94 protein-coding genes, 1 pseudogene and 3 riboswitches (1 of these 98 running past the window's edge) are annotated in these 115343 nt (G+C 66.9%); of the genes and pseudogenes, 44 read left to right on the forward strand and 51 right to left on the reverse strand.

Annotated elements, in window-relative coordinates; all coding sequences use genetic code 11:
- On the reverse strand, positions 1–576 hold a 576-nt coding region (locus AC06FE_RS04570), incomplete at its 3' end, for an ESPR-type extended signal peptide-containing protein (protein ID WP_478072368.1).
- Positions 577–1267: 691 nt separating this feature from the next.
- Entirely contained in the window at positions 1268–5149 is a 3882-nt protein-coding gene (gene purL, locus AC06FE_RS04575; RefSeq protein WP_478072369.1) for a phosphoribosylformylglycinamidine synthase, read from the reverse strand.
- A gap of 382 nt (positions 5150–5531) precedes the next feature.
- Between purL and AC06FE_RS04580 the strand changes: the two are divergent.
- Positions 5532–6326 (forward strand): annotated as a pseudogene (locus AC06FE_RS04580) (Ig-like domain-containing protein); the annotation flags it as partial.
- A 3-nt stretch (positions 6327–6329) separates the two neighbouring features.
- Positions 6330–7589, forward strand: coding sequence for a glycoside hydrolase family 18 protein (locus tag AC06FE_RS04585; RefSeq protein ID WP_478072661.1), 1260 nt, complete (start codon positions 6330–6332; stop codon positions 7587–7589).
- A gap of 75 nt (positions 7590–7664) precedes the next feature.
- Here the strand turns inward: AC06FE_RS04585 and AC06FE_RS04590 are convergent, their stop codons facing one another.
- Positions 7665–8441 carry a DsbC family protein gene (locus AC06FE_RS04590; protein WP_192286729.1) on the reverse strand — a complete coding sequence of 259 codons (777 nt, stop codon included), beginning with the start codon at positions 8439–8441 and terminating at the stop codon, positions 7665–7667.
- 196 nt (positions 8442–8637) lie between these two features.
- Complete coding sequence (gene xerD / locus AC06FE_RS04595; RefSeq protein WP_132865052.1) at positions 8638–9615, reverse strand: site-specific tyrosine recombinase XerD; 978 nt, start codon at positions 9613–9615, stop codon at positions 8638–8640.
- Positions 9616–9686: 71 nt separating this feature from the next.
- Here xerD and AC06FE_RS04600 point away from each other — a divergent pair, with 71 nt between their 5' ends.
- Positions 9687–10157, forward strand: a complete 471-nt coding sequence (locus AC06FE_RS04600; RefSeq protein WP_478072370.1) for an RDD family protein — start codon at positions 9687–9689, stop codon at positions 10155–10157.
- A 145-nt stretch (positions 10158–10302) separates the two neighbouring features.
- Here AC06FE_RS04600 and lptG read toward each other — a convergent pair whose 3' ends face one another.
- Both lptG and lptF read right to left on the reverse strand, forming a co-directional pair.
- Entirely contained in the window at positions 10303–11409 is a 1107-nt protein-coding gene (lptG, locus tag AC06FE_RS04605) for an LPS export ABC transporter permease LptG (RefSeq protein ID WP_192286731.1), read from the reverse strand.
- On the reverse strand, positions 11406–12491 hold the full coding sequence (lptF, locus tag AC06FE_RS04610) for an LPS export ABC transporter permease LptF (RefSeq protein ID WP_478072371.1): 1086 nt from the start codon (positions 12489–12491) through the stop codon (positions 11406–11408). The genes lptG and lptF overlap by 4 nt, the downstream gene beginning before the upstream one ends.
- 104 nt (positions 12492–12595) lie before the next feature.
- Between lptF and AC06FE_RS04615 the strand changes: the two genes are divergently transcribed.
- The 4 genes from AC06FE_RS04615 to AC06FE_RS04630 all read left to right on the forward strand — a co-directional run bounded on the left by AC06FE_RS04615 (position 12596) and on the right by AC06FE_RS04630 (position 17664).
- Positions 12596–14068, forward strand: a complete 1473-nt coding sequence (locus AC06FE_RS04615) for a leucyl aminopeptidase (protein ID WP_478072372.1) — start codon at positions 12596–12598, stop codon at positions 14066–14068.
- A 112-nt stretch (positions 14069–14180) separates the two neighbouring features.
- The gene (locus AC06FE_RS04620; protein WP_313253697.1) at positions 14181–14603 is read left to right on the forward strand and encodes a DNA polymerase III subunit chi; all 423 of its coding nucleotides are present in this window, start codon (positions 14181–14183) and stop codon (positions 14601–14603) included.
- 9 nt (positions 14604–14612) lie between these two features.
- Complete coding sequence (locus AC06FE_RS04625) at positions 14613–14804, forward strand: YqaE/Pmp3 family membrane protein (RefSeq protein WP_132865057.1); 192 nt, start codon at positions 14613–14615, stop codon at positions 14802–14804.
- 34 nt (positions 14805–14838) lie between these two features.
- Positions 14839–17664 (forward strand): valine--tRNA ligase, encoded by a 2826-nt coding sequence (locus tag AC06FE_RS04630; protein WP_478072373.1) that lies wholly within the window; start codon positions 14839–14841, stop codon positions 17662–17664.
- Between the two features lie 73 nt (positions 17665–17737).
- Here the strand turns inward: AC06FE_RS04630 and AC06FE_RS04635 are convergent, their stop codons facing one another.
- The 3 genes from AC06FE_RS04635 to AC06FE_RS04645 form a co-directional block, all read right to left on the reverse strand.
- Positions 17738–18358: an HAD family hydrolase gene (locus tag AC06FE_RS04635; protein WP_192287298.1), complete on the reverse strand. Its 621-nt coding sequence runs from the start codon at positions 18356–18358 to the stop codon at positions 17738–17740.
- A 14-nt stretch (positions 18359–18372) separates the two neighbouring features.
- Positions 18373–19107 carry a hypothetical protein gene (locus tag AC06FE_RS04640; protein ID WP_446540638.1) on the reverse strand — a complete coding sequence of 245 codons (735 nt, stop codon included), beginning with the start codon at positions 19105–19107 and terminating at the stop codon, positions 18373–18375.
- A gap of 113 nt (positions 19108–19220) precedes the next feature.
- Positions 19221–20330 carry an MBL fold metallo-hydrolase gene (locus AC06FE_RS04645; RefSeq protein WP_478072374.1) on the reverse strand — a complete coding sequence of 370 codons (1110 nt, stop codon included), beginning with the start codon at positions 20328–20330 and terminating at the stop codon, positions 19221–19223.
- Between the two features lie 80 nt (positions 20331–20410).
- On the opposite strand from AC06FE_RS04645, the gene AC06FE_RS04650 reads away from it, so the two are divergent.
- Positions 20411–21037: a TetR/AcrR family transcriptional regulator gene (locus tag AC06FE_RS04650; RefSeq protein ID WP_192286737.1), complete on the forward strand. Its 627-nt coding sequence runs from the start codon at positions 20411–20413 to the stop codon at positions 21035–21037.
- A 192-nt stretch (positions 21038–21229) separates the two neighbouring features.
- On the forward strand, positions 21230–22522 hold the full coding sequence (locus tag AC06FE_RS04655; protein ID WP_478072375.1) for an acetamidase/formamidase family protein: 1293 nt from the start codon (positions 21230–21232) through the stop codon (positions 22520–22522).
- Between the two features lie 102 nt (positions 22523–22624).
- Here the strand turns inward: AC06FE_RS04655 and AC06FE_RS04660 are convergent, their stop codons facing one another.
- Entirely contained in the window at positions 22625–24577 is a 1953-nt protein-coding gene (locus AC06FE_RS04660) for a M1 family metallopeptidase (protein WP_478072376.1), read from the reverse strand.
- Positions 24578–24935: 358 nt separating this feature from the next.
- Complete coding sequence (gene ubiE / locus AC06FE_RS04665) at positions 24936–25700, reverse strand: bifunctional demethylmenaquinone methyltransferase/2-methoxy-6-polyprenyl-1,4-benzoquinol methylase UbiE (protein ID WP_132865063.1); 765 nt, start codon at positions 25698–25700, stop codon at positions 24936–24938.
- Positions 25701–25800: 100 nt separating this feature from the next.
- Between ubiE and AC06FE_RS04670 the strand changes: the two genes are divergently transcribed.
- Positions 25801–26253 carry a nucleoside deaminase gene (locus tag AC06FE_RS04670; protein ID WP_132865064.1) on the forward strand — a complete coding sequence of 151 codons (453 nt, stop codon included), beginning with the start codon at positions 25801–25803 and terminating at the stop codon, positions 26251–26253.
- Positions 26254–26369: 116 nt separating this feature from the next.
- Positions 26370–26621 carry a hypothetical protein gene (locus tag AC06FE_RS04675; RefSeq protein ID WP_132865065.1) on the forward strand — a complete coding sequence of 84 codons (252 nt, stop codon included), beginning with the start codon at positions 26370–26372 and terminating at the stop codon, positions 26619–26621.
- A 279-nt stretch (positions 26622–26900) separates the two neighbouring features.
- Here AC06FE_RS04675 and smeE read toward each other — a convergent pair whose 3' ends face one another.
- Positions 26901–30044 (reverse strand): multidrug efflux RND transporter permease subunit SmeE, encoded by a 3144-nt coding sequence (gene smeE, locus AC06FE_RS04680; RefSeq protein ID WP_478072377.1) that lies wholly within the window; start codon positions 30042–30044, stop codon positions 26901–26903.
- A gap of 12 nt (positions 30045–30056) precedes the next feature.
- Positions 30057–31241, reverse strand: coding sequence for an efflux RND transporter periplasmic adaptor subunit (locus tag AC06FE_RS04685; protein ID WP_478072378.1), 1185 nt, complete (start codon positions 31239–31241; stop codon positions 30057–30059).
- Between the two features lie 225 nt (positions 31242–31466).
- Here AC06FE_RS04685 and AC06FE_RS04690 point away from each other — a divergent pair, with 225 nt between their 5' ends.
- Positions 31467–32144, forward strand: a complete 678-nt coding sequence (locus tag AC06FE_RS04690) for a TetR family transcriptional regulator (protein WP_192286741.1) — start codon at positions 31467–31469, stop codon at positions 32142–32144.
- Between the two features lie 140 nt (positions 32145–32284).
- On the opposite strand, the gene hslU is transcribed toward AC06FE_RS04690, so the two are convergent.
- The 9 genes from hslU to AC06FE_RS04735 all read right to left on the reverse strand — a co-directional run bounded on the left by hslU (position 32285) and on the right by AC06FE_RS04735 (position 40244).
- Entirely contained in the window at positions 32285–33658 is a 1374-nt protein-coding gene (gene hslU / locus AC06FE_RS04695; RefSeq protein WP_132865069.1) for an ATP-dependent protease ATPase subunit HslU, read from the reverse strand.
- A gap of 29 nt (positions 33659–33687) precedes the next feature.
- Entirely contained in the window at positions 33688–34239 is a 552-nt protein-coding gene (gene hslV / locus AC06FE_RS04700) for an ATP-dependent protease subunit HslV (RefSeq protein ID WP_132865070.1), read from the reverse strand.
- Positions 34240–34385: 146 nt separating this feature from the next.
- Positions 34386–34592, reverse strand: a complete 207-nt coding sequence (locus AC06FE_RS04705; RefSeq protein ID WP_478072662.1) for a DUF3079 domain-containing protein — start codon at positions 34590–34592, stop codon at positions 34386–34388.
- A 119-nt stretch (positions 34593–34711) separates the two neighbouring features.
- Positions 34712–35197: a DUF1203 domain-containing protein gene (locus AC06FE_RS04710; protein ID WP_478072379.1), complete on the reverse strand. Its 486-nt coding sequence runs from the start codon at positions 35195–35197 to the stop codon at positions 34712–34714.
- A gap of 107 nt (positions 35198–35304) precedes the next feature.
- Positions 35305–36183, reverse strand: a complete 879-nt coding sequence (gene xerC / locus AC06FE_RS04715) for a tyrosine recombinase XerC (protein WP_478072380.1) — start codon at positions 36181–36183, stop codon at positions 35305–35307.
- A 16-nt stretch (positions 36184–36199) separates the two neighbouring features.
- Positions 36200–36877, reverse strand: a complete 678-nt coding sequence (locus AC06FE_RS04720; RefSeq protein ID WP_132865073.1) for a DUF484 family protein — start codon at positions 36875–36877, stop codon at positions 36200–36202.
- Positions 36874–37725: a diaminopimelate epimerase gene (gene dapF / locus AC06FE_RS04725; protein ID WP_132865074.1), complete on the reverse strand. Its 852-nt coding sequence runs from the start codon at positions 37723–37725 to the stop codon at positions 36874–36876. Before dapF ends, AC06FE_RS04720 begins: the two co-directional genes overlap by 4 nt.
- On the reverse strand, positions 37725–37958 hold the full coding sequence (gene lptM, locus AC06FE_RS04730) for an LPS translocon maturation chaperone LptM (protein ID WP_132865075.1): 234 nt from the start codon (positions 37956–37958) through the stop codon (positions 37725–37727). The genes dapF and lptM overlap by 1 nt, the downstream gene beginning before the upstream one ends.
- A 177-nt stretch (positions 37959–38135) precedes the next feature.
- A complete protein-coding gene (locus AC06FE_RS04735) occupies positions 38136–40244 on the reverse strand; it encodes a S9 family peptidase (RefSeq protein ID WP_478072381.1) in 2109 nt (702 codons plus the stop codon).
- Between the two features lie 121 nt (positions 40245–40365).
- Between AC06FE_RS04735 and AC06FE_RS04740 the strand changes: the two genes are divergently transcribed.
- Positions 40366–41568 (forward strand): pyridoxal phosphate-dependent aminotransferase, encoded by a 1203-nt coding sequence (locus AC06FE_RS04740; RefSeq protein ID WP_478072382.1) that lies wholly within the window; start codon positions 40366–40368, stop codon positions 41566–41568.
- Between the two features lie 219 nt (positions 41569–41787).
- On the opposite strand, the gene AC06FE_RS04745 is transcribed toward AC06FE_RS04740, so the two are convergent.
- Both AC06FE_RS04745 and AC06FE_RS04750 read right to left on the reverse strand, forming a co-directional pair.
- The gene (locus tag AC06FE_RS04745; RefSeq protein WP_478072383.1) at positions 41788–43887 is read right to left on the reverse strand and encodes a prolyl oligopeptidase family serine peptidase; all 2100 of its coding nucleotides are present in this window, start codon (positions 43885–43887) and stop codon (positions 41788–41790) included.
- A gap of 68 nt (positions 43888–43955) precedes the next feature.
- On the reverse strand, positions 43956–44273 hold the full coding sequence (locus AC06FE_RS04750; RefSeq protein WP_478072384.1) for a hypothetical protein: 318 nt from the start codon (positions 44271–44273) through the stop codon (positions 43956–43958).
- 137 nt (positions 44274–44410) lie between these two features.
- Here AC06FE_RS04750 and AC06FE_RS04755 point away from each other — a divergent pair, with 137 nt between their 5' ends.
- Positions 44411–45010: a lipocalin family protein gene (locus AC06FE_RS04755; protein ID WP_132865080.1), complete on the forward strand. Its 600-nt coding sequence runs from the start codon at positions 44411–44413 to the stop codon at positions 45008–45010.
- Between the two features lie 144 nt (positions 45011–45154).
- On the opposite strand, the gene AC06FE_RS04760 is transcribed toward AC06FE_RS04755, so the two are convergent.
- Positions 45155–46120 carry a helix-turn-helix transcriptional regulator gene (locus AC06FE_RS04760; protein WP_132865081.1) on the reverse strand — a complete coding sequence of 322 codons (966 nt, stop codon included), beginning with the start codon at positions 46118–46120 and terminating at the stop codon, positions 45155–45157.
- Positions 46121–46281: 161 nt separating this feature from the next.
- Between AC06FE_RS04760 and AC06FE_RS04765 the strand changes: the two genes are divergently transcribed.
- Entirely contained in the window at positions 46282–47073 is a 792-nt protein-coding gene (locus AC06FE_RS04765; RefSeq protein ID WP_132865082.1) for a DUF481 domain-containing protein, read from the forward strand.
- Between the two features lie 519 nt (positions 47074–47592).
- On the opposite strand, the gene hemC is transcribed toward AC06FE_RS04765, so the two are convergent.
- From hemC to AC06FE_RS04795, 6 genes are all read right to left on the reverse strand, one after another.
- Positions 47593–48501, reverse strand: a complete 909-nt coding sequence (hemC, locus tag AC06FE_RS04770) for a hydroxymethylbilane synthase (RefSeq protein WP_313252817.1) — start codon at positions 48499–48501, stop codon at positions 47593–47595.
- Between the two features lie 30 nt (positions 48502–48531).
- Complete coding sequence (locus tag AC06FE_RS04775) at positions 48532–49251, reverse strand: LytR/AlgR family response regulator transcription factor (protein WP_132865084.1); 720 nt, start codon at positions 49249–49251, stop codon at positions 48532–48534.
- Between the two features lie 96 nt (positions 49252–49347).
- Positions 49348–50013 (reverse strand): alpha/beta hydrolase, encoded by a 666-nt coding sequence (locus AC06FE_RS04780; protein ID WP_313253705.1) that lies wholly within the window; start codon positions 50011–50013, stop codon positions 49348–49350.
- Between the two features lie 119 nt (positions 50014–50132).
- A complete protein-coding gene (mdoH, locus tag AC06FE_RS04785; RefSeq protein ID WP_478072385.1) occupies positions 50133–52049 on the reverse strand; it encodes a glucans biosynthesis glucosyltransferase MdoH in 1917 nt (638 codons plus the stop codon).
- A gap of 378 nt (positions 52050–52427) precedes the next feature.
- Positions 52428–52745 carry a DUF3817 domain-containing protein gene (locus AC06FE_RS04790; protein WP_478072663.1) on the reverse strand — a complete coding sequence of 106 codons (318 nt, stop codon included), beginning with the start codon at positions 52743–52745 and terminating at the stop codon, positions 52428–52430.
- A gap of 100 nt (positions 52746–52845) precedes the next feature.
- On the reverse strand, positions 52846–53769 hold the full coding sequence (locus AC06FE_RS04795) for a CorA family divalent cation transporter (protein ID WP_313253708.1): 924 nt from the start codon (positions 53767–53769) through the stop codon (positions 52846–52848).
- 141 nt (positions 53770–53910) lie between these two features.
- Between AC06FE_RS04795 and AC06FE_RS04800 the strand changes: the two genes are divergently transcribed.
- The 5 genes from AC06FE_RS04800 (at position 53911) to AC06FE_RS04820 (ending at position 61498) form a co-directional block, all read left to right on the forward strand.
- Positions 53911–54189 (forward strand): hypothetical protein, encoded by a 279-nt coding sequence (locus AC06FE_RS04800; protein WP_446540654.1) that lies wholly within the window; start codon positions 53911–53913, stop codon positions 54187–54189.
- A 127-nt stretch (positions 54190–54316) separates the two neighbouring features.
- Complete coding sequence (locus AC06FE_RS04805) at positions 54317–55483, forward strand: hypothetical protein (protein WP_478072386.1); 1167 nt, start codon at positions 54317–54319, stop codon at positions 55481–55483.
- A gap of 322 nt (positions 55484–55805) precedes the next feature.
- A complete protein-coding gene (locus AC06FE_RS04810) occupies positions 55806–58820 on the forward strand; it encodes a TonB-dependent receptor (protein ID WP_478072387.1) in 3015 nt (1004 codons plus the stop codon).
- 115 nt (positions 58821–58935) lie between these two features.
- Positions 58936–60570: an alkaline phosphatase D family protein gene (locus AC06FE_RS04815; protein ID WP_478072388.1), complete on the forward strand. Its 1635-nt coding sequence runs from the start codon at positions 58936–58938 to the stop codon at positions 60568–60570.
- A gap of 565 nt (positions 60571–61135) precedes the next feature.
- Positions 61136–61498 carry a BON domain-containing protein gene (locus AC06FE_RS04820; RefSeq protein ID WP_313252827.1) on the forward strand — a complete coding sequence of 121 codons (363 nt, stop codon included), beginning with the start codon at positions 61136–61138 and terminating at the stop codon, positions 61496–61498.
- A 93-nt stretch (positions 61499–61591) separates the two neighbouring features.
- Here AC06FE_RS04820 and AC06FE_RS04825 read toward each other — a convergent pair whose 3' ends face one another.
- From AC06FE_RS04825 to AC06FE_RS04835, 3 genes are all read right to left on the reverse strand, one after another.
- A complete protein-coding gene (locus tag AC06FE_RS04825) occupies positions 61592–62746 on the reverse strand; it encodes a YncE family protein (protein WP_478072389.1) in 1155 nt (384 codons plus the stop codon).
- 158 nt (positions 62747–62904) lie between these two features.
- Positions 62905–64860: an alpha/beta hydrolase family protein gene (locus AC06FE_RS04830; protein WP_478072391.1), complete on the reverse strand. Its 1956-nt coding sequence runs from the start codon at positions 64858–64860 to the stop codon at positions 62905–62907.
- Between the two features lie 96 nt (positions 64861–64956).
- Positions 64957–65670: a hypothetical protein gene (locus AC06FE_RS04835; RefSeq protein WP_478072392.1), complete on the reverse strand. Its 714-nt coding sequence runs from the start codon at positions 65668–65670 to the stop codon at positions 64957–64959.
- Positions 65671–65881: 211 nt separating this feature from the next.
- On the opposite strand from AC06FE_RS04835, the gene AC06FE_RS04840 reads away from it, so the two are divergent.
- Positions 65882–67357 carry a hypothetical protein gene (locus tag AC06FE_RS04840; RefSeq protein ID WP_478072393.1) on the forward strand — a complete coding sequence of 492 codons (1476 nt, stop codon included), beginning with the start codon at positions 65882–65884 and terminating at the stop codon, positions 67355–67357.
- Between the two features lie 178 nt (positions 67358–67535).
- Here the strand turns inward: AC06FE_RS04840 and AC06FE_RS04845 are convergent, their stop codons facing one another.
- The 4 genes from AC06FE_RS04845 to AC06FE_RS04860 form a co-directional block, all read right to left on the reverse strand.
- The gene (locus AC06FE_RS04845; RefSeq protein WP_478072394.1) at positions 67536–69836 is read right to left on the reverse strand and encodes a TonB-dependent receptor; all 2301 of its coding nucleotides are present in this window, start codon (positions 69834–69836) and stop codon (positions 67536–67538) included.
- Between the two features lie 322 nt (positions 69837–70158).
- On the reverse strand, positions 70159–70545 hold the full coding sequence (locus tag AC06FE_RS04850; protein WP_478072395.1) for a hypothetical protein: 387 nt from the start codon (positions 70543–70545) through the stop codon (positions 70159–70161).
- Between the two features lie 49 nt (positions 70546–70594).
- Positions 70595–71689 (reverse strand): DNA glycosylase AlkZ-like family protein, encoded by a 1095-nt coding sequence (locus AC06FE_RS04855; RefSeq protein ID WP_478072396.1) that lies wholly within the window; start codon positions 71687–71689, stop codon positions 70595–70597.
- Positions 71690–71737: 48 nt separating this feature from the next.
- Positions 71738–72691: a hypothetical protein gene (locus tag AC06FE_RS04860; RefSeq protein WP_478072397.1), complete on the reverse strand. Its 954-nt coding sequence runs from the start codon at positions 72689–72691 to the stop codon at positions 71738–71740.
- Between the two features lie 310 nt (positions 72692–73001).
- Here AC06FE_RS04860 and AC06FE_RS04865 point away from each other — a divergent pair, with 310 nt between their 5' ends.
- The 4 genes from AC06FE_RS04865 (at position 73002) to pnuC (ending at position 78329) form a co-directional block, all read left to right on the forward strand.
- The gene (locus tag AC06FE_RS04865; protein ID WP_132865099.1) at positions 73002–73967 is read left to right on the forward strand and encodes a hypothetical protein; all 966 of its coding nucleotides are present in this window, start codon (positions 73002–73004) and stop codon (positions 73965–73967) included.
- Positions 73968–74220: 253 nt separating this feature from the next.
- On the forward strand, positions 74221–75357 hold the full coding sequence (locus AC06FE_RS04870) for a phosphotransferase enzyme family protein (RefSeq protein WP_478072398.1): 1137 nt from the start codon (positions 74221–74223) through the stop codon (positions 75355–75357).
- A 43-nt stretch (positions 75358–75400) separates the two neighbouring features.
- A riboswitch (TPP riboswitch) is annotated at positions 75401–75496 on the forward strand.
- A gap of 68 nt (positions 75497–75564) precedes the next feature.
- Positions 75565–77736, forward strand: coding sequence for a TonB-dependent siderophore receptor (locus AC06FE_RS04875; RefSeq protein WP_478072664.1), 2172 nt, complete (start codon positions 75565–75567; stop codon positions 77734–77736).
- A complete protein-coding gene (pnuC, locus tag AC06FE_RS04880) occupies positions 77733–78329 on the forward strand; it encodes a nicotinamide riboside transporter PnuC (RefSeq protein WP_478072399.1) in 597 nt (198 codons plus the stop codon). The genes AC06FE_RS04875 and pnuC overlap by 4 nt, the downstream gene beginning before the upstream one ends.
- A 96-nt stretch (positions 78330–78425) precedes the next feature.
- On the opposite strand, the gene AC06FE_RS04885 is transcribed toward pnuC, so the two are convergent.
- Positions 78426–79643 carry a GGDEF domain-containing protein gene (locus tag AC06FE_RS04885; protein ID WP_478072400.1) on the reverse strand — a complete coding sequence of 406 codons (1218 nt, stop codon included), beginning with the start codon at positions 79641–79643 and terminating at the stop codon, positions 78426–78428.
- Positions 79644–80749: 1106 nt separating this feature from the next.
- Between AC06FE_RS04885 and AC06FE_RS04890 the strand changes: the two genes are divergently transcribed.
- Positions 80750–81685, forward strand: coding sequence for an HNH endonuclease (locus AC06FE_RS04890; protein ID WP_478072401.1), 936 nt, complete (start codon positions 80750–80752; stop codon positions 81683–81685).
- A 231-nt stretch (positions 81686–81916) separates the two neighbouring features.
- Entirely contained in the window at positions 81917–82078 is a 162-nt protein-coding gene (locus AC06FE_RS04895) for a transposase (RefSeq protein ID WP_478072402.1), read from the forward strand.
- An 801-nt stretch (positions 82079–82879) separates the two neighbouring features.
- Here the strand turns inward: AC06FE_RS04895 and AC06FE_RS04900 are convergent.
- Complete coding sequence (locus AC06FE_RS04900; RefSeq protein WP_478072403.1) at positions 82880–86446, reverse strand: SIR2 family protein; 3567 nt, start codon at positions 86444–86446, stop codon at positions 82880–82882.
- A 152-nt stretch (positions 86447–86598) separates the two neighbouring features.
- Entirely contained in the window at positions 86599–89286 is a 2688-nt protein-coding gene (aceE, locus tag AC06FE_RS04905) for a pyruvate dehydrogenase (acetyl-transferring), homodimeric type (protein ID WP_313252855.1), read from the reverse strand.
- 407 nt (positions 89287–89693) lie between these two features.
- Here aceE and AC06FE_RS04910 point away from each other — a divergent pair, with 407 nt between their 5' ends.
- Together AC06FE_RS04910 and AC06FE_RS04915 are read left to right on the forward strand one after the other, a co-directional pair.
- Entirely contained in the window at positions 89694–90188 is a 495-nt protein-coding gene (locus tag AC06FE_RS04910) for a PadR family transcriptional regulator (RefSeq protein ID WP_132863436.1), read from the forward strand.
- An 84-nt stretch (positions 90189–90272) separates the two neighbouring features.
- Positions 90273–91064: a siderophore-interacting protein gene (locus tag AC06FE_RS04915; protein WP_478072404.1), complete on the forward strand. Its 792-nt coding sequence runs from the start codon at positions 90273–90275 to the stop codon at positions 91062–91064.
- Positions 91065–91183: 119 nt separating this feature from the next.
- Here AC06FE_RS04915 and AC06FE_RS04920 read toward each other — a convergent pair whose 3' ends face one another.
- On the reverse strand, positions 91184–91966 hold the full coding sequence (locus AC06FE_RS04920; protein ID WP_478072405.1) for a hypothetical protein: 783 nt from the start codon (positions 91964–91966) through the stop codon (positions 91184–91186).
- 42 nt (positions 91967–92008) lie between these two features.
- Positions 92009–93070, reverse strand: coding sequence for a linear amide C-N hydrolase (locus AC06FE_RS04925; protein WP_478072406.1), 1062 nt, complete (start codon positions 93068–93070; stop codon positions 92009–92011).
- A 264-nt stretch (positions 93071–93334) separates the two neighbouring features.
- Here AC06FE_RS04925 and AC06FE_RS04930 point away from each other — a divergent pair, with 264 nt between their 5' ends.
- Positions 93335–93646: an I78 family peptidase inhibitor gene (locus AC06FE_RS04930; protein WP_478072408.1), complete on the forward strand. Its 312-nt coding sequence runs from the start codon at positions 93335–93337 to the stop codon at positions 93644–93646.
- 83 nt (positions 93647–93729) lie between these two features.
- The gene (locus AC06FE_RS04935) at positions 93730–94044 is read left to right on the forward strand and encodes a hypothetical protein (protein WP_446540678.1); all 315 of its coding nucleotides are present in this window, start codon (positions 93730–93732) and stop codon (positions 94042–94044) included.
- A 134-nt stretch (positions 94045–94178) separates the two neighbouring features.
- On the opposite strand, the gene AC06FE_RS04940 is transcribed toward AC06FE_RS04935, so the two are convergent.
- Together AC06FE_RS04940 and AC06FE_RS04945 are read right to left on the reverse strand one after the other, a co-directional pair.
- Entirely contained in the window at positions 94179–94889 is a 711-nt protein-coding gene (locus AC06FE_RS04940; protein WP_192286776.1) for a YceI family protein, read from the reverse strand.
- Positions 94890–94979: 90 nt separating this feature from the next.
- A complete protein-coding gene (locus AC06FE_RS04945; protein WP_132863426.1) occupies positions 94980–95570 on the reverse strand; it encodes a malonic semialdehyde reductase in 591 nt (196 codons plus the stop codon).
- A gap of 131 nt (positions 95571–95701) precedes the next feature.
- On the opposite strand from AC06FE_RS04945, the gene AC06FE_RS04950 reads away from it, so the two are divergent.
- The 5 genes from AC06FE_RS04950 (at position 95702) to AC06FE_RS04970 (ending at position 99666) form a co-directional block, all read left to right on the forward strand.
- Positions 95702–96670, forward strand: a complete 969-nt coding sequence (locus tag AC06FE_RS04950; protein ID WP_132863424.1) for a mitochondrial fission ELM1 family protein — start codon at positions 95702–95704, stop codon at positions 96668–96670.
- 118 nt (positions 96671–96788) lie between these two features.
- Complete coding sequence (locus tag AC06FE_RS04955) at positions 96789–97658, forward strand: DUF2145 domain-containing protein (protein ID WP_478072409.1); 870 nt, start codon at positions 96789–96791, stop codon at positions 97656–97658.
- Positions 97655–98188, forward strand: coding sequence for a hypothetical protein (locus tag AC06FE_RS04960; protein WP_478072410.1), 534 nt, complete (start codon positions 97655–97657; stop codon positions 98186–98188). The genes AC06FE_RS04955 and AC06FE_RS04960 overlap by 4 nt, the downstream gene beginning before the upstream one ends.
- 31 nt (positions 98189–98219) lie before the next feature.
- Positions 98220–98735, forward strand: coding sequence for a hypothetical protein (locus tag AC06FE_RS04965; protein WP_132863420.1), 516 nt, complete (start codon positions 98220–98222; stop codon positions 98733–98735).
- Positions 98736–99111: 376 nt separating this feature from the next.
- Positions 99112–99666 carry a queuosine precursor transporter gene (locus AC06FE_RS04970; RefSeq protein ID WP_132863419.1) on the forward strand — a complete coding sequence of 185 codons (555 nt, stop codon included), beginning with the start codon at positions 99112–99114 and terminating at the stop codon, positions 99664–99666.
- A gap of 28 nt (positions 99667–99694) precedes the next feature.
- Here the strand turns inward: AC06FE_RS04970 and glnE are convergent, their stop codons facing one another.
- Positions 99695–102517 carry a bifunctional [glutamate--ammonia ligase]-adenylyl-L-tyrosine phosphorylase/[glutamate--ammonia-ligase] adenylyltransferase gene (gene glnE, locus AC06FE_RS04975; RefSeq protein WP_478072411.1) on the reverse strand — a complete coding sequence of 941 codons (2823 nt, stop codon included), beginning with the start codon at positions 102515–102517 and terminating at the stop codon, positions 99695–99697.
- 283 nt (positions 102518–102800) lie between these two features.
- Here glnE and AC06FE_RS04980 point away from each other — a divergent pair, with 283 nt between their 5' ends.
- Both AC06FE_RS04980 and AC06FE_RS04985 read left to right on the forward strand, forming a co-directional pair.
- Positions 102801–104315, forward strand: coding sequence for an acetyl-CoA hydrolase/transferase family protein (locus tag AC06FE_RS04980; protein ID WP_132863417.1), 1515 nt, complete (start codon positions 102801–102803; stop codon positions 104313–104315).
- 148 nt (positions 104316–104463) lie between these two features.
- A riboswitch (glycine riboswitch) is annotated at positions 104464–104553 on the forward strand.
- Between the two features lie 13 nt (positions 104554–104566).
- Positions 104567–104673, forward strand: a riboswitch (glycine riboswitch).
- An 86-nt stretch (positions 104674–104759) separates the two neighbouring features.
- The gene (locus tag AC06FE_RS04985; protein ID WP_446540683.1) at positions 104760–105377 is read left to right on the forward strand and encodes a trimeric intracellular cation channel family protein; all 618 of its coding nucleotides are present in this window, start codon (positions 104760–104762) and stop codon (positions 105375–105377) included.
- 148 nt (positions 105378–105525) lie between these two features.
- Here AC06FE_RS04985 and AC06FE_RS04990 read toward each other — a convergent pair whose 3' ends face one another.
- From AC06FE_RS04990 to AC06FE_RS05005, 4 genes are all read right to left on the reverse strand, one after another.
- On the reverse strand, positions 105526–105864 hold the full coding sequence (locus AC06FE_RS04990; protein WP_132863414.1) for a YegP family protein: 339 nt from the start codon (positions 105862–105864) through the stop codon (positions 105526–105528).
- 122 nt (positions 105865–105986) lie between these two features.
- Positions 105987–106247: a GIY-YIG nuclease family protein gene (locus AC06FE_RS04995; RefSeq protein ID WP_132863412.1), complete on the reverse strand. Its 261-nt coding sequence runs from the start codon at positions 106245–106247 to the stop codon at positions 105987–105989.
- An 18-nt stretch (positions 106248–106265) separates the two neighbouring features.
- Complete coding sequence (locus AC06FE_RS05000) at positions 106266–106709, reverse strand: hypothetical protein (protein WP_192286783.1); 444 nt, start codon at positions 106707–106709, stop codon at positions 106266–106268.
- A gap of 154 nt (positions 106710–106863) precedes the next feature.
- Positions 106864–107937, reverse strand: coding sequence for a 3-deoxy-7-phosphoheptulonate synthase (locus AC06FE_RS05005; RefSeq protein WP_132863409.1), 1074 nt, complete (start codon positions 107935–107937; stop codon positions 106864–106866).
- Positions 107938–108292: 355 nt separating this feature from the next.
- On the opposite strand from AC06FE_RS05005, the gene trxC reads away from it, so the two are divergent.
- The 6 genes from trxC to AC06FE_RS05035 all read left to right on the forward strand — a co-directional run bounded on the left by trxC (position 108293) and on the right by AC06FE_RS05035 (position 115072).
- Positions 108293–108733: a thioredoxin TrxC gene (gene trxC, locus AC06FE_RS05010; protein WP_313252880.1), complete on the forward strand. Its 441-nt coding sequence runs from the start codon at positions 108293–108295 to the stop codon at positions 108731–108733.
- An 18-nt stretch (positions 108734–108751) separates the two neighbouring features.
- Positions 108752–109129 (forward strand): YkvA family protein, encoded by a 378-nt coding sequence (locus tag AC06FE_RS05015; protein ID WP_313252882.1) that lies wholly within the window; start codon positions 108752–108754, stop codon positions 109127–109129.
- A 295-nt stretch (positions 109130–109424) separates the two neighbouring features.
- Complete coding sequence (locus AC06FE_RS05020; RefSeq protein ID WP_313252884.1) at positions 109425–110330, forward strand: LysR family transcriptional regulator; 906 nt, start codon at positions 109425–109427, stop codon at positions 110328–110330.
- A 307-nt stretch (positions 110331–110637) separates the two neighbouring features.
- On the forward strand, positions 110638–112773 hold the full coding sequence (locus tag AC06FE_RS05025; protein WP_478072412.1) for an acetate--CoA ligase family protein: 2136 nt from the start codon (positions 110638–110640) through the stop codon (positions 112771–112773).
- The gene (locus AC06FE_RS05030) at positions 112770–114275 is read left to right on the forward strand and encodes an acetyl-CoA acetyltransferase (RefSeq protein ID WP_478072413.1); all 1506 of its coding nucleotides are present in this window, start codon (positions 112770–112772) and stop codon (positions 114273–114275) included. Before AC06FE_RS05025 ends, AC06FE_RS05030 begins: the two co-directional genes overlap by 4 nt.
- A complete protein-coding gene (locus AC06FE_RS05035; RefSeq protein ID WP_478072414.1) occupies positions 114272–115072 on the forward strand; it encodes an enoyl-CoA hydratase-related protein in 801 nt (266 codons plus the stop codon). The genes AC06FE_RS05030 and AC06FE_RS05035 overlap by 4 nt, the downstream gene beginning before the upstream one ends.
- 261 nt (positions 115073–115333) lie before the next feature.
- Here the strand turns inward: AC06FE_RS05035 and groL are convergent, their stop codons facing one another.
- A protein-coding gene (gene groL, locus AC06FE_RS05040) for a chaperonin GroEL (protein ID WP_132863399.1) crosses the window boundary here: on the reverse strand, positions 115334–115343 show its 3' portion. It continues 1637 nt past the right edge of the window; 10 of the gene's 1647 nt are visible here — the last part of the coding sequence; its start codon lies off the right edge, out of view; the stop codon is at positions 115334–115336.

Raw genomic sequence — 115343 nt, forward strand, 5'->3', positions numbered from 1 at the left:
TGCCGCCGTGGCACCGTCGCCGCTGGCCACCGCGTCGTCGCTGCCGTCGCCGGCACCGTTGGCCTTGAAGTAGCGCTGCACGTTCTCGCCGGCGGCCGCCACGGCATCCAACTGCGCCTTGTTCACCGCATCGGTGGCCTCGGTGCCGGCGGCCACGTGGGTGACCTGCCGCTCGCTGCCCGACGTGCCCACCGAAACGCTGTTGGCGCGGTCGGCGACCGAGCCGGCACCCAGTGCCACGCTGCCGTCGGCCGAGGCGACCGTGCCGGCGCCAATGGCCACCGCGTTGCTGCCCGTGGCCTGCGCGTCACCGGACGTCGCGCAATCCACCAGGGTCGCGCTGCCCAGCACCATGCACTGCCCGCTGCCGCCCACTTCGACCGATTGCGCCTGTACGGCGGTAACCGTTCCTGCGCCCAGTCCCAGGGCGATGGCCAGGGACAAGGCCTGCAGCCGATGGCTGCCGGCGCGTCGCTCATCGACGACGACGCCCGACGCGTTGGAAGTGGCCAACTCCGATGCCACGACCAGCTGCCCCAATGCCTTGTTCCACACCTTGCGATAAATCCGATTCATCGTCACAGCTCCTCAAGTGGGGTGGTTTATTCCGCTTGCAGAAACGGCCATCGCTGGACTGAACGCGTCCAACGATCCCCCTGAGGTGTTGTGGATCCTGTCTCCCGGACAACCGGGCACGCGAGGCTCACGCCTGCCGTGGCGGCTCTCGCCCGTACGGATGTGTAACCACGGTTCCGTACGTGTCGAGGCGCTACAGGATGGTTCGAGTGTTAATCGACGATTTATCTAGCGTCAAGTTTCCGGCTGCATAACGACTTTTGAGATGCGCCGCACAAATCTCCCTCCCAAAGGAGATGATTTTTGGGAAATTTCTTATGAAACAAACGGATGCGTGTGTTGTCCCCAAGCCATCGCCGCACGCTCTGCAGGCATGACGGGCCCGGCCGACGGGCAGCCCCGGGCCTTGTCCCACGGGCGTTTCCAGCCAATCTTCGGGCGGGGGACCCGATCCCGATGGCGACGCGTGTTCAGGACGACTTTTTTTGCGCTGCAGGAATGACCGCAGCGCCGGACGCGCGCCAAACCGTCCCGGGCAGCCTGCCACCGCCACCGGATACCCGGCCACCTGAACCCCGCATCCGGGACCTGCCCGCCACCGGCCTGTCCACCCCAACAAAAAAGCCCGCGGCAGCGGCCACGGGCTTTCCCGGACGGCCCCGACAGGGTCGGGGCCATTTCCCAGCGTTACTCAGCCACACCATACGCGGGCATTGCGGAACATCCGCAGCCACGGCGAATCCTCGCCCCAACGCGCCGGCGCCCAGCTCAGGTTGACGGTGCGCGGGGTGCGCTCCGGGTGCGGCATCAGGATGGTGACGCGGCCATCGCTGGTGGTCAGGCCGGTGATGCCGTCCGGCGAACCGTTCGGGTTCAGCGGGTACTGCTCGGCCACGCGGCCATCACCATCGACGTAACGCAACGCGATGCTGGCGGCGGCCTGGTCCACCGCACTGTCGAACTCGGCGCGGCCTTCGCCGTGGGCCACGGCCACCGGCAGGCGCGAACCGGCCATGCCACGCAGCAGGATCGACGGCGACTCCTGCACTTCCAGCAGGGCGGTGCGTGCCTCGAACTGCTCGCTGCGGTTGCGCAGGAAGGTCGGCCAGTGCTCGGCACCGGGGATGATGGCCTTGAGCTGGCTGATCATCTGGCAGCCGTTGCACACGCCCAGCGCGAAGGTATCCGGGCGGGCGAAGAAGGCGGCGAAGGCCTCACGCAGCGCCGGTCGCTCCAGGATCGAAGTCGCCCAGCCACGGCCGGCACCGAGCACGTCGCCGTAGCTGAAGCCGCCGCACGCGGCCAGGCCGCGGAAATCGGACAGCTGCACGCGGCCGGCGATCAGGTCGCTCATGTGCACGTCGTAGGCATCAAAACCCACGCGCTCGAAGATGTTGGCCATCTCGATCTGGCCGTTGACGCCCTGCTCGCGCAGGATCGCGATCTTCGGCCGCGCACCGGTGGCGATGAACGGTGCCGCCACGTCCTCGGCCGGGTCGAAGCTCAGCTTCGGCTTCAGGCCCGGGGCGTTGAAGTTGCGGGCCAGCGCGCGTTCCTGGTCGGCCGCTTCCGGGTTGTCACGCAGCTTCTGCATGGCGTGGGTCACCGACCACCAGGCGTCGAACAGGTCTTCCCAGCGCCACTCGGCCAGGCTTTCGCCGCCCAGTTGCACCCGCACCACCGGCGCGGTGGTCGGGCGGGCGATGCGCTGCGCGCACTCTGTCAGCGCATGGCGTTCGACCAGGTCGGCGAACGCGGCGCGGTCTTCCCTGGCGATCTGCACCACGGCGCCGAGTTCTTCATTGAACAGGCTGCGGAACGGGTCATCGCCCCAGGCATCGAGCACAATGTCCAGGCCCTGACGCGAGGCGAAGGACATCTCGCACAGCGCGGCGAACGCACCACCGTCGCTGCGGTCGTGATAGGCCAGCAGCAGGCCGGCTTCACGTGCATCGCGGATCAGTTCGAAGAACCCACGCAGGCGCTCGGGATCGTCCAGGTCCGGCACTTCACCGGCAAACGCCGGCAAGGCGCTGTGGTCGGCCTGAGTCTGGGCCAGGATCGAGCCCCCCAGGCGCTGCTTGCCAGCACCCAGGCCAATCAGCCACAACTCGCTTTCGGTTTCACGGTCGAGCAGCGGGGTCAGCTGCTGGCGCGCATCGACCACCGGCGCGAACGCCGAGATCACCAGAGACACCGGCGACACCGACTTCTCGGCCTTGCCGTCAGCCTGCCACTGCGCCTGCATCGACAGCGAGTCCTTGCCCACCGGGATGCTGATGTCCAGCTGCGGGCACAGCTCCATGCCCACCGCCTTGACCGCGTCGTACAGCAGCGCGTCTTCGCCGTCGTGGCCGCAGGCGGCCATCCAGTTGGCCGACAGCTTGACCGTGTCCAGCGAGGTCACCGGCGCGGCGCACAGGTTGGTGATGGCTTCACCCACCGCCATGCGCGCCGAGGCGGCGGCGTTGAGCAGGGCCAGCGGGGTACGCTCGCCCAGCGACATCGCTTCACCGGCGTAGGTGTCGAAACCGGCCAGGGTAATGGCGACATCGGCCATCGGCAGCTGCCACGGGCCGATCATCTGCTCGCGCGCGGTCAGGCCGCCGACGCTGCGGTCACCGATGGTGACCAGGAAGCTCTTGGAAGCAACGGTCGGATGCGCCAACACGCGCAGGCCGGCGTCATGCAGGTCGATGCCGGCGGTCTTGAGCTGCGGCCAACGCGGTGCAGCCGGATGCGTGGTGTCGCGATGCATCTTCGGCGCCTTGCCGAACAGCACGTCCATCGGCAGATCGATCGGTGCATCGGCCGGGATGTTGCCCGGCGTAGCGCCGTAAGCGACAACCAGGCGTTCCTCGGCGGTGGCGATGCCGACCGCGGCGAACGGGCAACGCTCGCGTGCGCAGATGTCGGTGAACTCGGCCAGGCGCTCGGCCGGGATGCCCAGCACGTAGCGTTCCTGCGATTCGTTGCACCACAGTTCCAGCGGCGACAGCGACGGATCGTCGGTGGGCACCTTGCCCATATCGATCACGCCACCCACGCCGGAGTCGTGCAGCAGTTCCGGGATGGCGTTGGACAGGCCACCGGCACCGACGTCATGGAAGAACTTGATCGGGTTGTCGGTGCCCATGGCCACGCAACGGTCGATCACTTCCTGGCAGCGGCGCTCCATTTCCGGGTTGTCGCGCTGCACGCTGGCGAAATCCAGGTCCTCGGCGCTCTCGCCGGAGGCCACCGACGAGGCGGCACCGCCGCCCAGGCCGATCAGCATCGCCGGGCCGCCGAGCACGATGACGATGTCACCGTCCTGCAGGCGCAGCTTGTCCACCTGCACGCGGTCGATCGCGCCCAGGCCACCGGCCAGCATGATCGGCTTGTCATAGGCGCGGGTGATCTCGCCTTCCGGCAGTTCGAAGCTGCGGAAGTAACCCAGCAGGTTCGGGCGGCCGAACTCGTTGTTGAACGCGGCGCCGCCGAGCGGGCCGTCGAGCATGATGTCCAGCGCCGGCGCCATGCGCGGGTTCAGCGCGCGCGGCGCTTCCCACGGCTGCGGCAGGGTCGGGATACGCAGGTGCGAGACCGAGAAACCGGTCAGGCCCGCCTTGGGCTTGCCGCCGCGGCCGGTCGCGCCTTCGTCGCGGATTTCGCCACCGGCACCGGTCGAGGCACCCGGGAACGGCGCGATCGCGGTCGGATGGTTGTGGGTTTCCACCTTGATCTGGAAGGCGCTGGGCACCACCGCTTCGCTGCGGTACTTGCCGCTGGCCGGGTCCGGGCGGTAACGCGCAGCCGGTTCACCCTCGATCACCGCAGCGTTGTCGCTGTACGCGCTGAGCGTATGCTGCGGGGTCTGCTGGTGGGTGTTCTTGATCATCTTGAACAGCGAGCGGTCCTGCGCCTGTCCGTCGATGGTCCAGCTGGCGTTGAAGATCTTGTGGCGGCAGTGCTCGGAGTTGGCCTGCGCGAACATCATCAGCTCGACGTCGGACGGATCGCGGCCCAGCTCGGTGTAGCGCTGGCGCAGGTACTCGATCTCGTCCTCGGCCAGGGCCAGGCCCAGTCGCTTGTTGGCGCTTTCCAGGTCGGCCAGGGCGATGCGCTCCAGCTGGCCACGCGCCAGGCTGGTGAACAATGCCTGTGCCTGCCCGATGTCGGTCAGCAGCGACTGCGTCATCGGGTCGTGCAGCAGCTTGGCCACGGCGGCCTGCTGGGCCGGGTCGGCCGGCCAGCCGCTCAGGTCAATGCGGGTACCGCGCTCCACGCGCTGGATCGCCAGGCCGGCGCCGCGCACCAGCTCGGTGGCCTTGCTCGACCACGGCGACAGCGTGCCCAGGCGGGGCACCACGTAGCGCGACACCGCGCCGTCGGCGCGTTCGGCCGCCTGCGGCTGGCCCTGCACGATGCGGCCCAGCGTGGTCAGGTCGACCGCGCCGGCATCGGCAGCTTGGGTGAAATAGACATGCCAGGCACCGGTGATACGCAGGTCGGCGGCGATGGACTGCAGGCGGGATTCAAGACGTTCGCGACGGAACGGCGAAAGGGCAGCTGCGCCCTCGAGGACGATCATGTCCGGGAAACCATGGTTAGGAATCGGGCCCGGCATTGTACCGGAGTCCGCCGCCGCTCCCCTGATTTCCGGTTCAGCGCGGGCAGGCGCTGGCCGGGCGCCAGCGGCAATCGCCCGGTGTGGAGGGAAAGCGGGGTTACGGTTCCCCCCTCGCTATGCTCATTCAGCCGGTGGCGCTGCCCCGGCCCGTCCGCCCGCCTTCCCGCTCGCCAACGGAACTCCCCCAACCCGGCCCCGGCCAGGCGCTTGATGCGCCTGCCATGCCGAAGGCATGCCCCGCGCCGGCCGCCCCCAAAGGAGATTGACCATGACGGATCATCCCAACCACCGCCCGCCCCACCGGCGCGGTCGCACCCGCACCGGCCTCCTCCTGGCCACGGTAATGGGCCTGGCCGCGCTGCCAGCGGCCCAGGCCGCCGATTGCACCGGCGTGAAGCCCTGGATCGCCACCACGATCTACTCGCCCGGGCAGACCCTGCAGAAGGACGGGGTCCTCTACCAGGTCCAGCAACGGATCTGGAACGCCGCGCCGGACCATCCCGCCGGCCGGCGCTACTACCGCTCCCTTGGCCGTTGCGAGGGCGGCGCCGGTAATCCGCCACCGCCTTCCCCGCCGCCGGCCAACCAGGCGCCGCAGGTCCGGCTGACCGCCCCTTCGGCCGGCAGCCGCTTTGCCGCCGGCAGCACGGTCACGCTCCGCGCCGATGCCTCCGATCGCGATGGCAGTATCCGCAAGGTCGAGTTCTTCCATGACGGCAGGTCGCTGGGCGTGGACCTCCAGGCCCCGTACACCCTGCATTGGCAAGCGGTTCCAGCCGGCACCCATGTGCTCAGCGCCCTGGCCACCGACGACCGCAATGCGAGCACGCGCTCGGCCACGGTCACCCTCATCGTCACATCCGCTCCCCACGAGGACACGGATACCACCGCACCCACCGTCCCCGCCGCAGTGTCGGCCCAGGCGTTGGACCCGAACCGCGTCCAGCTGCGCTGGAATCCGTCCAGCGACAATCCCGGTGGTGGCGGGCTGGCCGGCTACGACCTGTACCGCGATGACCACCTGGTCGCCTCGCCCACCACCCCCTCCTACCTGGACAGCGGCCTGGCACCTGACACCGCCTACCGCTACGCCGTGCGGGCCCGCGACGTGGCCGGCAATGCTTCGGCCCGCAGCGCACCGGTGGACGTGCGCACCCCGTCTGCCGACACCGACGGCGACGACCCGGGCGCCAGGCGGCTCATCGGCTACTTCACCCAGTGGGGCATCTACGGCCGCAACTACAAGGTCAAGCAGATCGACAGCAGCGGCTCGGCGGCCAGGTTGACCCACCTCAACTACGCCTTCGGCAACGTGCGCAACAACCGCTGCGAGGTCGGCATCACCCAGGCCGCGAACCCGGGCACCGGCAGCGGCGGCGATGCCTATGCCGACTACACCCGTTCCTTCGGCGCGGCCGAAAGCGTCAGCGGCCGTGGCGATACCTGGAACCAGCCGCTGCGCGGCAACTGGAACCAGCTGCGCCAGCTCAAGGCCAGGCATCCGCACCTGAAGGTGCTGATCTCGCTCGGTGGCTGGACCTGGTCACGCGGCTTCTCCAGCGCCGCGCAACCACGGAACCGCGCCGCCTTCGTGGCCTCGTGCATCGATGCCTACATCAAGGGCAACCTGCCGTTCACCGACAACGCGGGCGGGCCGGGCGTGGCCGCGGGCATCTTCGACGGCATCGACCTGGACTGGGAGTACCCGGCCGCCTGCGGCCTGGGCTGCGGCAGCCCGGCCGACCGGCAGAATTTCACCGCACTGCTGGCCGAGTTCCGTCGCCAGCTCGATGCAGTACGCCCCGGCCTGCTGCTGACCGTGGCCGTGGGTGCCGGCATCGACAAGATCCGCGTGACCGACCCGGGGGAGTACCACCGCTACCTGGATTTCATCAACGTGATGACCTACGACTTCCACGGTGCCTGGGCACCACGTACCAACCACCATTCGGCCCTGTTCGATTCGCCGGCCGACCCGTCCAGCGGGGACGAGCGCCTGTACAACAGCAATGACGCGATCGAGGCCTACCTTGCCCGCGGCGTGCCGGCCCACAAGTTGAACCTGGGCGTGGGCTTCTACGGCCGCGGCTGGACCAACGTGGTGCCGACCAACAACGGCCTGTACCAGCCTGGACGCCCGGCGGCTGGCAGATACGAAGCCGGCATCGAGGACTGGAAGGTGCTCAAGGACCTGGGCTGGCCGGTGCATACCGACCGCACCGCCAAGGCGACGTGGCTGTACGACGGCAGCACGTTCTGGAGCGTCGACACGCCGGAGATGCTCATCGAGAAGATGGCCTACGTGAAGGCCCAGGGCCTGGGCGGCGCGTTCTTCTGGGAGTTCAGCGGTGACGATGCCCAGGGCACGATGGTCAACGCGCTGGACCGCGGCCTGAAGTAAGCGGCACGCCCGCAAACAGGAAGCCCCTCCACGGGAGGGGCTTCCTGCATCAGACGCGGACGATCGGTGCCTGGATCAGCGACCGCCACCGGCCGCGTCGATGCGCTCCAGCGCGGCCTTCAACTGCGCCGGCGGCAGGTAGCCGCCGAGCTGGCTGCCATCGGCGGCGAAGATCGCCGGGGTACCGTTGATGCCCAGCTGCTGGCCGAGGTTGTACTGCATGGCGACCGGGTTGGTGCAGGTCTTCGGGGACACCGGCTGGCCGGACTTGGCCGCGGTCAGCGCGGCCTTGCGGTCGCTGGCGCACCAGACCGAGATCATGTCGGTGTAGTCCTTGCTGCCCAGGCCCATGCGCGGGAACGCCAAGTACTCGACCGCGATGCCGTTGCGGTTGAGCTCGGCGATGTCCTGATGCAGCTTGCGGCAGTAACCACACTCGATGTCGGTGAACACGCTGATGGTGTACTTGGCATTCGGCGGGGCGAACACGATGCGGTCCGCGTGCGGCAGGGTCGCCAGCAACCCGCGGCGGTACTGCAGCAGCCCGGCGCTGGTGGCCATGGCCTTCTTCTGGATGTCATACGGCTGCGACTGCATCAGGTAGCGACCGTCATCGGTGACGTACAGCACCTGGCCGGACACGATCACCTCGCGGAAACCCGGGAACGGCGCGGCGCCGATGTAGTCGGGGCTGAAGTTCGGGTCGAGCTGCTTGAGCGCATCGCGCACGGTCTGCTCGACCGGGCCTTCGGCGACCTGCGGCGCAGGGGCGGCGACGGTCGGCGAGGCCTGCTGCGCACAGGCGGTAAGGCTGATCGCGCCCAGCAGCGCGGCAATGGCAATTCGGTACATCGGCAACCCGTGGGAAGAAATATCCGGCCGATTCTCGCATACGCCCCTGCAACGCGCCGTGCGGGCAGCCGGCAACCTGCCACGGGGCATCTGGACAAATATTCACCAGCCGCCGGAAACGCTGGCGGGGCAAGGGGTACCGGCATTTATCCACAGCTTGTGCGGCCACTGCCGCACACCGGTTGTGGAAAACCCCTCAACCGCGCGGGTGATGCCTGCGGTGCAGCTTCTGCAGGTGCTCGCGCGCCACCAGCGTGTAGATCTGGGTGGTGGACAGCGAGCTGTGGCCCAGCAGCATCTGCAGCGCGCGCAGGTCCGCGCCATGGTTGAGCAGGTGGGTGGCGAAGCTGTGGCGCAGGCCGTGCGGGCTGATCTTGCCCGGGTCGATGCCCGCGACCGCTGCACTGGCCTTCACCAAGGCCCAGAACTGCTGCCGACTCAAGGGCTTGCGCTCGTTGCCGACGAACAACGGCACCTGCCCGTCCGGCGTGGCCTGCACCGCCTTGCCGCCGGTCAACTGCGGGCGCGCCTGCGCCAGGTAGCGCTCCAGCCAGTGCTGGGACTCCTCGCCCAATGGCACCAGCCGTTCCTTGCTGCCCTTGCCGGTCACCCGCAGCACGCCCTGGCGCAGGTTGACCGCATTGGCCGGCAGGTTGACCAGTTCGCTCACGCGCAGGCCGGCGGCGTACATCAGCTCCAGCATCGCGCGGTCGCGCAGGCCTTCGGCGGTCTCCACGTCCGGCGTGGCCAGCAGCGCATCGATCTGGCTTTCGGCCAAGGCCTTGGGCAGCGAGCGCGGCAGCTTGGGCGGCTCCAGCAGGGCGGACGGATCGTCATGCCGCTCACCGCGCTTGAGGCCATATCCGAAGAACGCCCGCAACGCCGACAGCAGCCGTGCATTGCTGCGGGCCGTCCAGCCATGCCGGGTACGCCAGGCCAGGTAATCGAACAGGCCCGCGCGATCGATGCCAGCCAGGCCATCGCCGGCGCCGTCACGCCACCGCGCCAGCCCTTCCAGATCACGGCGGTAGCTGTCCAGCGATGCCCGGGCCAGGCCCTGCTCGGCCCAGATCGCATCCAGGAAACGCTGGATCAGGCGGGCATCGGCATCGCGCAGCGGCGGCAGCTGCTGCACCATCTGGCGGCGTTCGGCGGGCGTCAATGCGGCGGACATCGGCGCAAGCATAGGGGCTGGCCGTGCCGCTGCCCATGCATCGTCGCCGTCCCAGCCCGTATGCTCGGCACATGACGATCGCCGCCGACGCTCCTCCCGCCCGCCCTTCCGCCCTGCTGCCACGTCGGCTGGCGGCGCTGTTCTACGACTTCTGGCCGACATTGGCGTTGTGGATGCTGGTCTCGGCGGTGTTCACCGCCGGCTACACCCTGGCCGGTCATGCCGCACGCGAGAACATCCATCCCTTCAGCGGCCTGCAATGGCTGCTGTGGCTGTGCTGCTGGATCGTGGCTGGCATCTACGCCACCACCAGCTGGAAACGCGGCGGGCAGACCCTGGGCATGCGCCCGTGGCACCTGCACCTGCGCGCGATCGATGGCGGCCCGATCGGCACCGGCGCGCTGTGGGTGCGTTACGCGGTCGGCACGTTGTCGCTGCTGTGTGGCGGCCTCGGGTTCTGGTGGGCGCTGGTGGATCGCCAGCGCCTGACCTGGCATGACCGTGCCAGCGGCACGCGCCTGGTGAAGCTGCCGAAGCCGTGATCGCCCGACGCGGATGCGTGCCGGGAGCCGCTGCGCGAACTCCCCGCCTACCGGCAGGCGAGCACGCTCACGCAGGTTGGGACGCCATCCCGGCCTTGGATCAATGGCCGCGTCACGGGTACAGGCTTGCCGGCCAAGGCCGCGCCTAGCCGACCCGTCGTCGTGACAGCCAGCCGGAGATGGCCAGCATCATGATCGGCGGCAGCGCATAGGCGATGCGGTAGTCGATCTTCAACGCGCCGGCCATGCGGCCGAAGAACATCTGCAGCAGCAGGAAGCCCAGCGCGAACAGCATGCCCAGGAACAGGCGCTTGCCCATGCCGCCGCTGCGCAGCGAACCGAACGCGAACGGCACCGCGGCCAGGCACAGCGCCAGCACGTTCAACGGGTAGAACCAGCGGCTCCAGTACGTGTCCTCGTAGTCCCGCGCGTCCAGCCCGTTGCGCTTGCGGTAGTCGATGCTGGTCTTGAGCTCGCCCGCGCTGAGGTTGCGCGGACGCGCCAGGCCCGACGCCAGCGCGGCGGCGTCCAGGTTCGACTTCCAGACTTCGCTCTCGGCGGTTTCGCGGGTCACCGAGCGTTCGCCGAACACGTCGCGGCGGACCTTGCCCAGTACCCAGCCTTCAGGGCTGTGGGTGGCAGTCACCGCATAGGTCAGCGTTGCCAGCCGGCCGTCGGCGTCGAGGGTGTACAACCGGACCTCGTTCAGCACCAGGCGGCTGCGCCCCGCCTCGTCGAGCAGCTCCTCGCCGTTCTTCGCGTTGAGGAAGGTGTCACCCTCGCGTGCCCACAACCCGGAATAACGGGCCATGGTCATGTCGGTGTTGTACTTGGCGCTGGTCTTGAGCGCGTCGGCACGGTTTTGCGACCACGGTGCCAGCGTCTCGCCGTTGACCACCATCAGCACGGTCAGCAGCGACAAGGCGATCGCCACCGACCCGGCGATCCGCCGCCGCGACACGCCCACCGCGCGCAGCGCGGTCAGCTCGGAAGTCGCCGCCAGCTGGCCCAGGCCCATCAGCGCACCGATCACCGCGGCCATCGGGAACAGCGTGTAGGCACGGCGCGGGAGGGTGTAGGCGGTCCAGGCCAGCGAATGGCCGAAGGTATAGTTGCCCACGCCGATGTTCTTGGCCTCGCCGGACAGCGCCAGGATGGCGTCCAGCCCCAGCAGCACCAACCAGACCAGCAGCACGGTCGCCAGCACGTTGCGGCCGACGTAGATGTCATGGATGCGCGGGGTCAGCCTCATGCCGTTGCTCCTGCGCGCGGGCGACCCAGCCGGCCATCACGGAAATACAGCCAGAGCGCCAGCGCCAGCAGCGGCACGGTCAGCCACCACATGCCCAGCCCGGCCGGGATGTCGCCCTTGGCCAGCCACTGCCGGCCGAGGATGCTCAGCTGCACGCCCACCATGTAGGCCAGGAACGCCATCATGATCCGGCCATAGCGCTGCTGACGCGGCGCGCTGCGCGCCAGTGGCAGGGTCAGCAGGGCGAAGGCCAGCGCCAGCAGCGGCGGGGTGATGCGCCAGTGCAGCTGAGCCTTGGCCTCCGGCCGCGGGTCCGCGAGCAGTTGCCCGGTGGTCATCATTTCCGGGTCGTCCTTGTCGCGCGTCTCGTCGCGGTCGGGCAAGGCGATCTCGTTGCTGGCGTAGCGCATCAGGCGGTAATCCAGTGCCCCGTTCTCCGGGCCCTCGACCCGGTAGCCGTCCTCCAGACGCAGGAACCGCTGGCGCTCGCCCTCGAAGAACATCGAGCCCTGCTTGGCCGACACCACGTCGATCCGGCCATCGCGGGTGCGCTGCATGAAGACCTTGCCCATCCGGGTGCCGTCCTCGTTGAGCGAGGACAGGTAGACGATGCCGCCGCCGGACACCTGGGTGAACTTGCCCGGCTCCAGCCCGGCCACCACGACGCTGCGGCTGGCCTCCTCGATCATCTGCTCGGAGGTGCGGTCGGCCCAGGGGCCCAGCCACACCGAGCACAGCGCCACCAGCCCCACGACCGGCGCCACCAGCAGCAGGATCGGCTTGAGCAGGCGCCGCGGGCCGACGCCCACGCCGGTCAGCACCGCCATTTCCGAGTCGCGGTAGAGCCGGGCGATGGCCAGCGCCAGGCCCAGCATCAGCGCCAGCGGCACGATGATCGGCAGGTAGACCACGAACTGCAGGCCCAGCTGGGACAGCAGCAGCCCGGCGGGCATGCGCCCGTCGGCGATGCGGCCGAGGATGTCGACCAGCACGCCGCCGACACTCACCACCAGCAGGACGATCAAAGTGGCCAGAAAGCTCTGGAGGAAGTCGCTCAGCAGGTAGCGGTCAAGCTTCGCCATAGGGTCGGTGGTTTAAACTCTCGGTTTCGTCCGCGGCACGCCGGTCCATGGGACCGTACGTAAACAGCCTGCGATTGTACGGATTTGGCAACGGAATCTGATCAATGTCTCTGGAATTCACCCTGAACCACGCCGCCCCGGCCTCCGCCGGCTTCGATTGCATCATCGTCGGCGCCTTCGCCGACAAGTCGCTGAGCCCGGCCGCCCAGGCCCTGGACGCCGCCAGCGGCGGCCGTCTCACGACCCTGGTCGAGCGTGGCGATGTCGGCGGCAAGACCGGCAATACCACCGTGCTGCACGACCTGCCCGGCGTCACCGCGCCGCGCGTGCTGGTGGTCGGGCTGGGCGAACCGGCCAAGTTCGGTGTGCCCCAGTACATCAAGGCGGTCGGCGACGCCGGCCGCGCCCTGAAGAGCGGCGTCACCCGCAGCGCCCTGTTCACCCTGTCCGAACTGGCCGTAAGCGGTCGTGATGCCGCCTGGAACATCCGCCAGGCCGTGATCGCCGCCAACCACGCCAACTACCGCTACACCGCCACCCTGGGCAAGAAGAAGCCGGACGCCCCGGGCCTGGAGACGCTGGCCATCCTCGGCCAGGACGACACCGCGCTGCTGCAGGGCCAGGCCATCGCCGCCGGCGTGGAGTACGCCCGTGAACTGGGCAACCTGCCGCCGAACCTGTGCACCCCGGCCTACCTGGCCGAATCCTCGGTCGCCTTCGCCGCCGAGCACGACGGCGCCGAAGCCGAGATCCTGGACGAGCAGCAGATGGAAGCGCTGGGCATGGGCTCGCTGCTGGCCGTGGCCCGCGGCTCGGCCAACCGCCCCAGGCTGGTGGTGCTGAAGTGGAACAACGGCGGTGACGCCAAGCCCTACGTGCTGGTCGGCAAGGGCATCACCTTCGATACCGGCGGCGTCAACCTGAAGACCCAGGGCGGCATCGAGGAGATGAAGTACGACATGTGCGGCGGCGCCAACGTCATCGGCACCTTCGTGGCCACGGTCAAGGCCAGGCTGCCGCTGAACCTGGTGGTGGTCGTGCCGGCCGTGGAAAACGCCATCGACGGCAATGCCTACCGCCCGTCCGACGTGATCACCTCGATGTCCGGCAAGACCATCGAAGTGGGCAACACCGACGCCGAAGGCCGCCTGATCCTGTGCGACGCACTGACCTACGCGCAGCGCTTCGAACCGGCCGCGCTGGTCGACGTGGCCACCCTCACCGGTGCCTGCATGGTCGCCCTGGGCCACCAGACCGCCGGCCTGATGAGCAAGCACGACGACCTGGCCAATGAGCTGGTCGCCGCCGGCGAGCACGTGTTCGACCGCGCCTGGCGCCTGCCGCTGTGGGACGAGTACCAGGGCATGCTGGATTCGACCTTCGCCGACGTCTACAACATCGGCGGCCGCTGGGCCGGCGCCATCACCGCTGGCTGCTTCCTGTCGCGCTTCACCGAAGGCCAGCGCTGGGCGCACCTGGACATCGCCGGCGTGGCCAGCGACGAAGGCAAGCGCGGCATGGCCACCGGCCGTCCGGTGGGCCTGCTGACCCAGTGGCTGCTGGACCGGGTGGCCTGAGGCAGGTAACGGGGAGCCGGCAACCGGGCATGCGAATGCTCCGCGCCGGTTCCCCACGCCGCCTTCCGCACCGTCCTTCCCCGTTCCCCTTTCCCGGTTCCCCGCCTTGACCATCCGCGCCGACTTCTACCTGATCGCCAAGCCGCGTTTCCTCACCGAACCGCTGAAGCTGGTGTGCGAGCTGGCCCGCAAGGCCAACGACGGCGGGCTGTACACGCTCGTACTGGCGCGCGATGCCGCCCAGGCCGAGGAACTGGACGAGCTGCTGTGGTCGTTCGACCCGGATGCCTACATCCCGCACCAGATCGTGGGCGAGGACGTGGACGAGGAGGAAGCCATCGTGCTGATCGCCGTGCCCGGTGCCGATGCGCCGGAACGCCCGCTGGTGATCAACCTGCGCGACGAACCCTGGCTGGGCGCCTGCGAGCGCGTGCTGGAAGTGGTGCCGGCCGACCCGGAAGCCCGCGAACCGCTGCGCGAGCGCTGGCGCCAGTACAAGGCCGCCGGCTACGCGCTCAACAAACACGACATGTAAGGAACGACCATGCGCCTGCTCATCGCCATCCTCCTGCCCTGGCTGGCCTTCTTCACCATCGGTCGTCCCATTTCCGGCATTGTCTGTCTGATCCTGCAGATCACCTTGATCGGCTGGCTGCCCGGCGCCATCTGGGCTGCATACGCGGTCAGCCAGTACCACACCGACCAGAAGATCAAGCGCGCGCTCGGCGCCCGCTGATCCCCCTTTTCACGCTTCGACCCGGTTTCCCCGCATGACCCAACTCGCCTCCAGCTACGACCCCAAATCCTTCGAAACCGATCTCTACGACGCGTGGGAGAAGGCCGGCCACTTCAAGCCGTCCGGCAAGGGCGAGCCGTACACCATCGTGCTGCCGCCGCCGAACGTGACCGGCACCCTGCACATGGGCCATGCGTTCCAGCAGACGCTGATGGACGCACTGATCCGCTACCACCGCATGCGCGGCTACGACACGCTGTGGCAGGTGGGTACCGACCACGCCGGCATCGCCACCGAAATGGTGGTCAGCCGCAACCTGGCGCTGGAAGGCAAGGGGGAAACCCGCGACTCGCTGGGCCGTGATGGCTTCATCGACAAGGTGTGGGAGTGGAAGGCGCATTCGGGCAACGTGATCGAAGGCCAGATGCGCCGCCTCGGCACCTCGGCCGACTGGTCGCGCAGCACCTTCACGATGGACCCGGGCCCGAGCGAGGCGGTGATCGAATCGTTCATCCGCTGGCACGAGCAGGGCCTGATCTACCGTGGCCAGCGCCTGGTCAACTGGGACCCGGTGCTGAAGACCGCCATCTCCGACCTGGAGGTGGAAAGCGCCGAGGAAGACGGCTTCCTGTGGTCGATCGCCTATGCGCTGGAAGACGGCGCCAGCTACGAGCACGTCGAGGTCGATGCCGACGGCAACGAGACCCTGCGCGAAACCCGCAACTACCTGGTCGTGGCCACCACCCGCCCGGAAACCCTGCTGGGCGACACCGCGGTGATGGTGCACCCGGAGGACAGCCGCTACGCGCACCTGGTCGGCAAGACCGTCACCCTGCCGCTGACCGGCCGCCGCGTGCCGGTGATCGCCGACGACTACGTGGACAAGGCGTTCGGCACCGGCGTGGTCAAGGTCACCCCGGCGCATGACTTCAACGACTACCAGGTGGGCGTGCGCCACGGCCTGCCGATGATCAACCTGTTCACCCCGGTGGCCGCGCTCAACGAGAACGCGCCGGAGCAGTACCGTGGGCTGGACCGCTACGAAGCACGCAAGGTGATCCTGGCCGAGCTGGAGGACCTGGGCATCCTGGTCGAGACCAAGGCGCACAAGCTGCAGGTGCCGCGCGGCGACCGCACCGGCCAGGTGATCGAGCCGTACCTGACCGACCAGTGGTTCGTGAAGATGGACAGCCTGGCCAAGCGTGGCCTGGAACTGGTCGAGAACGGTTCGATCACGTTCGTGCCGGGCAACTGGATCAACACCTACCGCCACTGGATGGAGAACATCCAGGATTGGTGCATCAGCCGCCAGTTGTGGTGGGGCCACCGCATCCCGGCGTGGTTCGACGAAGCGGGCAACTGCTACGTGGGCCGCAACGAGGCCGAAGCCCGCGCCAAGGCCGGCCTGGCCGATGACGTGGTGCTGACCCAGGACAGCGACGTGCTGGAGACCTGGTTCTCCTCGCAGCTGTGGCCGTTCTCCACGCTGGGCTGGCCGAACGAAACGGCCATGGCCGAGCGCGGTTTCGACCGCTACCTGCCGTCGAACGTGCTGATCACCGGCTTCGACATCATCTTCTTCTGGGTGGCGCGCATGATCATGGCCACCGACAGCTTCACCGGGCAGATCCCGTTCAAGGACGTCTACATCACCGGCCTGATCCGCGATGCGCAGGGCCAGAAGATGTCCAAGTCCAAGGGCAACGTGCTCGACCCGCTGGACATCATCGACGGCATCACCATCGACGAACTGGTCGCCAAGCGTACGCATGGCCTGATGCAGCCGAAGATGGCCGAGAAGATCGAGAAGGCCACCCGCAAGGAATTCCCGGACGGCATCATCGCCCACGGCGCCGACGCGCTGCGCTTCACCATCGCCGCGCTGGCCACCCACGGCCGCGACATCAAGTTCGACATGAGCCGCGCCGAGGGCTACAAGAACTTCTGCAACAAGCTGTGGAACGCCAGCCGCTTCACCCTGATGAACACCGAGGGGTCCAGCTTCAGCGGCGTGCCGCAGCCGCGTACCGATGCCGAGAAGTGGATCCTGTCGCGGTTGGCCAAGGTCTCGGCCGAAGCGCAGCAGAACTTCGCCGACTACCGCTTCGACCTGTTGGCACAGTGCCTGTACGAGTTCGTCTGGAACGAGTTCTGCGACTGGTTCCTGGAGCTGACCAAGCCGGCCCTCAACGGCGACAACGCCGACGATGCGGCCAGCACCCGCCACACCCTGCTGTACGTGCTGGAAGCCGTGCTGCGCCTGCTGCACCCGCTGACCCCGTTCGTCACCGAGCAGCTGTGGCAGCAGGTCGCCCCGCGCCTGGGCATCGCCGCCGACACGCTGTCGCTGCGCGCCTACCCGACCGCCGCCGAGTTCGCCGGTGATTACGCGCAGGCCGAAGCCGACGTGGAATGGTTCAAGGGCATGGTCAGCGCGCTGCGCCGCGTGCGCAGCGAACTCAACGTGCCGCCGTCCAAGCAGGTGCGCCTGCTGCTGCAGGGTGGCCAGGCGACGGACCCGGCGCGCGTGGAGCGCTTCACCTCGCAGCTGCGCTTCCTGCTCAAGCTGGAAAGCATCCAATGGCTCGCTGCCGACGCGCAGACCCCGCCGGCCGCGGCCGCCATCGTCGGCGAGCTCAAGCTGCTGGTGCCGCTGGAAGGCCTGGTTGACCTGGATGCCGAACGCGCGCGCCTGGACAAGGAGATCGCCCGCGTTTCCTCGGAGAAGGAAAAGAGCGAGACCAAGCTGTCCAAGTTCACCGACAAGGTGCCGGCGGCGGTGGTCGAGCAGGAGCGCGTGCGCCTGGCTGACTGGAACAGCCAGCTGGCCGGCCTGCAGGAACAGCGCGCCAAGCTGTAAGCGCCTGCGGTACGTTGGACATGAAAACGCCGCCTCCGGGCGGCGTTTTCATGTCATCGCTAGCTCAGCGGCATCACGCCACCGGCACCGCCAGCGCACGCCGCTGCCGCAGCAGCTCGGCGCAATCGCGGGCGTGCCATTGCGCCATGCCCGGCCACGGATCGCCGGGCTGGTTGACCAGAATGCCCGGCACGCCCGCAGCCTGCGCGGTGGCCAGGTCGTAGTAGTGGTCGCCGACCATCCGCATCACCGCCGGTGCCACCGCCCAGCGCTGCGCGAAGTACTGCAGGCCAGCCGGGGAAGGCTTGGGCGTGACCTCGTCACGCCCCAGGATATCTTCCGGCGCGAAACAATCGGCCAAGCCGATCGCCGCCAGCGTCACCTGTGCCAACGCGCGCGCATTGCGGGTCAGGATGCCCAGCCGACAGCCCTCGGCATGCAGGGTCCGCACCAGGTCCACCGCGCCCGGCGCGGGCGTGGCGGCAACCGCCAATGCATGCTCGTGCTCCATCAGCCAGGCATGGCCTTCGGCGGCACGCGGCGGTGGCAACGCCGCCAGGTGCTGCAGGATGTCGGCCTCGGCCGGGATATCCAGCGCGCGCCGGATCAGCGCGAAGTCATGCACCGGCTCGGTGAGGGTGCCGTCCATGTCGAACACCCAGTGATGCGACTGGGCCAGCGCCCGCGCTGCCATGCCCTGCCCCACGCTCAATCCCAGTTCGGCATCTGGCTGCCATCCAGGCCGCCGACCTCGAAGACCGCCTTGCGGGTGCCGCCGGCCTTCACCGGGAAGTCGATCTCGACCACCTTGGCCTTGCGCAACTGGCGCCACAGGCCGCGGTTGTCATTGATGAACATGGCGATGGCTTCGTCGGTATCCGGGCGGTTCGCGGCCATGCTGCGCGGGGCGGCGCCGTCCACGCTCACCGTGACCTGGCAGCTGCGGTAGCAGGCGCGCGCGAAGTCGCTGGACTGCAGCACCAGGTAGGCATGCCGCTTCCATTCCGGGTGGTCGCGGAACACCAGCTGCACCGGCTTGGTACCCGTGCCATCCACGTCGACGCGGTCCTTGCTGTAGATCGCCGCCGAACGCTGGGTGCCCCCCTTCACCGCCACCTGGTTGTAGTTCCACAGGCCCTGCATGCGGCGCAGTTCGCGTGCTGCGTCGGCCTTCTCCCTCACCTCGGCCAAGCCCGGCTCGATGCGTTTGGCCGCCTCCGAATCGGGGAACTGGTCCAGCAGCGCGGCACCGTGGATCTTCGCCTTCTCCCAGTCGGTGCCGGTCACCGCTGCGTCGTACAGCTTTGCAATGCCCTCGGCGTCGGCCTCGCGCTTGGCGCGCTCCTGCGCGGCAGCGGCTTCCTGTTGCTGGCGCTCGGCTTCCGGGTCGCGACAACCGGCCAGTGCAACGACGCACAGCACGCCAAGGATCAAGGGTTTCATCAGGCAGCTCCAGGGAAACAGGGCGCGGCACCTGGCCGCGCGACGCCGCCCACTTTAAACATCCACGCCAGTGATTGCTCGCCCTGCGCCCTGCCCGCTGCACATGCGTGGGCTCACTCGGCCGGCAGGGGCTGCGCGGCTTCCCCGCGCCACCAGTGCGTGGACGGGGCCGGTGCCCCCAGGTCCAGGCGCTCGCCCATCCGCGGTGCGGTCAGGGCCACGCCCTGCTGCTGCGCCAGCGCGGTGATGCGCTCGAACGGCTCGGTCCACGGATGCAACGCGAGGTCGAAGGTGCCGTTGTGGATCGGCATCAGCACCTTGCCACGCACATCCAGGTGCGCCTGCAGGCTCTGCTCGGGCTGCATGTGCACGTCGGGCCAGTCCGCGTCGTAGGCACCGGTCTCGACCATGGCCAGGTCGAACGGCCCATACCGTTCACCAATGCGGGCGAAGCCATCGAAGTAGCCACTGTCGCCGCTGAAGAACAGGCGCAGCCGGCCGCTGTCGATCACCCACGATGCCCACAGCGTGCGGTTGCCATCGGAGAGCCCGCGCCCGGAGAAGTGCTGCGCCGGGGTGGCGACGATTTTCAGCCCCTCCACTCGCGTCTCCTGCCACCAGTCCAGCTGCGTCACCTGCGAGGCCGGCACGCCCCAGCCGATCAGCCGGTCGCCCACGCCCAGCGGCGTCACGAATTGGCGCACCTTCGGTGCCAGCGCCAACACCGCGGCATGGTCGAGGTGGTCGTAGTGGTCGTGGGAGATGATCACGCCGGTGATCGGCGGCAGCGCCTCGATCGACAGCGGCGGCGCGTGGAAGCGCTTGGGCCCCATGAACGACAGCGGCGAGGCCCGTTCGGAGAACACCGGGTCGGTCAGCCAGAAGTGGCCGTCCAGCTTGAGCAGCATGGTCGAGTGCCCAAGCCGCCACAGGCTGTCATCAGGCGCGTCCAGCAGCGCCTGGCGGGTCAGGGCCTGCACCGGGATCGGGGCCTGCGGCGTGGCATCGGCCGGCTTGTCGAACAGGAACCGCCACAGCACGCCGAGCGTTCGGGCCGCGCCCAGCGAGGTCTTCTTCGCCGCCGCGTTGTGGAAGCGGCCATCGCCGTATTGCGGCGACTGGTCATAGGAAGCGGCCGGGTGCGCGCCGCAGGTCAACAGGCCAATGGACATGGCAGTCAGTACCGTGATCAGGAGGAGGAAACGGGGCAGGCGACGCTTCATCGGGGCTTGCCATGGAAAGTACACCGGCGAGTCTACTTCCAATTTCCAGAAAGTAAACTGAACGGTGTAAAATCGACGGCATGACCACCAGCAACCGCCCTCCCCGGCTCACCGACCGCAAGCGCGCCGCCATCCTGCAGGCGGCCGTGGCCGAGTTCCGCGCGTTCGGGTTCGCCGGCACCAGCATGGATCGCATCGCCGCGACCGCCGATGTCTCCAAGCGCACGGTCTACAACCACTTCAGCAGCAAGGACGAGTTGTTCGTCGCGATCCTGTTGCAGCTGTGGGAGGCCAGCCGCGCGCTTGAAGGGGTGGCGTACGACCCGGCCCGCCCGCTGCGCGACCAGTTGCTGGCATTCCTGGCGCAGAAGCTGCGCCTGCTGGCCGACCCGGGGTTCATCGACCTCTCGCGCGTGGCCATCGCCGAACTGGTGCACGCGCCGGAACGCGCACGCGTGGTGATGGACAAGCTCGCCGAGAAGGAGGAAGGCATGACCACCTGGATGCGCGCCGCACAGGCCGATGGCCGGCTGCGCGCGGACATCGCGCCCGCCGAGGCGGCCCACCAGTTGCAGGGCATGGTCAAGGCCTTCGCGTTCTGGCCGCAGATCACGCTGGGCCAGCCGCCCCTGGACCAGGCCGCGCAGCAGCGCCTGATGGAAGACTGCGTGGACATGTTCCTGGCGCTGCGTGCGCTCAAGCCCTGAGTGCGGCCCGGTCCGGTATCGGTCACCAGCGGCCACAGTCCTCGCCCGGCTTCACGGCGGCCGATCTGACTACACGTGTCGTTACGTTTGACACTGCGACGGCAGCATCGCCATTCGTACACTCCGCGAACACGCCCGCCGGGCCCTACGCGGACACGCATCGTGCGCACCTGCCTGAAATGGTCTTCGCTGTTGTTGTCCGCATTTCCGCTCGCCGCCCTGGCCAGCGATCAATGGATCCTGGCCACCGATCTATGGGGCAACAGCGCCAGGCAGACGTTGAATCTGGACGTCCAGGGCTCGCGTGTCAGCGGAACGCTGGGCGGCGACCCGATCAAAGGCACGTTGAACGGCGCGCAGCTGAAGTTCACCGCCACCGGCAGCGACGGCCAGGCCTACCACTACGATGGCCAGATCGATGGCAACCGCATGTGGGGCCGCAGCGACGAGCCGGACACCAACAATCGCAATGCCCGTGCAGCGCATGATTTCAGCGCATGGCGGGTGCCGTCACGACCAGGGAATATCCCGCGTCTGCACGACTTCACGCCGAGCGACTACTCCAATACCTTCAGCGCAGAGCGCGCCCCGGCGCTGGTGATCTGGCCCGGCGACTCCGTGCAGACCAGGACCCTGGATTCCGGCGGTGTCGACGAGCACGGCGTCACCCGCGCCTTGTTCGGCAACCCACAGGTCGGGCCGTTCTTCGTCGCCGGTGCCGAGCCTGGCGACACGCTGGCAATCACCATCCGTTCGCTGAAACTCAACCGCGATTACGCCGACAGCCTCGACGGCATCGTCGGCCGCCTGAAGACCCCGCGCATCGCCACCGAAACGGCGACGTTGGGAAAGCCGGTGCGCTGGGAACTGGACCGCGTACGTGGCACGGCACGCCCACAGGGTGCCAGCGGCGCATTGGAACACTTCCAGATCCCGGTCAAACCGATGCTCGGCGGCCTCGCCGTTGCCCCGGGCTTCGGTTACCCCGCGTTCTCCACCGGCGACGCCGGCGATTTCGGCGGCAACATGGATTTCAATGCCGTGGTCGAAGGCAACACCGTCTACCTTCAGGTCCAGCAACCTGGCGCGTTGCTGTATGTCGGCGATGGCCATGCCCTGCAGGGCGATGGCGAGACCAGCCAATGGGCGCTGGAGACATCACTGGACGTGGTACTGAAAGTGGAGCTGATCAAGAAGCAGTCCATCGCCACGCCACGCGTTGAATCACCGACGCAGATCATGACCCTGGGGCAGGCAGGCTCCAGCGACGATGCGCTGCGGCTGGCGACGTCGGGGATGCTGCAGTGGTTGCGCCAGTCCCATGGACTGGATATGTCGCAGGCCACCCAGGTGCTCGGCGTGGCAGTGCAGTACAGCGTGGTCAATCTTGCCGGCCGCAGTGTGGGCGTGGCCGCGAAGATCGACAAGTCGGTGTTGAAAGGCCTGCCGGTGGCCACGCTGAAGACTCCCACCCCAACGCCGTGATCGATGTTGGAGGCGGGCATGCGCAGCCCGCAAGCCAACAGCGGCACAAGAACAAACGGCGAGCCGAAGCTCGCCGTTTGCCTTGAAACCTGCCGAGGCCGATTACGGCTTGGGCGCAGCTTGCTGCGTCGATGCAGCTTCCGCCTTGGCGATCATGTCTTCCACCGAGGCGGTGGTGATCGGGTGGTAGCCCGGCTTGGCCTTGGCGAACACGTCCTTGGCGAAGGCCAGGCCTTCCGGGGTCTTCAGCAGCTCGGCGTAGATCGGCAGCACCAGCTTGCGACGGCCCACCTTCTCGATGAACTCACCGGCCGCCGGCAGCGCTTCGTTGTAGCCGCTGCGGATGGCCAGCGGGTACCAGCGCATGGCGATCTCGCCATTGGCGGTGCCGGTGAAATGGTAGGCCTTGTCCAGCTGTGCCAGCTTCTCCACCGGCTGCTTCTCGCCCAGCCCGTCGATGAAGCGCACCCACTCCTGCGTGCCCCACGCACCGGTGACCTGGTTGCTCGGCACGGTGTCGCTGCCCAGGTAGGCGATGCGGGCGGTGTCGACCACGGCGAAGTTGCGCGAACGGGCGCGGGTGGCGAAGGCCGGGATGCCCGGCTCCTCCAGCCATGCCTTCAGTTCGGCATCGGTGACCGCCGAGGGGTTCTTCGGCAGCAGGTGCTTCTTCATGTACTCGACGAACTGGTCGGTGTTCGCGCTCTGGAAGGCATGGTCGTTGAACCAGCCACGCAGGAACGGATCGAACACCTCGCGGCCGAAGCGCTGTTCCAGGAACTGCAGGAACCAGGCGCCCTTGACGTAGGCAACGTTGCTCAGCGCTTCGTCCGGGTCACGCTCGTTGAGCGGCGGCAGCGCCAGTGCCTGGTCGGCCGGGCTCATGTCCTTCACTTCGTTGAGCAGGTCGGTCTGGTCGATCTCGCGCTCCATCTCGGCCATTTCCTGCCCGTACAGCGCCTCGGTGATGCGTGCCTGCACGTAGGTGGTGAAGCCTTCGTTGAGCCAGATGTCCTTCCAGCTCGCGTTGGTCACCAGGTTGCCCGACCAGCTGTGCGCCAGTTCGTGGGCCACCAGCGAGACCAGCGACTTGTCGCCGACGATCACGGTCGGGGTGGCGAAGGTCAGGCGCGGGTTCTCCATGCCGCCGAACGGGAACGACGGCGGCAGCACCAGCATGTCGTAGCGGCCCCAGCGGTATTCGCCGTACAGGTTCTCGGCGGCACCGATCATCTTCTCGGTGTCCTCGAATTCCTTGGTCGCCTTGCCAACCATGGTCGGCTCGGCCCACACGCCCGAACGCTCGGAGATCGGCTGGAACACCAGGTCACCGGCGGCGATGGCCAGCAGGTAGGACGGGATCGGCTGCGGCATCTTGAAGGCGTAATCGCCATCACGCGCGGCCTTCGGGTCGTTGTCGGCGCTCATCAGCACCATCACGTCCGGGCGGCTGGTCACGTGCGCGCTGTAGGTGAAGCGCACGCTCGGGGTGTCCTGCAGCGGTACCCACGAACGGGCGTGGATGGCCTGCGACTGGCTGAACATGAAGGGCAGCTTCTTGCCCTCGGTCATCGACGGCTCCAGCCACTGCAGGCCCGAGGCGGTTGGTGCGGTGTGGTAGGTGATGCGCACGCTGGCCGGTTGATCCGGGGTCTCGATGCTCAGCTTGCTGCCGAACACCTTGTCGGCCGGGGCCAGGGCGAACTGCAGCGGCGAGGCGGCACCGTCGGCGGCGATCGCCTCGACCTTCTCCACGGTCAGCTCGCGGGTGTCCAGCACCAGCTGCTTGGCGGCCTTGTCCTTCCACTCCAGCGTGTAGGTGGCGGTGCCACCGATCTGCTTGGCGTCGAAATCGACCTTCAGGTCCAGCGCCAGGTCCTTGATGACGACCTTGTCCGGCTCGGCGTAGGAGCTTTCATCGTGGCTGCGGCTGACGGTATTCACGGCGGCGGCGGGCTTCTGGGCGACGGGGTCGGCGGTGGGGGCGGCAGGTTCCTTGGCACAGCCGGCGACAAGCGCCACGGCCAGGGGCAGCATCAGCAGGGAAGAACGCATCTGAAGAGAACCGGTTCAGGGAACAGCCGTCGATTTTAAACCCGAACCGCCTTGCCGGATGCGGCGGTGCACCGTAGGAGCGCCTCGGCCCCCCGTAGGAGCGACCTTGGTCGCGAAGCCGGCAAGGTTTCCGACACGGCGCCACCTGCAATTGCAGACCTTCCGGCAGCGGCCGCATCGCCAGCTTCGCGGCTGAAGCCGCTCCTACAACGGCACCCCAACCACCCGCTTATCTGCAATTGCCGGCAGCCCCACGACGGAACGCAATGCCTGCTTCGCGGCCAAGTCCGCTGCTACCGCCTTGCGGCCATGAAAAAGGCGGCCCCTGGCCGCCTTTTCCCTGCATCCTGAACCCGCCTCAGAGCTTGTAGCCGGAATGGATCGACACGATGCCGGCACTGAGGTTCTTGTAATGGCAGCGGCCGAACCCGGCCTCGGTCATCATCCCCTTCAGCTCCTCCTGCGGCGGGTGCTTGCGGATGCTCTCGGCCAGGTACTGGTAGCTGTCGGCATCGCCACGCGCGAACAACTTGCCCAGCTTCGGCAGCACCTTGAACGAATGGAAATCGTAGATCGGCTTGAACCAGTCCACGGTCACCTCGGAGAACTCCAGCACACGCGCCTGGCCACCGACCTTGAGCACGCGGTACATCTCGCGCAGCGCGGCGTCCTTGTCGGTGACGTTGCGCAGGCCGAAGGAGATGGTCACCAGGTCGAAGCTCTGGTCCGGGAACGGGAGTGCCTCGGCGTTGAGCTGCACCCACTCGAAGCCGGACACGTGGCCGCGGTTGGTCAGGCGGTCACGCCCCACCGACAGCATGCCGGCGTTGATGTCGCCCAGCACCACGCTGCCCTCCGGCCCCAGTCGCTCCTTCAGCAGCACGGCGATGTCCCCGGTGCCACCGGCCAGGTCGAGCACGCGGTCACCCGGCTTCACCTGCGCGGTGGCCACGAAGTAGCGCTTCCACAAGCGATGGATGCCCAGGCTCATCAGGTCATTCATCAGGTCGTAGTTGTCGGCCACGGAGGTGAACACCTGGCCGACAAGCTTCTGCTTGTCCTTGGCCGGTACGTCGCGGAAGCCGAAGTGGGTGGTGCCGGTCTTGTAGGGGGATTCGCTCATGAGCACGATTATCGCACCGCCGGCGCGCTTGCGGCGGCAGGCGCCTGAATCACGCCGCTATCATGGCCGCACCGGCGCCCACGCGCCTTGAGGACCCCGCATGATCACCACCCCCGACTACCGCGCCCTGCTCGAAACCGCCATCGCCGAAGCCCGCCAGGGCCTGGCCGAGGGTGGCATCCCGATCGGCGCGGCGCTGTACCACAACGACGGCCGCCTGCTCGGCTGCGGCCACAACCGCCGCATCCAGGAAGGCGATCCGTCCATCCACGGCGAAACCGATGCCTTCCGCAAGGCCGGCCGCCAGCGTGGCTACCGCGACACCATCATGGTCACCACCCTGGCCCCGTGCTGGTACTGCAGCGGGCTGGTCCGCCAGTTCAACATCGGCACCGTGGTGGTCGGCGAATCGGTCAGCTTCGGCGGCGGCATCGACTGGCTGCGCGAGAACGGGGTCAAGGTCATCGACCTGAACGACGCCGGCTGCATCGAGATGATGGGCCGCTACATCACCGACCATCCGGAGATCTGGTACGAAGACATCGGCGAGTAAGCCAGCTGACTGCGGCATGACTGGTATCACGCCAATGTGAGACAGTGAAACCCAATCGTAAGAGTTGGCAGCGTAAGCTGCGCGGACAGGGGCACTGCCATTGACGAGGTGAAGCGATGTTCATCGCGCCCATCCAAGCCAGCAGTCGCCGTTCTCTGCAACAGGCTGGGGAACGGCTACGCCAGCATTACCAGCGTTACCGTAGTTCGGCCCCGTTCTGGGATGCCTACCAGCAGGTCCAGCGCGAGCTGGTCGCGGCCTACCCCGAGCACCAGGCCGAGTTGTGCAACCGGTTGGCGGTCTTCGCGCAGCGGCTGGGCGCGGTTGAAAAGGCCCAGTTGCTGGAAACCGCCGAGTTCGAGCATTGAAACAGGAACACCGGGCACTGCCCGGTGTTCTTGTCTGCGACGTTTGCCTTCATCCGTTGCCTGCTGCGCGGCCGAGGCCGCTCCTGCCCCAAGAAGATCCTCCGCCTGCCTGATGTGCCTGCGCACGCATTGGCAGGAGCGGCCTTGGCCGCGAGGCCATTGCGCCTGCAGATGACCTAAACGCTTGCCTTCCGGGCATTGCCTGCTTCGCGGCCACGGCTGCTCCTGCAAAAAAACGCCGGGCATTGCCCGGCGTTTTCCGTTTCACCACGTGGTCGCTCAGTGCGCCGCGTCTTCGGGCTTGTCGCGCAGCTTGCGGTTGAACAGGCGCTGCACCACCACGAAGAACAACGGGATGAAGAACAGGCCCAGCAAGGTGCCCACCACCATGCCGCCGAGCACGCCGGTACCAATGGCGCGCTGCGCACCGGAACCGGCGCCGGAAGCGATGGCCAGCGGCAACACGCCCAGGCCGAACGCCAGCGAGGTCATGATGATCGGGCGCAGGCGGTCACGGACCGCATGCATCGTCGCTTCGATCACGCCGGCGCCCTTCTCCAGGTGCTCCTTGGCGAACTCCACGATCAGGATCGCGTTCTTCGAGGTCAGGCCGACCGTGGTCAGCATCGCCACCTGGAAGTACACGTCACGCTCCATGCCACGTAGGGTGTTGGCCAGCACCGCGCCGAGGATGCCCAGCGGCGCCACCAGCAGCACCGCGGTCGGCACGCTCCAGCTCTCGTACAGCGCGGCAAGGCACAGGAACACGATCAGCAGCGACAGCGTGTACAGCAGCGGCGTCTGCGAACCGGCCTCGCGCTCCTGGTAGGACACCGCGGTCCATTCGATGCTGAAGCCCGGCGGCAGTTCCTTGGACAGGCGCTCCACTTCCAGCATCGCGTCGCCGGAGGCCACGCCCGGTGCGGCTTCACCCTGGATTTCCAGCGCCGAGACGCCGTTGTAACGCTCCAGGCGCGGCGAACCGTAGTCCCAACGCTGGCTGGCGAAGGCCGAGAACGGCACCATCTCGCCGGCGTTGTTCTTCACCGTCCACAGGCTGAAGTCCTCCGGGTTCATGCGGAAGCCGTCATCGGCCTGCACGTACACGCGCTTGACGCGGCCACGGTCGATGAAGTCATCGATGTAGCTCGAGCCCCAGGCCGTTGCCAGCGTGCTGTTGATGGTGTCCAGCGACAGGCCATGCGCGCCGGCCTTGGCCACGTCGATGTCCAGGCGCAGCTGCGGGGTGTCATCCAGGCCGTTCGGGCGCACGTTGGCCAGCTTCGGGCTCTTCCCGGCCAGGCCGAGCAGCTGGTTGCGGGCGTTGACCAACGCTTCATGGCCCTGCCCGGAGTTGTCCTTCAGGAAGAAGGTGTAACCCGAGGCGATGCCCAGCTCCGGCATGGCCGGCGGCGGGAAGGCGAAGATGAAGGCGTCCTTGACCTGGCCCAGCGCCATCATCGCGCGGCCGGTGATCGGGCCCACGCCCTGGTCGGCCGAGCGCTCGCCCCAGTCCTTGAGCTTGACGAAGGCCATGCCCGAGTTCTGGCCCATGCCCGAGAAGCTGAAGCCCTGCACCGAGAACACCGATTCGACCGCGTCCTTCTCGTTGTTGAGGAAGTGGTCTTCCAGCTTGTAGATCGACTCCAGCGTGCGCTCCTGGGTGGCGCCGACCGGTGCCTGCACCAGCGCCATCAGGATGCCCTGGTCTTCATTGGGCAGGAACGAGCTGGGCAGGCGTGCAAACAGCAGGCCCATCACCACCGCCAGCGCCAGGAACACCGCCATGAACCGGCCCGGGCGAAGCAGGATGCCCTTCACCCCGCGCTGGTAGGTGCCGCTGGTGCGGTCGAAGCCGTTGTTGAAGCCATTGAAGAAGCGGCCCAGCAGGCCAGTGTGGGCAACATGGTGCTCGCCCTTCTTCAGCGGCTTGAGCATGGTCGCGCACAGCGCCGGGGTCAGCACGATCGCCACCAGCACCGACAGCGCCATCGCCGAGACGATGGTGGCCGAGAACTGGCGGTAGATCACGCCGGTGGAGCCGCTCATGAAGGCCATCGGCACGAACACCGCCGACAGCACCAGGCCGATGCCGACCAGCGCGCCGGTGATCTGGCTCATCGACTTGCGGGTGGCTTCCAGCGGCGACAGGCCCTCCTCGGACATGATGCGCTCGACGTTCTCCACCACCACGATGGCATCGTCCACCAGCAGGCCGATGGCCAGCACCATCGCGAACATGGTCAGCATGTTGATCGAGAAGCCCAGCACCGCGAGGATGCCGAACGTACCCAGCAGCACCACCGGCACGGCGATCGTCGGGATAAGCGTGGCGCGGAAGTTCTGCAGGAACAGGTACATCACCACGAACACCAGCACGATGGCTTCCAGCAGCGTCTTGACCACGCCCTTGATCGACACGCGCACGAACGGCGTGGTGTCGTAGGGGATCACCGCCTTCATGCCGGCCGGGAAGTTGGCCTTGAGCTCATCCAGCGTGCGGCTCACGCCCTCGGAGGTCTCCAGTGCGTTGGCGCCGGTGGCCAGGGTCACGGCCAGGCCGGAGGCCGGCTTGCCATTGAAGCGGGTGACGAAGTCGTAGGTTTCCGCGCCCAGTTCGACGCGGGCCACGTCACCGAGCTTCAGCGCCGAGCCGTCGGCTTCGGTGCGCACCACGATGTTGCGGAACTGCTCCGGCGTCTGCAGCCGGTCCTGCGCGTTGATGGTGGCGTTGAGCTGCTGGCCCTTCACCGCCGGCGCACCGCCGAGCTGGCCCACCGCGACCTGCGCGTTCTGCGCCTTCACCGCGGCGGTGACCTCGTCGACGGAGACCTTGTAGGTCTGCAGCTTGGTCGGGTCCAGCCAGATGCGCATGGCGTACTTGCCGCCGAACACCTGGATCGAACCCACGCCCGGCACGCGGCTGAGCGGGTCGACGACGTTGGAGCCGACGTAGTCGGAGATGTCGTTCTCGTCCATGCTGCCGTCCTCGGACACGAAGCCGATGACGTTGAGGAAGCCGGAGCTGGACTTGGCGACGTTGATGCCCTGGCGCTGCACTTCCTGCGGCAGCAACGGCATGGCCAGCTGCAGCTTGTTCTGCACCTGCACCTGGGCGATGTCCGAGTTGGTGCCGCTCTCGAAGGTCAGGGTGATGCTGGCCTGGCCGTTGGAGGAGCTGTTGGACGAGAAGTACATCAGCCCGTCCAGGCCCTTCATGTTCTGCTCGATGATCTGCGTCACCGAGTCCTCGACCACCTTGGCCGACGCGCCCGGGTAGCTGGCCGAGATGGACACCGCAGGCGGTGCCACTTCCGGATACATCGAGATCGGCAGCTTGAGCATGGCGAGGGCGCCAGCCAGCATGATGATGATGGCGATGACCCACGCGAAGATGGGTCGGTCGATAAAGAAGCGTGCCATGGAGTTCTCCGCTTACTGCTTGGCCGCCGGCGCCGTCGCGTCGGGCGCGGCGGCGGGCTTGGCGGCTTGGGCACCCTTCTCGGTGGCCTGCACCGGCATGCCCGGGCCGATCTTCTGCAGGCCTTCGACGATGACCTTGTCACCGGCCTTCAGCCCGCTCTCGACCAGCCACTTGTCACCGATGGTGCGGCTGACGGTGACCGGACGCACGGCGACCTTGCCTTCGCCGTCGACCACCATCGCGCTGGTGTCGCCCTTGGCATCGCGGGCGATGCCCTGCATCGGCACCAGCAGGCCGTTCGGCCGCACGCCGCTGCCCAGCACCGCGCGCACGAACATGCCCGGCATCAGCACGTGGTCGGGGTTTTCCACCCGCACGCGCAGGCCGTAGCTGCCGGTGGACGGGTCGACGTTGACCTCGGAGAACTCCAGCGTGCCCTTGTGGGCGAACGGGGTGCCGTCTTCCAGCACGATGTCCACCGGCAGCTCGGAGGCGCCTTCCAGGCGGCCTTCGGCCAGTTCGCGGCGCAGCTGCAGCAGCTCGGCCGAGGACTGGGTGACATCGATGTAGATCGGATCGAGCTGGTTGATGGTCGCCAGCGCCGCGGCCTGGCCCGCGCTGACCAGCGCGCCCTGGGTGACGGTGGACTTGCCGATCTGGCCACTGATCGGCGCGGTGATGCGGGCGTAGCCCAGCGTCACGTTGGCCGCGTCCAGCGAGGCGCGCGCGGCACCGACGTCGGCCTCGGCCTGCTTCCAGGCGGCCTGTGCGTTCTCATCGTCCTGCACGCTGATCACCTTGCTCCGGACCAGCTCGCTGCTGCGGCGCGCCGCCAGCCGTGCGGCGCTGGCGGTGGCTTCGGCGCGGGCCAGCTGCGCGCGGGCGCTGTTGGCCTGGGCGCGGTAGGCCGCATCGTCCAGTTGGTAGAGCGCCTGGCCTTCCTTGACGAAGCTGCCTTCGGTGAACAGGCGCTTGGCCACGATGCCGCTGACCTGCGGGCGCACCTCGGCCACCTGGTAGCCATTGGCGCGGCCGACCAGTTCGCGGGTCAGGGTGACCGGCTCGGTCTTGAGGGTGACGACCGTGACCTGGCCCGGGCCGCCCTGCGGCGGTGCTTCCCCGCCCTTGCAAGCGGCCAGTGCAACGGAAAGGGCAAGAGAAAGCGCGACGACGCGATAGCTGCGGATTCGAGACATGTGGAAGACTCAATGGGAAAGGTGGCGCTCGCGGACCTGCGCCGGCCCCCCGAAGGGCCCGGCACGCACGGTGTGCATAACTTACGTGGAGGCCCGTGAGAACCGCCACTACAAATGCACAGCAGCGCCATCCTGCGAAGCAAGCCGGCGAAATATACATACATGCACGCATGTTTGTAAACGGCTACAATTCAGCCCGGTTTCATCCAGCAACGGCGCAGTGCCATGGCCAGAAAGACCAAAGAAGAAGCCCAGGCCACCCGCGAACACATCCTTGATGCGGCCCTGGCCTGCTTCCATGAGAACGGCGTCGCCAACACCTCGCTGGCGGCGATCGGTGAGCGTGCCGGCTATTCGCGCGGCGCGGTGTACTGGCACTTCAAGAACAAGACCGAAGTGCTCGAAGCGATGATCAACCGCGAGCGCGTCCCCTTCATCAAGCGCCTGCGCCGCACCTACTCGCCCCACCGCAACACGCCGATCCTGGACCTGCGCTCGGCGATGCTGGTCTCGCTCAGCGAACTGGCCACCGAGCCGCATCTGCGCGACATGATGGAGATCATGCTGCGCAACGACCTCAGCGCCGAAAGCCAGGCGATGCAGCAATTGCAGCACGACAGCATCGAGGAGGAGATGGCGATCTTCCGCCGCGCCTTCGAACGCGCCCGCGAGCTGGGCCAACTGCGCGAGGGTGTCGACACGGCCGTGGTCTCGCGCATCCTGCATGCGGGCATGACCGGCGTGCTGTACAGCGCGATGCTCGAACCCCGCCAGTTCGAGCTGCAGCGCGACAGCCGCGAGGTGATGGATGCGCTGCTGTCCTACTACGTCAAACCCGGCGTCATCACCCCGGGGGCCGATCCCCTGCCCTTGCCGCCGGCCGACCCGGACGAGCACGACTGAAACGCGCGGGTGCAGCGCGGTGAGCCCATCACCGCTGCATGGGCGGGGATGCAACCCAGCGCCAAGCCCAGCCACGAATCCCCAACGAAAAACGGCAGCACTGACGTGCTGCCGTTTCCTCGAACACCGGACCGATTCGCTTACAGGATGTAGCGGCTCAGGTCCGGGTCCTGCACCAGTTCGCCCAGGTGCTTGTTCACGTAGTCACTGTCGATCGCGATGGCCTCGCCGTCACGGTCCGGCGCCTCGTAGCTGAGCGAATCGAGCAGCCGCTCCAGCACCGTGTGCAGGCGGCGTGCACCGATGTTCTCCTGGCGCTCGTTGACCTGGAAGGCGATCTCGGCCAGGCGATCCACCGCGTCCGGGGTGAAGTTGACCGTGACGCCCTCGGTCGCCAGCAGCGCTTCGTACTGCTTGGTCAGCGCGGCCTTCGGCTCGGTGAGGATACGCACGAAATCCTGCTTGCTCAGCGCACCCAGTTCCACGCGGATCGGGAAACGGCCCTGCAGTTCCGGGATCAGGTCACTGGGCTTGGCCAGGTGGAACGCACCGGAGGCGATGAACAGGATGTGGTCGGTCTTCACCGTGCCGTACTTGGTGGAAACATTGGAGCCTTCCACCAGCGGCAGCAGGTCACGCTGCACGCCCTCGCGCGAGACATCGCCGCCACCGACGTTGTCGCCGCGCTTGGCGACCTTGTCGATCTCGTCGATGAACACGATGCCGTGCTGCTCGCAGGCCTCGATGGCGGCGGTGCGGATGTCGTCCTCGTTGACCAGCTTGCCGGCCTCTTCCTCGACCAGCAGCGGACGTGCGGCCTTGATCGTCAGCGTGCGCTTGTTCGACTTGCTGCCGCCCAGGTTGGCGAACATCGACTTCAGCTGCTGGCCCATTTCCTCCATGCCCGGCGGGGTCATGATGTCCATGCTGACGTTGGCCGCCACTTCCAGCTCGATCTCGCGCTCGTCCAGCTCGCCGGCACGCAGCATGCGGCGGAACTTGATGCGGGTTTCGTTGTCGGCGGCGGACGGCTCGTTGCGCGCGGCCTCGGCATCGAAGCCGATGCCGACGCTGCGACGCGGCAGCAGCGCATCCAGGATGCGGTCCTCGGCGCGCTCCTCGGCCTGGGTGCGCACGCGCACCTTGGCCTGCTCGCGGTACAGCTTGACCGCGGTGTCGGCCAGGTCACGGATGATCTGCTCCACGTCCTTGCCGACGTAGCCGACCTCGGTGAAGCGGGTGGCTTCCACCTTCACGAACGGCGCGTTGGCCAGCGTGGCCAGGCGGCGCGCGATTTCGGTCTTGCCGACACCGGTCGGGCCGATCATCAGGATGTTCTTCGGCATCACCTCGTTGCGCAGGTCGGCCGGCAGCTGCATGCGGCGCCAGCGGTTGCGCAGGGCGATGGCGACCGCACGCTTGGCGTCATGCTGGCCGACGATGTGCCGGTCCAGCTCCTGCACGATCTCGCGCGGGGTCATGGTGGCGGAAGAGACTTCGATCTTGTGGTTCATGGGGTACTCGCAGTCGTTGGCCGAAGCGCTCAGAGCTCTTCAACCACCACGTTGGTGTTGGTGTAGATGCAGATGCCACCGGCGATGTTGATGGCCTCCATGGCAACCGACTTCGCATCCATCCCGGTGTGCGCGAGCAGCGCGCGCGCGGCGCTCAGCGCGTAGGAACCGCCGGAGCCGATGGCGATGATGCCGTCTTCCGGTTCGATGACGTCACCGGTGCCGCTGATGATCAGCGAGGTTTCCCTGTCGGCCACCGCCAGCAGCGCCTCGAGCTTTCCGTAGCGGCGGTCGGTGCGCCAGTCCTTGGCCAGTTCCACCGCGGCACGGGTCAACTGGCCATGCTTCTCGAGCTTGGCTTCGAACAGTTCGAACAGGGTGAACGCATCGGCCGCCGCACCAGCGAAACCGGCCAGCACCTGGCCATCGCGGCCCAGTCGACGCACCTTGCGGGCATTGCCCTTCATCACCGTGTGGCCCAGCGTGACCTGGCCATCACCTGCGATCGCCACGTGCTCGCCGCGACGCACGCAGCAGATGGTGGTGGCGTGGAAAACATTGGGGTTCTGACTGGGGTCCATGTGGCCTCCGGGATACTGTCCAACCGAAGTGGGGCCAGACGCGCGGCGATCAAGCCTGCCCCCTCCCCCACCAGCGACAGCCGGCGTTCAGCAAAATGGTCAGGTCCGGAGGCGTCGGCCGCACCCACGCAGCACCATCCCGGCTCCTAAGGCACCCGCCGGGCCAGATTCGGGCGATCCGGTTCGGGCTCGATGCCCCACGCCACGTACCAGTCCTCGCCCTGCGTCTCGATCGGATGCAGGGTGCGGCCCGATCCGTTGCCACAGGCCAGCGCGTCGCTCGCGCAATAGCGGTCGCATCCCCAGCAGATGCGCTCGGGATGACTGGGTTTGAGCGGGAACGGTTTCGCCATCTTCAGCAACGCCACGACCATCCGTGGCGCAGTGTGCGCCGCGGGCGTGCGGCTGGCCCTGACGCAGATCAATCCCCGGCCTGATCGTGCGCCGGGCTTCCGTGCGCCTGGCGCGGGCTTCACGCGCGGTCGGCGCGGTCGGCGCGGCAGGAATAGCAACCGTAGCGGGCATGGTGGACATGCACGTAATCCACCGCAGGGTCATCGAAGCGGGCCTGCAGCCATGCCGCGACCGCGGTCCCTTCGCAGACCTCGGCGGCGATGATCCGATGCGCATGATCGTAGGCGCGCACGGACAGCAGCCGCCGCAGCATCGTCGCCGGTACCTCGTCCGTCCCGAGCACGGCAATGCGTGCGCCGCGCCGCACGAAGATCGGCCCGCTGGCGCGGTACGGCGATTCGGCCGGCTGGTGCTGGTAGGGCAACAGCAGCACCTGTTCGCCCGGCCGGGCATCGACCAGGCTGATCCGGCAGGGAAATCCCGTCGTCGCCGTATCGGGAACCGTCAGCCGCTGCATCTGCCGGGCGCTGAGCACGACATCAGGGAGCAGGAACAACGGAGCAAACGTATCGGGGGCCAGGCCCCGCAAGATGAAGGACGCCATGTGCATGCACCAGGAATGGGGAGCTGCAGCATGGCGATCCGCGCCGCGACGTGCTCGCCGCATCCGGACACCACAATCATGGCGCCGCCGCGCCTTGACCGGCCAGTTCAGCGCTTGCGCTTGGCGCGCGGGTGCGCCGCGTCGTAGACCTTGGCCAGGTGCTGGAAATCCAGGTGCGTGTAGATCTGGGTGGTGGCGATGTCCGAATGCCCGAGCAGTTCCTGCACGCCACGCAGGTCGCCGGAGGACTCCAGGATGTGGCTGGCGAAACTGTGCCGCAGCATGTGCGGGTGTACGTTCTTGAACAGCCCTTGCCGCTGCGCCAGCTGCTTGATGCGGATCTGCACCGCCCGCTGGCTCAACGGGCCGCCAGCGCGCCCCGGGAACACCGGCTTGTCGCCGCTGCCCGCGCTGTCCCTGCGCCAGTCCTGCAGTGCGTTCAACGCATGCGTGCCCACCGGCACGCTGCGCTCCCGGTTGCCCTTGCCATGCACCAGCACCAGGCCGCTGGCCATGTCCAGGTCACGCCAGCGCAGTGCGCACAGCTCGCTCAGGCGCAGGCCGGAGGAATAGAACAGTTCCAGCAGCGCGCGATCGCGCAGGCCCAGCGGTGCATCCGTGGGCAGCTCGACCAGTTGCACCGCTTCATCGGCATCGAGCACCTGCGGCAACTTGCGCGGCGCCTTGGGCGCGCGCAGGCCGGCGGCAGGGCTGGTGTCGATGACGTTGTTCTTGAGCAGCCACGCATAGAAGCTGCGGCAGGCCGACAGGCGGCGCTGCAGGCTCTTGGCCGCCAGCCCGCGGCGGTGCTCGGCGGCGATGAATTCACGCAACTGGTCGGCGGCCAGCGCCTGCGGGTCATCGATGCCATGAGCCTGGCACCATTGCGACAATGCGGCCAGGTCACGCTGGTAGGCATCGAGCGTATGCGCGGACATGCGCCGCTCGACCTGCAGGTAGGACAGGAACGCCGGGACGGCGCTCATCGCCGCACGCCCCCGCTCACGCCGCGTTGAAGCGCTGCAGCCCGACCACCAGCGACTCGCCCATCATGCGCAGGAACAGCGTGCCCATGCCCGGGTAGAAACGGTTCGGGTCATGGCTACCGACCGCGATCAGGCCTACGCCCGGCAACGGCAGCAACGCGGTGGATGCCACTTCGTCGACCCGTTCGCCGTAGAGCACGTCGTTCTTCTCCGACTGCAGCCGGCCGCAGATCGGCTCGCCATCCTGCAGGCAGTCGTGGAACGGCGCCAGGCGCGGGCTGTCGGCGGCGATGACCTGCAGCCACGGCGCCTGCTCAAGCCCTTCGACCGGCTGCAGGCTGATGATGCGGACCAGGTCCCCGGCGAAGTCTTCCTCCAGCGAGGCCGCCATCGCACGCAACGTGTCCGCCGCCGACGCCTGGCGCATCAACGCCAGGGTCAGCTGGTGCGTGCGCACTGCCAGCCGTTCATTGATCTGGGCGTTGACGCCCAGGTCGGACAGCCGCCGTGCAAGCTCGCGGTTCTTGTCGCGCAGCACTTCCAGCTGGTAGCTGGCCAGCGACGCGGTCGGGCCATCGTCGCGGGGCACCACCATGGTCAGGGCCAGGTCGGGGAACTGCTTGAGGAAGGTCGGGTGCCGGCGCAGCCAAGCGGCCACCTCGTGTGCCCCGATCTTTTCGGCCGTGTCGTTCATCCTGTCCACTCTCCGTCGAATACGAATGCCGCCGGACCGGACATGACGATTTCCGCCGCATCGTCCGGCCACTGGATACGCAGGTCGCCACCGGGCAGCGACAACACCGCATCGCGCCGCAGCCGCCCCCGCTGCATCAACACCACGGCCGCCGCGCAGGCGCCGCTGCCGCAGGCCAGGGTCTCGCCGACACCGCGCTCGAACACGCGCAGCCGGGCGTGGCCGCTGTCCAACACCTGGGCGAAGCCGACATTGACCGATTCCGGGAACGAGGCATGCTGCTGCAGCAACGGGCCGACCCGCTCCACCGGCGCGGCATCGGCCGAGCCGACCTCCAGCACCGCGTGCGGGTTGCCCATCGACACCGCGCCAAACCGCACGTTCTCGCCCTGCAGCGACACCGCGTATTCCTCGCGGGCGCGCGGGAAGCCGACCAACGGGATGCGCTCCGGCTCGAACTCCGGCTTGCCCATGGCCACGGCGTAGTGATCCCCGCCCAACCGCTGCACGGCGTGCGTGCGCAACGGGCTGTCGATCAGGAAGTGCTCGCCCTGGGCGGCGCCATCGCGCACCAGCCAGGCCGCCACGCAGCGCGCGCCGTTGCCGCACTGCTGGGAAGTGGACCCATCGGAGTTCCAGATCCGGTAGGACGCCACGGACGCTTCCGAGCGCGGTGGCTCGATGGTCAGGATCTGGTCACAACCCACGCCACGGTGGCGGTCGGCCAGGCGCGCGGCAAGGTCCGCGTCCGGCGGGGCCATGCCGGCACGCAGGTCCAGCACCACGAAATCATTGCCGGCGCCGTGCATCTTGGTGAACGGCAGGCGCCCTGAAACGGACATGCTCATTACGGCTGGGTACCCTCGGCCGGCTTCCTGGCCTGCGCAGGCTCAGTGCCGTCGGTCGGCGGGACAGCGGCGGCATCGTCGGCAGCCGGTGCGTCTTCCGGCACCACCTCCTGCTCTTCGACCGGCACCGGCTTCTGCGGCATCACCAGCGGGCCTTTGTTGCCGCAGGCGGTGAGGGCCAGCAGCGCGCAGGCCACCGGGATGAGCAACAGGGAACGGGACGTCATGTTCATCCCCCGAGTATAGCCACTGGACCATGAAGTCCGGATGGAACTGCGGCTGTTCAGTCACCCATGGATCACGTCCACTGGCTCCCGTCGGCCATCCCGCGCAGGGCCTGCCCATTGCAGGGCAACCGGGCAGGCACCGGTCATGGTTGCGGGCCGCCCGGGCCAGCAACCGGCTCGGCATTACTGGGCCACGCCCAGCTGCGACAGCACGAAGGCATACGACTCGGCCAGCTCGTGGTAACGCTGGAAGCGACCGGACTTGCCACCGTGGCCGGCTTCCATGTTGGTGCGGAACACGATCGGCAGGCTGCCGGTGTTCACGTCGCGCAGGCGCGCCACCCACTTGGCCGGCTCCCAGTACTGCACCTGCGAATCCCACAGGCCGGTACCGACGAACAGCGACGGATAGGCCTGGGCGCGCACGTTGTCGTACGGCGAGTAGCTCAGCATGTAGTCGTAGTACGGCTTCTGCTCGGGGTTGCCCCACTCGTCGTACTCGTTGGTGGTCAGCGGGATGCTGGCGTCGAGCATGGTGGTGACCACGTCCACGAACGGCACCTGGGCGACCATCACCCGGTAGTCGCCCGGGGCCTGGTTGGCCACCGCGCCCATCAGCAGGCCGCCGGCACTGCCGCCGGACGCGGCCACGCGGTCCTTGGCGGCATAGCCCTGCGCGACCAGCGCGCGGGTGACGTCGACGAAGTCATTGAAGGTGTTCTGCTTGTGCAGCAGCTTGCCGTCCTCGTACCAGTTGCGGCCCATTTCCTCGCCGCCGCGGATGTGCGCGATGGCGTAGACCAGGCCACGATCAAGCAGGCTGATCACGCTCTGGTTGAAGCCGGGGTCCATCGACATGCCGTAGCTGCCGTAGGCGTACTGGTACAGCGCGGCGCTCCCATCCTTCTTGAAACCCTTCTTGTAGACCAGCGACACCGGCACCTTGGCGCCGTCGCGCGCGGTCACCCAGACCCGCTCGGTCTGGTACAGCGACGGGTCGTAGCCGATCACCGGCTGCTGCTTGAGCTGGCGGCGCTCGCCGGTCTTCACGTTGAGCTCGTAGGTAGTGGCCGGCGTGGTCAGCGAGGTGTAGCCGTAGCGCAGCCAGTCGGTGTCGGGCTCGGCATTGACCGACAGGCCCATCGAATACGCCGGCTCGTCGGCCTTGACGAACTCGCTGCGGCCGTCGGCAAACAGCAGGCGCACGCGCTCCAGCGCGTCGGCGCGCTCGGCGATGGCGGTGTAGCCGTTGAACAGCTCGAAGCCCTCGACCAGCACCTGCGGGTCGTGCGCCACCCAGTCCTGCCACTGGTCGCGGCGGGTGGCACCTTCCGGCGCGGTGACCAGCTTGAAGTTCTTCGCGCCATCGGCGTTGGTGCGGATCACCCAGCGGCCGTCGAAGTGGTCGGCGTCGTATTCCACGTCGCGCGCGCGCGGGGCGAGCACGGTGAAGGTGCCCGGGTTGGCGGCCGAGGTGTAACGCAGCTCGGAGGACACGGTGCTGTCCACGCCGATGGTGATGAACTTGTCGTCGCGGGTACGGCCGATGCCCATGTAGAAGCTGTCATCGGTTTCCTCGTACACCAGCACGTCGCTGCTGGCCGGGGTGCCGAGCACGTGCTTCTTCACCCGCACGGTGAGCAGGGTTTCCGGGTCGTTCTCGACGTAGAACACGGTGCGGTTATCATCGGCCCAGACCACGTTGGCCGACACCCCGGTGATCACGTCCGGCAGCAGCTGGCCGGTGCCCAGGTCCTTGAAGCGGATCGTGTACTGGCGACGGCCCACGTCATCCTCGGCCCAGGCCAGGATGCGGTTGTCCTGGCTGACCGCCATGTCGTCGACATCGAAGAAGCCCTTGCCCTCGGCCATGGCGTTGAGGTCCAGCAGCACCTCTTCCGGGGCCTGCATGTCGCCCTTGCGGCGCGCATGGATGGGGTAGTCCTTGCCGGTCTCGTAGCGGGTGTAATACCAGTAGCCGCGCTCGCGGTACGGCACGCTGGCATCGTCCTGCTTGATGCGCCCGACGATCTCGGCGTACAGCTTGTCCTCCAGCGGCTTGAGCGGCGCCATCAACGCATCGGTGTAGGCGTTCTCGGCGTTGAGGTAGGCCAGCATGGCCGGATCCTCGCGCTTGTCGTCGCGCAGCCAGTAGTACTCGTCCTGGCGCTGCGCACCGAACGGCGCCTTGACCGTGTGCGGACGCTTCTCGACATCCGGCGGAGTGGGCGTTGCGGCGATGGCGGAATTGATCATCAGGCTTGCTACCAACAGACAAAGGGTGGGTTTCACGGAGGGGTTCCCATCGACGGGGCGGATGCCCGCGCAATGCCGACAGTGTGCCATGGGCGATGCAGCCCTTCGAGACGACGTACGGCTGCCAGCACCGGCCTTGCGGCCTATGATGTCGGCGATGAACACCCCAGCCCCCACGCCGTCCGGCTACAGCCGGCGCAGCCACGAGATCGCCCCGTTCCACGTCATGTCCCTGTTGGCCCGCGCCAATGCGCTGGAGCAGGCCGGCCACGATGTGATCCACCTGGAAATCGGCGAGCCTGACTTCACCACCGCCGAGCCGGTCATCCGCGCCGGCCAGGCCGCGCTCGCCGCCGGACATACCCGCTACACCGCCGCGCGTGGCCTGCCGGCACTGCGCGAGGCCATCGCCGGCTTCTACGCGGACCGCTACCGGTTGCAGATCGATCCGGAGCGCATCCTGGTCACCCCGGGCGGTTCCGGCGCGCTGCTGCTGGCCTCCAGCCTGCTGGTCGACCCGGGCCGGCACTGGCTGCTGGCCGACCCCGGCTATCCGTGCAACCGCCATTTCCTGCGCCTGGTGGAAGGCGCCGCGCAGCTGGTGCCGGTCGGCCCGGGCAGCGGTTACCAGCTCACCCCCGAACTGATCGCCGGGCACTGGAACGCCGACAGCGTCGGCGCGCTGGTCGCCTCCCCCGCCAACCCCACCGGCACCACGCTGGACGCGACCCAGCTGGCCGCGTTGTCGGCCACCTTGAAGGCACGCGGCGGCCACCTGGTGGTGGACGAGATCTACCACGGCCTGACCTACGGCTTCGACGCCCGCAGCGTGCTGGAAGTGGACGACGAGGCGTTCGTGCTGAACAGCTTCTCCAAGTACTTCGGCATGACCGGCTGGCGGCTGGGTTGGCTGGTTGCGCCCCCGGCCGCGGTACCGGAACTGGAGAAGCTGGCGCAGAACCTGTACATCAGCGCGCCCTCGATGGCGCAGCATGCCGCGCTGGCCTGCTTCGCGCCGGAGACGATCGCCATCTTCGAGCAGCGTCGCGCGCAGTTCCAGCAGCGTCGCGACTACCTGCTGCCCGCCCTGCGCGAGTTGGGCTTCCGCATCGACGTTGAGCCGCAGGGGGCGTTCTACCTGTATTGCGACGTGAGCGCATTCACCGATGACGCGCAGGCCTTCTGCGCGCACTTCCTGGAGACCGAGCACGTGGCGTTCACGCCCGGCCTGGACTTCGGCCATCACCGCGCCAACCAGCACGTACGCATCGCCTACACCCAGGACGTGGCCCGGCTGCAGGAGGCGGTGCAGCGGATCGGGCGCGGGTTGGAGCGCTGGCAGGGACAACAGACGACCTGATGACTCCCTTCTCCCGCCTGCGGGAGAAGGTGCCCGCAGGGCGGATGAGGGGCTTTGGACTTCGAGGGCGTTCATATCCGCTCACCATCAGGGCTTCGCCCCTGCCCTCACCCCAACCCCTCTCCCGCCTGCGGGAGAGGGGCTTCATACGACAAACGCCACCTTCCGGTGGCGTTTGTTGTGTATCAACTCCAGCGCTGCATCAACTCCAGCTGAGCATCACTTCTTGCTCAGCTGCTCCCACAGGAAGCTGTAGGCCAGTGCCGACATGTGCGCGGCCTGCGCGTTGTTGGCTGCGCCGCCGTGGCCACCTTCGATGTTCTCGTAGTAGGTCACGTCCTTGCCGGCGTCGATCATCTTGGCCGCCATCTTGCGGGCATGGCCCGGATGCACGCGGTCATCGCGGGTGGAGGTGGTGAACAGCACCGGCGGGTAGCTCTTGGCCGGGTCGAACAGGTGGTACGGCGAGAAGGTCTTGATGAACTCCCAGTCAGCCGTGTCCGGGTTGCCGTACTCGGCCATCCACGAGGCGCCGGCCAGCAGGTGGCTGTAGCGCTTCATGTCCAGCAGCGGCACCTGCACCACCACCGCACCGAACAGCTCCGGGTACTGGGTCAGCATGTTGCCGGTCAGCAGGCCGCCGTTGCTGCCGCCCTGCACGCCCAGGTGCCTGGCCGAGGTGATGTTGCGGCTGACCAGGTCCTGCGCCACCGCCGCCATGTCCTCGTAGGCCTTGTGGCGGTTCTGCTTCAGCGCGGCCTGGTGCCAGCGCGGGCCGTACTCGCCGCCGCCGCGGATGTTGGCCACCACGTACACGCCGCCCTTGTCCAGCCAGGCGCGGCCCATGCCACCGGAGTAGCCCGGGGTCAGCGAGATCTCGAAGCCACCGTAGCCGTACAGCAGGGTCGGGTTGGAGCCATCCAGCTTCATCGCCTTGTCGTGCACCACGAAGTACGGCACGCGGGTGCCGTCCTTGCTGGCGGCGAAATGCTGCTCGATCACCTTGCCGCTGGCGTCGAAGAACGCCGGCATGGTCTTGAGCACTTCCGGCTGCTGGCCGATCTCTGCCAGCGACAGCGTGGTCGGGGTCAGGTAATCGGTGACGGTCATCCACACCGCATCGCTTTCGTCGGCGTCGACCGCGCCGATGCCAATGGTGCCGAACGCCGGTGCGCCGGTGAAATCACCGGTGGTCCAGCCGTTGGCACCGTGGGTCAGCACCTGCAGGCGGTTCTTGACGTCGTCCAGCACGTTCAGCACCACGTGCGACTTGGTCCAGGACATGCCAGCCAGCGACGTCGTTTCGGTCGGTGCGAACAGCACGTCGAACTCGCGCTTGCCGGCCATGAAGTCATCGAACTTCGTGGCCAGCAGCGAACCGGCGGCGTAGGTCTTGCCACCCACGGTCCACGGCTCGCGCAGCTCCAGGGTCAGCCACTCGCGGCGCACGCCCTTCTCGGCCGAGTTCGGCGCATCGATCTTGGTCAGCTTGCCGTCGGCGCCGAGCACGAACAGCTCGTTGTTGTAGAAGGCGATGGTGCGGCTGACGTAGTTGCGCTCGAAGCCCGGGGTGTCGTCGTGCATCGCGGCGATGTACATGTCCTCCGGCTTGCCTTCGTACACGGTCGTGGCCGAGGCCATCGGCGTGCCGCGGCGCCACTGCTTGACCACGCGCGGGTAGCCGGACGTGGTCATCGAGCCATCACCGAAATCGGTGTAGACGAACACGTTGTCCTGGTCGATCCAGCCCAGGCCACCCTTGGCTTCCGGACGGAAGAAGCCGTCCTTGATCCAGTCCTTCCTGGACAGGTCGAACTCGCGGGTGACGTCGGCATCGGCGCCGCCGCGCGAAAGCGCGATCAGGCAGCGGGTGTACTCCGGGCGCAGGCAGTTGGCGCCATGCCACACCCAGTTCTCGCCCTCGGCCTTGTTCAGCGCGTCCAGGTCCAGCACGGTTTCCCACAGCGGCTCGGCCTTGCGGTACTCCACCAGCGTGGTCCGGCGCCACACGCCGCGCTCGTGCTGCTTGTCCTTCCAGAAGTTGTAGTAGTAGTCGCCGATCTTCTCCACGCCCGGGATCTTGGCGTCCGAATCCAGCACCTCGCGGATGCCGGCTTCCATCTGCCGGAACTGCGGGGTCTGCGCCAGGCGGCCCTCGGAACGGGCGTTCTGCTCCTTCACCCACGCCAGCGGCTTGTCGCCGGTGACGTCTTCCAGCCAGGCGTAGTTGTCCTGGGGTTCGTCAGCGGCCATGGCGGCACCGGCCAGGCCAGAGGAAATCAGGCCTGCAACGAGGCAGGCGGAGGTGATTCGGGACATGTGTGCTCCACGCGGACATAGGCCGCGAACGCTAGCACAGGCCCTGCCCCACCTCCCCCTGTCGAAGGTCAGGCCACCTGCGACCAGCGCGCCCGGACCGGACGGCGTGCGCGGCGCGCCTGCGGGCCACGGCGGCGCGGTGCCGCCTGGCGGTTGCGCCAGCGCGCGGGCAGGCGGAAGCGGTACAGGGCCCACCATGCGCTCAACGGCATGCCGACCAGCCACAACGGCAACCAGCCGATCCACTCGCTGTGGCCTCGCGCCGCCGGCCATACCACTACCAGGGCCAGCCCTGCCATCACGGCTTGCCTGACGCAACGCAGCACCCGCGGATCGGAGGTCGGCTCAGGGTGACGGCGGGATGACGAAGCAGCAGGCTTGGACATGACGTTCTCCGGCAATGGGACGGGGGTTGGCGTGCATCCTCGCCATCGGCCATCTCACGGACTGCGACCTGCCATTGACGCGCCCATCGCTGCCCGTCGAACATGCTGCCGTCATCAACCATGGCGCGTCCTACGCAATGCGACTCATTCCCGCGATCCTGTCCGCCCTGCTGCTGAGCTTCACCCTGCCGCTGGCCCCTGCACATGCGCAGGACCCGGCTGCCGCCGCCCCGGTCGTGGAGGGCGATGCCGACGGCCCGATCGACCTGCAGCGCTTCATGGGCCGCTGGTACGTGATTGGCCGGGTGCCCAATTTCGTCGAGCGTGGCCACGTGGCCAGCGTCAACACCTACTCGCTGACGGACGGGGACAAGGTCGCCATCCGCTACCAGTTCCGCGACGGCTTCAACGAGCCCGAGGAGGAGATCAACATCCGCGCCAAGGTTGATGACGACAGTGGCAACCGGCGCTGGCGCACCTGGTTCTACAAGATCGTGCCGACCCACTCGCGCATCCTGGAAGTGGCACCGGACTATTCCTGGGCCCTGATCGGCTACCCGGGCCGCGAGATGGCCTGGATCTTCGCCCGCCAGCCGGACATGGATGCGGCTACCTACCGGGCGCTGGCACTGCGCCTGCGCGACAAGTACGACGTCAACACCGACAAGCTCAAGCGCGTGCCGCAACACCCGGCGCAGGTGGACAGGCTGGGCTTCGAGGTACCGAACAAGAAGTAGCCACGGCTGGCCGGATCGGCCGCCGGAACCCCCGCGCCCTTCGCCGTGGCCTGCACGACGCCACGGCGCACTGCCTGGCGATCACTGCCGCAGGGTGCTCACGGAAGCCGGGGCGCAGCATCCGTCCCGGTGCGGCGTTTGACGTCAGTCGTAATTGCTCAGGGCCAGCGACAACAGCGCCTTGGCCTGTTCGCGCAGCGACTGTGGCTCGACGATTTCCGCGTCCGAACCGTAATGCAGCACGTCCATCAGCAGCTCGCGCGACACGCTGTAGGGCACCTTCAGCTCATAACGCCCATCCGGCAGGAACCGCCCCTGCTGCTTGGAATGCCAGTGTTCGTCGGCCACCCAGCGGGCGGCCTTGGCACTGAACACGATGGTCGCCCAGCCCTTGGGGGCACCGGAAAAGATGCCGTAGCTGGCGGCCAGCTGCTCGTTCAGCTCTTCATCCGGCACGTCGCGGGCCGGCTGTTCGAGCAGCCGGGCCTGATGGATGCGGTCCACCGCGAAACTGCGCACCGCCTCGCGGGTATGGTCCCAGGCGTCCAGGTACCAGTTGTCGCGGTAATGGGTGATGCGCTGCGGTGACACCGTGCGGCGGGTGGCCTCGTCGGTGGAACGGGCACGGTATTCGAAGGACAGCTGCTTGCGCTCGAGCACACCCGAGGCCACGGTGCGGAAACTGGCCTCGTCCAGCTTGCGGCCGCGGTGCGGGATGACCCGGACGCGCTCGACCGGCCAGGAGGACGCCCCGGCCTGGGCCGCGAGCAGGCTCTCGATGCGCTGCTGCAACGGCGCCAGCACCGAGGACAGCACGCCGCCACTGGTCCGCGCCAGCAGGTGCTGGGAGGCCAGCAACGCATGCAGCTCCTCGGAACTGAGCCACAGCCCGGGCAACTCGAAACGGTCGCTTTCGGCGGTCTGGTAGCGGAAGCCGGCGTCGCCGTCGCCCTCCACCGGCGCCATCAGCGCGTCGCGCAGAAAGGCCAGATCGCGGTAAACCGTGGCACGGGAACAGCCCAATTCCTCCTGCAGCCGCACCACCGTGATGGGGTAGCGGGCGGACTTGAGCAGACGATGCAGCGCATTGATGCGTTCATAGCGGTCCATGGCCCGATTATGTCCGAAGTTCAGCGCCGGTTGGGGTCCGGCAACCGCTCCTGCCCGCCTAACCGCGTCTGAAGCAGGGCCATCGGCACGGGTCCGGCGCCGGACCCATCCGGTATCATGAAACCGTTTACTTGCCCGCCTTGGCCCCGGAGATTCAATCGATGTCCCTGCGTGTTTCCCTGCTCCTGCCGTTGCTGCTGTGCGCCCCGGCCGCCTGGGCCGACGACGGCCAGACCCCCGACGAGGCCACCCTGGCAGCCATGACCTCCCCCTGGAGCGGCAGCGGCGGCGAACTGGGTTTCGCCTCGGCCCACGGCAACAGCAACACCGAGAGCTTCAACGGCCGCCTCAAGCTGCGTTACACCGACGATGACTGGGTGCACAGCATGGACCTGTTCGGCCTGCGCTCCAGCTCCGAGTACACCGAGACCAGCGACGACGGCACCAGCAAGCGCACCCGCCAGACCACCGCCAACCGCTACACGGCCAGCGCCGGCAGTGCGCTGCAGTTGGGCGAGCATCGCCAGATCACCGCCACCGGGCGCTATGAGCGGGACGATTTCGCCACCTACGACCGCCAGGCCAGCTTCGGTCTCGGCTACGGTACCCGCCTGATCGACGGCGAGCGGCTGATCCTGGACACCCAGATCGGCCCCGGCGTGCGCCGCAGCCACAATGCCGATACCGACGAGAACCGCGTCGGCCTGATCGGCCGCGGCCTGTTCGACCTGAAGTACACCATCACCGACAACACCGAGCTGGTGAACACGTTGCTGGTGGAATCGGGCTCGTACAACACCTTCGCGCAGAATGATTTCGGCGTGTCGGTGAACATGAACAAGCACTTCGCGCTGAAGGCCGGCTGGCAGGCCCGCCACAACAGCGACGTCACCGAAGACAAGCGCAAGACCGATACGCTGACCACGATGAACGTGGTTTACAGCTTCAAGTAAGCGACCGCGCGGGATCCTTGAAGAAGCCGGCTTTCGCCGGCTTTTTCATGCGCGGGTGCTGTGGGTGGATGGGGCGTCGAGCTGCCCTCCTTCATTGGAGCGCGGCTCGGCGGTGCGCTGGGGCGGGATGCCTTCCGCGACCGGAACCGTCATCGGCTTCGCGGCCAAGACCGCTCCTACGACAGCGCGGCGATCTGCCCCTCCCTTGAGCGCGACTCCGGGGAGGATTGGGAGGTGTGCTTTTCGCGACCGGAACCATCATCGCCTTCGCGGCCAAGGCCGTTCCGACAACAGCGCCGCGATCTGCCCCCTCCCTTGAGCGCGACTCCGGGGAGGATTGGGAGGTGTGCCTTCCGCGACCGGAACCGCCATCGGCTTCGAGGCCAAGGCCGTTCCGACGACAGCGCGGCGATCTGCCCCCGCCCTTGAGCGCAGCTCAGGGGAGGGTTGGGGAGGGGTGCTCCTGACAACGGGGCGGGGTATCGACTTCGTGGCCGGGACCGCGCCTACGCGGGCCACTCAACGCAGCAGTTCACCCGCGCCACCATCGAGCAGCCTGCTCGCCACGCTGCGGCCCAATGCCTCCGGGTCCGTCGCCGGCCCCTGCCCTTCGGCACGGACGATGCGCCCATCGGCCACGCCGCCCACCAGCCCCTGCAACCACAGGTCCTGGCCCCGCCATTGCGCCAGGCCGGCCACCGGCACGTGGCAGCTGCCGTCCAAGGCGCGGTTCATCGCCCGCTCGGCCTCCACGCAGCTGCGGGTCGGCGCATCGTCCAGCGCCGCCACCAGCGCGATCACCGCGTCGGCATCGGCCCGGCATTCGATCGCCACCGCGGCCTGCGCCGGTGCCGGCAGCCATTGCGGCGCCACCAGCCGGCTGCGGATGCGCGCTTCCAGCGCCAGCCGCTCCAGGCCCGCGCAGGCCAGGATGATGGCGTCGTACTCGCCGGCGTCGAGCTTGCCCAGACGCGTGTTGACGTTGCCGCGCAGGTCGCGGGTGAGCAGGTCCGGGCGCAGCGCGCGCAACTGCGCCTGGCGGCGCAGCGAGGACGTGCCCACCACCGCGCCGGCCGGCAGGTCGTCCAGCGTGTCGTACTGGTTGGAAACGAAGGCATCGGCCGGATCGGCGCGGGTGAGGATGGCAGGCAGCGCGAACGGTGCCTCCAGCTCCATCGGCACGTCCTTGAGCGAATGCACCGCGCAGTCGGCCTCGCCACGCAGCATCGCCAGCTCCAGCTCCTTCAGGAACAGGCCCTTGCCGCCGATGGCCGCCAGCGAGCGGTCCAGCACCTCGTCGCCGCGGGTGCTCATCGGCACCAGTTCCACCGCCAGCCCCGGGTGGGCCTGGCGCAGGCGGTCAGCGACGTGTTCGCTCTGCCACAGGGCGAGCGGGCTCTTACGGGTAGCAATGCGCAGGATGGTCATGCGGCCATTATCGCCGCTGGCGACGCCCGCTCACAGCCGGACCAGTTCGGTCCGCAGATTGGCGACGCAGCGTCGGCTGACCTCCAGGGGCTGTTCGACCCCGCGCAGCACCGCCTGGACCTGGCCGGCCGGCGTGCGCCGCACTTCCTGCAGGCGGTCGCGGGCGACCAGGCAGTTGCGATGGATGCGGATGAACCGCGAGCCGAACTCCTCTTCCAGCGAGCGCAGCGATTCCTCGACCAGATCCTGCCCCCGCGTATGGTGCAGCACGACGTACTTCTCCTCGGCCTGCAGGTACAGGATGTCCTCCACCGGCACCAGTCGCAGGCTGCCACGCAGGCGTGCGCTAAGGGTGCGACGCGGCTGATGGGCGGGGGGACTGGCGCGCCCGGCAAGGAAAGTGCGCGCCCGCTCCAGCGCCGCGGCCAGGCGCTCGGCGCGTATCGGCTTCATCAGGTAGTCGATCGCCGCAGCCTCGAACGCGGACAGCGCGTGCGCATCGAAGGCAGTGCAGAACACCACTGCCGGGCGCGGCTCGACACGCGCCAGCTGCCGGGCCACCTCCAGCCCGTCGATGCCGGGCATGGCGATGTCGAGCAGCAGCAGGTCCGGCTGGTGTTGCGCGCAGGCCTGCAGGGCCTCGTCGCCGTTGGCCGCCTCGGCCAGCACCACCACCCCGTCATGCCCGGCCAGCAATGCGCGCAGGCGCCCGCGTGCCAAGGGCTCGTCATCGGCAATGACCACCTTCATATCACTCTCCCCATGGAACGCCGGCATGGCCATGGTAGCCCTGCCGTCGCACCGCCATTGTGTTCAACCCCCGGACAAGGCGTCCCCACGCCCTGTTCAACCCGCGCTGAAACGCGCCTGCAGCCAGTCGCCCAGCGCGTGGATTTCCTCGGCGCAGACCTGGTGTGCCATCGGATAGCGGTGCCATTCCAGCTCGAAGCCCAGCGCCTTGAGCACCTGGGCGCTGTTCTCGGCGACCTGCACCGGGATCACCGGATCGGCGCTGCCATGGGCCATGAAGACCGGCTGCGTGTTGGCACCGGCGGCCAACTGGTCGGCCGCGGCGTCCACTTCCGGCAGGTAGGTCGACAGCGCCACCAGCCCGGCCAGTTGCGCACGCCGCTGCAGGCCCGCCGACAGGGTGATCGCACCGCCCTGGGAGAAGCCGGCCAGCACGATGTGGTCCAGTGCGATGCCGCGGGCCTGCTCGCGTGCGATCAGCGCCTCCACCTGCGCCACCGATTCGGCCACGCCGCTGGCGTCGGCGCGGCTGCGGAAATCCATGCTGACGATGTCGTACCACGCACGCATCGGCATGCCACCGTTGATGGTGACCGCGCGCTTGGGGGCATGCGGGAACACGAAGCGGATCGCCGGCCAGTGCGGGCGCACCAGCTCCGGCACGATGGGGGCGAAATCGTGCCCATCAGCGCCCAGACCGTGCAACCAGATGACCGACCATTCCGGCGCCGCGCCGGTTTCCTGCTCCACCGTTTCCAACATCTGCATGACTCCCGAAGACGAAGCGGGATTATGCCGCCTGGCCGCGGCACGATGTTCAGGCCGACGGTTCAACAGCCACGGCCCGGGGACCGGTACGTGCCCGGGCCCGGTGGCGGCAGTCAGTCCTGCAGCGGTTCGCGCAGCGCAGCCGCGCGCAGTTCGGCGGCACGCACCAGCACCTGCGGCGGGTGGCTTTCCTCCGGGATGCACAGCAGGCCGTGACGGCGCAGCCAGTCACCCACCTTGCGCGAGGAGGTCCAGGCCACCACCGGTACCGCCAGTGCCATGCCCACCACCACCGGCGCCATCCACGCCGCCAATGGCGGCGACACCGCATACGCCATGGCACCGACCATCAGGCCGAACAGGCTCAGGCCACCGTAGCCACGCAGCAGCGCGCCCCAGGAAATGCTGCCGTCGTCGCGCTGCTGCGCATCCCAGCCGGAGTCCTTGCCGGCCAGCACTTCGGCCACGCCACGCGACTGCACGTACATCACCACCGGCGCCATCAGCGCCGCCAGCAGGGTTTCCAGCACCATCGAGACGAAGGCGCGCAGCGCGCCGCCGCAACCGATGCGTTCGCTGCGCGAGCTCAGCATCGCCACGTAGCCCATGGCCTTGGGCGCAAGCAGCACCGCCATGGTGATCGCGAACACCCAGAGCACGCCGTCCTGGTCCAGGCCGCGCCAGTAATGCGACGGGGACATGCGCAGGTGCAGTTCCTCGGCCAGGTCGATGCCGCCATGGATCAGCGGGATCGCCACGCCGATCAGCATCAGCATCGCCCACATCGGCGCGGTGAAGTAATGGCCGATGCCGATCATCATGTGCACGCGGCTGATCCAGTGCAGGCCGGACGTCCCCACCACCTTGGCGTGCTGCAGGTTGCCCTGGCACCAGCGGCGGTCGCGGATCAGCAGGTCGGTCAGCGTCGGCGGGCCTTCCTCGTAGCTGCCCTGCAGGTACGGCACCATGTGCGCGGCCCAGCCGCCCCGGCGGATCAGCGCCGCTTCCACGAAGTCATGGCTGAGGACATGGCCGCCGAACGGCTTGCGCCCCGGCAGCTCCGGCAGCCCGGCCTGCTCGGCGAAGGCGCGGGTGCGGATGACCGCGTTGTGCCCCCAGTAGTTGCTCTCGGCGCCATGCCACCAGGCCACGCCGTAGGCCATCACCGGGCCATACACGCGCCCGCCGAACTGCTGCATGCGGGCAAAGGCGGTACGCCCGTTGACCACCGCCGGCAGCGACTGGATCAGACCCACGTTGGGATGGTTCTCCATCGCCGACACCAGCCGCACGATGACATCACCGGTCATCAGGCTGTCCGCGTCCAGGATCAGCATCTGCGGGTATGCACCACCGAAGCGGCGCACCCAGTCGGCGATGTTGCCGGCCTTGCGGCCGACGTTGCTGGCGCGGCGCCGGTAGAACAGCCGCCCTTCCCCGCCGGTGGCAGCGACCAGGCGCGCGAACACCTGTTCCTCGGCACGGCCGATGGCGTCGCGGGTGGTGTCGCTGAGCACGAAGAAGTCGAAGTTCTCGAGCTGGCCGGTGGCGGCGACCGATTCGTAGATGGCCTGCAGGCCGGCCATCATCCGGCGCGGGTCCTCGTTGTAGGTCGGCATCAGCAGCGCAGTGCGGCTGCGCAGCGTCGGCAGCGGCGTGTCCGGGTAGATGCCCAGCTTGCGCCGGCCGCGCAGCAACGCCTGCAGGCCGGCCAGGCTGCCGACGAAGGACAGCGCAACCCAGGCAAACAGCAGCACGAACAGCACCAGCAGCACGCCTTCGAGCACGTTCAGGCCACCGTTGAGCAGCACCCGCGCCATCATCCAGGTCGCGCCAACGGTCATCAGCGCGGTGGTGCCGAACACGTACAGGCGACGCAGGCCGATGTTGGGCGGGGCGGTGTCCTGGCGCGGCACCTGCAGGCGGCCGGTGCGCAGCGATTGCTCCGGCATCTCCAGCGGGTGTTCACCCGGCAGGATGGCGATGCCTGCATCGAGGGCGGCGGTGGTCTCGGTCACGGAGGTACTCATTGCCGCGCTGCCCCGGCGATCACGAAGGAAACGAACCGCTGCCCGGCAACGTGTTGCTGATTGTCTCGGTGTCGCACCAGAAATCCTTGAAGAGGGAACGCGTTGTGCGTTGAAGGCCAGAAGGGCAGAGGTGGACCGATGCCACGGGGCATCGACGACGTACCGGGGGAACACCCTCCGGTGGTACGGGAGCCCCCTCGACCGCACCACCCGGCCCCTCCGGACCAGCGCAACGCCAGGACCCGGCGCTGCAGGGGCGCATTATCCATGATCGCGCGTGACCACCAAAACGGTCATCGACCACTGTTTCACTGCTGTTCGGGCACGGTTGGAGCAAAACCGACGAGGCCCGCGTCGCGGGCCCCGGGATGAAAACGGTTACGGCGCCGAACCATCACGCGCGGACAACAGGCCGATGCGGCGGAACCACATCTCCAGTGGCACGGTCACCAACGGCGGCACCGCCGCGACCAGCGCCACCAGCATCGCCCACAGCGGCCAGCGCAGTTTGATCCAGGCGTACAGACAGATGGCGACGTAGAAGAGGAAGGCAATGCCATGCAGCGGCCCGAAGATGCGCACGCCCAGGTCGGTGAGTTCCAGGCCACGCTTGAGCAGCATACCGACCAACAACCCTGCCCAGGTGACGCCTTCGATCAATGCGGCGGCGGCGAACCGCTTTCCTGCAGGGGACATCGGCTTGACGGGCATTGCGGCTCCTGGAACACGTGGGGAGACGCGATTGTAGGTGGCCGGGCGCTGCCGGTTAAGGGGCATGCCGGCGCCCGGCGCGCGCTCAGATCCAGCCGCGCCGCCTGAACCATGCCAGCGGCACAACGATGCTCAGCACCACCACGCCCAAGGCGATCGCGTAACCGTAATGCCAGTGCAGCTCCGGCATCGCGGCGAAGTTCATGCCCCACACGCCAACCAGCACCGTCGGCGGGATGCCCACCACCGAGGCCACCGCCATCACCTTCATCACTTCGTTCTGGTCCATGTTGATCAGGCCCAGCACGCTGTCGAGCAGGAATTCGTTGCGGTCCCCCAGCTGCTGCTCGAACTCGCTCAGCGAGGTCAGGTCCTTGAGCACCAGCTTGATCCGCTTGGGCGCCTCGGCACCGAACCACTCCGGCGCCGACTCATCCAGGTAGTTCACCATCCGCAACAGTCCGTGCAGGGTGTTGTGCATGGCGCTGATGCGCCGCCCCATCACCCCCACCTCGTGCAGCATGCCTTCCAGCCGGTGCGAGGCGCGGCGCCCCTTGGGGTGGTTGAAGGCCTGCCGCGAGAACTCGCTCATCGTGCTCTCCAGCGATTCGAGCTGGTCGGCCAGGTGGTCGACGATGTGCTCGATCACGCGCAGGAACAGGTCCGCCGCGCCCACGCAGGGGTGCTTGCCCAGGTCGGCCTCCAGGCCGTCGAGCACGTCCAGCGTGTGCTCGCGCTGCACCACCAGTGCATGCGGGGCGACCACGAAGCCCAGCGGCGCGACCACGTGGTCCACCGCGTACTGGAAGCGCGGCAGGTTCAGCACCAGCGCCTCGCCCTCGCGCCGGACCCGGCTGCTGAACTCGATCTCGCTGATGCCGGCCCGGTCCGGGATGGCGAACCCCACCTGCCGGGAGGCCTGGTCCAGTTCCTCCGGCGTGGGCTGGCACAGGTCCACCCACAGCGCCGGTGGCGTGGCGGACGGGGTGATGGGACGGCAATGCAGCATCGACGGCACCTGCAACGGGAAACCATGCCCGCATGGTCCATCCAATGCCTGCGCCAGGTAAAGCACCCCGCGCGCGTGGCGGTTGCGCGGCACCGGCTTCATCACGCAAGCTCTGCGCTCCCTTCGGCCAACACTCCACCCATGCAAGACAACATCATCCAGATCATTCCCGCCAACGGCTGGGTCGCGGTATTCGAGGAAAACGGCGATGAAAGCGCGCAGTCGCTGGTCTGCTTCGCCGTCGTGGAAGAAGCCGGCAAGCGTGCGGTGCGGCCGATGGTGGCCAACGGCAAGCTGATCAGCCTGGCCGATACCCTGCCCCACTTCGCCCGTGTCGAAGAGCTCGATGCCTTCGAAGACGAGGAAGAGGAGGAGGAAGACGAGGAAGAAGAAGAGGACGAGGAAGAAGACGAAGGCTGAGCCCTTCGCCCCCGCGTCTCCGATGGCCCGGCCTGCCCTGCGCAGCCGGGCTTTCTTTTTGCCTGTCATCACCGGGTCACGCCCGCGCTCGATGCTCCACGGTTGCTTCCGGACCGCCTCGCACGCCATGAAGATCCGCACCCCGCTGCTGACCCTGCTCGCCGTCGGCATCAGCCTCACCGCCCTGGCCGCGCCTTCCACGACACCGCCGGTGCTGCCCGTGGCACACCACGGCGGGCAATGGGAGTCCGGACACGTGCAGGGCATCGCCGTGGACCGCGCCAACGGCTACATCTACTACTCCTTCACCAACCTGCTGGCGCGCTATGACTTCAAGGGCAACCTGGTGGGCACGCTGGTCGGCTGGACCGGCCACCTGGGCGACCTGGACTTCAACCCCGCCGATGGCAAGGTCTACGGATCGCTGGAGTACAAGAAGGACAACGCCTTCTACATCGCGATGATCGACGTATCGCGCATTGACCGGGTGGGCATCCGCGCCTCGGAGAGCGACATCCTGCGCACCGTCTACCTGCCGGAGGTCGTGGCGGACTACACCGCCGACGTCAACGGCGATGGGCGCTTCGAAGGCGATGACGGCAGGTACCGCGGCAGGGAGGCCGAATCACCCGACCACCGCTATGGCTGCTCGGGCATCGATGGCGTCTCGTTCGGCCCCCGCTTCGGCCGGACCGACGGACCGCGCCTGCTCACCGTCGCCTACGGCATCTACGGCAACACCGCGCGCAGCGACAACGATCACCAGGTGCTGCTGCAGTACGACACGGCGCAGTGGGATGCACTCGCGCGCCCGCTCACCGAAGCGGCGCCGCACCACAGCGGCCCGGCCACCGTCGACGGCAAGTACTTCGTGCGCACCGGCAATACCCGCTATGGCGTGCAGAACCTGGCGTACGACGACCACGGCCACCGCTGGTTGATGGGCGTTTATGCCGGCAACAAGCCACAGTTCCCGAACTACCTGATGTTCGCGGTCGATGCACGCAGCGCCCCGGTCCGGGCTGACCTGCGCGGCGTCGCCGGCCAACGCGCCGGGCAGTGGCAGAAGGGCCTGTTGTTGCCGCTGGCCGACATGGGCCTGCACGACACGGCCAGCGGCGTGCGGGGCTGGAACCAGAAGAGCGATGTCGGCCTGCAGCCACTGGGGGACGGCCTGTTCTACCTGGCCACGGACGCGCGCATCGATGGAAAGCAGAGCGCGGATCTGCGCCTGATGCGCTGGACCGGCGACGCACACCAACCGTTCCTACCGGTCGACGCCGACCTCCGCTAGGAGCGGCCCAGGCCGCGACGCGCGCGGCATGACTTCCCGCGCGTGCGCCTGCCATTGCAGGAACGTGGGCAATCGATGCACGTCATCCACCGTGGGCTTCGCCGCCGAGGTCGCTCCCACCGTTGCTGTCCGTACGGAAATGGCCTTGGGCTGCGGGAAATTCGGCATCAGCGATCACACACAACAAAAAGCACCTTCATACCGCGCCGACTGCGGCGGTGAAACGTAAAGGTTCTGTAATTGTCCGGACGTAACCTTCGCGCCGCTTGCACGGCGGACGCTCAGCTGTGTGCGGTACTCCCACACTTCTCCGGATGGAAACATGTTCGAACTCAGGAAGTCGGCGCTGGTCAGCGCCATCATGGCTGCGCTCAGCGTTTGCCCGGTTGCGCATGCACAGCAGTCGGCCGAGGCCATCGTGCAGGACGTGGGCATCGGCAGCCTGCGTGGCCGCGTGCTCAACACCGCCACCGGCGATTACGTGCGCAACGCCGAAGTGCGCATCGAAGGCAGCCGCAGCGTCACCTACTCGCAGGAAGGCGGACACTTCCAGCTGACCGGCATTCCGGCCGGCGAGGTCACGGTGCTGGTCCGGTACACCGGCCTGCAGGAATCGCGCAGCACGGTGCGCATCGAGGCCGGCAAGGCCAACGCGCTGGAGGTGGCGTTGCAGGCACCGTCGTACGCGGCCGGCAGCGGTGCAGCGACCGACCTGGACATGATCAAGGTCACCGCCTCGCGTGACGGCCAGGCCAGCGCCATCATGGAGCGCCGCGCCGCGATGAACGCCAAGAACGTGGTCGCCGCCGACAACTACGGCGCGCTGACCATGGGTGACGTCGGTGAATTCATGAAATCCATGCCGGGCCTGTCGCTGGATTACACCGAAGTGGACGCCACCGCCGTGCGCATCGGCGGCCTGGACCCCAAGTACTCCACCTTCACCACCGATGGCGCGCGCATGGCCACGGCCACCTCGAACAACAACTCGGGCCGGCAGAACTCGTTCGAGCAGATGTCCATCACCGGCATCGAGTCGATCGAGTTGAACAACACGCTCACCGCATCGATGGATGCAGACGCACCGGGCGGCAACATCAACCTGCGCAGCAAGTACGCCTTCCAGCGCACCAAGCGCGACATCGTGTTCCAGCTGGGCGCGGTGGGTACCTCCGACTCCACCTGGTCGGGCAAGTACTTCCCGGATGACAGGAAGCACTCCACGATCTACCCGTCCGGCCAGTTCGGCTTCGGCGACGTGTTCATGGATGGCCGCCTGGGCGTGGAGTTCAACACCAGCTACAACGCCAACTACGTGCAGCAGGACCGCATCCAGACCGACTACGCCTACAAGGCCGATGGCAGCGCGATGCCATACCGCGTGATGTGGCGCCCGGGCCCGAAGATGACCAGCCGCACCGCGGCCAACCTCAGCCTGGACTACCAGATCACCGATGACCTGGTCGCCTCGCTGCGCAGCACCTATTCGATGTATGACGTGGAGTACTTCAACCAGTACACCTACCTGATCTTCGGCACCCCGACCAAGTCCGAGGCCGCGTCCGGCTCCACGCCCAACCACATCGTGGTCAACCCGAACGGCACCAACACCCGCCTGCATACGCAGTATTCGCATCGCTATGCGGGCACGCCGGCCTACCTGGTCGCGCCCAAGCTGGAGTACAAGGGCGAGGACTGGGAAGTGGTGCTGCGTGGCAGCTACTCCGGCGCCGAGTTCAACTTCCGCGACAACAGCAAGGGCTTCTTCCAGCGCACCGACAGCTGGCTGACCGGGATCGGCTTCACCCTGGACCGTCCGTCGGAGAGCTCGCACGAATGGATCCTCAACCAGACCGCCGGACGCCCATGGGGTGACCCGGAGAGTTTCAACCGCGACGCCGACATCGGCTACAACATCCGCACCGCCGAATCGGACGCGCTCAACGACCAGCATGGCGTCAACCTCGACCTCAAGCGCCACCTCACCTTTTACGACAACCCGCTCACCCTGATGGGCGGGTTGGGCACGCGCAGCAATGACTGGCGCACCAACGAAGGCGCCTACAAGCAGTACAAGTACATCGGCCCGAACGGCAGCCAGACCGACCCGGCGTCGCAGATCCCGTGGACCGGTGACTACGACTTCGCCATCATCGGTACCGGCGCGGGCAACATGAACCAGCAGGGCTGGCGCGCGGACAGCAACTACGCGATGTACGACATCTTCAAGGAGCACCCGGAGTACTTCGCCCCGGACGTGGTCGGCAACCTCAAGCGCGAGCTGGACAACAACAAGCGCATCCAGGAAGAGGTGAACGCGGCCTACCTCGAGGCCGAGACCCGCATCGGCGACGCGCGCATCGACCTTGGCCTGCGCTACGAGCAGACCCGCACCGCCGCGCGCATCGCCGACGTGCGTCCGCTCAGCGAGGTCAAGGCCGCCGGCCTGGATCCCAACACGGTCGAAGGCCTGATGTTCCAGTACAACAACGGCCGCTACACCACCCGCCGCGGCAAGTACGACGACTTCTTCTTCAGCGGTGGCGTCAAGTACGACTTCACCGACAAGCTGGTCGGCCAGGTCTCCTTCAGCCAGTCGATCCTGCGCCCGGACTACGGCAACCTCGGCGGCGTGGTCTCGGTCAACGACGACACGATGATCGTCACCGTGCCCAACGCGCAGCTCAAGCCCGAGCACTCCACCAAGTACTACGCCAGCCTGCAGTACTACCTGGAGCCGTCGGGCATGCTCGGCCTGTCCTACTACAAGCTGGACATGAAGGACATGCAGGTCACCGGCATCACGGTGGACCCGCAGGACGTCGGCTTCAATCCCGGCGACTACGAGGGCTACACCTTCCGCAGTGCGCAGAACCTGCCGGGCACCAGTACCAACGAGGGCATGGTGCTGGAGTACAACCAGCAGCTGACCTTCCTGCCGGGCGCCCTCAAGGGCCTGAGCCTGTACGGCTCGCTGACCCACGTGAACCCGGACGGCCCACGCCAGAACCTGCCCAAGGAAGCGGCCAACTGGGGCGTGCGCTACAACTACGGCCGCTTCGATTTCCAGATCAACGGCAACTACCAGTCCAGCCACCGCGTCAGCGCGCTGAGCAACACGCCGACCACCGCCAACAACGGCATCCTGTACCGTGCCTCGCGCGAGCTTTGGAACATCAGCGCCACCTACAAGCTCACCGACAACATCGACGTGATGCTGGCCGGCCGCAACATCTTCAACGAGCCGGAAGTGATCTATTCCAACGTGGCCAGCCGCGTGCAGATGTACACGGTCTACGGCTCGATGTGGAACTTCGGCATCCGCGGCCGCTTCTGAGCCGGCCGCCACCCTGCACTCCGCCCTTCCCCGCCTGCGGGGAAGGGCCGGGACAGGCAGGCATCGGCATCCATGTCCTTCCCGCTTCCTCCAGCGTCCACCAGGAACCTTCGCAATGACCCTCAACATCGACCGTCGTCGCCTGATCATCGGCGCCGGCCTGGGCCTGGGCGCCCTGCTGCTGCCGGGTGGCAAGCTGCTCGCCACCGAGGTGATGAACGCCAGGGGGTTCACCCACAACGTGGCCAGCGGCGAGCCGGGACCCGATTCCATGCTGCTGTGGACGCGCTACGTCCCTGCGGGCAACACGGACGAGGTCCGCCTGCAGGCGGAGATGGCCCTGGACCAGGCGTTCACCCGCGTCGTCGGGGGCGCCATGGTGCGCACCGGCGCCTATCGCGACTGGACCGCCAAGCTCACCATCGACGGGCTGCAGCCCGGCACCACCTATTACTACCGGTTCATCGCGCCGGACGGCAGCCACTCGCCGGTGGGCCGCACCCGCACCCTGCCGGTCGGGGACGTCGCCAGCTTCAGGCTGGGCCTGTTCTCCTGCTCCAACCTGCCGATGGGCTGGTTCAACGCGTATGCACACGCAGCCCAGCGCCACGATATGGACCTGTGGCTGCACGTGGGCGACTACATCTACGAGTACGGCATCGCGTCCTACAAGCCGCATGACCGCATCGCCGAACGCCAGGTGCTGCCCGCGCATGACCATGAAATGGTCTCGTTGCTCGACTACCGCATGCGCCTGGCCTGTTACCGCGCCGACCCCGACCTGCAGAAGCTGCACCAGATGGCGCCGATGGTGGCGGTGTGGGACGACCACGAGATCACCAACGACAGCTGGGAGGGCGGCGCAGGGAACCACCAACCGGCTACCGAAGGCGACTGGAGCATGCGTAAGGCCGCCGGCATGCAGGCCTATCGCGAATGGCTGCCGATTTCAGACGAGCCGTGGAAGGCCTATCCCATCGGCGCGCTTGCCACCTTGTACCGCACCGAATCGCGCCTGCTCGGGCGCACCCGCCAGGCCGACATCGAAAGCGCCTTCGCGTCCGGCAGCCAGGCCGCGCTGGAAGCCTTCCGTGATGGTCCATGGCAGGACCCGTCGGCCACCATGCTCGGCCTGGAGCAGGAAAGCTGGCTGTACCGTGCGCTTCGCCAGAACGCGAGCCAGAGCATCTGGCAACTGGTCGGCATGGGCACCATCCTCGGTCGCACCGTGATGCCTGCCAAAACCGTGGACTGGCTGCGCCCGGATGCCAGCGCACGCACCGTGCAGGCGTTCACCGACTACGTGCGCGCGGCGCGGCTCGGCCTGCCGATGTGGATGGACCGCTGGGACGGTTACCCCGCCGCACGCTCGCGCCTGCTGCGTGCAGCCCAGCAGGCGGACGCCAACCTGGTGATGCTGTCCGGTGACAGTCACAACGCCTGGGCCTACTCGCTGCAGGAGGACGGCCGCCCCGCGGGCATCGAGTTCGCCGTGCAGGCCGTCACCTCGGGCGGCATCGAAGGCAGCGTGGTCGTGGATCCGCGTGACGTCGCCCGCATCTTCATCGAAAGCAATCCGGAGCTGGACTGGTGCGATACCTCGCGGCGCGGCTACGCGATGATCGACATCCGCCCGCAACGCATCACCGGCGAGTGGGTGTTCATGCAGGACATCAAGACGCAGGGCCTCGAGGTATCCGGCACCCACCGCATGAGCGCCGAGCGCGATCGCAGACGGTTCTCGGCATAGTCGCGCTGGAACGGCGTTGGTCGCGAAGCCGGTCGATTCTCCGTACGCACCCAGCTTGGCAACCGGTATCGGCTTCGCGCCTGATGGCGCTCCTGCGGCGGGGATTCACCGGTGGTGGGATGCGTGGTGCGCACGGCCGGAGCCGGAGCGCTTGCCGCCGCCATCGTGCTTGTTCACCGTCGCCCAGGCGATGCGTTCGGCATCCTTCTTCGAACCGCCCCTCCTTGCGCTCGCTTTGTTCGATGTGCTCGGCCTGCCGCTTCTGCTTGTCGGTATAGGCACTCTTGTCGCCACGGGTCATGGTCGCTGCTCCTGCAGGCACGGTGGTGGCCTGCCGGTGTCCAGACTGCGCAGCCGCCCGTAATCGGCATGTGCAGGTACCGTTGCATGCGCGCATTCAACACCACGGGTGTGCACGGCGTTCAGCGCCGGCCCATCAACTTGAATGGCCGACGCTCACCTTCTGCTTGCACAACCGGTGCAGTCCATTAACCCGAGCGGGCGCAGGATGTGATCGGGTCTTTGCAGGGCCCGCGTTCATCCCCACAAGGCCGGAGGTACGTCCATGAAACGTCACCCTAGCTGGTTGTTGATCCTCGCCGTGGCAGCCGTCCCCACCTGCGCACCGGTGGCCACCGCCACGCAGACGATGCAGGAAGGTCCGCCGCCGCAGATGGCTCCTGCCACCGAGAAGCCGCCCAGCGATGCCTGGATCACCACCAAGGTAAAGGCGGCGCTGGTCGCCGCCGCCGATGTGCCGGGCATGGATATCCGCGTGGAAACCCAGCGCGGCACGGTCATGCTCAGTGGCCACGTTCCCACGCAGGAGCAGGCCGACCGCGCGGTCGCCACCGCGCGCCGGATTGATGGCGTGCAGAGCGTGGACAGCAGTGCGCTGATCATTGGTGACGCAAGCGCCGGCCACTAACGCAGTCCCCACGGCATCTCTGGCCGCTCACCGCGGCAACCGCCCGGCAGCGATCATTTCCTGCCGGGAGGCTGCCTGCCGCCGCCGTCGCGGTCAGCTGCCCAGTTCGATGCGGGCCACGCTTTCCTCGCCGCCCTTGGGATCACCCTCGCCGTTCTTGATGCTCACGTACAGCACGTTGTTGCGCGCATCCAGCGCTAGGCTGTTCGGATGGGTCGGCACGGACCAGCTGCCCACCGGGCGATAGCTGTCGCTGTCATAGGCGGTGACCGTCCCGGCTTCCCGGTTGGTCACGTACAGGCGCTTGCGCGCTGCATCGAGCAGGATGCCGAGCGGACCGGCATCGGTCGGGATGCTCGCCAGCTCCCGCCCGGTACGGCGGTCCAGCACTAGCACGCGCTGGCCGGGGTGGCGCGAGACGAAGCCATCGATGCTCTTGCCCTGGTAGGCGCGGATCATCTCCAGCCCCTGGTCGGTGACGAACAGGCGCTCACTGCCGGGGTCCAGCACGATGTTCATCGGTTGCTCGGCGCTGATCCTGAAGCGTTGCTCGACCTTGCCGCTGTCGGTGCCGACGGTGACCACCTCACCGCGCAGGTTCGAGGTGTACACGCGCTTTCCGGCGGCATCCAGGGCCAGCCCCGGGGCCTTGGCGTTACCCAACCCGGCAATGGTGTCCAGCAGCGTCAGCGATTGCGTGTCGACCACGAACAGCACGCTGCCTTCCTGCGAATGCCCGGTGACATACAGGCGATGGTTGGGCGCATCGACCACCAGCTCGCGCAGGTCGTGGCTGTAACGGGGCTTGCCGTCACTGCCGGTTACCTTCTCCATCAGCTGCACGGTGCCAATGGCCATGCCCTGCGCGGTGTCGACCACGGTCACCGAGGTGTCCACGGTGTTACCGACGTACAGGCGGTGGTTGCTGTCGTCCAGCACCAGGCCGAAAGCCTTGCGCTCCAGCGGGATGCGGGCCTGAACGGCGAGCGTGCGCGGGTCCAGGCGCAGTACCTGTGCCGGCCCGGCATCGTCACCGAAGCCGCCGGAGGAGGCGACGAACAGCGCCTGTTGCGAAGGGCTGTAGGCCAGCTCGTACAGGCCCTTGGCCACGGCCTCGCGCTGCACGCTGGCAGGCGCGCCATCGGCAGCGGCCGGCGCATTGCCGGAGGCCATTGCCAACGGCGCAGCCAACGCGAAGGAAACCGCCAGCGCGAGGGCGGCGGAACGGAAGAGGGAATGAGAGTGCATGCGAGCGTCCTTTGGTCGGGCACGAAGGGTGTCCTGGCTCGCTGGGCCGTCGTCGGACGGCAGGTCCCGCTGCATGAAGCGTGGGTGGCTTGCTGGTGCCGGCATGGTAGGGAAAAGCGAAGGCGGAGTCGAGCATCCGCCTTCGCAGCCGTTGCCGCCTATTGTGCGCTGGCCGTCGCTCCGCCGAGATGGCGTGCGAGGAAGGCCAGCAGGCGCTGGTAGTACGCACGGCGATGCGGCTGCGTGTAGAAGCCGTGCCCCTCGTTCGGGTAGTAGAGCGTCTCCACCGGCACGCCGGCACGCTTGAGCGCCTTCTCCATGCGTTCAGTATGTTCCACCGGTGCACGCTCATCCCTGCCGCCGGCCGCAAGGAAGACCGGCACTTTGATCTGTTCGGCGAGGCGGCTGGGCGAGCGTGCCGCCAGCGTATTGCGCTCGCCCAGCCATTCGGCGGCCCACGTACGCCCGGAACGGCTGCGCGAGGATGCATCGCTGTGCATCAACTCCAGGTCGTAGACGCCGACATACCCCACCGCACACCGGTACAGCTCCGGGTCGCGCACAGCGCCCATCAACGCAGCGTATCCCCCATAGCTTGCGCCGTAGATGCAGATCCGATCAGCCTGGGCGATGCCCTGTGCAACGGCCCAGCGGGTGGCATCGGCCAGGTCATCCTGCATGCGTCCGCCCCATTCGCGCACACCGGCATCGGTAAAGGCACGGCCATAGTTGCCCGAGCCTCGGTAGTTCACGCGCAGCACTGCATACCCGGCCGCCGCCAGCAGCTGCGCATCGTCATCGAACTCCCAGCCGTCAAACACGCCATAAGGTCCGCCGTGCGGCAGCAACACCATCGGCTTTGCCCCCGCGGCGCCCCTGGGCTCGGTGAGGTACCCGTGCAGCGTCATGCCGTCGCGTGCCTTGAAACTCACATACCGTGTGGCCGGCATCTGGTCCGGGATGAACCACTCGCGGCGACTGAAGATCCGGTTGGCCTTGCGCTCCTGCGTATCGAACAGGAAGTAGTCGCCGTTGTTGCGGTCGCTCCACACGTACAGCAGCACCAGCCGGCCATCGGCAGTGGCCGAGGTCAAGCGGATCGCATCGCCACTGAAAGACTTCTCCAGGCTGCGGTACAACCGTGCCGCGCGGCCGTTCTCGTCGAAGAAGCGGTTGTCGACCCGTTCGCGCATGTACGACGCGCCCACCGGCGTGCGGCCGTCGAGGTCATACAGGATCCGGTACGGGTCCACGACTGCATCGCGCAACAGCTCAATTTCCTCACCCGTGGCCGGGTTCCAGGAAACAATCGCGTCCGGACCGGTCCTGCGCTCCACCTGCAGGTAGGCCAGCGTGCCGTCGGCGCTGAAACCCAATGGGTAGCGCCGGTGCCCGCTGCTGCCCTCGTCATTGATCAGCCGCCATTCCTGCCCGCGCGCGTCGCGGTAGTACAGCTTGGACACGTTGTCGGTGTTGGCACCCACCGCGAATCGCACCTCGCCGGAAGCGTCTGTCTTGAAGTCCGCACGCCGCACCGGCACATCCGCGATGCGGGCCCGGTGCCGGTTGTAGATATCGAGCTTCTCGATGCGGATGAATGGATCGCTCGCCACCGGCATCGCCGATACCAGCACATTGCGCGCATCGTCTGCCAATGGGTCCAGCATGTATACCGATTGATCGAAGGTGGACTTGTATTCAGAGACGATCCCCGCCCTCTCGTTGACCCCGTAAGGGCTGGCCAGCAGCATGCTCTGCTTGCCGTCCACGTTCACTGCGTACAGCTCGCCAATGGCCACCGGAGTATCACGCGAGCCCTGCCGGCGTGCCATGGAGATGACCACGCGCTCGTTGTTCGCCCACCAGAAGTCATCCACCACCGAGTTGGCGTCCCCGGAGATGCGCGCGGTGAAGGCGTTGTCGGAACGGCGCAGGATCAGCAGCGCGGTGCGATCCTCCAGCGGCGCGGTCACCGCGTAATGCAAGCCGTCGGGCGAGATCTTCACCCACTGGTACATGTCCTGCCTGACGAACGGCTCCACGTCCAGGGTTGCCGCACCGGCAACTGGCATACCTGCCATCAGCACGAACAACACGCGCATCCATAACCGCATATCGAACCTTCCGTTCGCTGCCCCAGCCCCCGCTGGCGAAGCGAGCATGGCGAAAAATGCCAGCAGCGTCGAGTGCCGTCGACCGGCGCCCCCGCCTCAGCGTGGGCGCAGCCTTTCGCATTCCCTCGCCGCGGCGTACTGCGTGTTGTCCTGCAGCCGGGCACGCATCGACGGCAAGCCGTCCAGCCGCGCATGGAGATGGGCATCAACCGGCACGAGCGCGCGCAGCGTGCGGCTGACCGACAACGACCAGTTCTGCCTGTCCGGCGCTTCCATCGGCGCGTAGTCGCCAGCGACCCACGGCACCAACATGGCGTGCTGTGCGGTCGAGTGCCAACGCTGCTCGCGGCCCTGGCGATGGAGGATGCGCAGCTGGACGTAGGGGTAGTCATCGGTCCAGCGCATCCCGGTGCCATAGTAGGCATCCACCTCATCCCGCACGCTGCGACCGCGCAACCGGCTGCGCGCCAATGCACGCAGCTCATCAGCATCGCAGGCCAGTGGCGGCCAGGTGCTCCAGAACGTAGCGGGAATGAGCTCGCTGCGCCGCACTCCGCCTGCGATCTCGCGCATGGCACGTTCGCGTTGCCACGGGCGCTCCTGCAAGGCGGCCAGCAGTTGCGCCACTGCCGTCGACGTCACCGGCCACTCCCCGGCACGGACGCCACCGGCGGTGCTCTCATAGTGCCCCTGCAGGTGGAATCCACCACCTCCCCGGACGGGAACAAGAACGAACGTCTCGTTGATGACGCCCCAGCCAGTATGTTCGTAGCTGATCTCGATACGGTCGATATCGGCAACATCCGCCATCGGCAATGGCGGCTCCGTGCAGGAGCATCCCTCCAACAGCAGCACTCCCAGGACAAGCCAACAAGCACGCATCCGACATCCTCCCTAGATGCAGCCATTCAAGCATCATCCGCGCCATCACCGCCACGCGCACCCAACTGCGGGTTTCGCGTGCCACAATCCAAGGACTCCAAGGGGATGGGATGGACGGATGACTCTCAGGCACATGGCCATGCTGGCTGTTCTGTTCGGCTGTGTTTCCGGTACGGCCATCGCCGCGCCCGCAGCGGATGTGTTCTACCGGCAGCGCGTCGCCGAGGCCCTGGCCATCGCCGCCGACGAACCCGGCAGCCGCGCCGATGCGCTGTTGGACCGGCTGCTGGCCGATCCGGACTTTGCCGGTCTGCCACCCGCCGAGCGCAACCGCCTGCTGTCACGCGCGGCGCTGGTTGCCTGGCAGAACGACCGCCTGGACGTCGCCTCGCAACGGTATGCGGAGCTGGCCCGGCTGGACAGCGACAACCCCGATGATTGGTACCGCATGGCCGGCGTGGCGATGCAGAAGGACGACATGGACGGCGCCGCCGAAGCCATGACCGAATTCGCCGCACGCTGGCCGGAATACCTGGACAACACCCGCCCCGAACTGCTGTTCATGCTGGCCACCCACGGCGATACCCGCAGCCCGGCACGCATCGGCTTCCAGCAGGCCCTGTTCGATGCCAACTGGAAGGGCGGCAGCTCCAACACCCCGGGCGCCATCTGGTTCCGGCTGGCGCGCGCACGCCTGGAGCAGGGCAACGTGGAGGCCGCGCGTGCCGTGGTCCAGCGTATCCAGGAGCCGGAGTTCCTGATCTCGATGCGCGCGGACAAGCGTTTCGACCCGGTGTTCAACCGCGACCGCCCGCGCTTCGACGTCGCCCTGGCGGTCGATCGCCAGATCGCCCTGCTGCGCACCCGCACCCAGGTATTCCCCGACCGCCTGGAGCCGCTGCTGCACCTGAGCAATGCCCTGTTGCTGGCCGGCCGCAACGAGGACGCCATCGCGCTGTCCGACGCCGCCGTCGCCCGGATCGCCGCCGCCAGCACCGACAAGCCGGCCTTCAGCGACATGGACCAGCAGGTCTGGCTGATGAACAACAAGGCCATCGCACTGCGCCGGATGGGACGCACCGAGGAAGCCATCGCTGAAATGCGTCGCGCCAGCCAGCTCAGCGAGAATGGCGAGGAGAACATCAGCCAGGTGTTGAACCTAGGCGAATTCGAATGCGCCAACGGTAATGCCGCCGAAGCCATCCGCATCGTTGCCGCCGCGCCGCTGGCCAACCTGAGCAACTATGGCAAGGCGGTGGCGGCCCATGTGCGCCACTGCGCCGCCCTGCAGCAGGACGACAGCCGCCAGCAGAAGAAGGCGCTGAAGGAACTGCACGCGCTGCGCGATGATGCGCCCATGCCGTATCTGGATGCGTTGATCCAGGTCGAGCCGGAGCAGGCCCTGGCCTTCATGCGGCAGCTGCTGGCCCGGCCGGACAGGCGCAACGACGTGCTGGACTGGGCCCAGGACTGCCTGCAGTCACCGCTGCTGCCCGGCGAGCAGGTTCCCCAGCAGCGGCAGGACGCGTTCCTCGCCCGCGCCGATGTGCGGGCCGCCATCGACGGCGTCGGCCGGATCGAGCGCTACCCGCTGTACTGCCGGCAGTCGCGCTGAGCTTCCGCCGGCACCGCCCTTCACCAAGAGCCGCTTGCACGGCCGTTTGACCACTGCACCTCGGGGCTGGCGCGCGGCCCCGCAAAGCTCTGCATCGCACGTCCCGCCTACGGACGATGCCACGTGCGGCCCTGGCAGCCGGCACGTTGTGCCATGCCGGCTGCCAGGATCGGAGCGATCAGAAGTTCAAGCTGACTTCTACGCCGAAGGTGCGCGGATCGTTGTAGACGCCGTAGGTGCCCACGCCGGAATTGCCGGAGCTGTAGAAGATGTGCTCTTCATCGAACAGGTTGCGTGACCACACTGCAAATTCAGCGGTCGCACCGGAGGTTCCCATCGGCACATCGACCAGGGCAACGCGAGCATTGAATACCAGCGAATCGTCGGTCAGTGTCTGGTCGCTCTCGCTGGTGTAATAGCCATCGGACCAGTTGCCATCCAGGTGGAGACGCACCGCCGATGCCCGCAGCGGCACCAGATAGTCCAGCGTTGCACTGCCGGCATTGCGTGGTGCGTACAGCGGCAACACCGTCACCAGCGGGTTACCTTCCACGTAGGGGTTGGGCGCGGTGAGCGCATCGGCATCGGTGTAGGCGTAGTTCAGGCCCAACGTCAGGTTGTCGGCCGGGACGATGGCAAACTCCAGCTCCGCCCCCCGAGACTTCCCGGACGTGGCCGCATTGGTGGTATCGGACACCGTGCGGCTCTGCCCCGGGGCCAGCGGCAAATAGAAGTCCATCTGCTTGTTCTCGATCTTCGAGTCAAACACCGCAAGGTTCAGTCGCGCCCGCCCGTTCCAGAACTGGGATTTGAGCCCCAGCTCGTAGGCCTTCACTTCCTCCGGTGCAAAGGCGCGATAGCTGAACGAGCGTGAGTTCGCGCCCCCGGCCTTGAAGCCGGTGCCGTAGCGCGCATACAGCATGACGTCGTCGGCAAGGTCATACCCGATGTTCACCATCGGATCGAAGCGGCTCCAGTTTCCTTCAAAGGCAAGGTCGGAGGGCACGCCATCCAACGTGCGCAGTACGCCTTCCTTCTTCTCCCGCGACCAACGACCACCCGCAGTCAGGTGCAGGCGCTGTATGGCTTCCGGTGTCCAGGTCGCCTGGCCGAAAATGCCCAGGCTATCCGTCCATGCCTTGCTGGAGCGGGCTACCGTGACCTTGGACAGATCCAGTGGCAGGTTGATGCTGGTGTAGCCGGTTCCATCCTGATTCCAGCGCGCGGTGTTCGGGGTCTGCGCATCATCGGCGGCCGCTTCCTTGTAGTAGAAGGCACCCAGAACGAACTGCACGGCGTCAGTGTTGCCCACCAGCTGCAGCTCCTGGCTGTACTGGTGCTGCCAGACATGGGCGATGCTGTAGCGGCCGAACTCGCCGCCGGGCGTAAAAGTGGAGATACCGTCGATCAGGCCCATGTCGAACTGGCTCTGCTCCAGCTCACGGTAAGAACTGATCGACTTGAGCTCCAGGTTTTCCGCCAGCGTCCATCCCATCGCCAGCAAGTGACCGTCGGTCTTGCCCACGCTGTCTTCCTGCGGCCCACCCAGGATCGAGGTATCACGACGGCTATCCTGCAGGCCAGCCCGCTGCAGCGGGCTCACCGACTCGCCTGCCACCAGGAGCTGTGCGTGATACGGGGTCGTTGCGTCGTAGGAATTATCGTAGGCATAGGTCGCCTCGAACCCATCACGCGGCTGCCACAAGGTAGTCAGGCGCAGGCCGCGTTTGTCATAGGCATTGAAGTCCCTCTCGCCACGCATCGGGTTATCGGTGGTGCCACCACGCGAGGTCTCCAGACCATCGATCTTGAAACTGAAGTCGCCCACACGCGGGAGATCCAGGTGGATCGCGCTGTTGTGGCCGCCGTAGTTCGAGACCCCGGCGGTGGCGCGCAGGCCAAATTCACCAGTAGGCTGCCGGGTGACGATGCTGATTGCGCCGCCTTCGGTGTTGCGCCCGAACAAGGTGCCTTGCGGCCCTTTCAACACCTCGATGCGCTCCACGTCGTACAGCGCCGTTCCCAGCCCTTGTGCACGGCCAAGGAAAACGCCATCGACGTACACACCCACACCGGTATCGCGTGCAGGCTGGTTGGCATCACCGGAAACGCCAATACCCCGGATGCCCATCGTCAAGGCAGACGAGCGTGTCGCGTACGGTGCGATGCGCAACGATGGAATCGAGCCATCGGCCAGGCTACCCAGCGATATGGCATGCCGATCGTTCAACGCGCTGGCATCCAGCACCGACACCGAGATGGGGGTCTCCTGCAGGTTGGTCTCGCGCTTCTGCGCGCTGACCACGACTGCGTCCAGGGTGGCAGCAACCGCCACACGCTCGACCTCGGCATCCGCTTGAATGGCATCTGCCTCGGTCGCGCATACGGCACCAGGCAAGACCAACGAGGCATGGATGAGGCACACAAAGGTACGCGCATGCGGGATGCGCACCGATGCGCGCGAAAGGGGATGGATCATGATCTGGACGTCACTCGGCTGGAAAAGAGTGGCGAATCCTGGTGAGCCCGAATGACAGTTTGGAGACGCGGGAAACGCCTGGCTGTACCCTTGTTCGCGCGACCAGATCGGACTGTACCGATGCTGATGACAGTCGAATTTCAGTCACTTTGCATGTTACCCGGATGGCGCGATTCAACGTGCCACGCACACGTACAGGCGCACCTCCCCGGCAAGCGCCGTATCCATCGCCCGACGGCACATCATCGTCCCAGCATCACACTGTTTCCCAACAGTTGGTTGCAGATATGACGACAGATCGTTCCGATATCGACAACGCCAATCAGTGTTGCCTCGACCGCCGCAGCGCCAGGTTGTAGAAGCTCGAGTACACCGTGGTCACCGACAGCGGCACCGCGATGGTTCGCGCGATTTCCGGCGTACCGGCCAGCCAATGCAGGGTGGTCAGCAGTACCAGCGATACCGTCATCGCCACCACCGGCGGCAGCCACCCGCCCACGCTGCCCGGCAGGCGCACCGACATGGCCTCGATCATCCGCTTCAGGAACAGCGTGATCAGCGCCGACAGGGTGCCCTGCACCACGCCGGCGATCAGGGGGCGTGGCATCGGATGCGCGCTGTTGGCGAACACCGCCCAACCGCCCATGCCCAGGAACGCCACCGCCATGTGTACCGCGCTGCTGCGCATCGCCGCTGTCGCCCGCTTCATTGCCTGCCGCTCTCCTTGAGGGCGCGCGCCGCGCGGCGCCGCTCCGTTGTCATGGGTCCAACCCCAGGAACACCCGCATCCGCGCCAGCTCATCCTCCAGCCCGCGCCGGAATGCGGCGTCACGCGGTGCCCGCCCCGCCACGTAGCCCAGCTGCGCCTGCAGCTGGCCGCCAGCCACCCCGAGGTTGCCCCAGCCGATCACCTGCTCGCCCCACAGCAACGGCAGGGCGTAGTAACCGAGCTTGCGCTTGGCCGGCGGGGTGTAGGCCTCGAAGCGATAGGCCCATCCCCAGAACTGTTCGAAGCGGCGCCGGTCCCAGACCACCGGATCGAACGGCGTCAGCAGCCGCACCGCGTCATCGGGCTTCCAGCGCGCCGAGGCCGGGTTCTCGCCCTCGGGCCAGAACCAGTCCACGCCCTCCACGCGTACCGTGCCAAGACGCTGCCGTGCACGCTTCAGCGCATCGGCACGCAGCCCCTGCCATTGCGGCACGCCACTGCGCAGGTGGCCCAGCAGTTGGCCCAGGCTGGCCGCCGGCAGCGGTGCGTACTTGCCCACGATGATGTCGAGCAGCGCGTCCAGCCGGGCCTGAGCAACCTCCGCCGTCACCGGCGTCGCATCGCCCTGGCGCAGCGCGTACACGCGGGTTCCGCCCTCGCGCCGTGCCACCCGCAGCAACCCGCGGTAATGCATGCCGTCCAGCAGCTCGGTGCTGGCATTGGACGAGCCGCCAAACCAGTTGGTGGTCTTGCCGTGGGCGAACTGCGCATCGACCTCGCGCGGATGCACCACGCCACGTTCGGCGATGAACTCGCGCACCGCATGCGCCTGTTTCCAGCGCGCCGGCGTCCATACCACCCGCGCCTGACGCGGGTGCATCAAGGCATGGTGCGCGCGCGGCAGGAAGCCGTAGTTGACGAAGAAATCCTCTTCCAGCGCCAGCCGCGGATAGCGGCGCTCCAGCTCACCGGCGCGATAGCCGGTGACGCGGTGGCGCAGGGTCAGGTCCTGCGCACGCGCCGGCGCTCGGATCGGATCGGCCTGGACAAAGCCAAGCTTGCCGATCGCCCGCATCAGCGTGGTCGGCGTGAACAGCGAGCGGGCGATGGCATACCGGCGAAGATGGTCGAGGGTGGGCTGCATGGGGGAATGATGCACGCATTCCCCCCGCCCCACCCAGTGCCGCCGGGTTCAGCGCTGGCCGCTGGCCGCGCGGCAGTAGTATTCGGCCAGTGCGAAGCTCAAGGGATGCTGCGCGGTGAGCCCCCATTCCGCTTCCAGCGCGCCGGTACGGAACCGCACCACGCGGTCGGCCACCCCACGCGCCTCCAGCAGGCCGGGGAGTTTGGCGCCGAGCGCGCTGGCATCCAGCGCCTCGTCGCTCACGATGCACAGCCCCACGCCGGCAGCCAGCGGCGCTTCCTGCAACATCTCCTCAAGGTCTTCGATGCTGCCCTTGTCGTTGTCGATGGAATCGACCTCGGCCCCTTCCTCGGCCAACCGGTACTGCAGCTGGTCGGCATCGAGGAACAGCGTCATCAACGACGGCGCCGGACGGGGCGGCGCGTCGCACTTCTTCGGCCACGGCGCGGTCTGAACCGGGCTGAGGCTGCCGTCGGCAGCGACCTGGCGCACCGCAATCCCGCATCGCATGGCATCGAAGTCGCGGATCATGTCGCCCTCGTAGTCCACGCCCGCCTCAGGGACGAAGCTGACCTGCACCCCGCGTCCGCGCCCGCAGCTCAACCCGGCGCCGCTGGCGATCTGCGCCTGCAGCGCCACCGGCTGTCCCGGCACCAGCACGAACTCGGTGTAGTAAGGGTTGGCCATCAACCGGTTGCGGTCTTCCAGCGTGCGCGTGGTATCGCTCTGCGGGATGCCAATGGAGGTATTGGGCTGGCGCTTGCCGACCAGCGCCTTGAAGCCGAGCGACACCGCACCCGAACCCTCGATTTCCTCCTCGTAGGCATCCTCGCAGTGGGCGTTGGTGAACATGGTCAGGCCAACGCCGTTCTGCCCGAACAGGCGGATGCGGGCCGGGCGCTCGACGCTCGCGGGCGCAACCGGCGATGCCTGCGCCTGCACGGCCGATGCATCGATGAAGGAAACGCTGGCCAGGGCCAGCAACAGGGCGCGGGGGAACATGGGTACGAACTCCATTTCGAAAGGCGGATCGCCGGAAGAGGAAAGGGCGGCGCACGATAGCGCATCGCCGGTGACAGCATCGGCCGCGCGGACGGGAAATTGAGCCTGTTCCCTCAGCCCAACCCCTCTCCCCGCATGCGGGAGGGGGCCGGAGCAGGCCGCTCCTGCAGGCTGGCACGTTTCCTGCCCCTGCAAGTCCCAGTCCCCTGACCCATCGCGGGGCACTAGTCCGCAGCGTTTCGGATTGAATCCAGCAGCAGCTGGCACTGACCATTTCCGTGCGGCATGAGCCGCTTCTGGAGTTCGTTCCATGGAAAGGATCCGATCCACATTCGCTGGCCTGCTCTTCGCCGCCACCGTGCTGCTCACCCCCACTCCCGCGATCGCCGGCGGGGTGGTCGAATGCAACCGCTGCCCGTCCACCGTCAATGCTGCCATTTCCAAAGGGCCGGGTATTACCGTGGTCGTCGACTTCGAAAGCGCCAAGCTGACCGCCTACGATGTCGAGTACGACAAGGAGTTCAAGCGTTGGCGCACCCTCCGTGTCACCGTTCCAGCGAAGATCTCGGCGGCGTTCTACCGGATTCTTGAAGCGGCGGCTGCGGCCCCTTCCTCCCAACCGACCAATGGTTACCCAGGCTTCGGTGGTCCCGCGCCGGCAGATGAGGCAGCACGTGGGCGCTCCAAGGATTCGAAGGGCGGGCTGGTTGTCACGGCCCACCCGGATGACCCCCAGTTCTCCAACCCCACGGGCATCCGCTTTCCGGATGCCTACAAGAACTTCAGCGCCAGTGACATCGTCATGTCCGCCACGTCACGGACTCGGTTCGGCAGGGAAATCGCCCTGGACCTCGCCGGCGCAAACACCACCAGCGCGGCCTGGAACTCGGTTGCACTCACCCTGCAGGAGCTGGCGCTTTCCTGGGGCTCCCTGCGCGGTGCCGGGTCCATCATCGTGATGGTCAATTGGCGCGACGGCTCACGGACCGTCTATCGGGTCACCGTGGACAACGTGGGAGAGGCGAAGTACGTGACTGGCGAGAGTCGCGACGGTCTCGGCAACAAGTTTCCGGACGCAACCATCGCGACCCGCGATACCGCACCGGAGTACGCAGGCAACTACTACTTCGGCGAAGGCCGGGAAGGCTCGAGAAATCTGGAACGCTGGATCGAATCCGCCCGTCTCTACGGCGTCCCGATTGGAGGCTCCGCCGCGGGACGCAACCGGATGTCGTGCAGCTGGAATGGCGAGACGATCAACTGCAGCATCCGATGACGTCCCGCTTCACCTGCCTGTAGGGGGCTTCCGCCCAGTTGGCCGCAGGCATGAACGTGTCGGCCACCCTCTGCAGGCCAGGTGGGATGGAGGGGAGGCATTCCCCTGCCTCGCGCATTCGGACTCCGGTCATCCATGCATGGCGCCCCTCTCCCTGCATGCGGGAGAGGGGCGTTGCCGCACGTCCCCTCCCCTTGCCGGCCCGACGCGCTACCCTGTCGCCCCTGCACCGCCACGCCCGCCCCGCTTTGCCATGACCACCTCCCCTCACCGCGTCCAAGGCCTCAACAACGACGAGGTGCCGGCCGACTGGCCTGCGATCAGCGCCGGCGAGATCACATGGCTGGCGACGCGCTTCCCGCAGCTGGAAGCCACGGCAACGCTGATCTGGCACAGCCCACGCCCGATGTCCGCTGCGGCCATCGCGCAAGGCGTCAATGGCAGGGTCTTCATCAAGCGCCACCATCACCGCGTCCGCACCGCCGCCACGCTGGCCGAGGAGCACCGCTTCATCGCGCACCTGGCCCGGGCAGGTGTACCCGTGGTTGACGTACTGGCGGACCGCAGCGGAGCCACCGCCCTTGCGCACGAAGGCTGGACCTACGAGCTGCATGCCGTCGGCGAGGGGGACGACCTGTACCGCGATGCGCCATCATGGACGCCGCTTACCGACCTCGCCCAGGCACGCGAGGCCGGTCGCATGCTGGCCACGCTGCACCACGCAGCGGAGAGCTACACCGCGCCACAGCGCGACACCCACATTCTGGTCGCCCGCGATGACCTGATCCGCAGCCCAGACCCCATCGCGCTGCTGGCACGCGACGCCTCCACGCGCCCGGCCCTGCACGACTACCTGTCCCGGCGCCCATGGCTGCAGGAGCTGCAGCAGGATGTGCTGCCCTGGCACAACGGCTTGGCCGCGCGCCTGCAGGCCGAGCCACGCCTGTGGGCACACAACGATTGGCATGTCTCCAACCTGCTGTGGCGGCGCGAGGACGAGGCGACGCGGATCGCCAGCGTGCTCGACTTCGGGTTGGCCTCGCCAACCAGCGCGCTGTTCGACCTGGCCACCGCCATCGAGCGCAATGCCATCGCCTGGCTGGAACTGGAGCGCGGCATGGCTGCCGTGCATGTGGATACCGCACTGGCCCTTCTCGACGGCTACCGGCAGGTGCGCCCGCTCCCGGCCGCCCAGGTACACCTGCTGGCCGATCTGCTGCCCGTCGTGCATTTGGACTTCGCACTGTCCGAAGTGGAGTATTTCCACGGCATCACCGGCTCCACCGCCAATGCCGACGTCGCCTACTACGACTTCCTGCTCGGCCACGCCCGCTGGTTCGGCGGCGCCGACGGCCAGGCCCTGCTGACCGCCCTGCACGCCGCTGCCTGAATACCAACGGGGCGCAAATCCGTACCGTTTGTGGTCAAATACGCGCCTGAAGCGGGGGTGCCTGGTTTTTGCAGGCTGAGAGAGTCCCTTGGAACCTGATCCGGTTTGCACCGGCGTAGGGAGCTTTGAGCAGCAGGCACACCGCCTCCATGGCGTTGCGCGTGCGCGCCTTCGCTTCGTCTCCCCCATCGGCTGATGACGAAACGAATGAACCGCTGCTATCGAATCTCGCTGTTGACTGCTGCCCTGAGCGCGGCCCTGCCGCTGCACGCCAGCAACCCCGAAACCGCTGCCGCCGACCGCTCGCCCACCGAGCTGGCCGCGGTGCGCGTGCAGGCCGAGCAGCCGCATGCAAAGAACACCCAGTCCAACAGTTTCGGTGTGGGTGACTGGAAGAACACCCCCGCCTCGATCACCGTGCTGGACCGCGAGCTGCTCGACAGCCGCCACGTGCGCACGCTGTCCGAGCTGGCCTACAACGACGCATCGCTGGGCGACAGCTACGCGCCGGTCGGCTATTACCAGAACATCGCGATCCGCGGCTTCGCGCTGGATACCGCCACCGGCTACCGCTTCAACGGCCTGACCATCGCCGGTGAGCAGCGCCTGGCGCTGGAGAACGTGCAGCAGGTGGAGATCCTCAAGGGCGAAGCCGGCCTCGCTGCTGGCGTAATCGCACCGGGCGGCGTCATCAACTACGTCGGCAAGCGCCCGGCCGAAGTGCGCAGCGTCACCCTCGGCACCGATTCGGAAGGCAGCCGTTACGCCGCCATCGACGTCGGCCACTGGGTCACGCCGCGCATCGGCCTGCGCTTCAACGCCGCGTGGGATGACAGCAGTTCCTATATCGACAACGCCGATGGCCGCCGCAACTTCTACGCACTGGCCACCGACTGGCTGATCGGCGAGCGCGGCAAGCTGGAAGTGGACGCCAACTATCAGGCCAGCGCGCAGCGCTCGGCGTCCGGCTACCAGTTGCTGGGCGCCACCGCGTTGCCGCGCAACGTTGACCGCAAGAAGATGCTCGGCCACCAGGCATGGCAGGCACCGGTCGGCATCGACAGCACCAACCTCACCGCGCTGCACACCTTCGACTTCAACGCGGCCTGGCAGTCACGCGTGTCGGCCAGCTACAGCCGCTCGGTCATCGACGACAACGTCGCCTTCGCCTACGGCTGCTACTACGCCGCCGAATGCGCCGACGGCAGCGTGCCGGGCAACTACTTCGCGCCCAACGGCGACTACGATATCTACGACTACCGCAGCCCGGACGACACCCGCCGCAACCGCCAGCTGCGCGCCGAGCTGCGTGGCCAGTTCAGCACCGGCAACGTCGCGCACCAGCTGACCGTGGGTGCGGACTACTTCGACCGCACCGTGGACAAGCGCCGCAACGTCAACGAGTACGTGGGCACCGCCAACATCCACGACAAGGACGTACCGCAATTCGCACCCTCGCCGCTGCAGCCGGGCCCGTCGGTGCGCCGCCTGGACAGCACGCAGAAGTCGCTGTTTGTGCTCGACCGCGTGAGCTTCGCCGACGATTGGCAGCTGCTGGCCGGTGGCCGCTTCGTGCGCCTGGACGAGCGCGCCTTCGACAAGCGCGGCAACCTGGAACGCAGCAACCGGCTGTCGCGCTTCCTGCCGCAGACCGCGCTGATCTGGAGCGCCAACGACGATCTCAACCTCTACGCCAGCTATGCGCAGGGCATTTCGCTCGGCCAGGAGGCACCGTTCTGGACCACCAATGAAGGCACCTTCCTGCCGGCGGTGCGCTCGCGCCAGGTCGAGGTCGGCGCCAAGTACACCCCGTCGGATGCGCTGACGTTGAGCGCGGCGCTGTTCCGCATCAACCAGCCGTTCCAGTACGCCAAGCCCGACGACAGCGACTACGGCTACACCTTCGTGCAGGAAGGCCAGCAGACCCACACCGGGCTGGAACTGAGCGCACAGGGCCACGTCACCGAGCGCCTGCAGCTCACCGCCAGCGCCACCGCGCTGCGCGCACGCGCGCGCAACAGCGGCACGCCTGCCTACGAGGGCCACCCGCTGATCAACGTGCCGAGCGGCCGCGCCAGCCTGCATGCCGACTACGCCCTGCCCTTCGCCGAAGGGCTGGGCATCACCGGCGGCTGGCGCTATGCCTCTTCCAACGTCGCCACCGCCGATGGCCGTGTGCGTGCGCCCAGCTACAGCGTGGTGGATGCCGGCCTGCGCTTCCAGCACCAGCTGCGCGCGCACGCGGTGAACTGGAACCTGTCGGTGGACAACGTGTTCAACCGCTTCTACTGGCGCGATACCGGCAGCAGCTCCGGTGACTACTACCTGTTCCCGGGTGCACCGCGGCAGGCGCGCCTGTCGGTGACCATCGCGCTATGAACCCGGCGATCCTGGAATGGTCGGCGGTCGCGGCCAGCATCCTCGGCGTGTGGCTGATGGCGCAGCGGCGGATGCTGGCCTGGCCGGTCGGGTTGGTCTCGGTCGGCCTGTACGCGCTGGTGTTCATCGAGGCCCGGCTGTACTCGGACACGCTGCTGCAGGGCGCGTTCGCCGCCTTCCTGCTGTACGGCTGGCTCAACTGGCGCAGACAGACGCAGGCCGAAGGCCGCATCGTCATCGCGCCCTTGGCCACCGGCCAGTGGACGCGCGACCTGGGCATCGGCATCGCCTTCGGCCTTGCCTTGGGCGCGGCCATGCACAGCTGGACCAACGCCGCCCTGCCGTGGTTGGACGCCATGCTCGCCGCACTCAGCCTGGTCGCGCAGTGGTGGCAGGCGCGCCGCCACACCGCCGCCTGGTGGCTATGGATCGTGGTGGACGTGGTTTACGTCGGCATGTATGCGGTGAAGTCGCTGCATGCCACGGCGGGCCTGTACCTGGTGTTCGTCGGACTGGCGGCGATGGGCCTGCGCGCGTGGAAGAAGGCCGGCGCGCAGGACCGTATGCAACGACCGGCCTCGCCGGCCGCCTGACCCCGGCGCGCGACGCACGGACGGCCGTGCCGGTTCCCTCCCCTTCGGCGGGAATCGGCCAGGCCACACGTCCTCCCGCGCGGCCGGGCCTGCGCCTCAGGTGAGCGCCACGTCCGCTTCCGCCTTCATCGGCGCGCTTCCTGGCGGGGCATCCACCACCGGCAACGCCCACTCCACGCGATTGCGCCCGGCGCGCTTGCCGCGATAGAGCGCGGCATCGGCGTCCTGCATGGCGCGCTCCAGCGAGGCCTCGTCGCCAAAGCAGTGCGACACGCCCACCGTTACCGTGCAGCGCAGCCCCGCGTAACGGGGGCCTTGCAGCATCACCTTGTCCTGGATGGCCCCGCGCACCCGCTCGGCCACGCGCCGTGCCGCCGCATCGTCGGCGCCCATGCAGATGGCGGCGAACTCCTCGCCCCCCAGCCGGCACACCAGGTCGTCCTTGCGCACCGCGCCACGCAGCGCATCCGCCACGCCACACAGCACCGCGTCGCCCACATGGTGGCCGTAGTTGTCGTTGATGCGCTTGAAGTGGTCGACATCGACCAGCAACAGGCGAGCCCGGGCATTGGGCCGCCGGAACCAGGCGTCCAAAGCCTCGGTCAGGCCGCGACGGTTGAGCAGCTGGGTCAGCGGATCACGCGCGGCCATGCCACGGAGCGCATCGGTCAGGCGGCGCAACACCAGCCACACGATCGACGGCGGCAGGATGGTCGCCAGCGAGCACATATAGACATAGAAGACCATCTGGAACAGGCCATCCATGCTCAGCGCCGCCAGCCCGCCGCTGAGCAGCTTGATGAGCTTGATGACATTGAGCACGCAGATGCCACTGATCAGCAACGCGAACAGCAGCACCTCACCGCGCAGGTCGCGCGCGAACGTGCGCACGCCATGCAACAGCACCGCCACCATGCCGATGAAGCACAGCGCACAGGTCGCCGCGAGTAGCGCATAGCGCGCCACCGAACCCCACGCCGCATCCACCAGCACCTGCACCACGGCATAACCCACGCCAATGCCGACTGATGGCCACAGCAGGGGCATGGCGCGGCCAAAGAAGCGCACCCCACCTACGCAATACGCCAGCAGCGAGCAGAGCGTGAGCGAATGGTTGACCACGCTCATCCAGCTCCAACCCGCCGGCCCCTCCAGCAGCTGCAGCACGTAGGCCATGCCCAGCGTGAGATTGCCCACCGCAAACGCGTCCATGCCCATCTTCTCGCCGCGCAGCCGCCGGCTGATGAGCAGGAACATCACCGTGAAACTCAGCAGGTAGACACACAACATGCCTACGAGAAGGGTGGCGATCATGGGGTGGTCGAGGTTGAAAAGCGCAGGTGCAGAACATCGCGGATGGCCGCCAGGCTGGGCAGCGGAATCCGGAGCGGAGAAAGCAGGTGGCGCGTATCGTACCCAATCGCACCGTTAAACCGGCCCTCTCCGTAATGGAACATCGGCAACGCAAGAGATGAGCCCGACTCTTACGATCAGCCGGATTGATGCAAGCACCCGTGTAGCGTCGGATGCTTTTGCAGACATGGCGACCCGGCCTCGGGCCCGCACTAGCTCAACCGACCCAACCGGAATACATCTCTCTCAAGTACCGCGAGCAGCGGACGTCCCATCGGCCACGCGCTTCAAAGAAAAGTGCAGCGACTTCCATTGTTGATCCAATGAGAGGATGCAACTCAGCATCCTCCTTTCCGACGTCGCGCAATCCTACGAACTCGTGGAATGCATGGTCCAAGTCGTTGGGACCATCTCCATCCCAATGACACCAAAGCAGGTCGGATAGGAGCACTTGCTCCGGTACGAAGAGCTACCCTGGGTCTAAGCAGGATTGAATCGTCACCCAATAAGACCCAGCTCGGTCTTGCAACAGCACTGCCCCGCAGGCCTTCCAATTACCTGCACCTCGATACAGATACTTCAAGACAGCAAGTACCCTTCTCTCCCCATCTCTCACTTCCGCCCACTAGAACGCAGCAAGGATGGCCCGGATCAGTCCCTCCAGCCGAGATCCAGGTGTTAGGTTTCGCTGCCCTTTCTCCGAACGGAATGCCAAACAGCAGAGCGATCCCTGCAACGTGGCGAGCGGAAAACTGCGTCGGCCGCGTTGACGCAAGTCGATGAAAGTCCTCCTAGTTGCCACGGCCTCGCCCTGATTCAGCCGAACGCAAAGCGCCTTCCATGCTGAGGCCCTCCGATCCAGCGCGTCACGCCGCACCTAATTTCTAAAGCGATACCAAGGTCACACATGCGCGGGTTGATGTCGGGAGCGCAGGAAGTCGCAGGCTTCGATGCTGCATCTACCTACACATGCTTCCATACTTCGCTGATTGCGCATATAAAGGCACGCGATGCGCCGAAATAGCCAAGAGGGCGCTGATACTGGCGATTAGGGGGCGCAGAGCCGGATGACGAATGTTGCAGTTGACCCGCAGTATGAAATCGGCGCGCTCTACAGCCGCCGACTGGATATCCATGGTGTCCTCGGCGGTCAACGCCAAGGTGGTATCTCAACACCGGCCACCAGCCCTTTCGTCATTATTTTTACGGGGGAAGCCGGCAAGCAGCACGGCTACCACGACTTCTGGGACGACAATGGCCATTTCCACTATTACGGCGAGGGCCAGATTGGCGACATGCAGGATAAGGGCGGGAATCGCGCAATCCGCGAACACCTCGCCAACAACAAGCGGCTGATTCTATTCCAAATGATGGGGCATAGGCGCCCTTATCGATACGTTGGTGAGTTCCGCTGCTTAAACGCCTACTCACAAGCCAATGTTCGCGATACGAAGGACACTCCCCGGGTGGCCATCGTGTTCGAGCTCGAGCCTATCAGCACAGATTCCACTGAGCTCGTCGACACGCTCTATAGAAACGCGATTCTGGAGCTGGACGCGACGTCGGCCAAGAAGCTCACAGAGGTAAGAACCAAGCAAAGCTTGTTCAAACGACGGCTGCTTTCTTTTGAGAAGGAATGCCGCATCACTGGCATTGCGGACCTCCGGTTCTTGCGCGCAAGCCACATGAAGCCCTGGTCAGCCTGTGAAACAGGTAATGAGCGCGTCGACGGAGCAAACGGTTTGCTCCTAGCCCCTCACGCCGACTTCCTCTTCGATCGGGGCTGGATCACTTTCACCAACACGGGGCACATTGAATGCTCGAAACATCTGCCGACGGAAGTTGTCAAAGACATCGGGTTGAACTTGAAGTCTCGCAGAACCACCGGTGATTTCAGCGATGAACAACGGGCCTACCTGGCCTTTCACCAGAGCCATGTATATGACAAGGCATTCAAGAAGGTAGACGACCCGGTTGCAGAGCTGCTGGCCACTTCGAAGTAGCCGTTCATGAAACCCGCCTTTACACCAAGGTCGACCTGGATTGGGTTGCACGCAGGGTAAGCCTGCGAGCAAGCTGAGTGGAAAACCGGAGCTAGAAACGAATCCTTGCTATAGACCACTATCTACGGATAGCCCCTAGTAGCCAAGCACCTCAGCTTCGCCTGCACACACAGCCAGGTTGAGATAACCAGACAACCAAGAATCGATCTGCCCGGGATAGTCCAACACGTGGTGCAACGCGGCAACAACCGCCAGCATTGCTTCTTCCGCGACATCGATCACACACGCTATTTGCAGGACTTGCACGAACTTTCGCTCAAAGGGACTTGCGACGTTCACGCGTATGTACTGATGACCAATCATGTGCATCTATTGGTCACTCCGCTTCAATAGGGAGCCATCAGCCGTTTAATACAGTCACTTGGTCGTCAATGCGTCCGCTACATCAACGATGCATCCGCGCAGACCGGCACGCTGTGGGAGGATCGGTACAAATCCCACCTCGTCGCCAACGACGAACACCTGCTGCGATGCTATCGCTAAATCGAACTCAATCCCGTCCGAGCCGGAATGGTGCCCCATGCAGGTGACTACCGATGGTCGAGCTACCACCACAACGCGCTGGGCAGAGCCGACCCGCTCATTCGCCCGCACGCCTGCTACAGCTGCCTGGCCCGCTCAGAAGCAGAACGGCAGCATGCCTATCGGGAGTTGGTACAGCAGGCCTGCAATGAAGACGCCTCCCGCTTCAGCAACCACATGCGACATCAGCGCCCAATGGGGAGCGACCGATTTCGAGCAGCCATCGAAGCCCAACTCGGTCGCAAACTAACACCCGGAAAAGTTGGTCGACCCAAGAAACAAAGACCAGAGAATTAGAAAATCGACTCTGACCCTGTTTTTCCCTGAAATTCGACTCTGACCCCTGCTTTTGCTGACCCCTGTTTTTGCTTTCAAAAATCCGCGACCACCTCCAACAAAAACGCGCACTGGGACACGACGCCTTCCGCCTGATGGTAGAGGCAAAAACCCGGCGCTTCGCCGGCACCCGACCCGCCCATCGACCACAAAAACAAAAAGGGCAGGCCACTTAAGTGAACCTGACCCCGTTGTTCGAAGAAAACCCAATATCAGAGGACCGCGGCCAGGAGTTTATTAAATTGTCTCCGACCCCTGCTTTTGCCGATGTTCTACTTACGTCCAAGCCGCGCCCGCAAGATCATATCTGCGGCCATGACGGCTCCCCGCTTTTCGAACAGCATCCCTGATCAGCTCTGCTCGTGCGCCTTGCACGCTTGACATTAGCGGCATCATCCTTCCCTCCACGAAGCGCTCCGTTGCGATTGATCCGAGGAGGTGGCCGTTCCAACCTGGATTGACCTGCACATCCTCAAGCAAGTACTCGATCGCACCTTGAGATAGGCAGTCCGTAGTCAGGTCGCGACGCTTGTTCAGCACATACCTGGTCAAAATACCTCTGTATGGAGATTCGCTCCTACCGAGTTCATCCAAGAACACATCAGAGTATGACTCTGGCGCACATGATACGAGGAATTGCCCCAGTCTATCTCGGAACATGAAATCCTCCACGTCCAACATCCACTGTAGCCACCATCCATGGTCACCCGGATCCACCTCAAAATCAGATCTTTCTCCCCATATGCCCAGCGCGTCAATCAGACTGGTCGCAAGGATAGGGTTCCTCAGCCTCAACAGTTTAAGAAGAAGATCCTCTCTTCCATTCCACTTCAATCGAACACCGCTGAGCATCTTTACTATTTCCCCCTCAGATACTACATCGACGCAATCTGCAATTGACTCAAGAATGCCGAATACGTTTTCGTCATTACCAACTACGTACTCAAGCGCCAACCTAGAAAGTCCGCTCGAAGATTCAGCTCTTTCCTGCACCAACAAACGAACCTCATTCTGCGCACTACACATGGAGCGCAATCCGCGCAGAGCCCAAGATTCACCAGACACCGCACTATCGCAAAGAATCTCGGCGTGAGCTGGTCCAAAGGTGCTCCAACTCATTCCCCCGCCGCCCTCACCATCACGAGCCATAAATGATAAGGCGACGATTGCACCCTTTGCTCCTTCGAGCAAAAGCTCCCCCACCAGCTCAGCCGCTTCATTAGATTCTTTCCACCATAACGATTGACAAGCCATTTTGGCCGCAAGAGGCCGTTTCGCGACGAACTCGGAGACGTCGCCAATCACCCTCCGCGTTTCGGCTACACCGAGCTCTGCCAGAATATCCGCCCCGAGCGTGATAATCCCTTGGGCATCGTCCTCTACAAACTCTTCGGCCGCCTCCATCTCGTCCGCCGCATTAAGAAATGCAACTGCATCCTCCCGTGACGCCATCTTGACCAGCTCGGCACCTACACCGTTCGCGCAGAAATTGTAATCATCCGGATTCCCGAATACTTGACGGATGACCTCTCCCTTTGCTTCCGCACCACAGATCTGTAGAAGCTTCGCACCCGCCTTTCCGCCAATCATGCCCCCCTGCGCCATAAGCTCCGTTAACAGAAGCCTGTGTTCAACTGATACTGCTAGACTCCTTTCGATGGAAATTGCAATACGATGCGAAGTTTCGCTGTATTCACGACTCATATTGCGATCTATTATCTCTTGGAGAAGCACGGAAACCAATGCACCTTGCCCATACTCCATGTATTTGGAAGCATTAATCGCAAGCACGAAATCAACTGATAACACTCGGCCTGTAAAATCAGCCGATGCTTCAGCCGAGAGCATCCCTAACGTCAAAAAGAGAGCCTGATCCCAGCGATGGAGGGCTAGCTTCCTACTTAGAATATCGGGAGTAGACGTAAAAACTCTGGCCAGCTCGAGTGCCGCCAAGTATTCAGTGACAGACTGATGTACAAATGAGACAAGCCCGTTCGGGTGCGGAATAAGGAGAGACTTGGACACGAGCCAGTTGACAACGTCGGCCGGCTCAAAATCGGCGTTAGCCGCGCCTCGCCTCTCGCGGGCAATGGCCACGAGCAACTTTCGCGACTCAAATGCCTCTAAACCCTGATCTACAGCGTCGTATGCTACCAACGAGAGGGCGGCCCGGAGATCGAACTGTGTGCTGAACCTAGACTCGAAACTTGATTCAATATCAGTCAACAATGATTCATAGATATCTCTAGGACGCGCCCTCTCTGGCACGTTGATGATGCCTGTTCTAAGCATCTGAAAGTAGAAGGGCTTTCTGAACAGTGCCAGTAACTCTTCGAAGAATTCGCCCTCCACCTCAACACCAACTTTACGCAGGGATGAGACAACGTAATCACGATCAATGTCGTCCAGATCAAATGTCGGATAGTCGAGCTCCTCCAAGCCATCCGAGGTTCGCGACCCCAGAACAACACAAATTTCTGGACGCGAACCTAGCAAGCCTGAAAAGTCCGACAGGAATGATCCATCGTCTAAGTACTCTCGCGGCATTTCATTGAACGAGTCGAGATACACGCAGAATCGAATACACTTTGATGCCTGCTGGAACGGAATTGCTGTCGGGAGGCCAGCTGAAATCAGGTCGGACAGACTCCCTCTGTACAGCTTGAGATCTATGAAAATCGGGACCGTAGCTTTGCTTGGATTGAAGGATTCAGCGAGGCAACTGGCACGCAGTGCTTCACCATGCCTCGCCGCAGCTCTCCTGAGCGCGTAGCTTTTTCCAGATCCTGGCAGACCACACACAATCATCCGCGGGATAGATTCCTGCAACAGATCAACTACTAGCTCGCCAGAATATCGCCAACGGTCCTCGTTGTTCCTGGGAACAGCCAGAATTGGCACCTCATCTTGAATTCTTGGCGCACGCGAAATATTTGCCGCGTGGCGCGCAAGAGCCAGTACGACGGGGGGCGACTCAACACTGAAGGCCTCACCAACTGCAGTTTCATCGGTTTCAGACGCAAGCTGATTGAGCAGTTTCAGCAACTCCCCATGATCTGGATGACCATCCTTACCCTCTTCAGTTTTGTAGCCGACGAGGTTGAGACCATACTTGCGCCGCCAGTAGTCTGCTTCCTCCTGGGAGACATCCGGCATCACCGCGTAGTGTTCGCGCTCCCCCCCGCCATATGTGTTCGAGATTACGTCCTTCAGATAATTGAAATCCGGATCGCGCAATCCAAATCCTAGGTAGACGACTGGCCTGCTGACCAAAATTGTCTTTAGTGCCTCGAGCGCGGCATGTCGCTCGCCCTGCGGAAGAAGCTGACGATACTGCTCTCTAGTGAGGATTATGCTTTCGCTATCGCCCGCGTCTCCATGGGGCTTGAAGAGGAAGTCACTCGCTCTTGCGTGCACGATGTCTGCCATTTCAGTAAGTTGACGGTTGGTTATGACCCTTAACCGTCCCTTTGATGGCCTTAACCTTAAGGCCTGCTCCAAGAGGTCATCATAGTTTGTAGTGACGAAACAGCGAGGACCGAGTCTAGTTATCGCCTTATGGATTTCATGGGGTTGTGCAGAGCCGAGCTTACAGGACGATCTAATAAATTCGCTGATCTGTGACTTCGTTAATTTATCGAAGCCATAGCTCGCCGCTTGAAGCAGGTCGCCATGAACTAGCTCCGTGGTGAGGAGGCCGGTATTGATGCCAGCCGCGTCGAGGAAGTCTCGAAGCTCGCTGACGAGCCCGGTCCAGCTTGGCAGCCCAGACCAAAGGGATATTCCTGAACCTACGAAGATCACCGTATCTGGCTGTTTTAGTACTTCCCCGAGTTTTGTCACGCCAAGCCCCTCCTTAGCATTTAGATAGATTCCCGCCTCGACTACCTTGGCGAGTTCGATTAGTCCTGCATCATTTTCCCATGAATAAAAATATAAAAAAGGCCCGCGATGCGGGCCTTTTTACTTCAACTGTGGTGCCGTTGGATCGACACTCAAACCCCAACAGGATTAGCCTTCTCCGGATCAATCCCATACTGCTTGATAGCCCGGGCGACATCCTTCGCCGTCATCTTCCCGTCCTTCGCCAACGCGGCGATCGCCGCATGCGCGATGTAGTAACGGTCAACCTCGAAGAAGCGACGCAGGTTGGCGCGGGTGTCCGAGCGGCCGAAGCCGTCGGTGCCCAGGACCGAGTAGGTGCCCGGCACGAAGGCGCGGATCTGGTCGGTGTAGGCGCGCACGTAGTCCGTGGCGGCGATGACCGGGCCCTGGCGGCCTTCCAGCAGCTGGGTGACGTACGGCTTGCGCTGTTCGGCTTCCGGGTGCAGGCGGTTCCAACGCTCGGCGTCGAAGCCATCGCGGCGCAGTTCGTTGAAGCTCGGGCAGCTCCAGATGTCGGCGGTGACGCCGAAATCCTTGTCCAGCAGTTCGGCCGCTGCAATGGCCTCGCGCAGGATGGTGCCGCTGCCCAGCAGCTGCACGCGCAGCTCGCCCTTCTTCGGCTTGCCGGCGTCGGTGAGCAGGTACATGCCCTTGATGATGCCCTCGGCTGCACCTTCCGGCATGGCCGGGTGGGTGTAGTTCTCGTTCATCAGGGTGATGTAGTAGTACTCGTCGATCTGGTCTTCCATCATGGCCTTGGTGCCGTGCTGGAGGATCACAGTGACTTCGTAACCGAAGGTCGGGTCGTAGCTGCGCACGTTCGGGATGCCGCCGGCCACGATGTGGCTGAAGCCGTCTTCGTGCTGCAGGCCTTCGCCGTTGAGCGTGGTGCGGCCGGCGGTGCCGCCGAGCAGGAAGCCGCGGGTACGCATGTCCGCCGCCTGCCAGGCAAGGTCGCCCACGCGCTGGAAGCCGAACATCGAATAGTAGATGTAGAACGGCAGCATCGGCACGTTGCTGACCGAGTAGCTGGTACCGGCCGCCATCCACGAGGCGATCGCGCCCGGCTCGCTGATGCCCTGCTGCAGCACCTGGCCGCTCTGGTCCTCGCGGTAGTACATCAGCTGGTCGGCGTCGACCGGCTTGTACTTCTGGCCGTACGGGGCGTAGATGCCGATCTGACGGAACAGGCCTTCCATGCCGAAGGTGCGCGCTTCGTCTGCGACGATCGGCACCAGGCGCGGGCCCAGCTCCTTGTCACGCAGGCTGATGTTCAGCGTCTGCACGAAGGCCATGGTGGTGGAGTAGGTGCGCTCGCCGGATTCCTTGAGCAGGCGCTCGTAGGTTTCCAGCTTCGGCGCTGTGAAGGACTTGTCGGCCTTCTGGCGGCGCTGCGGCAGGTAGCCACCCAGCGAAGCACGGCGCTCCTGCAGGTACTTCACTTCCGGCGAGTCCGGGCCCGGGTGGTAGAACGGCACCTGGCCGTCCTTGAGCTGCTCGTCGGTGACCGGGATGTTGAAGCGGTCGCGGAAGTGGCGCACCGCTTCGTCGTCCAGCTTCTTGGTCTGGTGGGTGGGGTTCAGTGCCTCGCCGGCGCTGCCCATGCCGTAGCCCTTGACCGTCTTGGCCAGGATCACGGTCGGCATGCCCTTGGTGTTCACGGCCTGGTGGTAGGCGGCGTACACCTTGTGCGGGTCGTGGCCACCACGGTTCAGGCGCCAGATGTCGTCGTCGGACAGGCTGGCCACCATCGCGGCGGTTTCCGGATACTTGCCGAAGAAATGCTCGCGCGTATACGCGCCGCCGAAGGCCTTGCAATTCTGGTATTCGCCGTCGACGGTTTCCATCATCAGCTTCTTCAGGACGCCGTTGGTGTCCTTGGCCAGAAGCGGATCCCAGTACGAGCCCCACAGCAGCTTGATGACGTTCCAGCCGCCGCCACGGAACACGCCTTCCAGTTCCTGGATGATCTTGCCGTTGCCGCGCACCGGGCCGTCCAGGCGCTGCAGGTTGCAGTTGACCACGAAGATCAGGTTGTCCAGGCCTTCGCGGCCGGCCAGGGCGATGGCGCCCAGGGTTTCCGGCTCGTCAGACTCGCCGTCACCGATGAAGCACCACACCTTGCGGTCGCTCTTCTCGATCAGGCCGCGGTTTTCCAGGTAGCGCATGAACTGCGCCTGGTAGATGGCGGCCAGCGGGCCCAGGCCCATCGACACGGTCGGGGTCTGCCAGAAGTCCGGCATCAGCCACGGGTGCGGGTAGGAGGACAGGCCACCGCCGTCCACTTCCATGCGGAACTTGTCCAGCTGCTGCTCGTCGATGCGGCCTTCCAGGAACGCGCGCGAGTAGATGCCCGGGGCGCTGTGGCCCTGGATGAACAGCAGGTCGCCCGGATGGGTGTCGCTCGGGGCGCGCCAGAAGTGGTTGAAGCCCACGTCGTACAGCGTCGCGCCGGAGGCGAACGAGGCGATGTGGCCGCCCAGGTCACCCGGCTTGCGGTTGGCGCGCACCACGGTGGCCATCGCGTTCCAGCGGATGATGGAGCGGATGCGCCATTCCAGCTCGGCGTTGCCGGGGCTCTTGGCCTCCAGCTGCGGCTCGATGGTGTTGACGTATTCGGTGGTGGGCGAGAACGGCAGGAACGCACCCGAACGACGGGTCAGTTCAACCATGCCTTCCAGCAACTGATGCGCGCGCTCGGGGCCCTCGACATCGATAACGGCCTTCAACGACTCGATCCACTCCTGGGTCTCCAGGGGGTTCGGGTCGTTGTTCAGCACCTCATTCAACCAGTTCATTAGCGCTCCCAAGTTGCTGCACGCACACGCGCGCTTGTTCGTTGTTTTGAACTCCAAAGTGTAGCGCACCCGACCCCTTGCCAAGCGGGCTACGCATACGTATGGAGGCGTAAAAGCCAGTGTCCGCAAGACAGATGACGACAGCGATGCAGCGGGATCAGGGACACCACGGGACAACCCCGGGAGAGCCTTGCGGCAGAACCAAGGCAGCGACGCGGCTGCAGGCTGGCAGCGCGGCGGGTCAGCGGCGTGACAGGCATGATCATGCTGCATTGCAGCAATTACCAGCCAGCGTGCTGCATCCCGCTGGCGAAACGCTCTGTCTGGCTGCCCGCAGCCGCCGGGTGTTGCCCAGATGGAGTTTTCGATATATCGTTTCGAACGTTTCGATATATCGAAAAGACCCGATGAGTGCCACCGAACCCCGTCGCCGCCCCTCCCCCCGCCCGCTGGGCCGGGGCGACCTGCGCCTGCTGCTGCTGTCGCTGATCGGCCAGGCGCCGCGCCATGGCTACGAGCTGATCCAGCAGGTCAGCGAGATGTTCATGCGCGTCTACACGCCCAGCGCCGGCTCGGTGTACCCGCTGCTGGCCGACTTCGAGAACCAGCGCTGGGTGCAGGCCGAGGAGGAAGGCGGCCGCAAGCGCTACCACATCACCGCCGTCGGCCAGGCCCAGTTGAAGCTGCGCCAGGGCGAGGTGGACGACGCGCTGCTGCGTGCGCGCCACAGCGCGCGCGTGATCACCAAGGCCAACCTGCCGCCGTCGGTGCGCGAAGCCATGCGCGAGCTCACCCATTCGATGATGCAGCGCCATGGCCGCTGGCAGGGCGCCGACGTCGAACGCATCACCGCACTGCTGGACGAGGCCACCGCGCTGGTGCGCGATACCCCGCCCGAGTAAGCCCTCCCCCTTTCGTTACGACCCAGCCAGAGCGATCCAGCCAGGTCACCCCGGCCCATGCCGTCATTGACCCCAGGTACTGCCATGTCCTTGCATGAAACCCAGTTGATCCGCTTCACTCCCCGCTTCCGCCACCTGCAGGTGCTGCGCAGCGAACGCCTGACCCCGAACATGCAGCGCATCGTGGTGGGAGGCGATGCGCTGGAAGGCTTCGACAGCCGCGCACCGGATGACCACGTCAAGCTGTTCTTTCCCAACGCCGAAGGCCAGTTCGTGCTGCCGGTGCTGACCGAGCAGGGCCCGCGTTACCCGGAAGGCCAGCTGCCCTCGCCGGCCCGCGATTACACCCCGCGCCTGTACGACGCCGACGCCGGCGAGCTGGTGCTGGACTTCGTGCTGCACGGCGACGGCCCGGCCACACAGTGGGCCGCGCATGCCAAGGCCGGCGATGCACTGGTGGTGGCCGGCCCACGTGGCTCGCACGTGATTGCCGACGATTTCGACGCCTATGTGCTGATTGGCGACGAAACCGCCCTGCCCGCCATTGCTCGCCGCCTGGAGGAGTTGCCCGAAGGCGCAGTGGCCGAGGTGTTCATCGAGATCCCGGAAGAAGGCGACCGCCAGCCGTTGCACAGCGCTGCACAGGTCACCGTGTCGTGGTTCGAGCGCAATGGCGTGGATGCGGCCACCAGCACCTTGCTGGAGGACGCGCTGGTCGACTTCGAGCAACCCGACGGCGATGCGTTCTACTGGATTGCCACTGAATCCAAGCGCGCCCGGATGATGCGCAAGTTCGTCGAAGGCCACCTGCAGGTGCCGAAGGACTGGACCCACGCCGCTGGCTATTGGAAGGCGAACTCGAACGACGCGGAATGAGTGGTGGAGAGCGGTTGCCTTCCGGCCGGCGTGTTTGGCTGCTTCGTCAGAAGCACCCCTCCCCAGCCCTCCCCTACGCCGTTGGCGCAAGGGAGGGGGCAGTCATGTGCGGCCCTGCCTCACGGCAAGGCGACCGCGCCGTGTCCCTTGCCGAACAGGAACGTCAGGCCCAGCATCGGACCGGACAGGTCCACGTCCAGCCGTCGCCCGTGCTCGCGGTAATCCACGCTCAGGTGGCGGTAGCCCATCGACACGAACAGATTGTCACGGGCCTGGTAGTTGGCCAGCGCCAGCACCTGCCAGGTCGCGTCCGACCCCACGCCGAAACCACCGGCATCGGCGTACACCAACGTTGACCAGCGCGGTGCCACGGCCTGCCGCCAGCGCGCGGCGATGACCGGGTCAACGAAGGAAAACTTCGACCGTGCCGAACCGATGCCGGTCGCGTCCACCGCAGTGCTGACATCCCAATGCCGCAGTCCCGCCATCAGGTCCACTCCGGCCGCCTCGGTCGGGGCGAAGGCATAGCCGGCGGTCAGCGTGGCCGAGGTCTGGCGCACCTTCGCCCGCGCCGACAGGCCCATCGGCAGTGCGGCCGAGTCGGACGTGGAGGCGTGGGTGAGGTCGGCCTGCAGCACGAAGCGGTCGCGTCGCGCGGTGGCGGTGACGAAGGCCGCCGCATCCAGGCTCTCGAACAACTCCGCGAACGACTTGTCCACGTCGGCGGCCGGCGCACTGCGGAACGGCCGCACCTGGCCTTCCAGGCCACTCATCCACACATACGGCGTGGCCTGGAAACGCCAGCGGCCGTCCTGCGCGGCCTCCTGCGCCTGCACCGCAGGCAGCGCGCCCGCGGCCAACAGCACCACTGCAATGCAACGGTGAACGGCCAGATGCCGCATGCCATGCCCTCCTTGTCGAAACACGTCCGTGGCCACCGCCGCTCAGATCCCCAGGAAGCGAAACGCGGGCGTTTCCTTGAACTGGTCATTCGCCTCACCGGCGTAGGTGGTGCGCTGGAACTCGCCCAGGTCCAGCCGCCGTACCTTGCCGCTGGCCTCGCTGAAGTCGAGCTTCTTCATGTCCACCCAGAACACGTTGGGCGTGAGTGCCGATTCGAAGAAGTACAGCAGGCGCTTCTGGTCGGCCACGGTGCGCCAGCGCGTGGAGGAGATGTTGGGCTGGTCCGGCGTGGTGATGCCGTACGGCACCGACACGTTGCGGATCACGCTGAACACGCTGGCGATGGATTCCACCGGGTCCTCGGCCTTGGGAATGGCGTTGACGTAGAACGACGCACGCGCGAAGCGATCGGAGGCGCGGTTGGTGCCGGGCAACATCACGGTGCCGCCGATCTGCCGCCAGTAGCTTTCCAGCGCCAGCTGCTCCTCGAAGATCGGCGAGTTGGTCATCACCTGGTAGTCGCGGCTGTGGTGGATGACCTGCTTGCCCTTGATGTACTCGATGATGGCGCTGTCGCCGCTGGCATCGGAAATGGACAGGTGCAGCGTGGCCATGCGCTGCTCGCCGGGCGGGCTGTCGGAGACCAGCAGGAACGGTTCGCGCGAGAGCGCCTTCACCGCTTCGTCGACGGTGCCGAAGTTGTCCAGCACGTACTGCGTCCACGCCGCGATGCTCAGCCCCGGCTTGCCGGTGGTGCGCTCGGGGTACTCCGATTCGGCCAGCCACAACAGGTTGGCGACCAGCCCGGCTTCGTTCATGCCGTCGGTGGTGGAGATGTCGTAGGCACTGGCGATGACGCTGCCGTAGCGCGAGGTCCACTGCAGCGAGTTGGGCCCGGCTTCGCCACTGCGCTTCATGCCGCGCGGGAAGGTCCACAGGTGCGTGCCGGTGTCGATCTTGTAGTCCATCGAGCGCCCGGTGATCACTTCACCGTTGGCACCGTGATAGACGAAGCGTGTGCAGGCTTCGGCCTGCGGAAGGGCCAGTGCACCACACAGGAACGTGGCACAGGCAGCGGCAATGGATCGTCTGATGCGCTTCATGGATCACTCCCCTAAAGTTGAACAGCACATTGCATGCAGGCCGGATCATGCCACCAATGTGTTGCGCGCCGGCGGCGCCGAATGCGCGGGTGTGATCGGCTTCGCAACCCGTTGCTGCGCGCAGGTTGAAACCGCAGGAACGGCGTCGTTCGGGATGGTGGGGAATCTCACGCACGCACACATTGTTTCGGATCAATCGTGCGGCCATTGCCGGCTGGTATGCTCGGCCCAACCACCTCCGGCCGCAGACTCCCGGGTCCATGCATGAACCTGTTCCGCATCCACAAGGCGTTGTTGCCCGCCGCTTCCATTGTGTTCGCTGCGGCATTGGGTGGCTGCCTGACCACACCCGGGCCGACCATCGCCGGCGATGGCCGCTGCAGCGCGACCGAGCTGCAATGGGCGGTGGGGCAGCCGGGCGACGAGGCCACCATGCGCCGGCTTTCGCGTGAAAGCGGCGCCGGCCTGGTCAACCCGATCACGCCGACCACCATCGTCTCGCGCGACATCCGCCAGGACCGCCTGCGGGTGTACCTGGACGCCGGGAACGTGATCACCGCCGTGCGCTGCGATTAATCGCCGCCCGGCCACCGCGCCGGACGGCATCCGTACAAAATGGCGCTGCTATGCTCAGCGCCCCTGTTGCCATTGGAATGCCCATGGAGCGCGCCACTTCCCTTCGTACGCTGCTGGTTGCCGCTGTGCTGGCAGCCGGCCTGAGTGCCTGCCAGAGCACGCCCACCCCGTCGGCCGCGCGCGACACCGACTTCGGCCGCTGCAGCGATGCCGGCGTGCAGTGGGCCGTGGGCAAGACCAACGACGAACCCACCATCCGCCGCCTGAAGCAGGAAAGTGGCGCCGGGCTGGTCAACCCGATCGGCCCGGGCACCATCGTCTCGCGCGACATCCGCCAGGACCGCCTGCGGGTGTACGTGGATGCGGGGAATGTGATCACCGCGGTGCGCTGCGAGTAAGCGCGTTACCCCTCCCCGGCCCTCGCCTTGCCTGCGGCAATGGGAGGGCAGCGGCACTGCTCCCATCCAGAACAAAGGCCCGCCATTGCTGGCGGGCCTTTGTCATGTCGCATGCCGGCCGGGGCCGGAGCCGATTACTCGGCCTTGGCTTCTTCAGCCTTCGGGACCAGGGCTTCGGTGGTGATGCGCACCTTGATCTCGTCGCCGACGTTCGGCACGTAGGCACCCATGCCGAAATCGCTGCGCTTCAGGGTCGCGGTGGCGTCGAAGCCGACGGCCGGCACCTTGGCCATCGGGTGCTCGCCGGCACCGTTGACGGTCACGTCCAGCACGACCGGCTTGGTCACGCCCTTGACGGTCAGGTCACCGGTGACGGTCAGCTTGTTGGTGCCGGCCGCTTCCACCTTGGTGCTCTTGAAGGTGGCGGTCGGGAACTTGGCGGCGTCGAAGAAATCGGCGCTGCGCAGGTGCTCGTCGAACTTGGCGGTGAAGCTGTTCAGGCCCGACAGCGGCAGGGTCACTTCCACGGTCGACTTGGTCACGTCGGCGGCGTCGTACACCAGGGTGCCGTCGGCGTTGCCGAAGTGCGCGGTCGGGTTGGAGAAGCCCAGGTGGTTCCACTGCACCAGCACGTCGGTGTGGGTCGGGTCGAGCTTGTAGGTGCCGGCGGCAACCTGGATGGCGGCCGCTTCCGGCGCAGCCGGGGCAGCGGCGGCGGCTTCGGCCGGCGCAGCGGTTTCAGCCGGGGTGGCGGCCGGTGCGGCAGCCGGGTCGGCCGGCTTGGAGCAGGCGGTGATGGCGGCGGCCAGCGCCAGCGGGAGCAACAGCTTGGACAGGTTGGACATGGAACTCTCCTTGAGGACGGGAATGGGGAATGCAGGCAGTTTCAACATACCCGGCGTTGCCCGATGTGAGGGACGCCGCCGGTGCAACACTTACTCGATGCGCGCGGCTTCGTCGAAGGACAGCCGCGGCAGGCGCGGGAACACGCCGGACGGGTCGCCATAGCCCAGGTTGACGAGGAAATTGGACTTGATGGCGGTGCCGGCGAAGAACGCTTCGTCCACCTTGGCCGGGTCGAAGCCGGACATCGGGCCGGCATCCAGGCCCAGCGTGCGGGCGGCCAGGATCAGGTAGGCACCCTGCAGGGTGCCGTTGCGGAACGCCGCCTCGTGGCGGCCTTCGCGCGGGCCGTCGAACCAGGACTTGGCGTCGGCGTGCGGGAACAGGTACGGCAGCTTCTCGTGGAAATCCTGGTCGAAACCGATGATCGCCGTGACCGGCGCGGCCAGGGTCTTGGCCAGGTTGCCCTCGGACAGGGCCGGCGCCAGCTTCTGCTTGGCCTCGGCGGACTTCACGAACACGAAGCGTGCCGGGCTCGAGTTGGCCGAGGTCGGCGCCCACTTCAGCAGGTCGTACAGGGCACGCAGCTGGCTGTCCTCGACCGGGCGGTCCTGGAAGGCGTTCTGGGTACGGGCGGTGCGGAACAGCTGGTCAAGCGCGGCATCGTTGAAGATGTCGGACATGGAAACTCCGTGGTGAAAGGGCTACGGTCGTGCATTGCGCCGGAAAGCCCCGGACAATGGCAACGTCGATGCAAGGACGCAGTGTAGAACGCCCCGACTGTTGCAACACCCAGACTTACTGAAACGAATTAATGCCATACGCGAAACGATCGACGCTTCCCTGGACGATCACCGACGGCCGCGCCGGCAACGTGCGCCAGGCCGTGGCGTTGGCATCGACGCTGCGCCTGGGCGGCCAACAACGGCTGGCATTGCAGCCGCAGGCGCCCTGGCGCTGGCTGTCGCCGCGGCTGCTGCCCGGCGCCGCGCACGGCTTTGGCCCCACCTTCGCCGAGCTGGCCGGCAACCCGCCGGGGCTGGCCATCGGCTGTGGCCGGCAGGCCGCAGCGGCGCTGCGGCTGCTGGGCCGCCGCGGCACCCGCACCGTGCAGATCCTGGACCCGCGCATCGGCGCGCGCCACTGGGACCTGGTGGTGGTGCCCGAGCATGACCGCCTGCGCGGCGACAACGTGCTCACCCTGCTGGGCAGCCTCAACCCGGTCAACGACGACTGGCTGGCCTGGGGCCGCGCGGCGTTCTCCAGCTTCGAACAACTGCCCGGCCCGCGCACCGCGCTGCTCGTCGGTGGCCCCACCGACCATGCGCCGTGGCAGGACGCCGACCTGCAGCCGCTGTTCGCGCAACTGGCCGCGCGCATCCGCGCCGACGGCGGCAGCGTGCTGGCGACCACCTCGCGGCGCACCCCGCGGGCGACCACACAGGCCCTGCTGCGTGCCTTCGACGACGTGCCCGGGGTGATCTGGAGCGATGGCGGCGATGGTTCCAATCCCTATGCGGGGCTGCTGGGCTGGGCCGACCGCATCGTGTGCACGCCGGACTCGGTGAACCTGCTGTCCGAGGCCTGCGCCACGCGGGTGCCGGTAGGCGTGCTGCTGGGACAGCGCGCGCAGGGGCGGATGGCGCATTTCCAGGCCGCGTTGCGCGAACGCGGGCGGTTGCTGGACGGCCTGGCGGTGCTTGATCCGCCCGCACAGGACGTCGAGCCATTGCGGGAGACGGCACGGATCGCGGCCGACGTCCGCGCACGGCTGGGCCTGTAACCGGCCATGCCCCACCGCACGTGGCCCGGCGCCACGGTCCCCGCGAACGCAAGGCGGCCGTGCCGGTAACCCCTGAACTAACGATTCCTTTTCGAATGCCATGCAAGGATGCGCGCCAATGAAACACCGCAGAACACGCCTGCTGACCGCCTGCATCGGGTTGTCCGCCCTCACCGCACCGGCCTTTGCCCAGCAGGCCTGCGCACCGCGCTATCCGCCGCCCACCACCATCGCAGCGATGTTCGACATGGCCGCGGTCACCGCGGACACGCTCGATGCCCTGCCCGACGTGGACGTGGTGCTGGCCGCGCGTGGCGGCCAGGACCTGAGCAAGTACGGCCTGCGCCACAGCCACCTGGCCTTCCTGGTGCGCAATGACCAGGGCAGCTGGGACGTGGTGCACCTGCTCAACCGCTGCAAGACCGACCACTCCGACCTGTACCGCGAAGGGCTGGTCAACCTGGTCGGCGAAAGCTCGATCACCACCGACCTGCGCGTGGGCGTCCCGACGCCGGCGGTGCGCGGCGCGTTGAAGGCGCTGCTGGCCGGCGCGGCGCCGCAGGCCCGTGCGCTGCATGAGCCGCGCTACAGCATGCTGGCCTACCCCGGCAGCACCGAGTACCAGAATTCCAACCAGTGGATCCTGGAGGTCACCGCCGCGGCAATGGCGCAGTCCGGCGACGGCACCGTGCTGGACGACCGCAAGCGCACCCTGGATTGGCTCCAGCAGCGTGGCTACACGCCCAGCCGCATGCACATCGGCATCGGCAAGCGCCTGGGTGCGCGGTTCTTCGCCGACAACGTGGCCGTCACCGACCATCCGGCCAGCGAACGCATCTCCGGCAACTATTCAGTGGTGACGGTGGAGTCGGTGTTCGACTTCCTGCACCGCAGCGGCGCGCTGGAACGCGAGTTGTCCATCCCCCACCAGACCCCGGTGCCGGCGGTGACCGGCATGGCGTCCCCACGACAGGCGTCCTCCCCATGAAGCACCTGATCCGCAGCAGCGCACTCACCTTCGCCATCGTCGCTGGCCTGGGCCTGGCCAGCGCCCCCGCACAAGCGGGCATGGACGGGCTGAACCTCAACGGCTCGCAGGGCTCGGTGCTGGTGGCCGGCTTCAGCGCGGTGATGGTGGTGTCCGGGCCGATGTTCCTGTCGGCCGCCGGCGTGCGCGGCGCGGCCGACATGTCCAAGGCATCGCGCGAGCGCCGCGGGGAGAAGCGCCGCCTCAGCGCCGGGCACCTACCGGACCTGGAGGTCAAGTCGATCGAGACCGCGGCCGATGGCGGCCGCCGGGTGGCGCTGGAAGACCCCGGCAATCCCGAGAACCGCGCCACGCTGGAATGGCCCAAGCGCGAGGACGACCCCGCGGCCGGCTTCCGCGTGGGGGCGATGATCGCCTTCCAGCCCAGCCCGCAGGGCGCCGGCTGGATGCTGCGCGATACCGAGGGCACGGCGCTGGCGTTCGTGCCGAGCATCGAAGCGGTGGATGAAAGCCGCACCCGCACGTTGTGAACCCGTCGTTTTTCTTTCCCCAGGAATTCCCATGAAGACCCCGCTTACCCTGTTTGTCGCCAGCGTTGCCGTGACCTGCCTGCTGGCGGTGGCGCCGGCACGCGCCGGCGAAGGCATGAACAAGTCCGAGATCAGCACGCTGGTGGTGTCTGCGGGCGCCTCGATGCTGGTGTCGGCGCCGTTGTTCCTGGCCGCCGGCGTGAGCGGCAAGGCCGGCGAGTCGTCCACCCGGGCGCGCAATGACCGCCAGGCACGGCGCCTGACCGCCGGCCCGCTGCCGGACATGCAGGTGAAGTCGATCACCGAAGCAGCCGATGGCGGCCGCACCGTCGCGCTGGAAGACCCGAGCAACGCGGAGAACACCGCGCAACTGCATTGGCCGCAGCGCGAGGACAACCCGGCCGCCAACTTCAACGTCGGCCAACGGGTCGCCTTCACGCCCAGCCCGCAGGGCGCCGGCTGGATGCTGCGCGCCGAGGACGGCGCGGTGCTGACCTTCGTGCCGACCGTCGAAGCCTCCGACGACAGCCGCACGCAGGTGCTTTGACGGGGGAAGGCTTACCCCTCCCCAGCCCTCCCCTGCGCCTGCGGCGCAAGGGAGGGGGCAGTTCCGCATGGTCTTTCAGATTGCGGCAAAAGCCGCTTTGGCCCCCTCCCTTGCGTCGTAGGCGCAGGGGAGGGTTGGGGAGGGGTGCGGTTTGACCCCCGGCGGCCCCCTGCTCAAGCTGCCCTCACCCCAACCCCTCTCCCGCAAGCGGGAGAGGGGCTTTGTGCGCATCCCCTGGCGACGGGGTCTGGGCCGCCTTTACATGGCGGCCAGCAACCTGCGGGTACAATGCGCCCCTGCCTTGCTGCCCGTCCGGGCGCGGCTGCCCCCCTTTCCCTTGTCGATGCGGCGCCTCACGGTGCTGCCCGTAGTGCCCATGTCCCCACATCCGTCCATCCGTTTCGCCCCGCTTACCCCCACCTCGCTGCTGCTGGCAGTGCTGGCGATGGGCGCCGTGGTGCTGGGCTCGAATGTGCTGGTGCAGTACCCGATCAATGACTGGTTGACCTGGGGTGCCTTCAGCTACCCGGTCGCGTTCCTGGTCAGCAACCTGATCAACCGCCGCTTCGGCCCGCAGGCCGCGCGCCGCGTGGCCTGGGCCGGTTTCGCGGTGGCGGTGGTGCTGTCGGTCTGGATCGCCACCCCGCGCATCGCGGTGGCCTCGTGCCTGGCCTTCATCTGCGCGCAGCTGCTGGACATCACCGTGTTCGACCGCCTGCGCGTAGGCAACTGGTGGCGCGCACCGATGGTGGCCACCACCTGCAGCGCCACGCTGGACACGGCCATCTTCTGGTCGATCGCCTTCGCCGGTTCACAGCTGCCGTGGGTCAGCTGGGCGGTCGGCGACTGGCTGGTCAAGCTCGGCATCGGCCTGTGCCTGCTGGCGCCGTTCCGTGCCCTGCTGTGGAAGATGGCACCGGTGAAGCAGTAACCGCCAGGCGCCTCGCCGCCGGCGTACCTCACTCCCCGGCGCCGCCCGGGAACACCAGGCCCTTGCCCACCGCCGCGGCGGTGATCGCCGCACAGGCGGCCTGGATCTCCGCCGTCGGCACCGCCATGCGCGGGCGCCGGTCCAACGTGCAGCCCAGCCCCACGTCCAGCAGCGTCGCGTGCGCATCGTGCAGCGCCGCCGCGGTGTCTTCCTGCAGCCAACCGACGCCGGCCAGGGCGGTGATCAGGCGTGGGGTCTGGCGGGGGCCGCACAACGCGTGATGCACCGCGGCCTGCGACAGCACCCCGGTCTGCAGCACGAACTCCAGGTCAACCAGCCCGCCCGCACCCTGCTTCAGGTCCAGCCGTCCGGCATCGCTGCGGTCCAGTTCGGCGCGCATGCGGCCGCGCATCTTCATCACGTCGCCGAACAGGGTTTCCGCGTCGCGCGCCCGGCCCAGCGTGGCATCGCGCACCTGCTCGAAATCGGCCAGCAGCGACCCGGTGCCGGCAACCCCGCGCGCGCGTACCAGCGCCTGGTGTTCCCAGGTCCAGGCACGCTCGCGCTGGTACTCGGTGTAGCTGGCCAGCGAAGACACCAGCGCACCCTTGCCACCGTCCGGGCGCAGCCGCACGTCGATGTCGTACAGGCGCCCGGCGGCGGTCACCGCCGACAGCAGCGCCATCACCTTCTGCGCCAGGCGTGCGAACCAGCGCCCGCTTTCCAGCGGTCGCTTGCCATCGCTCTCCTCGGCCTCGGCCGGATGGTCATACAGGAACACCAGGTCCAGGTCCGAGCCGAAGCCCAGCTCCTCGCCGCCCAGGCTGCCGTAGCCGATGATCGCGAAGCGCCCGCCCGGCACCTCACCGTGTGCATGGCGCATGTCCGCGCGCGCCATCTCCAGCACGGTGACCACCACGGCATCGGCCAGCTGCGCCAACTGCAACGTGCAGTCCACCGCACGCTGGCGGCCATCGTGGAAGGCCAGCGCCATGCGGAAGCTCAGCGCCAGGCGCACTTCATTGAGCGCGCGCAGCGCCGCTTCCGGGTCGTCGATGGCCAGCGCGGCCGAACAGGCGTCCTGCATTTCCTGCGCCCCGGGCATCGGCCCGGCCACGCGCGTGTCCAGCAGTTCGTCCAGCAACAGCGGGAACGCCACCAACCGTTCGGACAACAGCGCGCTGCGCGCCAGCACGTTGACCAGGCGGGTCAGCGCGCTGGGCTGTTCGTCCAGCAGTGCCAGGTAGCTGGTGCGCCGCAGGATCGACTGCAGCAGCCCGAGCACGCGCCGCAGCGCGGCGTCCGGCTGCGGCGAGCGGGTGGCCGCATGCAGCAGCGCCGGCAGCACCCGGTCCAGCCGCGCGCGCGCGTTGTCCGACAGCGACTTCACGCCCAGCGACTGGGCGAACTCACGCAGCGACTGGTCGGCACCGGCCGCATCGGCGAAACCGGCCTCGGCCAGCACCTCGGCGCTGCCGCCACCGGGCAGCACGCGCCAGTAGCTGGCCAGCGCATCGGGCGCGGCCTGGCCCTGGCGCGGGGCCAGCAACGCGCCGAACTCGGTGCCCACGCGCTGGCGTTGCGCATCCAGCGCCCGCAGCAGCGCCTCCCAGTTGGCGTAGTCCAGGCCCAGCGCGATGCGCTCGCGGTCCAGCGGGTCGGTCGGCAGGCTGTGGGTCTGCGCATCGCGCAGCATCTGCAGGCGGTTTTCCACGCGCCGCAGGAAACGGTAGGCGCTGATCAGGTCCTGGCCATCCTGCTCGGCCATCTGCCCGGCATCCATCAGCGCGCGCAGTGCCGGCAGCAGGCGCCGCTCGCGCAGCGCCGCCTCGCGGCCGCCGCGGATCAACTGCAGCGCCTGGGCCAGGAACTCGATCTCGCGGATGCCACCGGGGCCGCGCTTGATGTCGTCCACGCGGTCCTTGCGCGCGACCTCGGCGGTGATGGCCGCCTTCATCTCGCGCAGGCCATCGAGCGCGGTGAAATCCAGGTAGCGGCGGTAGACGAACGGCCGCAGCGTTTCCAGCCAGGCCTCGCCGGCGGCGATGTCACCGGCCACGGCGCGCGCCTTGATCCAGGCATAGCGCTCCCAGTCGCGGCCCTCGCGCTGGAAGTACTGGTCCATGCCGGCGAACGACAAGGCCACCCGCCCGGCGGTGCCGAATGGGCGCAGGCGCAGGTCGACGCGGTGGCAGAAGCCTTCGGCGGTGGTTTCATCCAGCAGCCGGGCCAGGCGCTGGCCCAACCGCGCGAAGTACTCCTCGGCCGCCAGCGGACGCGCGCCGTCGGACTCGCCGCCTTCCGGGTAGGCGTAGACCAGGTCGATGTCGGAGGAGAAATTCAGCTCACCGCCGCCGAGCTTGCCCAGCCCGAACACCACCAGCCGCTGCACGCCGCCGTCGGCGCTGCGCACCACGCCGTGGCGGCTGGCGAATTCCTGCTCCAGCGCGGCCAGCGCCAGCTGCAGGCAGTCCTCGGCCAGCCGGGTGGCCCCGGCCAGGGTGGCGTCCACGTCATCCAGCCCCTGCAGGTCGCGCCAGATCAACCGGGTGGAGGCCGCCGCGCGGTAGCGGCGCAGCTGGGTGGGCCAGGCGGTGGGCTGCAGCGGGTCCAGTCCGGGCAACGGGACCGGGGCCGGATCGGGGGCGGCCAGCCGCTCCAGCAGCTCCGGCTGCCGGCACAGCGTGTCGATGGCGAAGTCGCTGGCGATGGCCAGCCGGCGCAGCCCCGCCTCGACGTCCTGCGACGGCGGCCAGCGCGCCGGGTCCGGCAACGCCAGCTTGAGGCGGGCCAAGGCCCGGTCAATCACCGGGGCAACGTATTCAGGAACTGCGGCGGGGGAATTTTCCATCCGCCGATTCTGGCATCTGCGCATGCCAGCGGTCGCCATCTGCGGCGATCGGCCATTAAAAAAGCCCGCTGACAGCGAACTGTCAGCGGGCTTTGCTCCCTCCCCCACGTCGGGATGCAGGGTGATCGTGCGGCCTGCGGAAGCAACTTGCACGCTGCAGTGCAAAACAGTACTTGGCGGTACAAGAGCCTGCGGGCCACAAAAACCATCCCACCAAGGTAGAACCCCCCAGCCCCGCGGGAAGGGCGATAATCGACGGTCCCCACAACAACCCGTAGTCGTCATGTCTGTCGAACGCATCCTGGACGCGCGCCTGCGCGACCGCATCGTCTCCGCCGAACAAGCCGCGGCGCTGATCCAGCCGGGCGAAACCGTCGCCATGAGCGGCTTCACCGGTTCGGGCTACCCCAAGGCGGTGCCGATGGCGCTGGCCAAGCGCATCGAGGACGTGCATGCGCAAGGCCTGCCGTTCCAGATCAAGCTGATGACCGGTGCCTCCACCGCGCCCGAACTGGACGGCGCGCTGGCCAAGGCCGACGGCATCGCCATGCGCATGCCGTTCCAGACCGACCCCGATGCGCGCAAGCGCATCAACGACGGCAAGCTGGACTACATCGACATCCACCTCTCGCACGTCGCCCAGCACGTGTGGTTCGGTTTCTACGGCGAGATCGACACCGCCGTGGTCGAGGTCTCGGCCATCCGCGCCGATGGTGCGTTGGTGCCGTCCACCTCGGTCGGCAACAACAAGACCTGGCTGGACCTGGCCAAGAAGGTGATCATCGAGGTCAACGAGTGGCAGCCCGCCGACATCGAGGGCATGCACGACATCTACTACGGCACCGCGCTGCCGCCGCACCGCAAGCCGATCCCGCTGATCCACGCCAACGACCGCATCGGCCAGACCACGCTGGACGTGGACCCGGACAAGATCGTGGCGGTGGTGCGCACCAATGGCCCGGACCGCAACAGCCCGTTCAAGCCGATCGACGAGGACAGCCGCCTGATCGCCGGCCACCTGATCGAGTTCCTCAAGCACGAAGTGGCCAAGGGCCGCCTGCCGCACAACCTGCTGCCGCTGCAGTCGGGCGTGGGCAACATCCCCAACGCCGTGCTCGCCGGCCTTGCCGACAGTGGCCTGCGCGGGCTCAGTGCGTTCACCGAGGTGATCCAGGACGGCATGCTGGACCTGCTCAAGTCCGGCGTGCTCGAGTACGCCTCGTGCACCGGCTTCGCGCTGAGCCCGGAGGCGAACGAGGAGTTCAAGCGCAACATCCGGTTCTACCGCGACCGCATCATCATGCGCACGCAGGAAATGTCGAACCACCCGGAGCTGGTGCGCCGGCTGGGCTGCATCGGCATGAACGGCATGATCGAGGTGGACATCTACGGCAACGTGAACTCCACCCACGTCATGGGCAGCCGCATCATGAACGGCATCGGCGGTTCGGGCGACTTCACCCGCAACGGCTTCCTGTCCACCTTCCTGAGCCCGTCGATGGCCAAGGGCGGCAGCATCTCGGCGATCGTGCCGATGGTCAGCCACGTCGACCACACCGAGCACGACGTCTCGATCATCGTCACCGAGCAGGGCCTGGCCGACCTGCGCGGCCTGCCGCCGCGCGCCCGCGCCCGCCAGGTGATCGACAACTGCGCGCACCCGGGCTACCGCGACCAGCTCAACGACTACTTCGACCGCGCCTGCCGCGACAGCTACGGCAAGCACACCCCGCACCTGCTGCCCGAAGCGCTGTCCTGGCACCAGCGCTACATCGACACGGGCAGCATGAAGGCCTGAGCAACGCCCGCGGCAGCGGGCATGCAGTCGCAGCACCGAAGCAGCCGACGGCCCCGCCGCCGGCTGCTTTCATGTGGGAGCAGTGCCACCGACAGGCGCGGACTGCCAGATCCGGCCAGTTCATGCTGCAATGCAGCAGTTACACTGGCACCCGGATGCAGGAGAGAGGCGCCACGCTGGCGCCCGCCGAAGGCGCAGGCTCCCATGATCGCTCAGGCCGGTGGGCTGGAATCCCACCAACCATGCATCCGATACGCCGAGCTGGAGAGAGGTTGCCGGACACCGTCCGTGCAATCCGCCGAAGGGGCACGCGGCCATCGCCGCTGAACTCTCAGGCACAAGGGACAGCGGGAGCGGCACCGGTCAACGCAGTCCCATCCTTGCCCAGGCAGGGGTGGCGGCAGGCGCGTGGCCGGCCCCACCGCTCTGCCTGGAACCCACAGCATGCTGCTTTCCCTCATCTACCTGATCGCCATTTCCGCCGAAGCCATGACCGGCGCGCTGGCCGCCGGCCGGCGCCGCATGGACCTGTTCGGCGTGGTCATGATCGCCTGCGTCACCGCCCTGGGCGGCGGCTCACTGCGCGACATCCTGCTTGGCCACTACCCGCTGGGCTGGGTGAAGCACCCCGAGTACCTGGGCTTCACCGTCTGCGCGGCGCTGGTCGCCACCTGGCTGGCGCGCTGGATGCACCATTTCCGCAGCACCTTCCTGGTGCTGGACGGGCTGGGCCTGATCGCCTTCACCCTGATCGGCTGCGCCATCGCGCGCGAAGCCGGGCATGCGCCGCAGATCGTGCTGATCGCCGGCATGCTCACCGGCGCGTTCGGCGGCGTGCTGCGCGACATCCTCTGCAACGAGGTGCCGCTGATCTTCCAGAAGGAGCTGTACGCGATCATCTCGCTGCTCACCGGTGCGGCCTACCTGCTGTTGCTGCACTGGCAGGTGGCCGACGACACCGCGATCGTGTGCTGCCTGCTGGGCGGTTTCGCACTGCGCCTGCTGGCCATCCGCTACCGCTGGGAGATGCCCAAGTTCGTCTACCAGGATGAGGTGCATTGAGCTGGCCGGTGCTGCCCTCACCCCAACCCCTCTCCCGCGTGCGGGAGAGGGGCCAGGTTCACGACAGCTTGAAGTGATCGGCGCAACTGCAGTTTCAAAGCCCCTCTCCCGCACGCGGGAGAGGGGTTGGGGTGAGGGCAAAACCCAACTACCCCGCCGTCTTGTCCTTCACCGTCGTGCTCGGCCCATTGCCCTTGACGCTGGTGATGCCGGCTTCGCGCGCGGCCTGCGATGCGTACAGCTGGCTGCTGCCGATCACCTGGTGGTTGGCGGCCTTGAGATTGAAATGGTGTCGACCATCGCTGCTGGTCTTGCGCTCGTAATGCGCTTCATCGGGGCTGTTCTTCTGCACCGAGGCGATGCCGTTCTCGGCCGACGCGCGCGTGGTGTAGCGCTCGCTGGTGAGGATCACCTCGGCGTTGCCTGCCTTGAGCACGAAGTAGAACTGCCCGTCCTTGCTCTTCTCCAACTCGTACCAACCTGCCATCACGAACCCTCCGCTTGAGGACGATGCCGACATGCCGCTGGACAGCCGCATGCGTGGCTATGGTGCCCGGCTGCCCGGGCGTTGGCGCCGCCCGGAACGGCGGCTGCAAGCCAGACTCTACCTCAATCCCCAGCCCGCTCCAGCCACGCCAGCTTGTGCTGGCGGGGGAGCTGCTTGATCTGCCATTCCGCGCGCGAGGCGGCGGCACGGTCGGCGTACGGGCGCATGCCCAGTACCCGCAGCGGCGGGTGCGCGCGCGTGTAACGCGCGCCCTTGCCGGCCAGATGGGCCTGGAAGCGCGCCTGTACATCGGTGCTGATACCCGCGTAGTAGCTGCCATCGCGGCATTCCAGCAGGTACAGGAACCAGGCACCGTTACCCACGCGCGCTCCCGCCCGCTGTTACAGGCTCGCCGCGTCGGCGATCTTGCACAGGCCTTCACCCACCGCCTTGTTGGAGGTCAGCTGGCCGCCCTTGATGCTGAAACGCACCTCGACGCGGATGGTGCCGTCGTTCTGGCGGCGCACGGTGGTGCGCAGCGGCACGGTGGAGCCACCGCCACCGCGCACCGTCTGCTCGGCGGCGATGTAGCCGGTCTGCTCGTTCGGCGAGACACCCACCAGCCCCTCGGCCTCGATCGCGGCCACGGTCTTGCGGAAAGCCTCGGGGTAGCTGATGCCTTCGTGGTCGGTGGAGGCCAGGAACTGCTTGCCGGTGGTGAAGCCACCGCTCACCGCCAGGTTCTGCAGGCAGCCACTGCCCGAATCCACGACTTCCCTCTTGGCCATCGCCACGGTCGGCACCAGCATCATTGCCAGCACCATACTGCACGTACGGATACGCATCACTTCCTTCTCCATAAGCGGTGATTTCTAGGCTTCCTGCCGCGTGAGGCGCTCTCCCCTGAGACCACAGCAGGCGGGAGGCGTTGCGCCTCCCGCCGCGTAAATTACTTGGACTGGCCGGTGCGTGCCAGTGTGGCTGTCACGCTTGGCCCAGTCAGGCGGCCGCTTCCAGCTGTGCCTGGCGGCGCCCACGCACGGCCTCGGCCAGCCGCTCAAGCACCTGCACGGTGCTGTCCCAGTCGATGCAGCCGTCGGTGATGCTCTGCCCGTAGACCAGCGGCTGGCCCTGGACCAGCTCCTGGCGGCCGGCCACCAGGTGGCTCTCGATCATCACCCCGACGATGCGCTGCTCACCGCCCTCCAGCTGGCCGGCGATGTCCTCGATCACGCGCGGCTGGTTCTCCGGCTTCTTGCTGCTGTTTGCGTGGCTGGCGTCGATCATCAACCGCGCCGGCAGCTGCGACTTGCCCAGCACCTCGCTGGCCGCCTGCACGCTGGCCGCGTCGTAGTTGGGCGCCTTGCCGCCACGCAGGATCACGTGGCAGTCCGGGTTGCCCTGGGTGGCCACGATGGCGGTGCCGCCCTCCTTGGTCACCGACAGGAAGTGGTGCGGGTGCGAGGCTGCGCCGACCGCGTCGGCGGCGATCTTCACGTCACCGGTGGTGCCGTTCTTGAAGCCCACCGGGCACGACAGCCCGGAGGCCAGCTCGCGGTGCACCTGGCTTTCGGTGGTGCGCGCGCCGATCGCGCCCCAGGCCACCAGGTCGGCGATGTACTGCGGCGAGATCACGTCCAGGAACTCCACGCCCGCCGGCAGGCCGAGGCGGTTGATGTCGCGCAGCAGGCCGCGCGCCACGCGCAGGCCCTTGTTGATGTTGAAGCTGCCGTCCAGGTCCGGGTCGTTGATCAGGCCCTTCCAGCCGACTGTGGTGCGCGGCTTCTCGAAGTACACGCGCATGACGATCTCCAGCTCGCCGCCGAGCGCATCGCGCAGCGGGCGCAGGCGCTGGGCGTACTCCATCGCCGCGACCGGGTCGTGGATGGAACACGGGCCGACCACCACGGCCAGGCGGTCGTCCTGGCCGTGCAGGATGCGGTGCAGCGCGGCGCGGGCATCGGCCACGGTCTGCGAGGCCTCCTCGTCGCAGGGCAGCAGCGACAGCAGCTGGGCCGGCGGGGTCAGCGGTTCAAGTTTGCGGATGCGCAGGTCGTCGGTGTGGGGGGGCATTGCGGGGGTCTCCAATCCAGATCGTGAAGGGTGTGGCCCCAGCGTTGGCGGCATGAAAAAAGCCGCCAGGTTCGCTGGCGGCTTTTCGGGAATGCGTCTGAAGGTTTCTTCAGGGTGAGCGCAGTCCTTCCTCCGCCAGCGGCTTCGGAAAGTAATACCAAAAGTAAAAGCTGGCGCGGGCTGCGTTCATGGGATGCATTGATAACACGCTTTTTTGTGCAATGCGACAGTTACAGCCGCAACGGACGCGGCGGTGGTTTCGTTCATCCAGCGCCGTCGTGGGCCGGCCCCGGTCGCCGCGCTTCACCCCGGCGGCCACATACTGCAGCGCAGTCCACTCCTGTCCCACATGCCGATGAGCACCCCGAGCCCCGACCTGCTGCAGATCGCCTGCCCGCACTGCAATGCCATCAACCGCGTGCCGGGCACGCGGCTGGCGCAGTCGCCTGCGTGCGGCCGCTGCCACCAGGCCCTGTTCACCGCCGTGCCGATCGCCCTGGATGAGGCAGCCTTCCAGGCACATGCGCAGCGCTCGCAGATTCCGCTGCTGATCGACTTCTGGGCGGCATGGTGTGGCCCCTGCCGGCAGATGGCACCGGAGTTCGCCAAGGCTGCCGCGCAGCTGGAACCACACATGCGGCTGGCCAAGGTCGACACCGAGGCGCAGCCGGCGCTGGCCGCGCGCTTTGCCATCCGCAGCATCCCGACCATGGTGCTGCTGCAGGGCGGGCGCGAGATCGCGCGCCAGTCCGGCGCGATGTCGGCCAGCCAGATCGTGCAGTGGGCCCGTCGCTGACGACGGCATCGAACACACATGGCAGGTCTGCGCCAATGGGCCAGGGAGCTGAAGCGACAGACGCTGGTCGTCTACTTCGTGGCGCGCGACCCGCGCACGCCATGGCCGCTGCGCCTGCTCGCCCTCGGGATCGCGGCGTACGCGCTGAGCCCCATCGATCTCATCCCGGACGTCATCCCGCTCCTGGGCTATCTCGACGACCTGGTGATCGTGCCGCTCGGTCTGCTGCTGGTGCTGCGCCGGGTGCCGGCAGAAGTACTCGATGACGCCCGGCAGCGGGCTGCGGCCGCGGCGACACGGCCGGTCAGCCGCGCCATGGCCGCCATCATCGTGGTCGTCTGGATCGCATCGCTGACGGCGCTGGGGGCATGGCTCTGGCGGTCGATGCCGGCCTGATTCCTGCCTGGACGTGCGTTCGCGCGTAGCAACCTGATCCAGGCGATGCCGTGCGTTCATCGTTGGAGCGAACCACGGTCGTTGGCGTCCGGCTGTTGCCGCAGTACACCGTGGCAAGGCCGTTGGTGTGGCGTTGTTTCCTGACGGAACAATGGCGACTGTAACCCCGTTGTCCCGAAACAGAACGGTGGAAACCACGCAGGAATGCGGGCCACGCGTGGTTGGCGATGCCGCGCATTACAGCTGCCGGGCGACTCCCCATACTGGACTGCCCCATCGCCACTCCGCCACGCGCATGCGTACCGAATCCCGGTTGCTCCAGATGTTCGTCGCCGTGGCCGACGCGCTGTCCTTCACCCGCGCGGCCGACGCCCTGCACGTTGCCCAGCCATGGCTGTCCGCGCAGATCCGCAAGCTCGAACGACAATTGGGCTTCGAGCTGTTCATCCGCGACAGCCGGCGCGTCGCGCTGAGCGAACAGGGGGCCGCGCTGCTCGCGCCGGCACGGGCGGTGATGCAGGCACTGGATGCGTTCAACGCCGGCGCGCTGCTGCTGCGCCGGCAGCAGGAGTGGCCGTTGCTGCGGATCGGGCTGCCACCGTATTCGCACCTGTTCGCCGAACGCGTGGTGCTGCTGGAACGTTTCGCGCAGATCCATCCACGGCTGCGCATCGAGACCGTGGTCGGCTGGAGCCCGGAGCTGGTCGAGAAGGTGGCCGACGAGAAGCTGGACATGGCGTTCGTCGTTGGCGAGGTGATCGATCCGGCACTGGAGTACCGGGTCGTGGCCCAGTCCAGCTGCGAACTGCTGTGCCGCCGGGACGACCCACTGGCACAGCTCGACGTGGTCAGCGACCGCGACCTGCATGGCAGGACGGTGCTGGTCTTCGAGCGTGCCCTGAACCCACCGCTGTACGACCAGTTGTTCAACGGTCCCAAACGCGCCGGCGCGGTGTTGCGCGTGGACCACGAAATGATGAGCGACCTGTGGCTGGAGCACATCCTGGCCAACCGGGCGCTGGGCCTGAACTTCATCCGCCGTCCCCCCGCGCAGTTACAGGAACAGCTCTGCGCACGGCCGATGATCGACCAGCGCCCGGTGCTGCTGCGGCTGGCGCGCCGCCGCGGCACTCCCCATCCGGCCACGGAACTGTGCTGGCGCATGGCATCGGCGTTCGAGGGCATCGCCGATGCCGGCTGAGCGCCGCGGGCAAGAGCAAACACGTCTGGATGGCCATGCTTTTCGTATTGGACGCGTCCCCCGCCGTTTCCGATAGTGCATTGCATGCCGCGTCTTCTTGAACCTGTTCACGTCCTGCACGGACACGTCCGAACAACGGGCCGGGCGCATGCCGCCCAGGCGCGTGAACAGCTTCAAGCCGGCGCATGGCGTGCGCCCCCTCAGGTGCCCTGACCTCATCCGCTACCGCACGTGGCACGCGCGTCCGTTCCCGCGCGGGCAACAACCGTCGCGTGCCGGCGGCGCCCGATTGCACGAGAACTCCCCCATGAATGCACGATTGAATGCACACGCCGATGCGCCTGCCTCGCTCGATGGGCTGCTGCGCCCCCGCGCCATCGCGCTGGTCGGCGCCACCGAACGCTCCCGCTGGTCCAACGGGGCATTCGCCAACCTCGGCGAACTCGGCTACGCAGGCCAGGTACACGTGGTCAACCCGCGCGGCGGCCATATCCACGGACTGCGTGCCGCCGCCTCCTGCCGGGCGATCGGCGAACCGGTGGACGCGGCACTGCTGATGGTGCCCTCGCATGCCATCGAGGATGCCTTCGCCGACCTGCACGAGGCGGGCATCGGCAATGCGGTGATCCTGACCTCCGGCTTTGCCGAGACCGGCGATGAGGGTGCACGCCGCCAGGCCGCGCTGGCGGGCCTGGCACGGCAGCATCAGGTCAACCTGCTCGGGCCGAACTGCCTGGGGCTGATCAATTACATCGACCGCATCCCCTTGTGGACGATCGGCCTGCCTACCCGCCTGACCGGCAATGTCGCGTTGATCTCGCAAAGCGGTGCCACCGCCAGCTACATCGCCGACCATGCCGGGCGCCAGGGCGTGGGACTGAGCTACATCGTCTCCACCGGCAATGAAGCCGGCCTCAGCGTGGCACGCCTGGTCGACTACCTGGTCGATGACGAAGCCACCCGGGTCATCTGCCTGTTCCTGGAAACCACGCGCGACACCGTGACGCTGGCAGCCGCCGCGCGGCGTGCGTTGGCCGCCGGCAAGCCGGTGGTGGCGTTGAAGATCGGCACCAGCCCGGTCACCGCGAAAGCCGCGCAGGCGCATACCGGCTCGCTGGTCGGCGATGACCGGGTGTTCGACGCCGCCTGCCGGCAGCTGGGCATCATCCGCGTACGTTCGATCGATGACCTGGTGGCCACCGCCGCATTGCTGTCGCGCCTGCGACCGCGCGGTGGTGGCAACGTCGCCGCCATCGCCATTTCCGGTGGCATCTGCGAGATCGCCGCCGACCGCGCCGAAGCCAGCGGCCTGGCACTGCCCGAGTTGTCCGTGCGCAGTCGTGACGCGCTGCGCGAGGTGATGCCGTCCTTCAGCACACCGCACAACCCGCTGGACCTCACCGGCGCGGCCATCCTCGACCCGGCGCTGTTCGCGCGCAGTATCAAGGTGCTCGACCAGGACCCCGAGATCGGCCTGATCGCCTGCCTGTACGACCTGCCCACCGAGCCCCGCCATGGCTACAGCCAGCAGGTGATCCAGCAGGTGGGGCAGGCGTTCTCCGCCGCCAGCACGCCCGGCGTGCTGCTCAGCATCGCACCGCGACCGGTGCCGGATTTCAGCCGGATGCTGGCCGAGCACCATGGCCTGGTCTATCTGGGCGTGGGCCTGGACCGCGGCGTGGCCGCCATCGCCCAAGCCCAGTGGTGGGCACGACAACATCCTCTTTCCCCGCAGCCATCCCGCACCGCGTTGCCGGCCGGCGAAGACGTGCAACGCCCGCGGTCGGAGCGGGAGACGCTGGATTTCCTGGTGACCCAGGGCGTGCCGGTGGTGCCGGCGCGGATGGCGAGCGACCCGGTGCAGGCGCAGGGCCATGCCGCCAGCTTCAACAGCCCGGTGGTGCTGAAGATCGCTTCGCCCGACATCGCCCACAAGAGCGACGTCGGCGGCGTGCGCCTGGACGTGGCCGTCGAAGAAGCCGCCGATGCGTACCAGCAGCTGCGCCATGCGGTTGCGTCCGCGCGGCCCGATGCACGCATCGATGGCGTGCTCGTTTCGCCGATGCGCCGCCATGGCATCGAGCTGCTGGTGGGCGTGGTGCGCGACCCACAGTGGGGGCCGGCACTGGCAGTCGGCCTGGGCGGGGTCTGGGTCGAACTGTTCAAGGACAGCAGCCTGCGTCTGTTGCCGGTCAGCGCCGAGGATGTGCTGGCGATGCTGGGCGAGCTGCGCTGCTCGGCGCTGCTGGATGGGTATCGCGGCGGGCCGGTCGTGGACCGTCGCTGGCTGGCCGAAGTGATCGCGCGCATCGGGGATGCCGCCCTCGCCCTGGGGCCGGACCTGGCCTCCCTGGAGGTCAATCCGCTGTTGGCCAGCGGCGGGCGGGTCGAGGCACTGGACGGCCTGGTGGTCTGGAATACCCCAGCGGAGCCGGCCCAGTGAGCAGCCCTGCCACCCAGCCGGTGATCGTTGGCATCGGCGAATGGCTGGACCGCCCGGCCGATCCACGCGACGGGCTGGAGCCGGTCGACCTGATGCTGCGTGCCGCGCGCGTGGCCGAGGACGATGCACGTGCACCGCTGCTGCAGCAGGTCGATTCACTGGACGTTGTCAACCTGTCCAGTTGGCGCTACCGCGATGCGCCGGGCCTGTTGGCCGAATGCCTGGGCATTGAACCGGCACATCGCGCGTATGGAACGGTGGGCGGCGAGAGCCCGTTGCGGCTGATCCAGGAGGCTGCCGAACGCATCATCGATGGCCAGAGCCGGGTCGCGCTGATCTGTGGCGCCGAATCCCAGTCCACCGTCGGCAAGGCCGCCGCGCAGGGAATCACGCTGCCTTGGACGCACTGGGCCGAGGATGGACCGGCGCCGCTGCGCGGTCACACGCTGGTGCATCCGCTGGCCGCCGCGCTCGGCTGCGACCGGCCCGCCACGGTCTATCCATTCTATGAAACGGCCAGCACGGCCCACTGGGGACAGACCCCGTCCGCGGCGCAGCGCGAGAGCGGCGAGTTGTGGAGCCTCTACGCGCGGCATGCCGCCGGCAATCCCTGCGCGTGGCTGCGCGAGCCGTACAGCCCGGCCGACGTCACCACGCCATCGGAACAGAACCGCTGGATCGCCTGGCCGTACACCAAGCGCATGACCGCCAATCCGCAGGTCAACCAGGGTGCGGCCGTGCTGGTGACCAGCCTGGCGCTCGCGCGCCGCGCCGGCCTGCCCGAAGAACGCCTCGTGCACATCTGGGGCGGCGTGCATGCCAACGAGCCCGGCGACTTCCTGGCACGCGACCACTACTGGGAAAGCCACGCCCAGAGCACGGTGCTGGAAAGCGCACGCCACCTTGCCGGCGGCGTGTTCGAAGCGATGGAGCTGTACAGCTGCTTTCCCTGCGTCCCCAAGATGGCGCGCCGCGCGCTCGGGTTGCCGGCGCGCTTCGAGCCCACCGTCACCGGCGGGTTGACCTTCTTCGGCGCACCGCTGAGCAACTACATGACCCATGCCACCTGCGCGATGGTGCGGCGCCTGCGCGCTTCGCGTTCGTTCTTTCCCGGGTTGCTCTATGGCCAGGGGGAATTCGTCACCAAGCACCATGCACTGCTGCTGGCCCGGCGTCCCTACCCCGGCCATCCGGACCTGGCCTTCAGCAGCGTGCAGTCCATCGCGGACAGCCGGCGCGGCGAAGTGCCGCCGCTGGAAGTCAGCCCGGCCGGCGAAGGCCAGCTGGAAGCCTTCACGGTCATCCATCGCCGCGATGGTTCCGTCGCGCACGGCGTGGCCATCCTGCGCACGCCCAGCGGCACCCGCACGCTGGCCGAAGTGGCCGCCGACGATGCCTGGACGCTGGCGGTGCTGACCCGCAGCGAGGTCGCGCCGATCGGCAGGCGCGGCCTCCTGCAGCCGACCTCGCGCGGTCATTCCCGATGGAGCCTGTCCCGATGAACAATGAAGCCATCATCCAGCTGGGCCGCACGGTCAGCGTGCGGCTCGTCGGCGCCCACGTCGCCCTGGTCACGCTGCAGCGGCCACAGGTGCGCAATGCCATTGACGCCATCACCGCGCTCAACCTGGAGCAGGCAGTACAGCTGACCGATGCCGACAGCGAGGTACGTTGCGTGATCCTCACCGGTGCCGGCGATCAGGCGTTCTGTGCCGGCGCCGACCTGAAGGCCATCGCCAATGGCGAGGCCGCCGCGCTGAGCACGACGCGCGGCGGCTTCGCCGGTTTCGTGCACCAGCCCCGACGCAAGCCCTGGATCGCCGCGGTCAATGGCCTGGCGCTGGCGGGCGGCACCGAGATCGCGCTGGCCTGCGACCTGATCGTCGCCGCCGGGCATGCCGCCTTCGGCCTGCCCGAAGTCCGGCGCGGGCTGGTCGCTGCCGCCGGCGGCCTGTACCGCCTGACCCGCGCGATACCGCGTGCACTGGCCATCGAGCTGATCCTCACCGGCGAGCAGCTGCCGGCCGCACGTGCGCAGGCGATCGGCCTGGTCAACCAGGTGGTGCCCGGGCCGGAGCTGCTGGCCACGGCCATCGCGCTGGCCGAGCGCATCAGCGCCAACGCGCCACTGGCCGTCTGCGAAAGCCTGGCGGTGGCCCGTGCCGCGTTCGACCATGACGACCGCGTGCTGCGCGAGATGAGCGCCAGCGCGATCCGCGCGGTCGCCGGCAGCCGCGACTACCTGGAGGGCCCGCGCGCCTTCCTGGAGCGACGACCGCCGCACTGGAGCGGGACATGAGGCCGGACGGCACGGGCTGAGCGCAGCGCATCCGGGTGCTGCCCATGGCGGTGCACGCAGCAGGTAGCGGCGCATGCCCCCAGGCCCGCCCTGCCCACCGCCGGCGGGCTCCCCCGGCATCCGGGTGCGCTGCGCCCAGCCCGTCCGCCCTGCGCCGGAAGGCTGCCGCGGCGCAGGCCGCCACGCCACCTGCACAAAAGCAGAACCCCGCCTTGCGGCGGGGTTCTGTGTGTTACCAGCAGCGGTGAGGCTGCGGCGGACTTAGAAGTCC

Source organism: Stenotrophomonas sp. Steno-C18 (genome assembly GCF_056393195.1).

What these genes read in the sequence shown, in the direction of transcription:
- AC06FE_RS04850 (WP_478072395.1), bottom strand. Translation starts at nt 70,545, where the DNA reads ATGAAGCGGGCGACAGCGGCGATGCGCAGCAGCGCGGTACACATGGCG.
- lptM (WP_132865075.1), bottom strand. Translation starts at nt 37,958, where the DNA reads ATGAACATGACGTCCCGTTCCCTGTTGCTCATCCCGGTGGCCTGCGCG.
- purL (WP_478072369.1), bottom strand. Translation starts at nt 5,149, where the DNA reads ATGATCGTCCTCGAGGGCGCAGCTGCCCTTTCGCCGTTCCGTCGCGAA.
- AC06FE_RS04760 (WP_132865081.1), bottom strand. Translation starts at nt 46,120, where the DNA reads ATGGACCGCTATGAACGCATCAATGCGCTGCATCGTCTGCTCAAGTCC.
- AC06FE_RS04705 (WP_478072662.1), bottom strand. Translation starts at nt 34,592, where the DNA reads ATGGCGAAACCGTTCCCGCTCAAACCCAGTCATCCCGAGCGCATCTGC.
- AC06FE_RS04980 (WP_132863417.1), top strand. Translation starts at nt 102,801, where the DNA reads ATGTCTGTCGAACGCATCCTGGACGCGCGCCTGCGCGACCGCATCGTC.
- AC06FE_RS05035 (WP_478072414.1), top strand. Translation starts at nt 114,272, where the DNA reads ATGAACAATGAAGCCATCATCCAGCTGGGCCGCACGGTCAGCGTGCGG.
- lptF (WP_478072371.1), bottom strand. Translation starts at nt 12,491, where the DNA reads ATGGCGAAGCTTGACCGCTACCTGCTGAGCGACTTCCTCCAGAGCTTT.
- AC06FE_RS04915 (WP_478072404.1), top strand. Translation starts at nt 90,273, where the DNA reads ATGTCCTTGCATGAAACCCAGTTGATCCGCTTCACTCCCCGCTTCCGC.
- AC06FE_RS04970 (WP_132863419.1), top strand. Translation starts at nt 99,112, where the DNA reads ATGTCCCCACATCCGTCCATCCGTTTCGCCCCGCTTACCCCCACCTCG.
- xerD (WP_132865052.1), bottom strand. Translation starts at nt 9,615, where the DNA reads ATGTCCGCCGCATTGACGCCCGCCGAACGCCGCCAGATGGTGCAGCAG.
- AC06FE_RS04765 (WP_132865082.1), top strand. Translation starts at nt 46,282, where the DNA reads ATGTCCCTGCGTGTTTCCCTGCTCCTGCCGTTGCTGCTGTGCGCCCCG.
- AC06FE_RS04660 (WP_478072376.1), bottom strand. Translation starts at nt 24,577, where the DNA reads ATGCGTTCTTCCCTGCTGATGCTGCCCCTGGCCGTGGCGCTTGTCGCC.
- AC06FE_RS04750 (WP_478072384.1), bottom strand. Translation starts at nt 44,273, where the DNA reads ATGTCCAAGCCTGCTGCTTCGTCATCCCGCCGTCACCCTGAGCCGACC.
- AC06FE_RS04675 (WP_132865065.1), top strand. Translation starts at nt 26,370, where the DNA reads ATGTTCATCGCGCCCATCCAAGCCAGCAGTCGCCGTTCTCTGCAACAG.
- AC06FE_RS04935 (WP_446540678.1), top strand. Translation starts at nt 93,730, where the DNA reads ATGGAGCGCGCCACTTCCCTTCGTACGCTGCTGGTTGCCGCTGTGCTG.
- mdoH (WP_478072385.1), bottom strand. Translation starts at nt 52,049, where the DNA reads ATGAGTACCTCCGTGACCGAGACCACCGCCGCCCTCGATGCAGGCATC.
- AC06FE_RS04835 (WP_478072392.1), bottom strand. Translation starts at nt 65,670, where the DNA reads ATGGCGGATGTTGCCGATATCGACCGTATCGAGATCAGCTACGAACAT.
- AC06FE_RS04985 (WP_446540683.1), top strand. Translation starts at nt 104,760, where the DNA reads ATGCTGCTTTCCCTCATCTACCTGATCGCCATTTCCGCCGAAGCCATG.
- AC06FE_RS04790 (WP_478072663.1), bottom strand. Translation starts at nt 52,745, where the DNA reads ATGTCCCCTGCAGGAAAGCGGTTCGCCGCCGCCGCATTGATCGAAGGC.
- AC06FE_RS04865 (WP_132865099.1), top strand. Translation starts at nt 73,002, where the DNA reads ATGGAAAGGATCCGATCCACATTCGCTGGCCTGCTCTTCGCCGCCACC.
- AC06FE_RS04940 (WP_192286776.1), bottom strand. Translation starts at nt 94,889, where the DNA reads ATGTCCAACCTGTCCAAGCTGTTGCTCCCGCTGGCGCTGGCCGCCGCC.
- AC06FE_RS05020 (WP_313252884.1), top strand. Translation starts at nt 109,425, where the DNA reads ATGCGTACCGAATCCCGGTTGCTCCAGATGTTCGTCGCCGTGGCCGAC.
- hslV (WP_132865070.1), bottom strand. Translation starts at nt 34,239, where the DNA reads ATGGACCCCAGTCAGAACCCCAATGTTTTCCACGCCACCACCATCTGC.
- AC06FE_RS04775 (WP_132865084.1), bottom strand. Translation starts at nt 49,251, where the DNA reads ATGAAGGTGGTCATTGCCGATGACGAGCCCTTGGCACGCGGGCGCCTG.
- AC06FE_RS04625 (WP_132865057.1), top strand. Translation starts at nt 14,613, where the DNA reads ATGCGCCTGCTCATCGCCATCCTCCTGCCCTGGCTGGCCTTCTTCACC.
- AC06FE_RS04950 (WP_132863424.1), top strand. Translation starts at nt 95,702, where the DNA reads ATGCCATACGCGAAACGATCGACGCTTCCCTGGACGATCACCGACGGC.
- xerC (WP_478072380.1), bottom strand. Translation starts at nt 36,183, where the DNA reads ATGAGCGCCGTCCCGGCGTTCCTGTCCTACCTGCAGGTCGAGCGGCGC.
- trxC (WP_313252880.1), top strand. Translation starts at nt 108,293, where the DNA reads ATGAGCACCCCGAGCCCCGACCTGCTGCAGATCGCCTGCCCGCACTGC.
- AC06FE_RS05015 (WP_313252882.1), top strand. Translation starts at nt 108,752, where the DNA reads ATGGCAGGTCTGCGCCAATGGGCCAGGGAGCTGAAGCGACAGACGCTG.
- AC06FE_RS04810 (WP_478072387.1), top strand. Translation starts at nt 55,806, where the DNA reads ATGTTCGAACTCAGGAAGTCGGCGCTGGTCAGCGCCATCATGGCTGCG.
- AC06FE_RS04590 (WP_192286729.1), bottom strand. Translation starts at nt 8,441, where the DNA reads ATGTACCGAATTGCCATTGCCGCGCTGCTGGGCGCGATCAGCCTTACC.
- AC06FE_RS04860 (WP_478072397.1), bottom strand. Translation starts at nt 72,691, where the DNA reads ATGTTCCCCCGCGCCCTGTTGCTGGCCCTGGCCAGCGTTTCCTTCATC.
- AC06FE_RS04780 (WP_313253705.1), bottom strand. Translation starts at nt 50,013, where the DNA reads ATGTTGGAAACGGTGGAGCAGGAAACCGGCGCGGCGCCGGAATGGTCG.
- AC06FE_RS04855 (WP_478072396.1), bottom strand. Translation starts at nt 71,689, where the DNA reads ATGCAGCCCACCCTCGACCATCTTCGCCGGTATGCCATCGCCCGCTCG.
- AC06FE_RS04875 (WP_478072664.1), top strand. Translation starts at nt 75,565, where the DNA reads ATGAACCGCTGCTATCGAATCTCGCTGTTGACTGCTGCCCTGAGCGCG.
- lptG (WP_192286731.1), bottom strand. Translation starts at nt 11,409, where the DNA reads ATGAGGCTGACCCCGCGCATCCATGACATCTACGTCGGCCGCAACGTG.
- AC06FE_RS04885 (WP_478072400.1), bottom strand. Translation starts at nt 79,643, where the DNA reads ATGATCGCCACCCTTCTCGTAGGCATGTTGTGTGTCTACCTGCTGAGT.
- AC06FE_RS04755 (WP_132865080.1), top strand. Translation starts at nt 44,411, where the DNA reads ATGCGACTCATTCCCGCGATCCTGTCCGCCCTGCTGCTGAGCTTCACC.
- AC06FE_RS04710 (WP_478072379.1), bottom strand. Translation starts at nt 35,197, where the DNA reads ATGGCGTCCTTCATCTTGCGGGGCCTGGCCCCCGATACGTTTGCTCCG.
- AC06FE_RS04955 (WP_478072409.1), top strand. Translation starts at nt 96,789, where the DNA reads ATGAAACACCGCAGAACACGCCTGCTGACCGCCTGCATCGGGTTGTCC.
- AC06FE_RS04635 (WP_192287298.1), bottom strand. Translation starts at nt 18,358, where the DNA reads ATGGCAGCGCGGGCGCTGGCCCAGTCGCATCACTGGGTGTTCGACATG.
- hslU (WP_132865069.1), bottom strand. Translation starts at nt 33,658, where the DNA reads ATGAACCACAAGATCGAAGTCTCTTCCGCCACCATGACCCCGCGCGAG.
- AC06FE_RS04805 (WP_478072386.1), top strand. Translation starts at nt 54,317, where the DNA reads ATGAAGATCCGCACCCCGCTGCTGACCCTGCTCGCCGTCGGCATCAGC.
- AC06FE_RS05000 (WP_192286783.1), bottom strand. Translation starts at nt 106,709, where the DNA reads ATGCGTATCCGTACGTGCAGTATGGTGCTGGCAATGATGCTGGTGCCG.
- AC06FE_RS04925 (WP_478072406.1), bottom strand. Translation starts at nt 93,070, where the DNA reads ATGAAGCGCATCAGACGATCCATTGCCGCTGCCTGTGCCACGTTCCTG.
- AC06FE_RS04870 (WP_478072398.1), top strand. Translation starts at nt 74,221, where the DNA reads ATGACCACCTCCCCTCACCGCGTCCAAGGCCTCAACAACGACGAGGTG.
- AC06FE_RS04990 (WP_132863414.1), bottom strand. Translation starts at nt 105,864, where the DNA reads ATGGCAGGTTGGTACGAGTTGGAGAAGAGCAAGGACGGGCAGTTCTAC.
- AC06FE_RS04890 (WP_478072401.1), top strand. Translation starts at nt 80,750, where the DNA reads ATGACGAATGTTGCAGTTGACCCGCAGTATGAAATCGGCGCGCTCTAC.
- AC06FE_RS04930 (WP_478072408.1), top strand. Translation starts at nt 93,335, where the DNA reads ATGAACCTGTTCCGCATCCACAAGGCGTTGTTGCCCGCCGCTTCCATT.
- AC06FE_RS04945 (WP_132863426.1), bottom strand. Translation starts at nt 95,570, where the DNA reads ATGTCCGACATCTTCAACGATGCCGCGCTTGACCAGCTGTTCCGCACC.
- AC06FE_RS04795 (WP_313253708.1), bottom strand. Translation starts at nt 53,769, where the DNA reads ATGCTGCATTGCCGTCCCATCACCCCGTCCGCCACGCCACCGGCGCTG.
- AC06FE_RS04830 (WP_478072391.1), bottom strand. Translation starts at nt 64,860, where the DNA reads ATGCGGTTATGGATGCGCGTGTTGTTCGTGCTGATGGCAGGTATGCCA.
- smeE (WP_478072377.1), bottom strand. Translation starts at nt 30,044, where the DNA reads ATGGCACGCTTCTTTATCGACCGACCCATCTTCGCGTGGGTCATCGCC.
- AC06FE_RS04630 (WP_478072373.1), top strand. Translation starts at nt 14,839, where the DNA reads ATGACCCAACTCGCCTCCAGCTACGACCCCAAATCCTTCGAAACCGAT.
- dapF (WP_132865074.1), bottom strand. Translation starts at nt 37,725, where the DNA reads ATGAGCATGTCCGTTTCAGGGCGCCTGCCGTTCACCAAGATGCACGGC.
- AC06FE_RS04690 (WP_192286741.1), top strand. Translation starts at nt 31,467, where the DNA reads ATGGCCAGAAAGACCAAAGAAGAAGCCCAGGCCACCCGCGAACACATC.
- aceE (WP_313252855.1), bottom strand. Translation starts at nt 89,286, where the DNA reads ATGAACTGGTTGAATGAGGTGCTGAACAACGACCCGAACCCCCTGGAG.
- AC06FE_RS04745 (WP_478072383.1), bottom strand. Translation starts at nt 43,887, where the DNA reads ATGTCCCGAATCACCTCCGCCTGCCTCGTTGCAGGCCTGATTTCCTCT.
- AC06FE_RS04640 (WP_446540638.1), bottom strand. Translation starts at nt 19,107, where the DNA reads ATGAAACCCTTGATCCTTGGCGTGCTGTGCGTCGTTGCACTGGCCGGT.
- hemC (WP_313252817.1), bottom strand. Translation starts at nt 48,501, where the DNA reads ATGACCATCCTGCGCATTGCTACCCGTAAGAGCCCGCTCGCCCTGTGG.
- AC06FE_RS04845 (WP_478072394.1), bottom strand. Translation starts at nt 69,836, where the DNA reads ATGATCCATCCCCTTTCGCGCGCATCGGTGCGCATCCCGCATGCGCGT.
- ubiE (WP_132865063.1), bottom strand. Translation starts at nt 25,700, where the DNA reads ATGAGCGAATCCCCCTACAAGACCGGCACCACCCACTTCGGCTTCCGC.
- AC06FE_RS04815 (WP_478072388.1), top strand. Translation starts at nt 58,936, where the DNA reads ATGACCCTCAACATCGACCGTCGTCGCCTGATCATCGGCGCCGGCCTG.
- AC06FE_RS04650 (WP_192286737.1), top strand. Translation starts at nt 20,411, where the DNA reads ATGACCACCAGCAACCGCCCTCCCCGGCTCACCGACCGCAAGCGCGCC.
- AC06FE_RS04800 (WP_446540654.1), top strand. Translation starts at nt 53,911, where the DNA reads ATGCAAGACAACATCATCCAGATCATTCCCGCCAACGGCTGGGTCGCG.
- AC06FE_RS04960 (WP_478072410.1), top strand. Translation starts at nt 97,655, where the DNA reads ATGAAGCACCTGATCCGCAGCAGCGCACTCACCTTCGCCATCGTCGCT.
- AC06FE_RS04820 (WP_313252827.1), top strand. Translation starts at nt 61,136, where the DNA reads ATGAAACGTCACCCTAGCTGGTTGTTGATCCTCGCCGTGGCAGCCGTC.
- pnuC (WP_478072399.1), top strand. Translation starts at nt 77,733, where the DNA reads ATGAACCCGGCGATCCTGGAATGGTCGGCGGTCGCGGCCAGCATCCTC.
- glnE (WP_478072411.1), bottom strand. Translation starts at nt 102,517, where the DNA reads ATGGAAAATTCCCCCGCCGCAGTTCCTGAATACGTTGCCCCGGTGATT.
- AC06FE_RS04670 (WP_132865064.1), top strand. Translation starts at nt 25,801, where the DNA reads ATGATCACCACCCCCGACTACCGCGCCCTGCTCGAAACCGCCATCGCC.
- AC06FE_RS04720 (WP_132865073.1), bottom strand. Translation starts at nt 36,877, where the DNA reads ATGAACGACACGGCCGAAAAGATCGGGGCACACGAGGTGGCCGCTTGG.
- AC06FE_RS04910 (WP_132863436.1), top strand. Translation starts at nt 89,694, where the DNA reads ATGAGTGCCACCGAACCCCGTCGCCGCCCCTCCCCCCGCCCGCTGGGC.
- AC06FE_RS04615 (WP_478072372.1), top strand. Translation starts at nt 12,596, where the DNA reads ATGTCTCTGGAATTCACCCTGAACCACGCCGCCCCGGCCTCCGCCGGC.
- AC06FE_RS04840 (WP_478072393.1), top strand. Translation starts at nt 65,882, where the DNA reads ATGCTGGCTGTTCTGTTCGGCTGTGTTTCCGGTACGGCCATCGCCGCG.
- AC06FE_RS05025 (WP_478072412.1), top strand. Translation starts at nt 110,638, where the DNA reads ATGAATGCACGATTGAATGCACACGCCGATGCGCCTGCCTCGCTCGAT.
- AC06FE_RS04740 (WP_478072382.1), top strand. Translation starts at nt 40,366, where the DNA reads ATGAACACCCCAGCCCCCACGCCGTCCGGCTACAGCCGGCGCAGCCAC.
- AC06FE_RS04645 (WP_478072374.1), bottom strand. Translation starts at nt 20,330, where the DNA reads ATGAAGCGTCGCCTGCCCCGTTTCCTCCTCCTGATCACGGTACTGACT.
- AC06FE_RS05005 (WP_132863409.1), bottom strand. Translation starts at nt 107,937, where the DNA reads ATGCCCCCCCACACCGACGACCTGCGCATCCGCAAACTTGAACCGCTG.
- AC06FE_RS04965 (WP_132863420.1), top strand. Translation starts at nt 98,220, where the DNA reads ATGAAGACCCCGCTTACCCTGTTTGTCGCCAGCGTTGCCGTGACCTGC.
- AC06FE_RS04685 (WP_478072378.1), bottom strand. Translation starts at nt 31,241, where the DNA reads ATGTCTCGAATCCGCAGCTATCGCGTCGTCGCGCTTTCTCTTGCCCTT.
- AC06FE_RS04920 (WP_478072405.1), bottom strand. Translation starts at nt 91,966, where the DNA reads ATGCGGCATCTGGCCGTTCACCGTTGCATTGCAGTGGTGCTGTTGGCC.
- AC06FE_RS04825 (WP_478072389.1), bottom strand. Translation starts at nt 62,746, where the DNA reads ATGCACTCTCATTCCCTCTTCCGTTCCGCCGCCCTCGCGCTGGCGGTT.
- AC06FE_RS04600 (WP_478072370.1), top strand. Translation starts at nt 9,687, where the DNA reads ATGACGATCGCCGCCGACGCTCCTCCCGCCCGCCCTTCCGCCCTGCTG.